110 protein-coding genes, 1 other RNA gene and 2 pseudogenes (2 of these 113 running past the window's edge) are annotated in these 112,731 nt (G+C 62.7%); 73 read left to right on the forward strand and 40 right to left on the reverse strand.

Going from position 1 to position 112,731, the window contains the following annotated elements; all coding sequences use genetic code 11:
• The 4 genes from ACQ4WS_RS03855 to ACQ4WS_RS03870 form a co-directional block, all read left to right on the forward strand.
• A protein-coding gene (locus ACQ4WS_RS03855; RefSeq protein WP_436473815.1) for a beta/gamma crystallin family protein crosses the window boundary here: on the forward strand, positions 1-391 show its end. It extends 614 nt beyond the left edge of the window; 391 of the gene's 1,005 nt are visible here — the last part of the coding sequence; its start codon lies beyond the left edge, outside the window; the stop codon is at positions 389-391.
• 158 nt (positions 392-549) lie between these two features.
• Positions 550-1,236 (forward strand): beta/gamma crystallin-related protein, encoded by a 687-nt coding sequence (locus ACQ4WS_RS03860; RefSeq protein ID WP_436473817.1) that lies wholly within the window; start codon positions 550-552, stop codon positions 1,234-1,236.
• 96 nt (positions 1,237-1,332) lie between these two features.
• The gene (locus tag ACQ4WS_RS03865) at positions 1,333-2,253 is read left to right on the forward strand and encodes a DnaJ C-terminal domain-containing protein (protein WP_436473819.1); all 921 of its coding nucleotides are present in this window, start codon (positions 1,333-1,335) and stop codon (positions 2,251-2,253) included.
• A 3-nt stretch (positions 2,254-2,256) separates the two neighbouring features.
• Entirely contained in the window at positions 2,257-2,568 is a 312-nt protein-coding gene (locus ACQ4WS_RS03870; RefSeq protein WP_436473821.1) for a chaperone modulator CbpM, read from the forward strand.
• Between the two features lie 11 nt (positions 2,569-2,579).
• Here ACQ4WS_RS03870 and ACQ4WS_RS03875 read toward each other — a convergent pair whose 3' ends face one another.
• A complete protein-coding gene (locus tag ACQ4WS_RS03875) occupies positions 2,580-2,807 on the reverse strand; it encodes a hypothetical protein (RefSeq protein ID WP_034781896.1) in 228 nt (75 codons plus the stop codon).
• A 131-nt stretch (positions 2,808-2,938) separates the two neighbouring features.
• On the reverse strand, positions 2,939-3,853 hold the full coding sequence (locus tag ACQ4WS_RS03880; protein ID WP_436473823.1) for a LysR family transcriptional regulator: 915 nt from the start codon (positions 3,851-3,853) through the stop codon (positions 2,939-2,941).
• A gap of 134 nt (positions 3,854-3,987) precedes the next feature.
• Between ACQ4WS_RS03880 and ACQ4WS_RS03885 the strand changes: the two genes are divergently transcribed.
• From ACQ4WS_RS03885 to ACQ4WS_RS03895, 3 genes are all read left to right on the forward strand, one after another.
• Positions 3,988-4,593: an FMN-dependent NADH-azoreductase gene (locus tag ACQ4WS_RS03885; protein WP_436473825.1), complete on the forward strand. Its 606-nt coding sequence runs from the start codon at positions 3,988-3,990 to the stop codon at positions 4,591-4,593.
• A 102-nt stretch (positions 4,594-4,695) separates the two neighbouring features.
• The gene (locus ACQ4WS_RS03890) at positions 4,696-5,241 is read left to right on the forward strand and encodes a nuclear transport factor 2 family protein (protein WP_436473827.1); all 546 of its coding nucleotides are present in this window, start codon (positions 4,696-4,698) and stop codon (positions 5,239-5,241) included.
• Positions 5,242-5,566: 325 nt separating this feature from the next.
• Entirely contained in the window at positions 5,567-5,821 is a 255-nt protein-coding gene (locus tag ACQ4WS_RS03895; RefSeq protein ID WP_436473829.1) for a hypothetical protein, read from the forward strand.
• On the opposite strand, the gene ACQ4WS_RS03900 is transcribed toward ACQ4WS_RS03895, so the two are convergent.
• On the reverse strand, positions 5,803-6,042 hold the full coding sequence (locus ACQ4WS_RS03900) for a TIGR02450 family Trp-rich protein (RefSeq protein WP_436473831.1): 240 nt from the start codon (positions 6,040-6,042) through the stop codon (positions 5,803-5,805). The two genes, ACQ4WS_RS03895 and ACQ4WS_RS03900, sit on opposite strands and share 19 nt — an antisense overlap.
• Positions 6,043-6,114: 72 nt before the next feature.
• Here ACQ4WS_RS03900 and ACQ4WS_RS03905 point away from each other — a divergent pair, with 72 nt between their 5' ends.
• Both ACQ4WS_RS03905 and pncB read left to right on the forward strand, forming a co-directional pair.
• A complete protein-coding gene (locus ACQ4WS_RS03905; RefSeq protein ID WP_436473833.1) occupies positions 6,115-6,978 on the forward strand; it encodes a cysteine hydrolase family protein in 864 nt (287 codons plus the stop codon).
• A gap of 77 nt (positions 6,979-7,055) precedes the next feature.
• Complete coding sequence (gene pncB / locus ACQ4WS_RS03910; protein ID WP_436473835.1) at positions 7,056-8,246, forward strand: nicotinate phosphoribosyltransferase; 1,191 nt, start codon at positions 7,056-7,058, stop codon at positions 8,244-8,246.
• 25 nt (positions 8,247-8,271) lie between these two features.
• Here the strand turns inward: pncB and ACQ4WS_RS03915 are convergent, their stop codons facing one another.
• Positions 8,272-8,571 carry an antibiotic biosynthesis monooxygenase family protein gene (locus ACQ4WS_RS03915; RefSeq protein WP_436473837.1) on the reverse strand — a complete coding sequence of 100 codons (300 nt, stop codon included), beginning with the start codon at positions 8,569-8,571 and terminating at the stop codon, positions 8,272-8,274.
• Positions 8,572-8,654: 83 nt separating this feature from the next.
• Between ACQ4WS_RS03915 and ACQ4WS_RS03920 the strand changes: the two genes are divergently transcribed.
• The 5 genes from ACQ4WS_RS03920 (at position 8,655) to ACQ4WS_RS03940 (ending at position 12,339) form a co-directional block, all read left to right on the forward strand.
• Complete coding sequence (locus ACQ4WS_RS03920) at positions 8,655-8,777, forward strand: hypothetical protein (RefSeq protein ID WP_436473839.1); 123 nt, start codon at positions 8,655-8,657, stop codon at positions 8,775-8,777.
• Positions 8,778-8,923: 146 nt separating this feature from the next.
• Complete coding sequence (locus ACQ4WS_RS03925) at positions 8,924-9,505, forward strand: DJ-1/PfpI family protein (RefSeq protein WP_058051378.1); 582 nt, start codon at positions 8,924-8,926, stop codon at positions 9,503-9,505.
• Positions 9,506-9,569: 64 nt separating this feature from the next.
• Positions 9,570-10,802 carry a GAF domain-containing sensor histidine kinase gene (locus ACQ4WS_RS03930; RefSeq protein WP_436473841.1) on the forward strand — a complete coding sequence of 411 codons (1,233 nt, stop codon included), beginning with the start codon at positions 9,570-9,572 and terminating at the stop codon, positions 10,800-10,802.
• A 38-nt stretch (positions 10,803-10,840) separates the two neighbouring features.
• Complete coding sequence (locus ACQ4WS_RS03935) at positions 10,841-11,488, forward strand: response regulator (protein ID WP_436473843.1); 648 nt, start codon at positions 10,841-10,843, stop codon at positions 11,486-11,488.
• 155 nt (positions 11,489-11,643) lie between these two features.
• Positions 11,644-12,339: a Crp/Fnr family transcriptional regulator gene (locus ACQ4WS_RS03940; RefSeq protein ID WP_436473845.1), complete on the forward strand. Its 696-nt coding sequence runs from the start codon at positions 11,644-11,646 to the stop codon at positions 12,337-12,339.
• On the opposite strand, the gene ACQ4WS_RS03945 is transcribed toward ACQ4WS_RS03940, so the two are convergent.
• A complete protein-coding gene (locus tag ACQ4WS_RS03945; protein WP_436473847.1) occupies positions 12,336-13,547 on the reverse strand; it encodes an MFS transporter in 1,212 nt (403 codons plus the stop codon). The two genes, ACQ4WS_RS03940 and ACQ4WS_RS03945, sit on opposite strands and share 4 nt — an antisense overlap.
• A 78-nt stretch (positions 13,548-13,625) precedes the next feature.
• Here ACQ4WS_RS03945 and ACQ4WS_RS03950 point away from each other — a divergent pair, with 78 nt between their 5' ends.
• On the forward strand, positions 13,626-14,087 hold the full coding sequence (locus ACQ4WS_RS03950; RefSeq protein ID WP_436474093.1) for a winged helix-turn-helix transcriptional regulator: 462 nt from the start codon (positions 13,626-13,628) through the stop codon (positions 14,085-14,087).
• Positions 14,084-15,292, forward strand: coding sequence for a D-amino acid dehydrogenase (locus ACQ4WS_RS03955; RefSeq protein ID WP_436473849.1), 1,209 nt, complete (start codon positions 14,084-14,086; stop codon positions 15,290-15,292). The genes ACQ4WS_RS03950 and ACQ4WS_RS03955 overlap by 4 nt, the downstream gene beginning before the upstream one ends.
• Here ACQ4WS_RS03955 and ACQ4WS_RS03960 read toward each other — a convergent pair.
• The 3 genes from ACQ4WS_RS03960 to ACQ4WS_RS03970 form a co-directional block, all read right to left on the reverse strand.
• Complete coding sequence (locus ACQ4WS_RS03960; RefSeq protein WP_436473851.1) at positions 15,289-16,368, reverse strand: hypothetical protein; 1,080 nt, start codon at positions 16,366-16,368, stop codon at positions 15,289-15,291. The genes ACQ4WS_RS03955 and ACQ4WS_RS03960 overlap by 4 nt on opposite strands.
• Positions 16,369-16,434: 66 nt before the next feature.
• The gene (locus ACQ4WS_RS03965) at positions 16,435-17,469 is read right to left on the reverse strand and encodes a MerR family transcriptional regulator (protein WP_436473853.1); all 1,035 of its coding nucleotides are present in this window, start codon (positions 17,467-17,469) and stop codon (positions 16,435-16,437) included.
• A 69-nt stretch (positions 17,470-17,538) separates the two neighbouring features.
• Positions 17,539-18,453: a LysR family transcriptional regulator gene (locus tag ACQ4WS_RS03970; protein ID WP_436473855.1), complete on the reverse strand. Its 915-nt coding sequence runs from the start codon at positions 18,451-18,453 to the stop codon at positions 17,539-17,541.
• Positions 18,454-18,550: 97 nt separating this feature from the next.
• Between ACQ4WS_RS03970 and ACQ4WS_RS03975 the strand changes: the two genes are divergently transcribed.
• On the forward strand, positions 18,551-19,618 hold the full coding sequence (locus tag ACQ4WS_RS03975) for an SDR family oxidoreductase (RefSeq protein ID WP_436473857.1): 1,068 nt from the start codon (positions 18,551-18,553) through the stop codon (positions 19,616-19,618).
• 121 nt (positions 19,619-19,739) lie between these two features.
• Here ACQ4WS_RS03975 and ACQ4WS_RS03980 read toward each other — a convergent pair whose 3' ends face one another.
• From ACQ4WS_RS03980 to ACQ4WS_RS03990, 3 genes are all read right to left on the reverse strand, one after another.
• Positions 19,740-20,684: an SMP-30/gluconolactonase/LRE family protein gene (locus ACQ4WS_RS03980; RefSeq protein WP_436473859.1), complete on the reverse strand. Its 945-nt coding sequence runs from the start codon at positions 20,682-20,684 to the stop codon at positions 19,740-19,742.
• Positions 20,685-20,772: 88 nt separating this feature from the next.
• Positions 20,773-21,015, reverse strand: a complete 243-nt coding sequence (locus tag ACQ4WS_RS03985; protein WP_436473861.1) for an Imm32 family immunity protein — start codon at positions 21,013-21,015, stop codon at positions 20,773-20,775.
• 5 nt (positions 21,016-21,020) lie between these two features.
• A complete protein-coding gene (locus ACQ4WS_RS03990) occupies positions 21,021-21,356 on the reverse strand; it encodes a hypothetical protein (RefSeq protein ID WP_436473863.1) in 336 nt (111 codons plus the stop codon).
• 183 nt (positions 21,357-21,539) lie between these two features.
• Between ACQ4WS_RS03990 and ACQ4WS_RS03995 the strand changes: the two genes are divergently transcribed.
• The 5 genes from ACQ4WS_RS03995 to ACQ4WS_RS04015 all read left to right on the forward strand — a co-directional run bounded on the left by ACQ4WS_RS03995 (position 21,540) and on the right by ACQ4WS_RS04015 (position 25,583).
• Positions 21,540-21,776, forward strand: coding sequence for a hypothetical protein (locus ACQ4WS_RS03995; protein WP_436473865.1), 237 nt, complete (start codon positions 21,540-21,542; stop codon positions 21,774-21,776).
• A gap of 157 nt (positions 21,777-21,933) precedes the next feature.
• Positions 21,934-23,304: a hybrid sensor histidine kinase/response regulator gene (locus ACQ4WS_RS04000; protein ID WP_436473867.1), complete on the forward strand. Its 1,371-nt coding sequence runs from the start codon at positions 21,934-21,936 to the stop codon at positions 23,302-23,304.
• Positions 23,305-23,376: 72 nt separating this feature from the next.
• Positions 23,377-23,793, forward strand: a complete 417-nt coding sequence (locus tag ACQ4WS_RS04005; protein ID WP_436473869.1) for a hypothetical protein — start codon at positions 23,377-23,379, stop codon at positions 23,791-23,793.
• Positions 23,790-25,235 carry an ATPase domain-containing protein gene (locus ACQ4WS_RS04010; protein WP_436473871.1) on the forward strand — a complete coding sequence of 482 codons (1,446 nt, stop codon included), beginning with the start codon at positions 23,790-23,792 and terminating at the stop codon, positions 25,233-25,235. Before ACQ4WS_RS04005 ends, ACQ4WS_RS04010 begins: the two co-directional genes overlap by 4 nt.
• Before the next feature lie 102 nt (positions 25,236-25,337).
• The gene (locus ACQ4WS_RS04015) at positions 25,338-25,583 is read left to right on the forward strand and encodes a hypothetical protein (RefSeq protein ID WP_436473873.1); all 246 of its coding nucleotides are present in this window, start codon (positions 25,338-25,340) and stop codon (positions 25,581-25,583) included.
• 38 nt (positions 25,584-25,621) lie between these two features.
• Here the strand turns inward: ACQ4WS_RS04015 and ACQ4WS_RS04020 are convergent, their stop codons facing one another.
• Together ACQ4WS_RS04020 and ACQ4WS_RS04025 are read right to left on the reverse strand one after the other, a co-directional pair.
• On the reverse strand, positions 25,622-26,776 hold the full coding sequence (locus ACQ4WS_RS04020; RefSeq protein WP_436473875.1) for an ATP-binding protein: 1,155 nt from the start codon (positions 26,774-26,776) through the stop codon (positions 25,622-25,624).
• 335 nt (positions 26,777-27,111) lie between these two features.
• A complete protein-coding gene (locus ACQ4WS_RS04025) occupies positions 27,112-27,381 on the reverse strand; it encodes a hypothetical protein (RefSeq protein ID WP_436473877.1) in 270 nt (89 codons plus the stop codon).
• 460 nt (positions 27,382-27,841) lie between these two features.
• Between ACQ4WS_RS04025 and ACQ4WS_RS04030 the strand changes: the two genes are divergently transcribed.
• The 4 genes from ACQ4WS_RS04030 (at position 27,842) to ACQ4WS_RS04045 (ending at position 30,437) form a co-directional block, all read left to right on the forward strand.
• Positions 27,842-28,426 (forward strand): RNA polymerase sigma factor, encoded by a 585-nt coding sequence (locus ACQ4WS_RS04030; protein WP_436473879.1) that lies wholly within the window; start codon positions 27,842-27,844, stop codon positions 28,424-28,426.
• Positions 28,427-29,213: 787 nt separating this feature from the next.
• The gene (locus ACQ4WS_RS04035) at positions 29,214-29,675 is read left to right on the forward strand and encodes a hypothetical protein (RefSeq protein WP_436473881.1); all 462 of its coding nucleotides are present in this window, start codon (positions 29,214-29,216) and stop codon (positions 29,673-29,675) included.
• 13 nt (positions 29,676-29,688) lie between these two features.
• Positions 29,689-30,057 carry a hypothetical protein gene (locus tag ACQ4WS_RS04040; RefSeq protein WP_436473882.1) on the forward strand — a complete coding sequence of 123 codons (369 nt, stop codon included), beginning with the start codon at positions 29,689-29,691 and terminating at the stop codon, positions 30,055-30,057.
• Entirely contained in the window at positions 30,051-30,437 is a 387-nt protein-coding gene (locus ACQ4WS_RS04045) for a hypothetical protein (RefSeq protein WP_436473883.1), read from the forward strand. Before ACQ4WS_RS04040 ends, ACQ4WS_RS04045 begins: the two co-directional genes overlap by 7 nt.
• A gap of 275 nt (positions 30,438-30,712) precedes the next feature.
• Here ACQ4WS_RS04045 and ssrA read toward each other — a convergent pair.
• The 4 genes from ssrA to ompA all read right to left on the reverse strand — a co-directional run bounded on the left by ssrA (position 30,713) and on the right by ompA (position 33,497).
• Positions 30,713-31,073: a transfer-messenger RNA gene (gene ssrA / locus ACQ4WS_RS04050) on the reverse strand.
• 117 nt (positions 31,074-31,190) lie between these two features.
• A complete protein-coding gene (locus ACQ4WS_RS04055; protein ID WP_436473885.1) occupies positions 31,191-31,895 on the reverse strand; it encodes an HAD family hydrolase in 705 nt (234 codons plus the stop codon).
• A gap of 68 nt (positions 31,896-31,963) precedes the next feature.
• On the reverse strand, positions 31,964-32,659 hold the full coding sequence (gene ubiG, locus ACQ4WS_RS04060) for a bifunctional 2-polyprenyl-6-hydroxyphenol methylase/3-demethylubiquinol 3-O-methyltransferase UbiG (RefSeq protein WP_436473887.1): 696 nt from the start codon (positions 32,657-32,659) through the stop codon (positions 31,964-31,966).
• Between the two features lie 127 nt (positions 32,660-32,786).
• Entirely contained in the window at positions 32,787-33,497 is a 711-nt protein-coding gene (gene ompA / locus ACQ4WS_RS04065; protein ID WP_035825645.1) for an outer membrane protein OmpA, read from the reverse strand.
• Positions 33,498-34,145: 648 nt separating this feature from the next.
• On the opposite strand from ompA, the gene gyrA reads away from it, so the two are divergent.
• From gyrA to ACQ4WS_RS04140, 15 genes are all read left to right on the forward strand, one after another.
• A complete protein-coding gene (gyrA, locus tag ACQ4WS_RS04070) occupies positions 34,146-36,833 on the forward strand; it encodes a DNA gyrase subunit A (protein WP_436473890.1) in 2,688 nt (895 codons plus the stop codon).
• 157 nt (positions 36,834-36,990) lie between these two features.
• The gene (locus ACQ4WS_RS04075) at positions 36,991-37,575 is read left to right on the forward strand and encodes a DUF2059 domain-containing protein (protein ID WP_436473891.1); all 585 of its coding nucleotides are present in this window, start codon (positions 36,991-36,993) and stop codon (positions 37,573-37,575) included.
• Positions 37,576-37,601: 26 nt separating this feature from the next.
• On the forward strand, positions 37,602-38,708 hold the full coding sequence (serC, locus tag ACQ4WS_RS04080) for a 3-phosphoserine/phosphohydroxythreonine transaminase (protein ID WP_436473893.1): 1,107 nt from the start codon (positions 37,602-37,604) through the stop codon (positions 38,706-38,708).
• A gap of 82 nt (positions 38,709-38,790) precedes the next feature.
• Positions 38,791-39,861, forward strand: coding sequence for a prephenate dehydratase (gene pheA, locus ACQ4WS_RS04085; RefSeq protein ID WP_436473895.1), 1,071 nt, complete (start codon positions 38,791-38,793; stop codon positions 39,859-39,861).
• 44 nt (positions 39,862-39,905) lie between these two features.
• A complete protein-coding gene (gene hisC / locus ACQ4WS_RS04090; RefSeq protein ID WP_436473897.1) occupies positions 39,906-41,012 on the forward strand; it encodes a histidinol-phosphate transaminase in 1,107 nt (368 codons plus the stop codon).
• Between the two features lie 4 nt (positions 41,013-41,016).
• Positions 41,017-41,925, forward strand: coding sequence for a prephenate dehydrogenase (locus ACQ4WS_RS04095; RefSeq protein ID WP_436473899.1), 909 nt, complete (start codon positions 41,017-41,019; stop codon positions 41,923-41,925).
• A gap of 18 nt (positions 41,926-41,943) precedes the next feature.
• On the forward strand, positions 41,944-43,299 hold the full coding sequence (gene aroA, locus ACQ4WS_RS04100; RefSeq protein ID WP_436473901.1) for a 3-phosphoshikimate 1-carboxyvinyltransferase: 1,356 nt from the start codon (positions 41,944-41,946) through the stop codon (positions 43,297-43,299).
• A 114-nt stretch (positions 43,300-43,413) separates the two neighbouring features.
• Positions 43,414-44,082, forward strand: a complete 669-nt coding sequence (cmk, locus tag ACQ4WS_RS04105; protein ID WP_436473903.1) for a (d)CMP kinase — start codon at positions 43,414-43,416, stop codon at positions 44,080-44,082.
• A gap of 119 nt (positions 44,083-44,201) precedes the next feature.
• Positions 44,202-45,914, forward strand: coding sequence for a 30S ribosomal protein S1 (gene rpsA / locus ACQ4WS_RS04110; protein WP_071650172.1), 1,713 nt, complete (start codon positions 44,202-44,204; stop codon positions 45,912-45,914).
• Between the two features lie 17 nt (positions 45,915-45,931).
• Entirely contained in the window at positions 45,932-46,237 is a 306-nt protein-coding gene (locus ACQ4WS_RS04115; protein WP_008446215.1) for an integration host factor subunit beta, read from the forward strand.
• 240 nt (positions 46,238-46,477) lie between these two features.
• Positions 46,478-46,780 (forward strand): LapA family protein, encoded by a 303-nt coding sequence (locus tag ACQ4WS_RS04120; protein WP_077400759.1) that lies wholly within the window; start codon positions 46,478-46,480, stop codon positions 46,778-46,780.
• A 46-nt stretch (positions 46,781-46,826) separates the two neighbouring features.
• Positions 46,827-48,002, forward strand: coding sequence for a lipopolysaccharide assembly protein LapB (lapB, locus tag ACQ4WS_RS04125; RefSeq protein WP_152284028.1), 1,176 nt, complete (start codon positions 46,827-46,829; stop codon positions 48,000-48,002).
• 89 nt (positions 48,003-48,091) lie between these two features.
• Entirely contained in the window at positions 48,092-49,459 is a 1,368-nt protein-coding gene (locus tag ACQ4WS_RS04130; RefSeq protein ID WP_436473906.1) for a UDP-glucose dehydrogenase family protein, read from the forward strand.
• On the forward strand, positions 49,456-50,409 hold the full coding sequence (gene rfaE1, locus ACQ4WS_RS04135) for a D-glycero-beta-D-manno-heptose-7-phosphate kinase (protein WP_436473908.1): 954 nt from the start codon (positions 49,456-49,458) through the stop codon (positions 50,407-50,409). Before ACQ4WS_RS04130 ends, rfaE1 begins: the two co-directional genes overlap by 4 nt.
• Before the next feature lie 166 nt (positions 50,410-50,575).
• Complete coding sequence (locus ACQ4WS_RS04140; protein WP_436473910.1) at positions 50,576-51,286, forward strand: ComEA family DNA-binding protein; 711 nt, start codon at positions 50,576-50,578, stop codon at positions 51,284-51,286.
• 343 nt (positions 51,287-51,629) lie between these two features.
• Here ACQ4WS_RS04140 and ACQ4WS_RS04145 read toward each other — a convergent pair whose 3' ends face one another.
• A complete protein-coding gene (locus tag ACQ4WS_RS04145) occupies positions 51,630-51,992 on the reverse strand; it encodes a phospholipase D-like domain-containing protein (protein WP_436473911.1) in 363 nt (120 codons plus the stop codon).
• Positions 51,993-52,234: 242 nt separating this feature from the next.
• A complete protein-coding gene (locus tag ACQ4WS_RS04150) occupies positions 52,235-53,998 on the reverse strand; it encodes an FAD-dependent oxidoreductase (RefSeq protein WP_436473913.1) in 1,764 nt (587 codons plus the stop codon).
• A 252-nt stretch (positions 53,999-54,250) separates the two neighbouring features.
• On the opposite strand from ACQ4WS_RS04150, the gene cysM reads away from it, so the two are divergent.
• The gene (cysM, locus tag ACQ4WS_RS04155; RefSeq protein WP_436473915.1) at positions 54,251-55,153 is read left to right on the forward strand and encodes a cysteine synthase CysM; all 903 of its coding nucleotides are present in this window, start codon (positions 54,251-54,253) and stop codon (positions 55,151-55,153) included.
• Positions 55,154-55,250: 97 nt separating this feature from the next.
• On the opposite strand, the gene ACQ4WS_RS04160 is transcribed toward cysM, so the two are convergent.
• The 5 genes from ACQ4WS_RS04160 to ACQ4WS_RS04180 all read right to left on the reverse strand — a co-directional run bounded on the left by ACQ4WS_RS04160 (position 55,251) and on the right by ACQ4WS_RS04180 (position 61,142).
• The gene (locus ACQ4WS_RS04160) at positions 55,251-55,583 is read right to left on the reverse strand and encodes a hypothetical protein (RefSeq protein WP_034751784.1); all 333 of its coding nucleotides are present in this window, start codon (positions 55,581-55,583) and stop codon (positions 55,251-55,253) included.
• Between the two features lie 438 nt (positions 55,584-56,021).
• Positions 56,022-57,200, reverse strand: coding sequence for a lytic murein transglycosylase B (mltB, locus tag ACQ4WS_RS04165; RefSeq protein ID WP_436473917.1), 1,179 nt, complete (start codon positions 57,198-57,200; stop codon positions 56,022-56,024).
• A complete protein-coding gene (locus ACQ4WS_RS04170) occupies positions 57,191-59,212 on the reverse strand; it encodes a transglutaminase TgpA family protein (RefSeq protein WP_436473918.1) in 2,022 nt (673 codons plus the stop codon). Before ACQ4WS_RS04170 ends, mltB begins: the two co-directional genes overlap by 10 nt.
• A complete protein-coding gene (locus ACQ4WS_RS04175; RefSeq protein ID WP_436473920.1) occupies positions 59,209-60,228 on the reverse strand; it encodes a DUF58 domain-containing protein in 1,020 nt (339 codons plus the stop codon). Before ACQ4WS_RS04175 ends, ACQ4WS_RS04170 begins: the two co-directional genes overlap by 4 nt.
• 5 nt (positions 60,229-60,233) lie before the next feature.
• On the reverse strand, positions 60,234-61,142 hold the full coding sequence (locus ACQ4WS_RS04180; protein ID WP_436473921.1) for an AAA family ATPase: 909 nt from the start codon (positions 61,140-61,142) through the stop codon (positions 60,234-60,236).
• A 211-nt stretch (positions 61,143-61,353) separates the two neighbouring features.
• On the opposite strand from ACQ4WS_RS04180, the gene ACQ4WS_RS04185 reads away from it, so the two are divergent.
• A complete protein-coding gene (locus tag ACQ4WS_RS04185; RefSeq protein WP_436473923.1) occupies positions 61,354-62,280 on the forward strand; it encodes a histone deacetylase family protein in 927 nt (308 codons plus the stop codon).
• 28 nt (positions 62,281-62,308) lie between these two features.
• Here ACQ4WS_RS04185 and ACQ4WS_RS04190 read toward each other — a convergent pair whose 3' ends face one another.
• Positions 62,309-62,635, reverse strand: coding sequence for a hypothetical protein (locus ACQ4WS_RS04190; protein ID WP_436473925.1), 327 nt, complete (start codon positions 62,633-62,635; stop codon positions 62,309-62,311).
• A gap of 153 nt (positions 62,636-62,788) precedes the next feature.
• Positions 62,789-63,586: a hypothetical protein gene (locus ACQ4WS_RS04195; protein ID WP_436473927.1), complete on the reverse strand. Its 798-nt coding sequence runs from the start codon at positions 63,584-63,586 to the stop codon at positions 62,789-62,791.
• A gap of 228 nt (positions 63,587-63,814) precedes the next feature.
• Here ACQ4WS_RS04195 and ylqF point away from each other — a divergent pair, with 228 nt between their 5' ends.
• Positions 63,815-64,735 (forward strand): ribosome biogenesis GTPase YlqF, encoded by a 921-nt coding sequence (gene ylqF, locus ACQ4WS_RS04200; protein WP_436474095.1) that lies wholly within the window; start codon positions 63,815-63,817, stop codon positions 64,733-64,735.
• Positions 64,736-64,787: 52 nt separating this feature from the next.
• On the opposite strand, the gene ACQ4WS_RS04205 is transcribed toward ylqF, so the two are convergent.
• Complete coding sequence (locus tag ACQ4WS_RS04205; protein WP_436473929.1) at positions 64,788-65,606, reverse strand: DODA-type extradiol aromatic ring-opening family dioxygenase; 819 nt, start codon at positions 65,604-65,606, stop codon at positions 64,788-64,790.
• Between the two features lie 112 nt (positions 65,607-65,718).
• Between ACQ4WS_RS04205 and ACQ4WS_RS04210 the strand changes: the two genes are divergently transcribed.
• Positions 65,719-66,609, forward strand: a complete 891-nt coding sequence (locus ACQ4WS_RS04210) for a LysR family transcriptional regulator (protein WP_436473931.1) — start codon at positions 65,719-65,721, stop codon at positions 66,607-66,609.
• 129 nt (positions 66,610-66,738) lie between these two features.
• On the opposite strand, the gene ACQ4WS_RS04215 is transcribed toward ACQ4WS_RS04210, so the two are convergent.
• Positions 66,739-67,146 carry a hypothetical protein gene (locus ACQ4WS_RS04215; RefSeq protein WP_436473933.1) on the reverse strand — a complete coding sequence of 136 codons (408 nt, stop codon included), beginning with the start codon at positions 67,144-67,146 and terminating at the stop codon, positions 66,739-66,741.
• 228 nt (positions 67,147-67,374) lie between these two features.
• Between ACQ4WS_RS04215 and ACQ4WS_RS04220 the strand changes: the two genes are divergently transcribed.
• The 4 genes and pseudogenes from ACQ4WS_RS04220 to ACQ4WS_RS04235 form a co-directional block, all read left to right on the forward strand.
• Positions 67,375-68,910 (forward strand): TonB-dependent receptor domain-containing protein, encoded by a 1,536-nt coding sequence (locus ACQ4WS_RS04220; RefSeq protein ID WP_436473935.1) that lies wholly within the window; start codon positions 67,375-67,377, stop codon positions 68,908-68,910.
• Between the two features lie 146 nt (positions 68,911-69,056).
• Positions 69,057-69,728 (forward strand): thiol:disulfide interchange protein DsbA/DsbL, encoded by a 672-nt coding sequence (locus ACQ4WS_RS04225; RefSeq protein ID WP_436473937.1) that lies wholly within the window; start codon positions 69,057-69,059, stop codon positions 69,726-69,728.
• Between the two features lie 12 nt (positions 69,729-69,740).
• Entirely contained in the window at positions 69,741-69,965 is a 225-nt protein-coding gene (locus tag ACQ4WS_RS04230) for a hypothetical protein (protein WP_436473938.1), read from the forward strand.
• A 201-nt stretch (positions 69,966-70,166) separates the two neighbouring features.
• A pseudogene (locus tag ACQ4WS_RS04235) lies at positions 70,167-70,301 on the forward strand (NAD(P)-dependent oxidoreductase); the annotation flags it as partial.
• Between the two features lie 42 nt (positions 70,302-70,343).
• Here ACQ4WS_RS04235 and ACQ4WS_RS04240 read toward each other — a convergent pair.
• The 6 genes and pseudogenes from ACQ4WS_RS04240 to ACQ4WS_RS04265 form a co-directional block, all read right to left on the reverse strand.
• Positions 70,344-71,195 (reverse strand): annotated as a pseudogene (locus ACQ4WS_RS04240) (efflux RND transporter periplasmic adaptor subunit); the annotation flags it as partial.
• 48 nt (positions 71,196-71,243) lie between these two features.
• Positions 71,244-71,444, reverse strand: coding sequence for a DUF1656 domain-containing protein (locus tag ACQ4WS_RS04245; protein WP_070224633.1), 201 nt, complete (start codon positions 71,442-71,444; stop codon positions 71,244-71,246).
• Entirely contained in the window at positions 71,434-73,578 is a 2,145-nt protein-coding gene (locus tag ACQ4WS_RS04250; RefSeq protein ID WP_436473941.1) for an FUSC family protein, read from the reverse strand. Before ACQ4WS_RS04250 ends, ACQ4WS_RS04245 begins: the two co-directional genes overlap by 11 nt.
• A gap of 10 nt (positions 73,579-73,588) precedes the next feature.
• On the reverse strand, positions 73,589-74,095 hold the full coding sequence (locus ACQ4WS_RS04255; RefSeq protein WP_436473943.1) for a MarR family winged helix-turn-helix transcriptional regulator: 507 nt from the start codon (positions 74,093-74,095) through the stop codon (positions 73,589-73,591).
• Between the two features lie 72 nt (positions 74,096-74,167).
• Entirely contained in the window at positions 74,168-75,580 is a 1,413-nt protein-coding gene (locus ACQ4WS_RS04260) for an efflux transporter outer membrane subunit (protein ID WP_436473944.1), read from the reverse strand.
• Between the two features lie 128 nt (positions 75,581-75,708).
• Positions 75,709-76,026 carry a DUF4148 domain-containing protein gene (locus ACQ4WS_RS04265; RefSeq protein ID WP_436473946.1) on the reverse strand — a complete coding sequence of 106 codons (318 nt, stop codon included), beginning with the start codon at positions 76,024-76,026 and terminating at the stop codon, positions 75,709-75,711.
• 285 nt (positions 76,027-76,311) lie between these two features.
• Between ACQ4WS_RS04265 and ACQ4WS_RS04270 the strand changes: the two genes are divergently transcribed.
• From ACQ4WS_RS04270 to ACQ4WS_RS04280, 3 genes are all read left to right on the forward strand, one after another.
• Positions 76,312-76,641 carry a hypothetical protein gene (locus tag ACQ4WS_RS04270; RefSeq protein ID WP_436473948.1) on the forward strand — a complete coding sequence of 110 codons (330 nt, stop codon included), beginning with the start codon at positions 76,312-76,314 and terminating at the stop codon, positions 76,639-76,641.
• A 125-nt stretch (positions 76,642-76,766) separates the two neighbouring features.
• Complete coding sequence (locus ACQ4WS_RS04275) at positions 76,767-77,084, forward strand: hypothetical protein (protein ID WP_436473949.1); 318 nt, start codon at positions 76,767-76,769, stop codon at positions 77,082-77,084.
• Positions 77,085-77,111: 27 nt separating this feature from the next.
• Positions 77,112-77,285: a hypothetical protein gene (locus ACQ4WS_RS04280; RefSeq protein ID WP_436473951.1), complete on the forward strand. Its 174-nt coding sequence runs from the start codon at positions 77,112-77,114 to the stop codon at positions 77,283-77,285.
• A 5-nt stretch (positions 77,286-77,290) separates the two neighbouring features.
• Here ACQ4WS_RS04280 and mgrA read toward each other — a convergent pair whose 3' ends face one another.
• Entirely contained in the window at positions 77,291-78,331 is a 1,041-nt protein-coding gene (mgrA, locus tag ACQ4WS_RS04285) for an L-glyceraldehyde 3-phosphate reductase (RefSeq protein ID WP_436473953.1), read from the reverse strand.
• Positions 78,332-78,452: 121 nt separating this feature from the next.
• Between mgrA and ACQ4WS_RS04290 the strand changes: the two genes are divergently transcribed.
• Positions 78,453-80,024, forward strand: coding sequence for a CYTH and CHAD domain-containing protein (locus ACQ4WS_RS04290; RefSeq protein ID WP_436473954.1), 1,572 nt, complete (start codon positions 78,453-78,455; stop codon positions 80,022-80,024).
• 48 nt (positions 80,025-80,072) lie between these two features.
• On the opposite strand, the gene ACQ4WS_RS04295 is transcribed toward ACQ4WS_RS04290, so the two are convergent.
• From ACQ4WS_RS04295 to xseA, 3 genes are all read right to left on the reverse strand, one after another.
• Positions 80,073-82,496: a putative bifunctional diguanylate cyclase/phosphodiesterase gene (locus tag ACQ4WS_RS04295; RefSeq protein ID WP_436473956.1), complete on the reverse strand. Its 2,424-nt coding sequence runs from the start codon at positions 82,494-82,496 to the stop codon at positions 80,073-80,075.
• Positions 82,497-82,756: 260 nt separating this feature from the next.
• Entirely contained in the window at positions 82,757-83,335 is a 579-nt protein-coding gene (gene sodB / locus ACQ4WS_RS04300) for a superoxide dismutase [Fe] (protein ID WP_071078930.1), read from the reverse strand.
• Positions 83,336-83,673: 338 nt separating this feature from the next.
• Positions 83,674-85,035, reverse strand: coding sequence for an exodeoxyribonuclease VII large subunit (gene xseA / locus ACQ4WS_RS04305; RefSeq protein WP_436473957.1), 1,362 nt, complete (start codon positions 85,033-85,035; stop codon positions 83,674-83,676).
• 1,329 nt (positions 85,036-86,364) lie between these two features.
• On the opposite strand from xseA, the gene ACQ4WS_RS04310 reads away from it, so the two are divergent.
• The 7 genes from ACQ4WS_RS04310 (at position 86,365) to ACQ4WS_RS04340 (ending at position 92,674) form a co-directional block, all read left to right on the forward strand.
• On the forward strand, positions 86,365-86,970 hold the full coding sequence (locus ACQ4WS_RS04310) for a MotA/TolQ/ExbB proton channel family protein (protein ID WP_436473959.1): 606 nt from the start codon (positions 86,365-86,367) through the stop codon (positions 86,968-86,970).
• Positions 86,967-87,407, forward strand: coding sequence for an ExbD/TolR family protein (locus tag ACQ4WS_RS04315; protein ID WP_215409757.1), 441 nt, complete (start codon positions 86,967-86,969; stop codon positions 87,405-87,407). Before ACQ4WS_RS04310 ends, ACQ4WS_RS04315 begins: the two co-directional genes overlap by 4 nt.
• 93 nt (positions 87,408-87,500) lie before the next feature.
• Entirely contained in the window at positions 87,501-88,556 is a 1,056-nt protein-coding gene (gene lpxK, locus ACQ4WS_RS04320; protein ID WP_436473961.1) for a tetraacyldisaccharide 4'-kinase, read from the forward strand.
• Positions 88,537-88,713, forward strand: a complete 177-nt coding sequence (locus tag ACQ4WS_RS04325; protein ID WP_101484295.1) for a Trm112 family protein — start codon at positions 88,537-88,539, stop codon at positions 88,711-88,713. The genes lpxK and ACQ4WS_RS04325 overlap by 20 nt, the downstream gene beginning before the upstream one ends.
• A gap of 2 nt (positions 88,714-88,715) precedes the next feature.
• The gene (kdsB, locus tag ACQ4WS_RS04330; RefSeq protein WP_436473963.1) at positions 88,716-89,471 is read left to right on the forward strand and encodes a 3-deoxy-manno-octulosonate cytidylyltransferase; all 756 of its coding nucleotides are present in this window, start codon (positions 88,716-88,718) and stop codon (positions 89,469-89,471) included.
• Between the two features lie 244 nt (positions 89,472-89,715).
• Complete coding sequence (gene adk, locus ACQ4WS_RS04335; RefSeq protein WP_071078917.1) at positions 89,716-90,372, forward strand: adenylate kinase; 657 nt, start codon at positions 89,716-89,718, stop codon at positions 90,370-90,372.
• A gap of 178 nt (positions 90,373-90,550) precedes the next feature.
• Positions 90,551-92,674: a sodium-translocating pyrophosphatase gene (locus ACQ4WS_RS04340; RefSeq protein WP_436473965.1), complete on the forward strand. Its 2,124-nt coding sequence runs from the start codon at positions 90,551-90,553 to the stop codon at positions 92,672-92,674.
• 51 nt (positions 92,675-92,725) lie between these two features.
• Here the strand turns inward: ACQ4WS_RS04340 and ACQ4WS_RS04345 are convergent, their stop codons facing one another.
• Positions 92,726-94,801: a TonB-dependent receptor domain-containing protein gene (locus ACQ4WS_RS04345; protein WP_436473967.1), complete on the reverse strand. Its 2,076-nt coding sequence runs from the start codon at positions 94,799-94,801 to the stop codon at positions 92,726-92,728.
• 245 nt (positions 94,802-95,046) lie between these two features.
• Here ACQ4WS_RS04345 and ACQ4WS_RS04350 point away from each other — a divergent pair, with 245 nt between their 5' ends.
• From ACQ4WS_RS04350 to ACQ4WS_RS04410, 13 genes are all read left to right on the forward strand, one after another.
• A complete protein-coding gene (locus tag ACQ4WS_RS04350) occupies positions 95,047-95,484 on the forward strand; it encodes a hypothetical protein (protein ID WP_436473969.1) in 438 nt (145 codons plus the stop codon).
• A 171-nt stretch (positions 95,485-95,655) separates the two neighbouring features.
• Positions 95,656-96,414, forward strand: coding sequence for a 3-hydroxyacyl-CoA dehydrogenase (locus ACQ4WS_RS04355; RefSeq protein ID WP_436473970.1), 759 nt, complete (start codon positions 95,656-95,658; stop codon positions 96,412-96,414).
• A gap of 84 nt (positions 96,415-96,498) precedes the next feature.
• On the forward strand, positions 96,499-98,274 hold the full coding sequence (ggt, locus tag ACQ4WS_RS04360; protein ID WP_436473972.1) for a gamma-glutamyltransferase: 1,776 nt from the start codon (positions 96,499-96,501) through the stop codon (positions 98,272-98,274).
• Between the two features lie 39 nt (positions 98,275-98,313).
• Positions 98,314-99,483, forward strand: coding sequence for a patatin-like phospholipase family protein (locus tag ACQ4WS_RS04365; protein WP_436473974.1), 1,170 nt, complete (start codon positions 98,314-98,316; stop codon positions 99,481-99,483).
• A gap of 84 nt (positions 99,484-99,567) precedes the next feature.
• Entirely contained in the window at positions 99,568-103,773 is a 4,206-nt protein-coding gene (locus ACQ4WS_RS04370) for a hybrid sensor histidine kinase/response regulator (RefSeq protein ID WP_436473976.1), read from the forward strand.
• Between the two features lie 86 nt (positions 103,774-103,859).
• A complete protein-coding gene (locus ACQ4WS_RS04375; protein WP_436473978.1) occupies positions 103,860-104,570 on the forward strand; it encodes a response regulator in 711 nt (236 codons plus the stop codon).
• A gap of 93 nt (positions 104,571-104,663) precedes the next feature.
• Positions 104,664-106,283, forward strand: coding sequence for an AMP-binding protein (locus ACQ4WS_RS04380; protein ID WP_436473980.1), 1,620 nt, complete (start codon positions 104,664-104,666; stop codon positions 106,281-106,283).
• Positions 106,280-108,670, forward strand: coding sequence for a bifunctional salicylyl-CoA 5-hydroxylase/oxidoreductase (locus ACQ4WS_RS04385; protein ID WP_436473982.1), 2,391 nt, complete (start codon positions 106,280-106,282; stop codon positions 108,668-108,670). The genes ACQ4WS_RS04380 and ACQ4WS_RS04385 overlap by 4 nt, the downstream gene beginning before the upstream one ends.
• 1 nt (position 108,671) lies before the next feature.
• The gene (locus ACQ4WS_RS04390) at positions 108,672-109,460 is read left to right on the forward strand and encodes an SDR family NAD(P)-dependent oxidoreductase (protein ID WP_436473984.1); all 789 of its coding nucleotides are present in this window, start codon (positions 108,672-108,674) and stop codon (positions 109,458-109,460) included.
• A gap of 12 nt (positions 109,461-109,472) precedes the next feature.
• Positions 109,473-109,985, forward strand: a complete 513-nt coding sequence (locus tag ACQ4WS_RS04395) for a MarR family winged helix-turn-helix transcriptional regulator (RefSeq protein ID WP_436473986.1) — start codon at positions 109,473-109,475, stop codon at positions 109,983-109,985.
• Between the two features lie 2 nt (positions 109,986-109,987).
• Positions 109,988-110,842, forward strand: a complete 855-nt coding sequence (locus ACQ4WS_RS04400; RefSeq protein ID WP_436473988.1) for an enoyl-CoA hydratase family protein — start codon at positions 109,988-109,990, stop codon at positions 110,840-110,842.
• Position 110,843: 1 nt separating this feature from the next.
• The gene (locus ACQ4WS_RS04405; protein WP_436473990.1) at positions 110,844-111,995 is read left to right on the forward strand and encodes an acyl-CoA dehydrogenase family protein; all 1,152 of its coding nucleotides are present in this window, start codon (positions 110,844-110,846) and stop codon (positions 111,993-111,995) included.
• 26 nt (positions 111,996-112,021) lie between these two features.
• Positions 112,022-112,420 (forward strand): RidA family protein, encoded by a 399-nt coding sequence (locus ACQ4WS_RS04410; protein ID WP_436473992.1) that lies wholly within the window; start codon positions 112,022-112,024, stop codon positions 112,418-112,420.
• A 67-nt stretch (positions 112,421-112,487) separates the two neighbouring features.
• Here ACQ4WS_RS04410 and ACQ4WS_RS04415 read toward each other — a convergent pair whose 3' ends face one another.
• Positions 112,488-112,731, reverse strand: the 3' portion of a protein-coding gene (locus tag ACQ4WS_RS04415) for a hypothetical protein (protein ID WP_436473993.1). It continues 881 nt past the right edge of the window; the window shows 244 of its 1,125 coding nt (coding positions 882-1,125); its start codon lies beyond the right edge, outside the window — the gene reads right to left on this strand; it ends in the stop codon at positions 112,488-112,490.

The raw sequence follows: 112,731 nt of genomic DNA on the forward strand, positions 1-112,731 counted from the left end.
GCGCGTGTCGTCGGCGCGCATGGTCGACGAGCGCGAAGCGCGCCGCCAGCAGCGATATGAGAATCAGTACCAGCGGCCGCAGTACGAGCAGCCGTATCCGCAATACCAGCAGCCGCAGTACCAGCAGCCGCAGTACCAGCAGCGCGGCGCCGTCCTGCTGTTCCCCGAGGCGGGCATGCGCGGCGAACCGCTGGCGCTGGACCGCAATGCGGAAGACCTGGTGCGCTTCAATTTCAATGACCGCGCCTCGTCCATCGTCGTCAATGAGGGGCAGTGGGAAGTGTGCAGCGATTCGAACTTCCGTGGCCGCTGCGAAGTGGTCGGACCGGGCGAATACGCTCGCCTGAACGGCATGGAAAACCAGATTTCCTCGCTGCGCCGCGTGCGCTGATTTTTTCAGCACACATGCTGACAGGCCGCCTGCCGGGTTGATCCCGCCAGGCGGTTTTTACATTCGCTGCCGTGCGCTGACATTTGCTTGCCCTTTGTTACACTCGCCGCCTGCCGCCTGGACTACACTGGCGAAAATGTCTCAGTATTGGAGTTGTCATGGTTCGATCTTTCCGGCCCGCGCTGCTGTGCGCCGTCACCTTCCTCGCTCCGCTTGCCGCATCGGCGGGCGAAATCACCCTGTTTGAGGACGCCGGTTTTCGCGGCCGTCCCGTCACCCTGCGTTCCGATGCGGGCGATTTGTCGCGCATGGGCTTTAACGACAAGACCTCGAGCATCATCGTGCGCTCGGGCACCTGGGAAGTGTGCAAGGACGCCAATTTCCGGGGCAACTGCCGCACCCTGGGGCCGGGCCGCTACGGCAGCATGCCGGGCATGAACGACGCCGTTTCCTCGGTGCGGGAAGCGGGACGCCCGGGGCATGGCGGCGGCGATCACCGTCCCTACCCGCCGCGCCCCCCGCGTCCGGAGCCGGAGCGTCCATATCCCGGTTATCCCGGCCACGGTCACGGCGGCGGCCACCGTCCCGACATGAATGGCGCGGTGCTGCTGTTCCCTGACGCCGGCATGCGCGGCCGGCCCGTGCGCCTGGACCGCGAAGTGCGTGACTTGAGCCGCTATGGCTTCAACGACCGCGCCGAATCGGTCGTCGTCAATGACGGCCGCTGGGAATTTTGCGTGGATGCCAATTTCCGCGGCCGCTGCGTGGTCATGGGGCCAGGCAGCTACGGCCGCCTGCATGGAGGCCTCGACCGCCGCATTTCCTCGTTGCGCCGCCTGCGCTGATTCCGCCGCCGGGCAGCGTTGTACTGTGCACACCCGCTGTCGGCGACAATTCGTGTACTCTTCCCACAGGCAGTTCAACCATGGGGAGCAGGCACGGTGGAATACAAGGACTACTACAAGGAGCTTGGCGTCGAGAAGACGGCGACCGAGGCCGAGATCAAGAAGGCGTACCGCAAGCTGGTACGCAAATACCATCCCGACGTGAGCAAGGAAGCGGACGCCGACAAGCGCACCAAGGCCCTGAATGAAGCCTATGGCGTGCTGGGCGACGCGGAAAAACGCGCCGCCTACGATGACCTGGGGCGTAAGCAGGGCGCCCAAGGGCAGCCATTCCGGCCGCCGCCGGACTGGGGTTCGGGCTACGAAGCGTCGGGCGCCGACGACAGCGACTTCTTTGCCGACCTGTTTGCCCACGTGGGCGGGCGCCGCCGCGCCGGCGGCAGTTTCCAGATGCCGGGCGAGGACAGCCACGCCGCCATCACCATCGATTTGCACGACAGCTACCAGGGCGCCAAGCGCCACATCGTCATGCGCGTGCCCGAAGCGGATGCGCAAGGCCATGTGGTGACGCGCGAGCGCACCCTGGAAGTGACGATACCGAAAGGCGTCACGGAAGGACAGCAGCTGCGCATGGAGGGGCAGGGAAATCCTGGCAGCGGCGGCGCGCCGGCCGGCGATTTGTACCTGGAAATGCGCTTCCGGCCCGATGCGCGCTACAAGGTGGAAGGGCGCGACGTGTTCGAGACGGTGCCCGTCACGCCGTGGGAAGCGGCGCTGGGCGGCGAAATCGACGTGCCCACGCCATCGGGCACGGTGTCCGTCAGCGTGCCGCCCAATTCGCAGACGGGGCGCAAGCTGCGCCTGAAAGGGCGCGGCATCCCCGCCGCCCAGCCGGGCGACCTGTATCTGCTGCTGGAAGTGGTGCTGCCGCCGGCGAACGATGACAAGGCGCGCGAACTGTATGCAACCATGGCGCGCGAGATGGCTTTCAATCCGCGCCAGAAGCTGGGAGGGTAAATCATGACAAACAAGGTAATTGGCGAACTGCTTGAAGATCGTGCCCTGAGCCTGGAAGAACTGGCGCGCGCCTGCGCCGTGGAACCGGACTGGGTAGTGCAGCACGTGCAGACGGGCGTGCTGCTGCAGGACTGCCCGCCGGCGGGCCAGCTGACGGCCTGGCGCTTCACCAGCCTGGACCTGGTGCGCGCGCGCCGCCTGCATGAAATCGAATCCGTGTTCGACGCGAACGCCGAACTGGCCGCGCTGGTGGTCGATCTGTCGGAAGAAGTGGCGCGTTTGCGGCGGCGCCTGCACGTGCTGGGCGTCGATTAGACCATTCGCCCTTATGCCGGCTCGCCGTGCCGCTGCACGGTGAGTCTGCCAATATAAAACTGCCCGTTGACGACCACCCGGTGCGGGATGCCGGCCACGTCGAAGCCGGGGCCGCCGTCCTCCATCCATTCCTGCGCCAGCGAGTCGAATTGCTGCGGCGTCATGCGCAGCATCTGCGCCGTGATGACAAAGCGCGCGCCAGGTTTTTGTTTGTTGACGAAGTCGTCGATGCCGGCCATGTGAGTCTCTTCAAGGTTGTGTCTGAAATCGGGGGCAACCCGTCCCAATGGGACGGGTTGCGATCCCGCAGGGACTGACCCCAGCAGTTGTTTGGGGCTTGCCCCCGCATGATACCCGCCCGCGCGCGCATCTAAAAGACTTGTTCCAGCAACGGCAACTGCTCCGCAAAGCGCTGCGTCAGCCACTTGCCCGCCTGGCCGGGCGGTGTGTCGGCGCGCTGGATCAGGTAAATCGGGTAATTCTCGCCATTATCGACGGCCAGCGGCAGGTGCACCAGGCGGCCTTCTGCCAGGTCGTCGCGCACCATCGCTTCGGGCATGTTGCCCCAGCCCAGGCCCGCGCGCAGCAGGGCATGCTTGGAGCCCAGGTCGCCCAGGCGCCAGTTGCGTAAGCCCAGCACGCCGAAATCCTGGCCCTGCGTCAGCACGCTGCGGTCGCTGAGCACCAGTTGTACGTGTTCGCGCGCCACGTTCGATGCAATCGGCCCTGCCAGCTGCGCCAGCGCGTGGCTGGGCGCGGCCACGGGAATCAGGCGCACGTGGCCCACGGCCAGGCGCTCGAAGACGCTGGCCGTGGCCGTCATCCAGCCACCGAGGCCGATGTGGCAGCTGCCATCCATCACCAGCTGCGCCACGGCGCCCATGGCTTCGATGCGCAGGCGCAGGGCGACGGTGGGGAACTGCGCCTGGAACGCCTCCAGCACGCGCACCAGCACGCAGGTGGGAAACATCACGTCAACCACCACCGACACTTCCGCCTCCAGCCCGCCGGCCAGCGCCTTGGCGCGCGCGCGCATGCCATCGACCTTCAGGGCCACGGCGCGCGCGTCGGCCAGCAGGGCCTTGCCCGCGTCCGTCAGGGTGGGCTTGCGCTTGCCGCGGTCGAGCAGCACCACATTCAGTTGTTCTTCCAGGTTGGCGATGGTGTAGCTGATCACCGATTGCGTGCGATGCAACTGGCGCGCCGCGTGGGCGAAGCCGCCCGCGTCGATGACGGCGACGAACACCCGCAACTGGTCGAGCGAAGGCTGGCCCGGTTCTCTCATGGTGACTCCATATCTAAAAATTCGATGCTAATCATTTATATTTGCACGGTTTCATCGATGGTAGACCCGAACTATGCTGTGTGCAAGGGCTGTGATGCGGCCCATCCCCTCACCCATTTTCCCAGGAGCACTTCATGAGCAAGGTCTTGTACATCAATAGCAGCGTGCGCAACAGCGGTTCCCTGTCGCGTCAATTGTCCGGTGAATTCGTCGCCAAACTGGCCGCGCAAGGCGCCAGCGTGGTGGAACGCGACCTGGCGGCGCAGCCCGTGCCGCACTTGACGGAAGAGGTGATGGGCGCCTTTTTTACGCCGGCCGAACAGCGCAGCGCGCAGGCCGCAGCGGCCGTGCAGCTGTCCGATACCCTGGTCGATGAATTGCTGGCCGCCGACGTGCTGGTGCTGGCCGCGCCCATGTACAACTTTTCCGTGCCATCGACCCTGAAGGCGTGGATCGACCACGTGGCGCGCGCAGGACGCACTTTCCAGTACACGGCGACGGGCCCCGTCGGCCTGGCCACGGGCAAGAAAGCTTATATTTTCACGGCCAGCGGCGGTGTCTACAGCGAAGGCCCGGGCGCCGCGTATGACTACCTGAGTACCTATCTGCGCACGGCACTGGGCTTCATCGGCATCACCGACATCGCATTCGTGCAAGCCGAAGGCGTGGCCATGGGAGACGATGCCGTCGCCAGCGCGATTGCCAGGGGCCGTGCCTCGATCGAGGTCCTGGCCACCTGAACTAGGTCTTCAGGGGGATTGCCTATCTGCCATGGTTGACATAAGCTTGCCAGCGGCACGCCTTGTGCCAGGCCGGCGAACGGTTCGCCATGAAAGTCCCCCATGTACAAGTTGGCAAGCGCAGTATTGTTCGGATGTTCCCTGCTGACGGCAGGCATGGCGCAAGCGCAAACTGGGCCAGTGGCGCCGCCCCACGTGGGCCGCCATGGCTCCACGCCGGAAGATATCCGCGCCATCGAAAAAGTCGTCGCCGACTTCCAGGCGGCCCTGATCGCCAAGGATGTCAAGCTGCTGTCGTCGCTGATGCTGCACACCAACATCCTGTTCGCCGCGCCGGCCGACGACGGTTTCATCAAGAAAATGCGCGATACGACGGATGTCCACTTCGACGGCGTCGGGACGGCCGGTTATGTCAGTTTCGCCAACTTCATCAAGCGCGAACCGCAGCGCACGGAAGAAAAATTCTACAACGTCAAGATCACCCAGGACCGCCATGTGGCGTGGGTCAACTTCGACTATGAATTCCTCGTCGGCGACAAGCTGTCCAACTATGGCGTGGAAGCGTGGCAAATGGTCAAGCGCGACGGGCAATGGAAAATCCTCAGCGTCGTCTGGTCCATGCATGCCGCCGCCGAGGCCGGAAAGTAGGCGCCAGCCATGCCGCGTCAGTCGCGCGGCAGTGCGCGCATTGCCGCCGTGCCAGCTGCGTTCAGTACGGGGTTGCCCAGTAATAAATTTTTCGCATCGTCTATACTTTCAGCTTGCACATAGATAGCCTGACAAGTGTGGCGTGACCGGCCTGGCTGGTGCAAGCAGATGATGTCGTCATGCATTCCTTTTACCCTGTGCCGCGTGATAAAAAGAGAACTGAATTGAGTATCCTGAGCAATCGCGAGCGCATGGCTTCACCCTTTTTACCGCGTCAGTCCGTAGAGACAAGCTGTCCGGCCATGTCATTTCTGGAGTGCACATCGTGCCGATAAAGTATGTTGATTTTTATGAAGTAAATTACACGGCAGAGCGTTTGCTGGGCTGCAAGCTATGGGGCGCCTACGTTGCCATCTATGCCCCGTCGCCCAACCCCATGCACCGGGTGAATCTGGTGCGCAAGCGCCGGGTGTCGGCTGATCACCAGTTTACAACGGAAGCGGACGCCATGGCGGAAGCGGACGAGGTAGCCGTCAAGCTGGTCGAGCGGCGCCAGCGCCGTTATGTCTTCCACCCCTGATGCCACTGCGCCGCATCCTGCAGCGCGCGCCAGGGCAGGATTTGCACGCGGCCGGAATGCACGGCTTCCAGCTCTACGTGCGTGACGGGCTCATCGGGCGTGTCCGTTGCGCATAGCTTGATGACGAGGAAGTGTTTTTCCTTGTTGGCTGGCGTGACGGCCGTCCATTTGCTGTTGAGTAATTTGTTCGGACGCACGTTATTGTGATTGAGAATATTCATGGCGGCCCCTGGTTTGGCATGATGGCGATGTTGCCATTATGATGCAACTTCCTGCCACGCACGAGGACCGCCATGAAACGCCAGCTGCACCTGCTCGTCATCGACCCGCAAAACGATTTTTGCGACTTGCCTGCCACCTGGCTGCCGCCGGATGCCGCACCGGCGCTGGCCGTGCCCGGCGCCCATGCCGACATGCTGCGCGTGGCGCAACTGATACGTGCAGGGGGCAGCGGTTTGACGCAGATCAGCGTGACCCTCGACGCCCACCACCGCTACGATATCGCCCACCCCGCCTTCTGGCGCACGGGCGATGGCGGCACTGTGCCACCGTTTACGCAGATCAGCGCGCAGCAGGTGCGCGACTGCCTGTTCCTGCCCGCCGCCGACGGCGCCTTGCCGCGCGCGCTGGCCTACCTCGACGCCTTGCAGCAAGCGGGGCGCTATCAATTGATGGTGTGGCCCGTGCATTGCGAGATCGGCAGCTGGGGCCAGAATATCCACGCGGCCGTGCGCGCCGCCTACAACGCCTGGGAAGTGGATCACCTGCAAGTGGTCGCCAAGCTGAGCAAGGGTTCCAACCCGTGGACCGAGCATTACTCGGCCGTCATGGCAGAAGTGCCCGACGCGCAGGATGCGGCCACCCAGCTGAACCGCGCCTTCCTTGATACCTTGCTGCCGGCGCAGCAGATTTATGTCAGCGGCGAAGCGGGCAGCCATTGCGTGAAAGCCAGCACGGAGCACATCGCCGATTACCTGCAGGCACAGCAGGGGCCACAGGCGCTGGCGCGGCTGGTGCTGTTGACGGATTGCATGAGTCCCGTCACGGGCTTCGAAGCGCAGCAGCGCGACTTCCTGGGCGCCATGCGTGCGCGCGGCGCGCGGCTGGCCACGTCCGCCGACGTCTTGCCCGAATTGTTGGCCAACGCGGCTGCCTGAGCCACTGTCGATCGCGCTCTGCTGAAATGCTTGCAGTGGCGTACTATTCTGGCTTCAGGAAGTTGGAGAAAACACACATGACCCCGATAGTGCGCAGTTTGCTGGAAACCGATCTGTATAAATTTACAATGTGGCAAGCATTGCTGCACGGTCATCCGAATACTCATACCGAATACGAATTTGTCTGCCGCAACGCCACCGCCTTTCCCTTGGCCGAACTGAAGGGCGAGCTGGAAGAACAGCTCGACCACCTGTGCTCGATGTCGTTTGCCGACGACGAGCTGGCCTATTTGCGTACCCTGCGCTTCATGAAGAGCGATTTCGTCGACTTCTTGACGGTGTTCCGCTTCCAGCGCAAATTCATCGACGTCAGCACGGATGGCGACACCTTGCGGGTGCACGCGGCCGGGCCGCAGGTGCACGTGATGGGCTTCGAGATTTTCGTGCTGTACATCATCAACGAACTGTATTTCCGCCGCTTCGACCTCGATGCGGCCATGCGCGAAGGGCGCCACCGCCTGGGCTTGAAAGTGGCGGCCGTCAAGGCATTCGGCAAGCTGCCGCGGCGCAAGCATCCATTCGAGTTTTCCGATTTCGGCGTGCGCCGGCGCTTTTCCGGCGCCTGGCACGACGAAGTGGTGCAACGGCTGGCGCGCGACGTGCCCGAATATTTCAAGGGTACGTCGAATGTGTATCTGGCGAAGAAGCTCGGTATCGTGCCGATCGGCACCATGGCGCATGAGTACATGCAGTCGTTCCAGTCGTTTGGCGTGCGCCTGCGCGACTTTCAAAAGGCGGCACTGGAAGACTGGGTGCAGGAATATCGTGGCGACCTGGGCATTGCCCTGACGGACGTGGTGGGCATGGATGCCTTCCTGGCCGACTTCGACCTGTATTTCGCCAAGCTGTTCGACGGTTTGCGCCACGATTCGGGCGACCCTGTCGAGTGGGGCGAGAAGGCGCTGGCCCACTACGCGGCCCTGCGCATCGACGCCAATACCAAGCGCCTGGTGTTTTCCGATGGCCTGGACCTGGACAAGGCCTTCGCCCTGTACCAGCACTTCGCCGACCGCATCATGACGGGTTTTGGCATCGGCACCAATCTCACCAACGATGTCGGTTTGACGCCGCTCAACATCGTCATGAAACTGGTGCGCTGCAATGGCCAGTCCGTGGCGAAATTGTCCGATTCGCCGGGCAAGACCCTGTGCAAGGATGAAACCTTCCTGGCTTACCTGCGGCAAGTGTTTCACCATCCTGCGGCATGACGGCGGCCGGGCAAGCGCTGCCTGCTTAAAATCCCGTGAGTACCGTGTTCATGTGCTCGACCTGGGGCGGGGTGGCGAAGAAGTCACCTACCAGGCCGCGCCATGCCTGGAAATCGTCGCTGCCGCGGAAATGCACGGTATGGTCTTCCAGGGTCGCCCAGCCCACCACCAGGCGGTAGGCGTCGCCGTTTTCGATCGAGCGCTCGAGGCGCATCGATACGCAGCCGCGCGCGCGCTGGAACAGTGGCACGGCTTGGGCGACGGCCGCCTCGAAAGCGTCATGTGTGGCCGATTTGATCTGGATGTGGGCAATTTCAAAAATCATGGCAAGTTTCACTGTGGAATGAAGGAAGCTTGATCTTGCCATAGTTTGGCCGCGCGGGGGAGGGCCTCAGCCCGCCAGCGCGTGTGCGCCTGCAGGATGGCGTGCGCCCGTTGCCGTTCCCGTTCCTGTGGAGTGCCGATGGCAACGACGACGCGGAACATGCCGCGCCAGGCCGCCTTGCCCTGCTTCGACCTGCCAGCCTGTAAAAAATTCTGCCTCAGCCTGTAAAATCCTCGATCAAGGCGCAAAAGTTTGATAAATATCCAGTATGGCTGCCAAGTCGCGCTAAGATACGCCTTGCGGTGCACCCTGCAGGCAGGGATGCGGGATCAATCTTTCATAGGAGAACTAAATGGCAGCGAAGAAAATTCTGTTTTTGACCGGCGATTTTGCAGAAGATTATGAAACGATGGTGCCCTTCCAGGCCCTGCTGATGCTGGGCCATACCGTGCATGCCGTTTGTCCCGGCAAAAAAAGCGGCGAGACGATCAAGACGGCCATCCACGATTTCGAGGGCGACCAGACATATACAGAAAAGCCGGGCCATTTGTTCACCCTGAACGCCAGCTTCGACGAGATCGACCCAGCCGACTATGACGCCGTGATGATCGCCGGCGGCCGCGCCCCCGAATACCTGCGCCTGAACGAGAAAGTCATCGCCGCCGTGCGCCATTTCGCCGAGGCGGGCAAGCCTGTCGCCGCCGTCTGCCATGGCGCGCAATTGCTGGCCGCCGCCGATGTCATCCGCGGCAAGCGCATTTCCGCCTATCCAGCCTGTGCGCCGGAAGTCAAACTGGCGGGCGGCACGTATGCCGACATCGCCGTCACGGACGCCGTCACGGATGGCCAGTTCGTCACGGCCCCCGCCTGGCCTGCGCATCCGGCCTGGCTGGCGCAGTTCGTCAAGCTGCTGGGTACCGAGATCCATTTGTAACCTTCACCAGCCCGGCAGGCCGCAGCGCTTGCCGGGCGCATCACTTTTCAGATTCGAGTTCTTCATGCATGCGCCGCGCAGTCAACCTTCCCGCAAACAACTTCCAGCCTCGCGCTGGCGCCAGCGCCGCCTGGCGCAAGCCGCATCGGGCCTGAGTGCCGCGCAGGAACGCCAGCTGGCCACCCTGCACGAGATTTCCACCTTGCTGGCGGGCCAGCACGCCATCGATGCGCTGTGCCGTGGCTTCTTGCGCCATGTGATGCAGTTCGCGCAAGCCGAAGGCGGTACCGTGCGCATCCTCGATCCGCAGCACGATACCGTGCACATCATCGTGCACGAGGGCATTTCGGACGCCATGGTGGAAGAGGAACACTGCATCCGCAACAACGATTGCCTGTGCGGCGCGGCCGTGGCGCAGGGCGTGATCCAGATCCGCGATTTCCGCCAGGTCGATGCGCTGCAGCGCTACCGTTGCCAGGACGAAGGGTTTATCGCCATCGCCGTTTTCCCCATCCTCGCGCGCGAGCAGGTGGTGGGCAGTTTTTCGCTGCACTTTGCGCAGCCGCAAGCCGTGCAGGCGCAGCAGCAGGGCTGGCTGGAAACCCTGGGCCAGAGCCTGGGCATCGCCATCGAAAACCAGCGCCTGATTGCACGCGAAAAGGAATTTGCCGTGGCGCGCGAACGCAGCCTGCTGGCCGAAGGCTTGCATGACAGCATCGCGCAAAGCCTGAATTTCATCAGCCTGCAAGTACAGATGCTCGACGATTCCGTGCGCCGGGGCCAGCTCGACGAAGCGGCCGAAGTGTTGCCGCTGATGCGCATGGGCGTCGAGCAAAGTTACCAGGATGTGCGCGAATTGCTGGTCAATTTCCGCACGCGCTGGCATGGCAGCGACCTCGAAAGCAAGCTGTCGGAAGTACTGGCCAAGTTCGAGCTGCAGACGGGCGTCGTCGGCACCCTGGACATGAGCGGCAATGGCGCGCCGCTGGCGCCCGAGCAGCAGTTGCAGATCCTGTTCATCGTGCAGGAAGCGCTGTCGAATATCCGCAAGCACGCGCAAGCGAGCAAGGTGGCCCTGCGCGTGGAAAACGGGCGCGATTTTGCGCTGCAGGTGCGCGACGATGGCGAAGGCTTTGCCGCCAACCTGCGCGACAAGAAAACGGAATTGCAGATCGGCTTGCGTATCATGCAGGAAAGAGCCGAGCGGCTCGGTGCGCAATTTGCCATCGACAGCAGGCCCGGCGGCGGCACGACGATCTCGCTGGCCTTGCCGGCAGCCCGGCGCCAGGCCGCGTAACAGACGATTCATTCCTACCAGTTAGAAGATACCAATACGTGAACGCACCAATCAAAATCCTGCTGGTCGATGACCACACCTTGCTGCGCAGCGGCGTCAGGCTGCTGCTGCAGCGCAATCCTCAATTCCAGGTGGTGGGCGAGGCATCGAACGGACTGGACGGCGTGCGCCTGACGGCCGAACTGCAGCCCGACGTGGTGCTGATGGACTTGAACATGCCCGGCGTGACCGGCGTCGAGGCGCTGCAGCTGATCTTGCAAGACCTGCCGCAGATGGTCGTGCTGATGCTGACCGTGTCGGAAAACGCAGCCGACCTGGGCGCGGCACTGCGCGCGGGCGCACGCGGCTACTTGCTGAAAAATATAGAAGCCGAGCAGCTGGGGCAGGCCATTTGCCGCGCCGCCGCCGGCGAATCGGTGATCGCCGACGCCATGACGGCCAAGCTGGTGTCGCAGTTTCGCGCGGGGCAGAACGCGCCCCAGGCCGACTATGACAAACTGACGCCGCGCGAACGCGAAGCCATGGCCTGCCTGGCGCAAGGACTGAGCAACAAGGAAATTGCGCGCCAACTGGACGTAGCCGAAAGCACGGTGAAAATCCACGTGCAAAACATTCTCAAAAAGCTGAAGCTCAGCAGCCGCGTGCAGATCGCCGTGTATGCGGTTGAGCGCGAGTTAAGCAAATAAAGATCAAAAAAAGCGCAAATACACGGCAAGGAATGCGCGTTTGTTTGATCTGCATGGCGTTCCGGCCTAGACAACCCTAGTTCCTTTGACGTATGGCCTTGACGCTGCCTGCGCATTACACTCTTAGTCATTCGCTAATCTAATAAGAGAGTGTCATGCATAAGGTCAACGTCGATGGCTTGCTATCGAGCCAGGCTCTGTTCCGCCATATTTCCCCTTCGCAATTAGAGCAATTGCGCCAGGATGTCGTGCGTGTTGAAGTGGAAAAAGGCAAAGTGCTGTTCCGCAAGGGCGAAGTGGCGGAAGGCGCCTATGTGGTGGTCTTCGGCCTCGTCAAGCTGAGCGTGTTTTCCATGGAAGGCACGGACAAGGTACTGGAGCTGATCCGTCCGGGCCAGAGCTTCGGCGAAGCCATGATTTTCCTCGATGAACCGTATCCATTCTGCGCCGAAGCGCTCGAGCACTGCCTGCTGCTGCGCATCCCGCCGCACGCGTTGCTGCGTTTGCTGGACCAGTCGCCGCGTATCGCGCGCCAGATGATGAACAGCCTGTCGCACCACCTGATGGGTTTTATTCGCAACGTGGAGCGCTGCTCCGTGCAGAACGCCACCCAGCGCGTGGTCGAATACCTGCTGCAGGCGTCGGACCAGCAGCGCTCGAACGAGGTCAAGCTGGACCTGAAGAAAAGTTTGCTGGCATCGTTTTTGAACCTGGCGCCCGCCACCCTGTCGCGCGTGCTGCACCAGCTGACGGACTTGCATTTGATTAAAGTCAGCGGTTCGCTGATCCAGATCCAGCCCGATGCCTTGAAAACCTACCGCCATGGTTCCGTCACGGCCATGCTCAACTAAGCGCTCTCAGCTTTTTCAGCAGGCAAGGTCAGCCGCCAGAACAGCAGGGCGAGCAAGCTGACCGCCGCGCCCAGCGCGCATACCGCAAGCCAGCCCGCCAGCGCATACACGCTGGTGGCGGCAATCGCACCGAGTCCGCTTCCCACCGCATAAAACAGCATATAGCACGCCACCAGGCGGCTGTGCGCGTCGCTGTCCTGTTTGAAAATCAGGCTCTGGTTGGTCACGTGGATGGCCTGGCCCGCCAGGTCCAGCGCGATGATGCCGACGATCAAGGGCCACAGGGCCGCACCCGCAAAGCTGAGCGGCAGCCACGCGGCCAGCAGCAGCAACAGCGCCGCGCCCGTCGTCCATTGCGCGCGTCCGCCGTCGGCCAGCGCCCCGGCCCGCGCCGCGCCCAGCGCCCCGATCACGCCCACCAGGCCAAACGCGCCGATGGCCGCATGGCTATAGCCTTGCGCCGTCAAGGGCAGCACCAGGGCACTCCAGAAAATATTGAAGACGGCAAACATCAGTAGCGCCAGCATGCCACGCACGCGCAGCACCTTGTTATGCAGCAACATGCTCACCATCGAGGCAAGCAGCGCGCCATACGCCATCTTCTTGCCAGGCAGCACTGGTGGCGGCAGCTTGCGCCACAGCAGCAGCAACAGGGCGCAGGCGATGGCCGCCGAGACAAAATACACGGTGCGCCAGTCGGCGAGATCGGCCACTGCGCCGGACAGGGTGCGCGCCAGCAGCAAGCCGATCACCACGCCGCCCTGCGCCATGCCGACCACGCGGCCCCGCTCGTGGCTGGCCGCCGCGCTGGCCGCATACGCGATCAAGCCCTGCGTCATGGCCGTGCCCAGCAAGCCCACCAGCAGCATGCCACCCAGCAAGGCGGCCGTGGAATGGGCGCATCCCAGCGCCGCCAGCGAGATGGCGAGCATGCCCAGCTGGAACAGGGTCAAACGGCGCCGGTTCAGCATGTCGCCCAAGGGCACGAGCAGCAGCAGGGCCAGCGCGCAGCCGATCTGCGTGGCCGTGATGACCATGCCGCTGGCAGCCTCCGTCATGCCGAATTCGTGCGCCAGGGTGGCCAGCAAGGGCTGGGCGTAATACACATTGGCCACGCTGAGGCCGGCCGCGGTGGCAAACAGCCAGACGAGGGTGGGGGGAAGTGCTGTCGTGATGGGTGGGTTCGAATCGCGCATAGAGTTGATCATTAAGTAGTTTCAAATTAAAACCACTTGGAGTCTACGCGGAGAAGTTTTAAAATGCAACCACTCAATCAAGGAGGCACCGTGGCCAAACGCAAGAGCCTGAAAACCGACCCCTGTCCCGTGGCGCGCGCGCTCGACGTGATCGGCGAGCGCTGGTCGCTATTGATCGTGCGCGACGCCTTCGACGGCATGCGCAGGTTCGGGGAATTCCAGAAAAGTCTGGGCGTGGCGAAGAACATCCTGGCCGACCGCCTGCACACGCTGGTGCAAGAGGGCATCTTTACGGTCGCGCCCGCCTCGGACGGCACGGCCTACCAGCAATACGTGCTGACACCCAAGGGGCTGGCGCTGTTTCCCGTCGTCGTCGGTTTGCGCCAGTGGAGCGAGGCGCAATTGTTCGAGCAAGGCGAGGCGCATTCGACCTTGCTGCAGCGCGGTTCAGGCTTGCCCGTGCGCCGCATCGACGTGCTGGCCGAGGATGGCCGCGTGTTGCAGGCGGGCGATACCGTCGTGCAGAAGGTAACGCAGAAAGCTGAGACATGAAGCGCGTGGCCGTGCTGGGCGGGGGCATCACGGGCGTGACCACGGCGTATGCGCTGGCGAAGCGGGGCGTGGACGTGACCCTGATCGAGCGCCACCGCTATGCCGCCATGGAAACGTCGTATGCGAATGGCGGGCAATTGTCGGCCTCGCACGCGGAAGTGTGGAATCACAAGGCGACGATATGGAACGCCCTGAAATGGATGGCGCGGCGCGATGCGCCCTTGCTGCTGCATCCCTGGCCCAGCTGGCACAAGCTGAGCTGGTTTGCGCAATTTCTTGCCGCCATGCCCGCTTACGAGCGCAATACCATCGCCACGGCGCGCATGGCGATCGCCGCGCGCGAACACTTGTTTGCCTGGGCAGAAGACGAGAAGATAGCTTTCGACCACCGCCGCGCCGGCATCCTGCACGTTTATCGTGACAAAGCTGGCTTTGAGCGGGCGGCTGGGGTGTCGCGCCTGCTGGCGCAGGGCGGCTTGCAGCGGCGCGCCGTTACACCGCAAGAAATGCGCGCCATCGAACCGGCCCTCGCCGGCGATTTTTACGGCGGCTACTACACGGACAGCGATTCCACGGGCGACATTCACAAATTCACCAGCGGCCTGGCCGACGCCTGCGTCCGCCTGGGTGTGGCGTGCCGCTTTGGTCAGGAAGTCACCGCGCTGGCGCGCGAGCACGGCAAGGTGCGCGTTTCCATGGGCGAGGACAGCACGCTGTTCGACGCCGTCGTCATTTGCGCGGGCACGGCCAGCCGCGCCATGGCGGCATCCCTGGGCGAGCATGTGAATGTGTATCCCGTGAAAGGCTATTCGATCACCGTGCAGCTCGATGACGCAGCCAGCCGCGTGGCCGCGCCCAAGGTCAGCCTGCTCGATGATGCCACCAAGCTGGTCAGCAGCCGCCTGGGCGAGGACCGGCTGCGGGTGGCGGGCACGGCGGAATTCAATGGCACCAATTACGATATCCGCGCCGACCGCATCCGTCCGCTATTGCAGTGGGTGGAGCAGTGTTTTCCCGGCGTCAATACGCGCAAGGTGGTTCCGTGGGCGGGCTTGCGTCCCATGCTGCCGGCCATGCTGCCGAAAGTGGGGCCGGGCAAGGCCCCCGGCGTGTACTACAACACGGGCCATGGCCACCTGGGCTGGACCCTGGCGGCGGCCACGGCAGAGATGGTGGCGACGATGGTGGACAAGGCGGGTGGCTAGTTCTTTGGCAATAAATCGCTGAGCGCGGCGCGGCCCTTGACGGTGAGGAAGGGGCCGACCTTGCTGTAGGGAAGTAAAAAATCGTTTTCGCAGCCGCTGCCGTTCGAGTCTTCCCAGAAGGACACGCCTTCCGGCTTCAGGGACAGGTGGAAGCGGCCGCGGCCGTCGTAATCCGTGCCCTTGCATTCGGCGTCGATTTTCACATTCTTATACAGGGCCTGGCGCAGGCGGTCCGGCAATTCGGCCTTGTCGTCGCCATCGCTGGCGCTGGCGCCGAACCAGTTCCACACGTCCGTCTCCTGGCCCGTTTTCACGTCCCAGGTGCGGAACCGGATGGAGATGCCGCTGGCGCCATAGCCGGCCGGCCAGCGGTAAAACTTGAGCGTCACCCAGCGCGGCGACCAGTAGGTCGGCTCCGCATACACTTCGTCTTCCGTCGTGAAACCGTTGCGGCCCAGGTATTCGCGGCGCGTGGCGTAGAAGTCGGCCAGGTCCTGCTTGTTCTTGGCCAGCACGGCGCGCAGCTGCGCATTGATTTTCGCCACGCCATCGCCGGGCGCGATCAATTCCACCGTGATGGTGTCGTCGATTTGCAGGTTGCGGTATTGCTTGCCTTCAAAGGTAAGGGGTTTACTTACCTTGGTGCTGGGAAACACCTCCAGCGCCAGGTTGTAGGCGTCGCTGGCGCAGGACGGATGCTCGCGGTCGCCCGCCGCTTCCAGCAGGGTCAAGGCCAGGGGCAGGGTCTTGCCGCTTTTCGGCTCCGTCCAGGTGCCGGTGAGCTTGCCGCCTTGCGGCGCATGCAATGACCAGGTGCCCGTCGTGTCGCCCTTGGTGTCGGACTCGCTCCAGTCGCTCTTGCCGTTGGGCTTGGCCAGCATGATGGGCGTCTTGTAGCGCGTGTAGTAGTAATTGCCGCTGCGGTCGGACCCTTGCGTGGGGCTGGGCTGGTTGAAGCAGGCCACGATATTGGCCTTGCCCAGGGTGCCCTGCCACACCCCTTGCGAGGGCGCATCGGCGGCCATGGCGAGGTTCAGGGCGGGCAGGGACAGACATACAAGCAAAAAGCGGCGCATCGGTTGTTCCTCTCGTGGGCGAAGGCCGATTCTACATGGCACCGCCCACGAGATGCCACACGTCAACTATGCGCCGGGGCGTTCCTGCGCCACCACGGCCATCGCCGCGCCCAGGTATTGCAGCATGGCCCCGTCGACAAAGCTGCCTTCCATCAGACGTAGTTCCTGTTGGTGCGCCTGGCGGAATTTCAGCTGCGTGGCCGGGTCCGTGCCCGCATACGAACGGAACAGCTCCAGCCACTGCCGCGCCAGTTGCAGCACGGCCGGGTCAGTGGGCGGCGTGCGCGCATCCATGGCGGCGCGCACGGCGGCAATCAGGGCAGGCCACTCGCCCGAGCGCTTGCCGTAATTGGCGGCCAGGTACGCATATTCCTGTTCGTTGAGGAAAGGCTTGTACAGCGCGATGCGCGAGGCATTGAAGGCGGCGATGATGAACTGCATCACCTCCGCATCGATGCTGGTCGTGGCCTGCATGGATGGTTCCCGCGCGTGCATGTCGTTCAGGCGCGCGAACAGGCCCGGGTGGGCGCCGGTGTCGCGTACGAGCTTGACCATCCATTGCGTGGCCAGCGCCTGCGCCTTGTCATCGCCGGGGCCGGCGCCCGTCGCCTGCAGTGCGCGCACTCTTGCCACCAGCGCTTTCCATTCCTGTTCCACGGCCGCATCGGACAGCATCGGCAGTTGTTGCAGTTCTTCGTGACTAAAGTATTTGTCGTACATGGTCATCAACTCCATCGTGGTGAGCCACTCGGCCAGTTCCGGGGTCTGCCCCTGCGTCAGTTGCGCCTGCAAGCTGCACAGGCGTACACGCAAGGTGGAAGCTTGCGCGATCTGGTGCTCCAGCATGGCGATCTGCTGCGCCACGATGGAATGCAAAGGAAGATCCGGGCCGGCGAGTGCGTTGGTGATATCGGCCAGCGACAGCCCGAACTTGCGCAGCGCCATGATCCGGTGCAGCCGATCCATGTCGCCGTGCTGGTACAGGCGGTAGCCAGCTTGTGTGCGCGCCGAAGGCGAGAGCAGGCCGATGCTGTCGTAGTGGTGCAGGGTGCGGATAGTCAGGCCCGTGAGCCTGGCCAGTTCCCCGATTTTCAACAGCATTGCGTCCTCCTTTCCTGGTGCGTACAGATAGCATCGCGCCTGACGTAGCGTCAGGGTCAATCGATATTTTTAGCTGATGGTCAGCCGCTGCCGCAATTCCTGCAGCAAGGTGCCCGTCTTGGGCGTCAGCTGGCGCGCCAGGGGCCACGCCAGGTACAGCGGCAAGCCTGGCGTGGCCAGTTCCGGCAGCACTGCCACGATGGCGCCCGTGGCCAGGTGGTCTTGCACCAGCCAGGTGGCCAGCTGCGCCACGCCCAGGCCCGCCAGCACGGCGGCCGTGCGCGCCTCCGCGTCGCCCACCGTCAGGCGCGGCGATGCCACGCGGTACTCGACTTGCCCGCCGCTGGCATGCTGCGGGAACAGCCACGGCATGGGCGAGCCATCGCCGCGACCGTAGGCGATGCAGTCGTGCTGCGCCAGATCCGCGATGGATGTGGGCGTGCCGCGCGGCGTCAGATAGGCGGGCGCCGCGCACAGGATCAACTGTTCGTCGCCCAGGTGCATCTGCCCCAGCGCCGCCGGCCAGTGCGAGGGCGCGCCGATGCGCACGGCGATATCGATGCGCTCCTCGAACAGGTCGACGAAGCGGTCGCTGAAGGCGATCGACGGCTGCAAGCGCGGATACTGCGCGCACAGCGCCAGCAGGGCCGGCATCACGCGCAGACGGCCGTATGAGGCGGGCACGCCGATGCGCACCTTGCCGGCCAGCTCCGTCGCATGTTCAGCAAGGACGTCTTCCGCGTCCGCCAGTTCCTGCAGCACGCGCTTGCAGGTGGCGTAGTAGGCGCGCCCAGCGTCGCTCAGTTTCAGCCGGCGCGTGCTGCGCTCGAACAGCAGCACGCCCAGCCGCTCTTCCAGTCGCGCCACGCTCTTGCTGACGGCCGAGCTGCTCAGGTGCAGGCGCTCGGCCGCCTTGGTAAAACTGCCGGCGTCGGCCGTGGCGAGGAAGGGCGTAAGGCCCTTTACATGTTCCGATGAAAACATGATTCGGGAATTCCATTCATGAATGAGGTGAAATAGTATCGCAGATAAGAATTTCAGTCGCATATATGATGATTCTTTCTTTTGGAGGCTTTCACTCATGCAAAAACATGCCCTCATCATCGGCGCCAGCGGCGTTATCGGCAGCAGCCTGGCCACGCATTTGCTGGCGCAGGGCTGGCAGGTGACGGGCGTCTCGCGTGGACGCACGCCCGTGCCCGCTGGCTGTACGGCCTTGCCGCTCGATGCGACGGATGGCGCCGCCGTCGCCACGGCGCTGGCTGGGCTGGACGCCAGCCACGTCTTCTTCACGGCCTGGGCGCGCCAGGCCAATGAGCAGGAAAATATCCGCGTCAATGGCGCCATGGTGGCCAATGTGCTGGCAGCGCTGGGGCCGAACGGCCACTTGCGCCATGCGGCGCTGGTGACGGGCCTCAAGCATTACCTGGGACCGTTCGATGCGTATGGACAGGGCAGCGTGCCAGTCACACCGTTCCGCGAAGAGCAGGGCCGCCAGGACGTCGACAATTTCTATTACGAGCAGGAAGACCGTCTGTTCGCAGCCGCCGCCCAGTACGGCTTCACGTGGAGCGTGCACCGTCCGCACACCATCATCGGCTACGCGCTGGGCAATGCCATGAACATGGGCCTGACCCTGGCTGTGTATGCGAACTTGTGCAAGGCCAGCGGACAGCCTTTTGTGTTTCCCGGTTCATCCGCACAGTGGCACGGCCTGTCCGACATGACGGATGCGGGCCAGATCGCGCGCCATCTGGCGTGGGCGGCCGATAGCCCCGCCGCGCGCAACGAGGACTTCAATATCGTCAATGGCGACGTGTTCCGCTGGAAATGGCTGTGGCCCCGTCTGGCCGCCTATTTCGGCGTGGCAGCGGCAGACTTGCCGGAGACCATCGCGCCGCTGGCCGGCCGCATGCAGGATGCGCCTGCGCAATGGCGTGCCATTGCGCAGCAGTATGATCTGGTGGAAACGGATATCAGCCGCCTCGCTTCCTGGTGGCATACGGATGCCGACCTGGGGCGGCCAATGGAAGTGATGACGGACATGGGCAAGAGCCGCAAGGCGGGCTTTCTCGATTACCAGGATACGCAGGATGCCTTCTTCAATCTGTTCGAGAAGTTGAAGGCGCAGCGCGTCATTCCGCGCTGACCCGGTCGTGGCCAATCATGTCGTCGGCTTACGCCGTTCCGGCTAAGCCGACCTGCCGGGCCATCGTGTTAGTGCCTAGGTCGGGTTAGCGCGCAAGCGCGTAAGCCGACATCCCCACATGCTATTCGGGCTTGCGCCGCTCCTGCGCCCGTTGCCATTCCAGACCCGGACGGTCGACGCGGAATTGCAGCAGGCGTCCCTGCACCACTTCCGTCACGTAAGCCGTGCGGCCATCGGGACCGCCGAAGGTGATGTTGCTGGGCTTGGCGCCGGGCACGCTGATTTCGCGCAGGATGCGGCCCTGCGGCGACAGTTTCACCACCGTGCCCTTGCCGTAGCGCGTCACGTACAGGTTGCCATCGACATCGACTCGCATGCCATCCATGCCAAAATCGTCAAACTTGATCAGCAATCGCTTGCCGCTCAGGCTGCCATCGGCGGCGATGTCATACCTCCAGATATTGCGCTGCACGCTTTCGTTCACGTACAGGATCTTGCCGTCAGGGCTCACTTCGATGCCGTTGGCCGTGCCCATGGTGTCGAGCGCCAGGGTCACCGTGCCATCGGCCGCGATGCGCCACACGCGGCCCGTGTTTTCCTTCCAGTTCGGGTCGCTCGCATACAGCACGTCATCCTGCGTGATGGCGATGTCGTTCGGCTGCGTCATGCGCGGCTCGCGCGCGTGGATGGTCAGCGCGCGCGTAGCCGGGTCGACCAGGTAAATCGTGTGTTCCATGTAGTCGGCCAAATACATTTGCCCACGGCTGCCGAAACGGATGCCGTTGGCGATGCTGGTGCCGGGCAGGGTCAGGTACACCTCGCCGGTGCCGCCGGGGCTGACCTTGCCGATGGTTTGCTGGCGCGCAAAGTTGACGGCGTAGATATTGCCTTCCGCATCCACGGCCGGCCCTTCGATGCCCTTGGTAAAGGAATGCGCGGGCGTGAAGGTGGTGGTGAGAAACAGCGTTTCGTGCGCGGGCGGGCTGGCGCAGGCGGACAGGTGGGCCAGCGCGGCGGCCAGCACGGCCATGCGCAAGCAGGGCAGGGCGGTTCGGGAATCGTGCATCAAGGATCTCTGTATGGCAAAGGTGGCGTATGTTACCCGACGCGCGCCAGCCGGGGCGCCCTTCTACGCCTCACCTCAGGCCGCCACCCTAGGCCGCCACCACCACCAGGTCGGGGAAATCGTCTTGCCAGCCATCCCATGCGTCTTGCAAATGGGCGTGCATGCCGGCACACTCTTGCGCCAGATCAAACTCGTCGGCGCTGGCCAGCAGAAAATGGGCGATGGCGCGCAGGGTGGCCGGGTCGGCGTGGATGGTCATGTCGGAGCAGGGCAGCGCCTGGTCGGAAGGCGTGTCTTGCAGGTAGCAGTGCAGCGATAAGTGTGGGGTCATGGGTGTCAATTGTCGGTGTGAGAGCCCAGCATGGCGTGCGCCAGCAGGTCGGCGCGCGTCGGCGTGCGAGAGGAAGCAGTGGATCCGGTCATGCTGCTGTTCGCAGCGGCCATGGGCTTGCATGGTCGCGCGCAATTCTTCTCGTAATTTCTCTGCGAGAATATGACGACCTTGCCGCGCCTGCTGCCGTAGCGTTCGACGCGCTCGCCTCTCTGCGCGAACCAGGCAAACAGCTGCGCGCTGGCTGTTGCGGGAATGAAGGGGCTATGCTTGTTGAATTCGCCGACGAGGAAATGGTATTGGTCCATATGGCAATGCGCGGGGAGGGTATCGAGGGACATATTTTTGCACGGGAGGCCAAACGCTGCCAATGCGTGCGTGCGGACCCCGTCAGGCGGATTGATGCGTATGTGGTTGATTTAAATGAAATTCGGGCTGTATTGCGGTTACACTCAGTCCGACTATACTGCAATGACGGCCGTGGTTTATATCGGCGACGGCACTGTTCATTCCTAGGAGGCCTCATGTCTTATGCGAATCCCACCACCCATAATGGTTTCCTGATCTCGGCCTACGCCTGCGAACTGCCCGAGGGGTGCTGGCAGGGACAGTTGGTGCTGAGCAAGTGCGGCTTTGAAGATGTGCGGCAAGCCAATCTGGAAAATCGCAGCACGCAGCACGAGGCGGAGCAATCGGCCCTGGCCATGGGCTGGCAGCTGGCCAATTACGTGCTACCCCTGCGCACTGTTAACAATAAGTAATCTAATTCTTTCATTTGGTGAGGGAAATAGAGTATTGTGCTTAGGTAGAAAGCAATACACCGTATGCAGCAATAGAGCTGGCGTGCGCGGCGATGTCTGAGTGAACGCCGCGGAACGAAGAGTTGTCCTTGAGGCCGGCCCCCACAGGCCGTACACCATGCACCACACAGCACTCTCGCCGGATCCTGAGGATGCGCCCGCCCTGCCATTGGCCTCCGAGCAAAATCTGCATGCCTTGCATAGCCGCGAAGTCAAGCTGCTGCGCGAGACGATCAATCAATTGTTGACCATGGCCAAGATGCAGGTGCAGGAAAAGGATAAATCCGACGCCTTCGGCCTGTTGGTCAAGCAGTTGCGCGAAGCGAATCAAAACCTGGTGCTGGCGACGTTTGGCGCACAGGACATGCAAGCATCCGCCGAAGCGACGACCGTCCGCCAGACGGAATTCCTGGCCATGCTTGCGCATGAGTTGCGCAACCCTTTGCAGCCGCTGGCAATGGCCAATGACTTGCTGGCCAAGAAGGTCGACCTCGATCCCCAATTGGCGCACGTGCATGGCGTGATCGGCCGCCAGGTAGCGCACATGGCGCGCCTGATCGACGACTTGCTCGACGCTTCGCGCGTCAGCAGCGGGAAGATCACCTTGCAGCTGGCGCCCATCCTGCTGAGCGACATCCTCGCCAGCGCCATGGAAGTTGGCCAGGTCAGCATCAGTCTACGCCAGCAAGTGCTGAGCGTGAGCATGCCGAAGGAAGCGCTGGTGATCGAAGGAGACCTGGTACGCCTGACACAGGTGTTTGCCAACTTGCTCATCAATGCGAGCAAATTCACGCACGAGTTTGGTCACATCGACATTGTCGTCCGGCGCCAGGATAATCTGGTGGAAATTGCCGTCAGCGATGATGGCGCCGGCATCGCCCTCGATATCCAGCCCTTCATTTTCGACCTGTTTACCCAAGGTTTCCGTTCGCTGGAACGGGCGCAGGGCGGCTTGGGTATCGGCCTGTCGCTGGTGCGCATCATTACCCAGTTGCATGGCGGCACCGTGGACGTGTTCAGCGCAGGGGTCGGCTTTGGCAGCCAGTTTGTCTTGCAGCTGCCCTTGTCGTCGCTGGCGCCGCCATCGCAGGGCATGCAGGCGGTACCTGCGGCGTGCGCACTGCCACGCCGCATATTGCTGATCGAGGATAATGCCGATGCGACGGAAATGCTGGCGCTGCTGCTGACGCAGGACGGCCACCATGTCGACGTGCGAAATGACGGCCCCAGCGGCTTGCGCGCCGCGCTCGATGCGCCCTACGATGTCATCGTGTGTGATATCGGCTTGCCAGGCATGGATGGCTACCAGGTTATTAGTTCGGCGCGTGCGGCCCTGGTGGCACCGCTGCCGTGCTTTGTCGCCGCGTCAGGGTACAGTCAGCTTGGCGAGTTCGACCGCGCTGGCCAGGCAGGGTTTGATCACTACCTGGTAAAGCCGATCAATATCGACGCTTTGTCGAGAATAATCACGGCAACGGTTCCGCGCTGATGGGCGAGGAAACCCTGATGCTTTTGTTTAACATGGTCCATGCACCGAAAACCGCAGAGAAAAGATCCGATTATGGCCACAGTCCATGAACAGCGGCAGCGCAGGATAGAGCACGCGCTGTTACGCGAGCCAGGTGCGGTGGTAGACGTCAGTATTCGCCTGTGGGTGCAACTGGCCGCTGAATTGAATCAGATCATTGGTGAGCGGGGCGTGGAGTCGATGTATGCCCGCTGCCTGCACCAGAGTCAGAAACAGTTCAGCTGGTTGACGCCCCATGCTCCGCAAACGCTGGAAGCTGCCATGACCGCCTTGCGCGCCAGCTTGCAGGGACAGGCGGACCCCGCCGCCTGTGCGGCAAGCACGGCGATGTTGATGCACTTCATCAATACCCTTATTTTATTAATTGGCGAACTCTTAACGAATAGCATCCTCCTCAAAGCCTGGGGTGATGACGTTGTGAATAATGCTGGAACGGAGCCGAACGAATGAACAAAGTCACCATCCATCGCCTGGCCACTGGCGTGCCTGGGTTGGACGAACTGCTGGGCGGCGGAATACCTGAATTTTCCTTCAACCTGGTGGCGGGCTCGCCCGGCAGCGGCAAGACGACGCTGGCGCACCAGATCATGTTTTCCCTCGCCACGCCCGAGCGCAAGGCGCTGTTTTTCACGGTGCTGGGCGAGCCACCGCTGAAGATGCTGCGCTATCAGCAGCAGTTTCCCTTCTTCGATGTGGAGAAGACCAACCAGTCGATCAAGTTCGTCAATCTGTCGGCTGACTTGCTGGAAGGCGATTTCGACCGCGTGCTGGCGCGCATCGCCGAAGAGGTCGAGGCATTCTCGCCCAGCCTGGTCTTCGTCGATTCCTTCCGCTCCGTGGTGCAGTCGGCCAAGGCCATGGACGCGGGCCCGGCCGGCCTGCAGAATTTTGTGCAGCAACTGGGCGCGCAAATGACCAGCTGGCTGGCCACGACCTTCCTGATCGGCGAATATCTGGCGCCCGAGGCCGAGTCGAGCGCCGTGTTCACGGTGGCCGACGGCATCCTGTGGCTGTCGCAGCTCGTGCACCGCGATGCCATGGTGCGCAAGATCCAGGTGGTCAAGATGCGCGGGCAGTCACAAAGCCTGGGCGTGCACACCTTCCGCATCAATGACGATGGTGTGGAAATCTTTCCCCGCGCGGTGTTGAAGACTAGCGGCATGGGAAAGGTCAGCATTTCCGGCAACGAGCGCCTGTCGCTGGGCGTGCCGGAGCTCGACGCCATGATGGGCGGCGGCTTGCCGGCAGGTTACTCACTGCTGCTGGTGGGGCCGTCCGGTTCCGGCAAGACCGTGCTGGCCACGCAATTCCTGACGGAAGGCGTGCGCTGCGGCGAGCCCGGCGTGATCGCCGCTTTCGAGAAAAGCCCGAACCAGCTGCTCAGCCATCAATTGAATGCCCTCGTCGATTCCGGCCAGATCGGCGTGATCAATACCCGCACGCTCGACCTGTCACTGGATGAAATCCTGCACGACCTGTTGAGCATGATCACGCGCATGAAGGCCAAGCGCGTGGTCATCGATTCGCTGTCCGGCTTTGAAATGGCGCTGGCCTCCATGTTCCGCGAGGATTTCCGCGAATCGTTGTACCGCCTGGTGGCGGCCTTGACGGACATGGGCGTGTCCGTGCTGATGACGGCCGAGCTGGAAGACCAGTACACCATGCTGCGCTTCAGTTCCTACGGTAACGCTTTCCTGGCCGACGCCATCGTCATGCAGCGCTATATCGAGCTCGAAGGCCAGTTCAAGCGGGTCGTATCGGTGGTGAAGGTGCGTGGCAGCGGCCACAGCAAGGATATCCGTTTCTACGATATCGACGCCGGGGGCATGAAGATTGGCGCCACCCTCAGCCAGTACCAGGGCATCTTGTCGGGCGAGCCTTACCGGGCTTAGGCGATGAGGCGTATGATGGAAGCGCGGCCATGCCGACATCGATGGCCGTGCGCATAGGGGATCAATGCGTCTTCTGTGTTTCCGAGCTGATCAAGAGGAGATATGATGGACAAACCCGAATTCATCCTGGCCGCGAAAGCCATGGAAACGCTGGAGATGTATCAAACCTTTTACGCTAGCTCCAGTGAGTATCAGGAACGATTGCAGGAGGTGTTGAAACTGCTGCGCCACAAGGGCGCCTCCCTGCTGGTGTCGGAGCATGGCCCGGCGAAGTTCCTGCTGGCCTTTGCCGATGCACTGGAGGTAGCCAGCTTGCCGGGCGAGTATGTGCCGCTGAGCCGCAGATAAGGCGACCCCGGCCCGGCCCGGCAGGGGAGGGGGCGCGCCTAGCAGCCGTTCGCTCCCTCGTTCAGCGACACCCTGGGAAGGCGCACGGTAAATACCGTGCCGCATTCCAGGCTGGATTCGGCGCCGATGGTGCCGCCGTGCGCGCTGGCGATTTCACGCGCGATAAACAGACCCAGTCCGATACTGGTGGCGTTGGGCGCCTTGTGATCGTCGGAAATGGCCAGCTGTACCAGAGGATCGAAAATGCTCTTCAGCGCGGCTTCCGGGATCTGGCGGCCGAAATTCTTCACTTGCACCACGGCCGTATCGGCATCGCCGCAGGCCGTGATGGTCACCGGCTGGTCGTCGGTGCGATATTGCGCGGCATTGTTGAGCAAATTGGAAAACAGCTGGGCCAGGCGGGCCGCATCGAAGTCGCCGATCATCTCGCCCGTGGTACTCAGTTCAAACTTGCATTGCGGGTGAGCGGCCGAAGCATCCTCGACGGCCGTCTTGCAGATTTCCCCCAAGTCGCCCAAGCTGGGGGAAATGGGCATGCGTCCCCCCAGCTGCGTCCTGGCAAATTCCAGCAAATCGTTCACCATGGTGGTCATGGTCGCTGCGCTACGGGCAACCCGTGCACCGATCTGCAGCGTGGAAGCAGAGTTCGCGCTCGGCCTGCTCAGCAGCGCGCCCGCCATCGTCATCGTGCTCAGCGGACTGCGCAGATCGTGGCTGAGGATGGCGAGAAAGGTATTGCGGGTGCGGTCGCTTTGCTGCGAATAGCGTATGGCCGATTCCTGCAGCGCCTGGTCTATCGCTTCATTGAAGCGCAGGATGTCCAGCGTCGCCGTTCTCGACGCCACCGGCGCCTGTGCCATCCACAGGCGCAGAACGCTGGCCCGCATCGCGCGAAATTCCGCCGTCAGTTGCGGCAGCGTGAAGCCAATCTGCTGGCGCAGGGAACCATGCGTGGCGGCTGCCGTTTCCTTGCCCGCTATTTCCGATACGCCCGTGGTCGATTTCTTTTTCCGCTGCGCCGCGTTCTCGATGACATCCATGTCGCGTACGATGGTTTGCAGCATCTGCTTTGCATGATCGCGCAATTCTGCTTTCGAGATGGTGGCACCAGGAATGGGGAGCGACCTGGCGAAGAGTTCCCACTCTTCCAGGATCGGCTCCAGATGGCCGGTAATAAAGCGCGATAGTTTCACGGTGGACCAATGCGTTGATGGAAGAGGAGCCAGTGTACGCGGTTGAGGCGAGGGATGGGGGATTGCGCCCCGGCCTTGGGCGTCATGTGCGTATGACTTGACATCTCATTGTGCAGATTGAGGCGCTGGTTCTGCAAGTCGAGTCGCTCAAGCAGCAGAATCGGGTCGGCTGTACGCCGGTGCCATGAGGCTGGCCTTGGTTTTGGCAGCGCCGGGCAGCGCCCGGGCTAGCAGATCGCTCCATACCTGCCTTTTCGAGTGCGCAGGTCAAGTCCGAAATAGCATTCGTATCCCGCTGTATGAACGCAAGTAATATCCCCCCTGCGCCGTTCGCGCTAATGCGCTGAGGAGCTGCAGGCCTGTTCCTGCTTCACATCAGGTCCGATCTGAGCAAGCAGTTCCTTTGCCAGTTCCCCTTTGACCATGATTGCCATTTTCCGCTCGTTTCGCGTGGGCGGCAGCATGTCGGACAGCGTTCCGCCATAGATCTGCTCGTCACCCCGCAAGGGCCGTGGTTCGCCAGTCCATTCCCGCTGCTTCTCGGCGGCTTGCGCCGTTGAGAATAGCGCGATCGCCATGGCGCAGCATGCAAGGCGAATCTTCATCCTTGCTCTCTTATCTCAATATGCAGATGCTCGTCGTGCCCGTTCAGAGACCGGACGCGCCCACCGGCTGATGTTTGAATGCCGAGATCGTATCCAAGTGGAAAATCTGAGCCCGGGGCCAACTGGTACGCGCAAGCGCCTTGCGAATGGCCTGCTCGATGGGGCGCTCTATCAGCGCCAGGACGATGGCCACGACAGCGGTAACAATTATCCCCTCCAGTAAATCTGGCTGGAAAATTCAGTTTAGTAAATATTATTCGAAATTTAATGTGTGCAAGCGTATATAACATTTTTCGCATTAATCCCAGCTTGTTACAAACTGTGAACATTTTTCCAGGACGAACCGGTATGCTTTAACTTGAATAGCGGGAAGAATTTTTCATTGCGATATTTATTCTATTTTTTAAATGGATAAATATTATTTTTTAATAAATTAATTTCAATTCTTTGCGAGGTCAAGGTGGAGCTTGAATTTATTGCTGCAAGAGAAAATAAGAATTCCGACCTTGCGTATTGGATTGAAAAAAACGACATACGGTCTTTTCGGATGCTTCACGATGCTTCCAGTAAGTATTTACTATTCTATGCGTATAAAATTGTTAAAAATCAACAACTTGCTGAAGAGGTGGTTCAGGAAACATTTACGAGTATCTGGCTTCAGGCTAAATCTTATAATGCTGAGAAAGGTAGTCCTGTAACCTGGATGCGAACGATTGTCAAGAATAAAGCTTTGGACGCTTTAAGGAATTCAAAGGTTTATTTAAATGCTGAATTACTTCAAGATGGCAACAAAGAGGAAGTGCCAAGTAATTCCCTTGAGCCTGACGCGGTATTGACAGAGAAACAGTCTTCAATGCTTGTAATGAAATATTTGCGAAAGATCAATGGTTCTCAAATGGAGGCGATTTACCTTTCTTATTACAACGGCTTAAGCCACTCAGAAGTTGCAAGTATAGTGGCTGAACCTTTAGGCACTGTAAAGAATCGTATAAGACTTGGAATTTTGAGTCTGAGAAGAAGACGAAGTGGTTTGCGGGCGGCGTAGCCACCATGGTTGGCCAGTTGCCGGCTACTTGGTACGCAAGTGCAACCAACGGCAATTTGGCTGGCTCAATAACCCCTACAACCACTTTAGCTGGTATGGCTAAGGTGAAGGCGGCCTTGTCTACTTTGCCGGGTAAATTGAGCCTTCCTGATAATTTCGATCTGGTCACTACCGGTTTCAATGCCGTCAGGGCAATGAGGTCGACGATTTGCTCGAAGTTTATGGGGCAGCACTGACTGCTGCTGGTCTGACACAAGAAGACGCTGGCAAGGCCGCATGGAGGCGGGGTCAGGTTCGCCATTCAGACACGACCACAGCCATGCCGATGTCCAAACCATGCCCCACATCGCCACCGCTTTTCAAGGATAGTCAGTCGGGCCGTATCGGCATTTAGTAGAGCGCAACTTGCCACAAATAGAGATGAGCAAAGCTGAGATCGTGTACAAATGGCGGACCGACCCCGGCTCCCGCAGACCCCGGCTCCCGTAAAGGGCGATGTTCTTTAATTTTAAAGTGGCGCGGTACATTCCTGCGCTGGCCCAACGCCATAACTTCAACTAGCGACAATTCACAAAGATAAGTCCATCAACGCGCAGATCTTTGATCCTTCGCAATGCCCAGAAAATGCATAACGGCAAAAATCATCGAGCGCGCAGACTACTTTGCGAATACGCGAGGATACCTGCCAGGTACATCGGCGCATAACATCCTCATCGAGATGTGCGGGGAGCACTGCATGGTGCCGTCGGTTTGAAATGATCGCTGGGATTTACACTTAGGGGCACGCATGCTGGAACTGCAAGCAAAGGATGCACGCGGCTACTTTAATCTTCCGCAAAGACCGGAAGGCGCGGGATATTACACCTATGGCACACCGCCCAATGGCGCCGGACAATATGCTCATCCCAGGCTGCTTTCGCTACTGTTTTTGGTCGAGCATCAATGGCAAGGTATCGATAGCCGGAAAATTGGTTTTGGAAATATCAGCCTGGCTGATGGTGCCATTTACCGTAACCATGCAAGCCATCGTAGCGGAAAAGACGTTGATGTCCGATTATTTCGCAAAGACAAAATGGAGAGCGCTGTAACAAGGTTTGACACGCAGTATGATCGCGATGCAACGGCTCAGCTAATCCGTATATTGTTTGAATTTAGCTTTGTCCAAGTTATCTATTTTAATGATCTCACCGTTCCCCGGGTAAGACCACTCATACGCCACGACGACCATTTTCATGTCACGATTAAATAGCGGGACGGATGACATGAAGCGCCTCCTCGCTGTTTTTCTGATTCTTGTTTTGGCTACGGCCATGGCCCAATCCGCTCCCAGATGGCTACTTTCTTACCAGCTATTCAAAGGCCACTATGCGATTTATGGCGGAAGCTTGAGCGATCCGCAGCCGCCGACCAAGAAAGAAAGGCGCATCGCGTTCTGGATCGACGGCAGGGCGGCAAAACAGCTGTTTGATGCGATGGGCCCGGACTTGCGCAACGCGTGCGGCGCAGATGGCGAATATCGCCTGCGCCAGCGGGCGGAACTGAGCTGCTCCTACCATCCACGAGATGGCCACCACTGCGACTTCGGCTTTGATCTGCTGACCGGGCGCAGCATCGGCGGCTCCCTATGCTGAGGCGCGCCAGCCTGTCAGGCGTCACGCTACTGTGCTTGCTGTTGGCGCACCAGGCCCGGGCCGTCTGGGAGTTTGTGCAGAAGGATTTTTCAGGTTCGTACGCGATTTATGGCGCATATCTCGACGATGCGGTGGCCCCGGTTGCGGGCGATACCAAAGTCGCGTTTCGTTTGACGGGAGCCGCTGCCAGAGACATGTTCGACGCCATGGGGCCGGATTTGCTCAATGGCTGTCCCGATACACAAATACGCATTCGTAATCGTGACATGCTGCAGTGCCGATATCGCCCAAAGGATGGCTATCTCTGTGATTTTGGGTTTGATTTGTCGACGGGGTTGAGTATAGGGGGAGCGGTGGGTGGGGCGGTGTGTGGGGAGTAGGGGAACGAGGGTCAGGTCCGTCATTTGGACACGACCTGAGCGGCTGATATTGTTGTTAGGAAAAACCGCCTGCGGCGCAAGAGCCAGTCAGAAGAATCGGGGAGCCGTTGCGCTGCAGCGCAACGTCGCTTCGCGGGTGCCTCGCATGCGAGGCAAATTCCCCGCTACGCCCCGCGTCCGTACCGGACGCGGATTCGGTTCCGGCTGTTTCGTCGTTGGATAAAAAAGTAAGGGCCCCGTCGCTTGCGCTCGGGGGCCCTTACTTTTTTATCCAGTGGTGGAGACGGCGGGAATCGAACCCGCGTCCGCAAGCACTCTACAGACAGTTCTACATACTTAGCACTATCATTTAATTTAACTCAGCCAGCACGGATGTGCACGTTATGGGCAAGCGAGTTACCTATTATTTAGTCGGACGCTAAGTAACCCAGCATACGACGAGTCCCTGTAAATGACTCTAGAGCTTTTGACGGCCCACCCCAGGGACGAGGTGTTCTAGAGCTAACAGCGATTAAGCTGCCAGTGCGTACGAGTTATCGTTTGCAGTTAAGTTTTTTCAGGTTGTATTTACGAGGTAGCCCGCCCTCGGTATGCCCTGCGCTGCTTTGCAACCCACGTCGAAACCAGGTCGTCCCCACAGAACCTTCATTGTAGCGCAATCCGCCCACTCTTGCATGATGCATTCGCGCCATCGGCGCAAGGGGTCTGACCCGCCGGGTCAGACCCCAGCTTTCCGCAGCGGATTGAAGTGCCTCAAGCCGCCAGCTGCCGCTCCTGCGCCGCCTTCACCACCGCGCTGACCAGTTCCAGCAGGGCTTGCGGCGTGTCCAGCAAGTGGTCGGCGTTCCAGTGCTGCGGCTCGACGGGGCCGCAGTAGCCCCAGGCGCAGGCGACTGTGCGCATCCCGGCAGCGCGGCCGGCCTGGATGTCGCGCAGGTCGTCACCCACGTACCAGCAGTCTTGCGGCGCCAGGTTCAGGCGGCGCGCCGCTTCCAGCAAGGGGGCGGGGTGCGGTTTCGGGTGCGCCATGGTGTCGCCCGAGATCACGCAGCCGGCGGCGCCCAGGCCGATCTGGCCCACCAGCGGGTCGGTGAAGCGGGCGGCCTTGTTGGTGACCACGCCCCAGGCCAGGCCCAGCGCTTGCAGCCCGTCCAGCATGGCGGGGATGCCGTCGAACAAGCGGCTTTCCACGGCCAGGGCCGCTTCGTAATTGTTCAGGAAGCCGTCTTTCAGGGCTTCGTAGCCGCTTTCGCCTGGTTGCACGCCATACGACGCGCCTATCATGCCGCGCGCGCCGGCCGAGGCGGTAGGGCGCAGAATGTCATATGGGGTCGGCGCCAGGCCGGCGCGCGCGCGCAGCAGGTTGATGGCCGCTGCCAGGTCGGGCGCGGTGTCGGCCAGGGTGCCGTCGAGGTCGAACAGGATGGCGCGCGGGGCTGGCAGATGGTCTGTGATCATGGCGGGCAAAGTGTGTCAAGTAGGAATGAAAAATGGCGGCCGCAGCCGCCTTGTATTGTGCGTGATGGTTACAGCGGCCGGGTGCAGGCCACCAGGTAATTGACGCTGGTATCGCTATTAAGTGAGTAAATCTTGGTCAGCGGATTGTAGCCCATGCCGCGCATGCTGTTGATGTCCAGACCAGCGCTGCGCAGGTATTGCGACAGTTCGGCCGGGGTGATGAATTTGTCATAGTCGTGCGTGCCTTTCGGCAGCAGGCGCAGGATGTATTCGGCGCCCAGGATGGCGAACAGATACGCTTTCGGGTTGCGGTTCAGGGTCGACAGGAAGATGTGACCGCCCGGCTTGACCAGGGTGGCGCAGGCCTTGACGATGGCGGCGGGGTCCGGCACGTGCTCGAGCATTTCCATGCAGGTCACGACGTCGTACTGGCCCGGCTCTTCCTCGGCCATGGCTTCGGCGGCGATCAGCTTGTAGCGTACCTTGGCGCCCGATTCGAGGCTGTGCAGGTCGGCCACTTTCAGGGCCTTGTCGGACAGGTCGATGCCCGTCACGTCGGCACCCTTGCGGGCCATCGATTCGGCCAGGATGCCGCCGCCGCAGCCGATGTCGATCACGCGCTTGCCGGCCAGCGGCACTTTCGCGTTGATCCATTCCAGGCGCAGAGGGTTAATTTCGTGCAGGGGACGAAACTCGGAAGTGGGGTCCCACCAGCGGTGGGCCAGCTCACTGAATTTTTGGATTTCAAGAGGGTCGGCGTTCATAGATCGAATAATAGCGGCAATTTTACAATTGGGCAGCCACGGACGAAAAAAAACCCCGCCGTGGCGGGGTTTTTCATGCTGTTCTTGACTTGCGCGATGACTTGCGGCAAGTCCAGGGGCTCAGCTATTACTTGTTGCGGGTACCAACAACTTCGATTTCCACGCGACGGTTTTTCGCACGGCCTTCGGCAGTTTTATTATCAGCAACAGGTTGTTTCTCGCCTTTGCCTTCGGTGTACACGCGGTTGCTTTCAACGCCTTTGGTGACCAGGTAGGCTTTGACAGCATCAGCACGACGTACCGACAGTTTTTGGTTGTAAGCATCGGTGCCGACGGAGTCGGTGTGACCCACAGCGATGATGACTTCCAGGTTGATGCCGCCCAGTTGTGCGGACAGTTCGTCCAGCTTGGCTTTGCCTTCTGGCTTCAGCGTAGCTTTGTCGAAATCGAAGAATGCATCAGCAGCGAAGCTGACTTTTTCCGAGGTAGGAGCAACAACGACTGGCACTGGCACGACAGGTGCTGGTGCTGGAGCAGGTACGACTGGCGCTGGAGGAGCTACGCATTTGCCGTCTTGCAGGGTTTCTGGCTCTACGCACAGTGGTACGTCGCAACCTGGCACTGCGTCAGCAGGTGTCCAGTAGCCGGTACGCCAGCACAGGCCGAATGGGTCACGCACGATGACGCCGCGGGCATCTTGCACGTAAGCGCTTTTTGGGCTTGGTGCTTTGATGTCAGTGGTAACTGGCGCGAATGGTGGGGAGGTTGGGGTTTGGGCCGAAGCCGAGCCAGCAATCACTGCGGATGCAGCGAAAAACAGCGTTACAAATTTATTCATTCTTTTTTCCTTTCGGGGGGTGATATCCGCAGAACAACACTGCGCTACTGGTGCTACGTGCCAAGATTTTATCATGTAGACCATATGCGCTCGTTTCAGATTGCGAAACTAGCAATTAACTTCCCAGTCATTTTGCCACACGCATCAGGGGCACACGACCGTGGTTAAATCAAAGCTTGCCCGATTTTAGACCGTGCGTTGTTTTTCCGCAACGAAAATGCCCATTTGTAACGCAGCTGTAACATTTGATCGCTTTTTTTGCCACTTTTAAGGGCAGGTGTCTTGAACTGATATTGCCATTGTGCATTATCGACAGGTCAACATGCACGCTCCCGGTGCAAACTGCCAATCTTGTTGGTATGGCCAATTTGTACAGGTAGCTGGGCGCGCATGCTAAAATCGTTCGCTTGACTGTTAAGAGTGTCGAGCACGGCGGCATTGCATGGCCAGCAGGTACCACTGCGGTAGCCGTACTGGCCGTGCCGCCAGCCCGCCAATTTGTTCTGGCACTCTGCGACATGGAAGCCGGGCCGCGCCAGCAACGCACGGCGCAGCGTCCACGACGACAGCCACCCAGGATATGCAGTATTGCGTCATACATTGCGTAACAGATAAGTTAACCACAGCCTGAGATCAGTCGAACCGCCAATGGATCAATTCGCAAAAGAAACAATTCCTATTTCCCTCGAAGAAGAGATGCGCAAGAGCTACCTCGATTACGCCATGAGCGTGATCGTCGGTCGCGCCTTGCCCGATGCGCGCGATGGCTTGAAGCCAGTGCACCGGCGCGTCTTGTTCGCGATGCATGAAATGAATAACGTGTGGAACCGCCCTTACGTCAAGTGCGCCCGCGTGGTCGGCGAAACCATGGGTAAATACCATCCCCACGGCGATGCCTCGATCTACGACACACTGGTGCGCATGGCGCAAGATTTTTCGCTGCGCTACATGCTCGTCGATGGCCAGGGTAACTTCGGTTCCGTCGACGGCGATGGCGCCGCGGCGATGCGTTACACCGAGTGCCGCCTGGACAAGATCGCCGGCGAGCTGCTGGCCGATATCGACAAGGATACCGTCGACTTCCAGCCCAACTACGATGGCAAGGAAAAGGAACCGACGGTCTTGCCGACGCGTATCCCGAACCTGCTGATCAATGGCTCCTCCGGTATCGCCGTCGGCATGGCGACGAACATTCCGCCACACAACATCACCGAAGTGATCGACGGCGCGCTGCACGTGCTGCGCAATCCCGATTGCACGATCGATGAATTGATCGAACTGATCCCGGCGCCGGACTTCCCGACGGCCGGCATCATCTATGGCGTGTCCGGCGTGCGCGACGGCTACCGCACGGGCCGCGGCCGCGTGGTCATGCGCGCCAAGACCCACTTCGAAGAATACGGCAAGGATGGCGGCCGCATCGCCATCATCGTCGACGAGCTGCCATTCCAGGTCAACAAGAAATCCTTGCTGGAACGCATCGCCGAAAACGTGCGCGACAAGAAGCTCGACGGCATTTCCGACATCCGCGACGAATCCGACAAGTCGGGCATGCGCGTGGTGATCGAGCTGAAACGGGGCGAAGTGCCGGAAGTGGTGCTGAACAATCTGTACAAGCAGACCCAGTTGCAAGATACTTTCGGTATGAACATGGTGGCCCTGGTCGACGGCCAGCCGAAGCTGCTGAACCTCAAGCAGATGCTGCAATGCTTCCTGTCGCACCGCCGCGAAGTGGTCACCCGCCGCACCGTGTTCGAATTGCGCAAGGCGCGCGAACGCGGCCACGTGCTAGAAGGCCTGGCTGTCGCGCTGGCCAATATCGACGACTTCATCGCCATCATCAAGGCTGCGCCGACGCCGCCGATCGCCAAGGTCGAGCTGATGGCCAAGGCCTGGGATTCGTCCGTCGTGCGCGAAATGCTGGCCCGCACGGGCGATGGAACGACGCCGGGCGGCATCGATGCCTACCGTCCGGAAAACCTGCCGAAGCACTACGGCATGCAAACGGATGGCCTGTACAAGCTGTCGGACGACCAGGCGCAGGAAATTTTGCAGATGCGCCTGCAGCGCCTGACCGGCCTGGAACAGGACAAGATCGTCAACGAGTACAAGGACGTGATGGAACATATCGCCGACTTGCTCGACATCCTGGCCAAGCCGGAACGCGTCACCATCATCATCACCGATGAAATGACGGCGGCGAAGAACGAATACGGCGCCGGCAACAAGGACGTGCGCCGCTCGCAGATCGAGCTGAACGCGACCGACCTGGAAACGGAAGACCTGATCACGCCGCAGGACATGGTGGTGACCCTGTCGCACACGGGCTATATGAAGGCCCAGCCGATTACCGAATACCGCGCGCAGAAGCGCGGTGGCCGCGGCAAGCAAGCCATGGCGACGAAAGAGGAAGACTGGATCGACCAGCTGTTCATCGCCAATACGCACGACTACATCCTGTGCTTCTCGGATCGTGGCCGCATGTACTGGCTGAAGGTGTGGGAAGTGCCGCAAGGCTCGCGCAATTCGCGCGGCAAGCCGATCGTCAACATGTTCCCGCTGCAGGACAACGAAAAGATCACCGTGATCCTGCCGCTGTCGGGCGAGAACCGCACGTTCCCGGAAGACCATTACGTGTTCATGTCGACCAGCCTGGGTACCGTGAAAAAGACGCCGCTGAAGGACTTCAGCAATCCACGCAAGGCCGGCATCATCGCGGTCGACCTGGACGACGGCGACTTCCTGATCGGCGCGGCGCTGACCGATGGCCAGCACGACGTGATGCTGTTCTCCGATTCGGGCAAGGCAGTGCGCTTCGACGAAAACGACGTGCGTCCGATGGGCCGTACGGCGCGCGGCGTGCGCGGCATGAACCTGGAAGAAGGCCAGCACGTGATCGCCCTGCTGGTGGCCGAGAACGAGCAGCAGTCGGTGCTGACGGCAACGGAAAACGGCTACGGCAAGCGTACGCCGATCACCGAATACACGCGCCATGGCCGTGGCACGAAAGGCATGATCGCCATCCAGACCAGCGAGCGCAACGGTAAAGTGGTTGCCGCGACCCTGGTCGATACCAGCGATGAAATCATGCTGATCACCACCGGTGGCGTGCTGATTCGCACCCGCGTGTCGGAAATCCGCGAAATGGGCCGCGCGACGCAGGGCGTGACCCTGATCGCCGTGGAAGACGGCACCAAGCTGTCCGGCCTGCAGCGCGTGGTGGAAACGGATATCGACGAAGTCGAGCTGACGACGGAGGCGGACGCCGCGCCTGCGCCGGCAGCGGCTGAACCAGCCGATCCCGTTGATCCTGTCGATCCGGCCCAGCCGGAGTAAGATGATTGGGGCTCTTTCGGGAGCCCCAATTGCTATTGGCGCGCCAGTTGCGACACGGACGGTCGTTAGGTCCGTAGGTCGGCTTAGCCCAAAGGGCGTAAGCCGACAAGCCTCCTGGCCGTAGCCCTTTCACCCGTCATTCAACATCCCGCATGCCATGAGAAAAATCGTCGCCACCTTCTTCGCCGCGTTTTCGCTGGCCTTTCTTGCAACTCTGCCGGCCCTGGCCCAGAGCACGCAAGCCACGCCCGCGCGCCAGGCCGCGCCCAGCCCCGCCATGACAGTGGCCGTGCGGCGCATGCTCGACGCGATGCAGTTCCCGCAGCTCACGCGCAGCATCTTCGACCAGATGCTGCAATCGGTGCCCGCCATGATCCGCCAGTCGGCGCAGCAGCAAATCATCAGCAACCCGAAGCTGGACGAGCAGCGCAAGGCGCGCGCGCTGGCCAGCGCCGAGGAAGAAATTCCCGTCGCCATCGCCACCCTGACGCAGGTACTGGCCGATCCGACGCTGATCGACGAGCTGGCCGCCGAAATGGTGCCTCTGTATGCGCGCTTTTACACGGTGCAGGAAGTCCAGCAGTTGACGGCCTTCTACCAGACGCCGCTGGGTCGCAAGATGCTGGCCACCATGCCGCAACTGTCGGGCGAATCGATGGCCATCAGCCAGCGCGTGCTGACTCCCCGCGTGAATGCCGTGCTCGACCAGGTCATGCGGGCGGCCACGCACTCGCCCCAATAACTCTCATATTCGCCAAGGACTGTATCGTGCCCCATCAAGCCTCAAGCCCTATTTACAACTTCTCCGCCGGCCCCGCCGTCCTGCCCAAGGAAGTGCTGGCGCAAGCGGCCTTTGAAATGCAGGACTGGCATGGCAGTGGCATGTCGGTGATGGAAATGAGCCACCGTGGTCCCGAATTCATTTCCATCTACAAGCAGGCCGTGGCCGACCTGCGCGAACTGCTGGCAGTCCCCGAGAACTACAAAATCCTGTTCTTGCAGGGCGGCGGCCTGGGCGAGAACGCCATCATCCCCATGAACCTGGTGGGCCTGGCCGCGCAGCAGCCGGCCACCGTGGACTTCGTGCACACGGGCTCGTGGTCGGGCAAGTCGATCCAGGAAGCGGCCAAGTATGCCAACGTCAATGTGGCCGCGTCGTCGCAGGCTGTCCGTTTCACGGGCGTGCCGCCAGTCGCCGAATGGAATCTGACGCCGGGCGCCGCCTACCTGCATATCTGCACCAATGAAACCATCGACGGCGTGGAGTTCCAGCAGGCGCCGAACGTGCCGGCAGGGACCACCATCGTGGCAGACATGTCCTCGCACATTCTGTCGCGCGTGATCGACGTGTCGCAATACGGCGTCATCTTCGGCGGCGCGCAGAAAAATATCGGCCCGGCCGGCCTGACCGTGGTCATCGTGCGCGAAGACTTGCTGGGCAAGGCCTTGCCGATTTGCCCGTCGGCCTTCGACTGGACCATCGTGGCCGAACATGAGTCGATGTACAACACGCCGCCCACCTATGGCATCTATATCGCCGGCCTGGTTTTCCAGTGGCTCAAACGCCAGGGTGGCGTGGCAGCCATGGAACAGCGTAATATTGAGAAAGCGGCGCTGCTGTACGCGGCGCTCGATGCGGACGATTTCTACCAGAACCGGGTCGCCTCGGAATACCGCTCGCGCATGACCATCCCGTTCTATCTGCGCGACGAAAGCTTGAACGACGCATTCCTGGCCGGCGCCAAGCAGCGCGGCCTGCTGCAACTGAAGGGCCACAAGTCCGTCGGCGGCATGCGTGCATCGATCTATAACGCGATGCCGATCGAGGGCGTACAAGCCTTAGTGAATTATCTGAACGAGTTTGCCGGACGCTGAGTCGCATAGACGACCGCGCCGGCCCGCCGCCGGCGCAGGCCGCGCGGCCATGATTGAAGTACAGCTGACGAAACAAACAACCATGACCGATAAATTGAAACCGCTGCGCGAACAGATCGATGCGATCGACGCGCAAATCCTCGAGCTGCTGAACCGCCGCGCGCAAATCGCCCAGGAAGTGGGCCACGTGAAAGCCGAAACGCAGGCGCCCGTGTTCCGCCCCGAGCGCGAAGCGCAGGTGCTGCGCGGCGTGGCCGAGCGCAATCCCGGCCCCATGGGCGACCGCGAAGTGCAGACCATCTTCCGCGAAATCATGTCGTCCTGCCGCTCGCTGGAAAAGCGCGTCACCGTGGCGTATCTGGGCCCGGCCGGCACCTTCAGCGAACAGGCCGTGTATCAGCAGTTCGGCAGCGCCGTGGAAGGCTTGCCGTGCGCCTCCATCGATGAAGTGTTCCGCGCGGCCGAAGCGGGAACGGCGGACTTCGGCGTGGTGCCGATCGAGAATTCCTCGGAAGGCGCCGTCAACCGCACGCTCGACATGATGCTGCAGACTAGCCTCATCATCAGCGGCGAGGTGGCCATTGCCGTGCACCACAGCCTGATGACGAAGAGCGGCAACATGGATGGCGTCACGGCCATCTGCGCCCATTCGCAGGCGCTGGCGCAGTGCCAGGTGTGGCTGAACCAGAATTACCCGCACGTCGCGCGCCACGCCGTGGCATCGAACGCCGAAGCGGCCCGCATGGCCGGCGAAGACGGCACGGTGGCGGCAATCGCCAGCGAACTGGCCGGCGCGCAGTACAAGCTGGGCGTGGTCAAGGGGCATATCCAGGACGACCCGCACAACCGCACGCGCTTTGCCGTCGTTGGGACCTTGCAGACGGCGCCGTCGGGCAAAGACCAAACGTCCCTGGTGCTGGCCGTGCCGAACAAGGCGGGCGCCCTGTATCAGCTGCTCGCGCCTCTGGCGAAACACGGCGTGTCGATGACGCGCTTCGAGTCGCGCCCGGCGCGCATGGGCAGCTGGGAGTATTATTTCTATGTCGACGTGGAGGGCCACGTGCACGACGCGGCCGTCGCCCAGGCGCTGGCCGAGCTGCAGAGCAACGCGGCGTTTTTCAAGGTGCTGGGGTCGTATCCGGTCAGCTTGTGACGTTGTAGCGACACCAACAATTACCCACTTTTTTAAAGAACACCATGTCTAAAAATATCGGTCCAGAATACGTCCGCGCCATCGCCCCTTACCAGAGCGGCAAACCGATCGCCGAAGTCGCGCGCGAATTCGGCCTCGACGAGGCAGCCATCGTCAAGCTGGCGTCGAATGAAAACCCGTACGGCATGCCGGAATCGGCCAAGCAGGCGATGATCGCCGCCATCGATGATCTGGGCCGCTACCCTGACGCCAACGGCTTTGACTTGAAAGCCGTGCTGTCCAAGCGCTACGACGTGCCGGCCGACTGGATCACCCTGGGCAATGGCAGCAACGACATCCTGGAAATCGCCGCGCACGCGTTTGTGCAGCATGGCCAATCCGTCGTCTACTCGCAGTACTCGTTTGCCGTGTACGCGCTGGCCACGCAAGGCCTGGGCGCGCGCCACATCGTCGTGCCGGCGCAAGCCTATGGCCATGACCTCGATGCGATGGCGGCGGCGATTGCCGACGATACGCGATTGGTCTTCATCGCCAACCCGAACAATCCGACCGGTACCTTCCTCTCAGCGGCGCAGCTGGAAGCGTTCCTGCAGAAAGTGCCGCAGCACGTGGTGGTGGTGCTGGACGAGGCCTACAACGAATTCCTCTCGGCCGACGACCAGTACGAGTCGACGGCGTGGGTGCGCCAGTATCCGAACCTGGTGGTCTCGCGCACCCTGTCGAAGGCCTACGGCCTGGCCGGTCTGCGCATCGGCTTCGCCATCGCCCAGCCGGTGCTGACGGACTTGATGAACCGCATCCGCCAGCCATTCAATGTCAACTCGCTGGCGCAGGCCGCCGCCATCGCTGCCCTGAACGACAAGGCATTCCTGGAGCAAAGCGCGCGCAACAACGCGGCCGGCTACCAGCAGTTTACGGAAGCGTTTGCGCAACTGGGCCTGGAATACGTGCCGTCGCACGGCAATTTCGTGCTGGTCAAAGTGGGCGACGATGATGAAGCGGGCGCGCGCGTGAACCTGGCGCTGCTCAAGCAGGGCGTGATCGTGCGCCCCGTCGGCAGCTACGGCTTGCCGCAATGGCTGCGCATTTCCATCGGCCTGCCGCAGGAAAACGCCATCTTCATCGCCGCGCTGACGAAAGCGCTGGCCTGACGATATGACGACGCCTGCACTGAAAAAAGTTGTCATCTTCGGCGTAGGCCTGATCGGCGGCTCGTTCGCGCGCGCCTTGAAACACGCGGGCGCGGTCGGCAGCGTAGTTGGCATGGGCCGCTCGCCGGCCTCGATGGCGCGTGCCCTTGAGCTGGGCATCATCGACGAGATCGGCGGCGACATGGCGCAAGCCTTGCTTGGTGCCGACCTGGTGCTGCTGGCCGCGCCGGTGGCGCAGACGGGGGCTATTTTGGCGTCCATCGCGCCGCATCTGCAACCGGGCACCATCGTCACCGACGCGGGCAGCACGAAAAGCGATGTGGTGGCGGCCGCGCGCGCGGCGCTGGGTGGCAAGGTGGCCCAATTCGTGCCCGGCCACCCGATCGCGGGACGCGAGACGAATGGTCCCGACGCGGCCATCATCGATCTGTATCAAGGCAAGAAAGTGGTGCTTACGCCGCTTGCGGAAAATAGTGCCGCCGATGTGGAACGGGTGGCGGCCGCCTGGCGCGCCTGCGGCGCCATCCTGCACACCTTGACGCCCGAAGAACATGACAAGGTGTTTGCCGCCGTCAGCCATCTGCCGCATTTGCTGGCCTTTGCGCTGGTCGACGACATCGCCAACAAACCGCACGCGGGCCTGCTGTTTCAATACGCGGCCAGCGGCTTTCGCGACTTTACGCGCATCGCTGGCTCATCGCCGGAAATGTGGCGCGACATCAGCCTGGCCAACCAGCCGGCGCTGCTGCACGAACTGGACGCCTACCTGGCGCAGTTGACGACTTTGCGCGCCCACCTGGCGGCGAACGACGGCGCCGCCATCGAAGGCGTGTATGCGAACGCCCAGCACGCGCGGCAGCAATGGATCGAGGCGATTGAAACGGCGGAAATACCAGCCGCGCCCTCACGATAAATACTCAAGGATTCCAGCATGACCCAGACCAAGCACTACCCCCACCATATTGATTTGAAGCCGGTGATGCACGCCGAAGGCACGGTGCGCTTGCCCGGCTCGAAAAGCATTTCCAATCGCGTGCTGCTGCTGGCCGCGCTGGCCAAGGGCACGACGAAAATCGTCGACTTGCTCGCCTCCGACGACACCTTCGTCATGCTGACGGCATTGACGTCGCTGGGCGTCAAATGGACGCAGGACGAGCTGACGGGCGACCCGGCCACGGCCCACCAGGTGCATCACGTGGAAGGCTGCGGCGGCGTGTTCCCGCACCACGCGGCGGACCTCTTCATGGGCAACGCCGGCACGGCCATCCGTCCGCTGACGGCGGCGCTGGCCGTCATCGGCGGCGACTACACCCTGCATGGCGTGTCGCGCATGCACGAGCGCCCCATCGGCGACCTGGTCGACGCGCTGAACGCCGTCGGCACGCAGATCGAATACACGGGCGAGCAGGGCTTCCCGCCGCTGCGCATCCGTCGCGGCCACATCCACGCGCAGCGCATCGCCGTGCGCGGCAACGTGTCGAGCCAATTTTTGACGGCCCTGCTGATGGTGGCGCCGCTGATGGCGCGCGACCATGCGGTGACCATAGCCGTGACGGGCGAGCTGATCTCGAAGCCCTACATCGAGATCACCCTGAACCTGATGCGCCGCTTCGGCGTGACGGTCGAACATGACGGCTGGCAGTCGTTCACCGTGCAGCCGGGCCAGCAGTATCAAAGCCCGGGCACCATCCACGTCGAAGGCGACGCTTCGTCTGCCTCGTATTTCCTGGCGGCCGGCGCCATCGGCGGCGGTCCCGTGCGCGTGGAAGGCGTGGGGCGCGACAGCATCCAGGGCGACGTGCGATTCGTCGAAGCCTTGCAGCAGATGGGCGCGACCATCACCATGGGCGAGAACTGGATCGAAGCCCGCTCGAACGGCGTGCTGAAAGCCGTTGACATGGATTTCAACCACATTCCCGACGCGGCCATGACGATCGCCGTGGCCGCCCTGTACGCGGACGGTACCTCGACCTTGCGCAATATCGCCAGCTGGAGGGTGAAGGAAACGGACCGCCTGGCCGCCATGGCAACAGAGTTGCGCAAACTGGGCGCGGAAGTGGAAGAGGGCGCCGACTACCTGCGCGTGACGCCGCCGGCACAGATTCTTGCCGCCACCATCGACACGTATGACGACCACCGCATGGCCATGTGCTTCTCGCTGGCCTCGCTGGACGGCGCCGCCCGCCGCGGCAACGAGATGCGCATCAACGACCCGAAATGCGTGGCCAAGACCTTCCCCGAGTACTTCGCCGCGTTTGCGGGGATTGCTAAAGATAATCTTATTTAATCGAAATCCGGGGTCAGACCCTCTCCACCAGTAACGCCAGTTCAGGCGTTGACGCAATTGGGGGGGGGGCTGACCCCAGCCCTAACGGGTTTAGTTTTTTAAAGTGACAAAATAATGCTGACCTCCAACATTCCAGTCATCGCCATCGACGGCCCCACCGCTTCGGGCAAGGGTACGGTGGCGCACCGCGTGGCCGACAAGCTGGGCTTTCATTACCTGGACTCGGGCGCGCTGTACCGCCTGACGGCCTTGACGGCGCTGCGCCGTGGCACGGACTTGCGCGACGAGCACGCGCTGGCCAAGCTGGCCGAACATTTGCCTTGCCATTTTGCGGGCGGCGAGATCTTGCTGGCGCAGGAAAACGTGACCGAGCAGATCCGTGCCGAAGAAGTGGGTAATACGGCGTCGAAGATTGCTGTGTTGCCAACGGTGCGCCATGCCCTCGTGGGTTTGCAGCTGGGCTTTCGCAAGACGCCTGGCCTGGTGGCCGACGGGCGCGACATGGGCACGGTGATCTTCCCGCATGCCCAATTGAAAGTGTTTTTGACGGCCAGCGTCGAGGCGCGCGCGCAACGGCGCTACAAGCAATTGATAGACAAGGGTTTTTCTGCTAATATGGAAGACCTTCTGATGGATTTGCAGGCGCGGGACGAACGTGACACTCACCGTGCGATTGCGCCGCTGGTCCCTGCGGAAGGGGCGCATGTCCTCGATACCTCGGCCATGACGGCAGATGTTGCCGTTGAAACCGTGTTGAAATGGTATGCAGCTGCAGCAAAATAGTGTGATTTTTATGCTATGTGGTGCCCGTTGACGGCTCCTGGCCTGTCCGGGTGTGTCAAAAACCTAACCCAGTTTAAGTCGCATCGTGCGATCTCTGCTGGATAACCTGTGTGAACCCTATGTCTACTGTTACAACTAACGAATCTACCGGTATGGAAAGTTTTGCTGCGCTCTTCGAGGAATCGTTGTCGCGTCAAGATATGCGCTCCGGCGAAGTTATTTCCGCTGAAGTCGTGCGCCTCGACCACAATTTCGTGATCGTGAACGCTGGCCTCAAATCCGAAGCATTCATCCCTGTCGAAGAATTCAAAAACGACCACGGCGAACTGGAAGTCAAAGTTGGTGACTTCGTTTCCGTGGCGATCGAATCGCTGGAAAACGGTTTCGGCGATACCATCCTGTCGCGCGATAAAGCCAAGCGTCTGGCTTCGTGGCTGGCTCTGGAAAAAGCGATGGAATCGGGCGAAATCGTCGTCGGTACCGTCAATGGTAAAGTCAAAGGCGGTCTGACCGTGTTGACCAACGGCATCCGCGCATTCCTGCCGGGCTCGCTGGTTGATACCCGTCCTGTCAAAGACACCACCCCATTCGAAGGCAAAACCCTCGAATTCAAAGTGATCAAGCTGGATCGCAAGCGTAACAACGTGGTTCTGTCCCGCCGCGCCGTCATCGAAGCTTCGATGGGCGAAGAGCGTCAGAAACTGATGGAAACGCTGAAAGAAGGCACGGTCGTGACCGGCGTCGTCAAAAATATCACCGACTACGGCGCGTTCGTGGATCTGGGCGGTATCGATGGCTTGCTGCACATCACCGACCTGGCATGGCGCCGTGTACGTCACCCGTCGGAAGTACTGACGGTTGGCCAGGAAATCACCGCCAAAGTCCTGAAATACGATCAAGAGAAAAACCGTGTTTCGCTGGGCGTGAAACAACTGGGCGACGATCCTTGGACCGGTCTGTCCCGTCGTTACCCACAAAGCACCCGTCTGTTCGGTAAAGTAACGAACCTGACCGACTACGGCGCGTTCGTTGAAGTGGAACAGGGTATCGAAGGTCTGGTACACGTTTCCGAAATGGACTGGACGAACAAAAACGTTGCTCCTAACAAAGTTGTCCAACTGGGCGACGAAGTAGAAGTGATGGTTCTGGAAATCGACGAAGAGCGTCGTCGTATCTCGCTGGGTATGAAACAGTGCAAAGCCAACCCTTGGGATGACTTTGGCGTTACCCACAAGAAGGGCGATAAAGTCCGCGGCGCGATCAAATCGATCACCGACTTCGGCGTGTTCATCGGCCTGGCCGGCAACATCGACGGTCTGGTGCACCTGTCCGACCTGTCCTGGACCGAAACCGGCGAAGAAGCCGTGCGTCGCTTCAAGAAAGGTGACGAACTGGAAGCCATCGTTCTGGCCATCGACGTTGAGCGCGAGCGCGTTTCCCTGGGCGTCAAGCAACTGGAAGGTGATCCATTCAACAACTTCGCAGCCATGAACGACAAAGGCTCGCTGGTAACCGGTACCGTTAAATCGGTTGAGCCTAAAGGCGCCGTGATCCAACTGTCCGAAGAAGTTGAAGGCTACCTGCGCGCTTCCGAAATCTCGCGCGACCGCGTTGAAGATGCTGGTACGCACCTGAAAGTCGGCGACACCGTCGAAGCAATGGTGTTGAACATCGACCGCAAAGCCCGTGGTATCCAACTGTCGATCAAAGCGAAAGACAACGTTGAAACCCAGGAAGCCATGCAGAAGATGGCAGCTACCGACAACAACGCAGCTTCGGGCACCACCAGCCTGGGCGCCTTGTTGAAAGCTAAGTTCGATAACAAGAACTAAGACTGCGGATACGGCAGATGACAAAGTCCGAGCTGATCAACCGCCTCGCTGAGCGTTATTCTCAGCTGGTGGCGAAAGATGCGGAGTATGCCGTCAAGACCATTCTCGATGCGATGACCAACGCCCTGGCGACCGGTCAGCGTATCGAGATCCGCGGTTTTGGCAGTTTTGCCCTGAACAGCAGGCCCCCGCGCATCGGCCGCAACCCGAAATCCGGCGACAAGGTGATGGTTCCTGAAAAACGGGTACCCCACTTCAAACCGGGCAAACAGTTGCGCGAGCGGGTGGACGCGATGGTCGGGCAACCGATAATCGAGGATTAATCGTCTGCTGGAAGGCGACATAGAAAGCGGCGTCCTTGGATGCCGCTTTTTTTTGTTAATATGCTGTAGAGCACTGACCAAACCTACTGCGCGTCGCACTTTGCGGCCTGCGATGCTCACCGTACTTCAGTACGGTTGCGCTTCTCGGCCACAAATCACTGCCGCTCGCTACGGTTTTATCAGCGCTCTACGTTTGTGTCATGTTGGCACTGGCATTTTTTGTTCTCTCTGGACCTATCGATGAAAATCATCTCCACCATCGTTGGCTGTGTTCTTTTCGTCCTGTTCTTCAGTTTTGCGCTGAAGAATGCGCAGGTTGTCGACCTGCATGTTTTCCTCAATTATGAAATTCGCGGCCCCCTGGTCCTGATGCTGCTGGGCTTTTTTGTCGCCGGCGCCAGCCTGGGCGTACTGGCCCTGACGCCGACCGTGTTCCGTCACCGCCGCGAAGCGAGCAAGCAAAAAACCACCATTGCCGCGCTGCAGACCGTTGGCGTGGCCAGCAATGTCCAGCCGCAACCGGACAGCGTGAGCGCGCAGTAAGCGGCGCCGTCGCTCCTATCTCTCTTACTCGAATAAAAACAATCGCATGGATTTTGAACTCTGGTGGCTCTTGGGTATCCCGGTGTTTTTCGCGCTGGGCTGGATTGCCGCGCGTGTGGACATTCATCAACTGGTGTCCGAATCGCGCAGCCTGCCGCGCAATTATTTCAAGGGCTTGAATTTCCTGCTCAATGAACAGCATGACAAGGCCATCGACGCCTTCATCGAAGTCGTCAAGCTGGACCCGGAATCGGCCGATATGCACTTTGCGCTGGGTAACCTGTTCCGCCGCCGCGGCGAAACGGAGCGCGCCATCCGCGTGCACCAGAACTTGCTGGCGCGCCCGGACTTGCCGCTGGAACAGCAGGGCCATGCCGCCTACGAGCTGGGCATGGATTACCTGAAGGCGGGTCTGCTGGACCGCGCCGAAGAAACCTTCAATAGCCTGGTCGACACGCAATATGCGGCCCAGGCGCGCCGCGCGCTGCTGGAAATCTACCAGCGCGAAAAGGAATGGCCACGCGCCATTGAAGCGGCCGTGGGCTTGCAGGAATCGGGCGCCGGTGCGCGCCAGAAGGAAATCGCCCAGTTCTATTGCGAACTGGCGCATGACGCCCTCGTGCACATGAAGCCGGACGAGGCCATGCCGCTGCTGGAAAAAGCCTTGCAGACGGACCGCAAGAGCGTGCGCGCCACCATCCTGACGGGCGACGTGCTGCTGGCGCGCGGCGACGTGGAAGGCGCGCTGACCACCTGGCGCCGCGTGGAGCAGCAAAGCGTGCCGCACGTGGCCCTGGTGGCGCAGCGCCTGATGGATGGGTATACCAAGGTGGGCCGTGCTCAAGAGGGCGTCAACCTGCTGCGCTCCTATCTGGAAGAGGCGTCGTCGATCGACCTGATCGAAGTCGTCTTCAAGGCAGTCATCGAGCTCGACGGCGTGGAAGCGGCGAAGCAGCTGGTCAGCGCCGAGCTGCGCCGCACGCCGACCCTGCTGGGCCTGGATAAACTGCTGGAAGCGCGCATGATGGATGCGCCGGCCGCCATCTGGTCCGAGCTGTCGATGGTGAAAAACCTCGTGCACGGCTACACGCAAAAGCTGGCCCGCTACCAGTGCAGCCATTGCGGCTTCAAGGCGCGCCAGTTTTACTGGCATTGCCCGGGCTGCAACAAGTGGGAAACCTATCCACCGCGCCGCACAGAAGAGCTAAATGTCATGAACTGATCAATCGTACACGCCACCTTGCCCCGCGCAATGTGGCGTGTACTTGTATGTAGCACCTGAATTTTACAAATAAGAAACACGGCACAACCATGAAAATCACCATTATCGGCACGGGCTATGTGGGCCTCGTGACGGGCGCCTGCCTGGCGGAGCTGGGCAACGACGTCTTTTGCCTTGACCTGGACGCACAAAAGATCGCCTTGCTCAACAGTGGCGGCATCCCCATCCATGAACCGGGCCTGGAAGAAGTCGTGGCGCGCAACCGCGCCGCCGGCCGCATGACCTTTTCCACCGACGTCGAGGCTGCTGCCGCGCACGGCGTGATGCAATTCATCGCCGTCGGCACGCCGCCCGATGAAGACGGATCGGCCGACCTGCAATACGTGCTGGCGGCCGCGCGCGGCATCGGCAAGTACATGACGGACTTCAAGGTCATCGTCGACAAGTCGACGGTGCCCGTCGGCACGGCCGAAAAAGTGCGCGCCGCCATCCAGGGCGAACTCGATGCGCGCGGCGTGGCCGCCACGTTCTCGGTGGCGTCGAACCCGGAATTCCTCAAGGAAGGCGCGGCCGTCGAAGACTTCATGCGCCCGGACCGCATCGTCATCGGCTGCGACAGCACGCCGGACGGCGAGCGCGCGCGCGAATTGCTGAAAAGCCTGTACGCGCCATTCAACCGCAACCGCGAACGTACCTACTGGATGGACGTGCGTTCGGCCGAATTCACGAAGTATGCGGCCAACGCCATGCTGGCCACGCGTATTTCCTTCATGAATGAGCTGGCGAACCTGGCCGACAAGGTGGGCGTCGATATCGAAGCCGTGCGCCACGGCATCGGTTCCGACCCGCGTATCGGCCACAGCTTCCTGTACGCCGGTTGTGGCTATGGCGGTTCGTGCTTCCCGAAAGACGTGCAGGCGCTCGAGCGCACGGCGCGTGGCCACGGCCAGCAATTGCTGATCCTGCGCGCCGTCGAAGCCGTCAACGACCAGCAGAAGCAGGTGCTGGGCCGCAAAGTGGTCACTCGCTTCGGCGAAGATCTGACGGGCCGGCATTTCGCCGTGTGGGGCCTGGCCTTCAAGCCGAATACGGACGACATGCGCGAAGCGTCGGCCCGCGTGCTGCTGGCAGACTTGCTGGCGCGCGGCGCCACGGTAGCCGTCTACGATCCTGTCGCCATGGCCGAGGCAAAGCGGGTGCTGCAACTGGACTTGACGCCGGAGCAATTGGCCAAGGTGCACTTTGCCGACAGTCCGAAGGATGCGCTGCAGGACGCCGATGCGTTGGTTATCGTGACCGAATGGAAAGCCTTCCGCAGTCCCGACTTTGAACAGATCAAGGCGCGCCTGAAGCAGGCCGTGATCTTTGACGGGCGCAACCTGTTCGAGCCGGCCGTCATGGCCGAGAATGGCATCGAATACCACGGGATCGGTCGCTCGATCCTGACACGCGCATGAGCGCCCATGAGGTGGCAGCCTTGACGGCGCCAGCCGCATTAGCCCAGGTACGCCTGCTGGTGGTGGGCGATGTCATGCTCGACCGCTACTGGTTCGGCGACGTCAGCCGTATTTCGCCGGAAGCACCCGTGCCCATCGTGCGCATCGAGAAGCGCGAGGAGCGCCTCGGTGGCGCGGCCAACGTGGCGCGCAACGCGGCCGCGCTGGGAGCGAAGACGAGCTTGCTGGGCGTCGTCGGCGACGACGAGGCCGGCAGCCAGGTCGAGCGCCTGCTCGAGGGCGGCGGCATCCACAGCTACCTGCAGCGCGATGCGGCCATTTCCACCATCATCAAGCTGCGCGTGATCGGCCGCCAGCAGCAGATGCTGCGCATCGATTTCGAGGATGCGCCCAGCGATACGGTGCTGCGCGACAAGCTCAAGCAATTCAATGCGCTGCTGCCACACTATGATGTGGTGGTCATGTCCGATTACGCCAAAGGCAGTCTGGTGAATGTGGCCGAGATGATCAAGGCCGCCAGGGCAGCTGGCAAGATCGTCATGGTCGACCCGAAAGGCGATGATTTCAGCCGCTATGCGGGGGCGTCAGTGCTCACTCCGAACAAGTCCGAACTGCGCCGCGTGATCGGCAACTGGAGCACGGAAGAGCAACTCACGGAACGCGCGCAGCAGATGCGCGCGCAACTGGGCCTGGACGCCTTGTTGCTGACGCGCTCGGAAGAGGGCATGAGCTTGTACACGGCCGATGAGGTCGTGCACATGCCGACCGATGCACGCGAAGTGTTCGACGTCTCGGGCGCTGGCGACACGGTGATCGCCACCATGGCGGCCATGCTGGGCGCCGGCATGAACCTGGGCGACGCCGTGCGCACGGCCAACCGCGCCGGCGGCATCGTCGTCGGCAAGCTGGGCACGGCCACCGTCACCCGCGAAGAGCTGTTCCCGCAGTAAATATGCTGTATCACCTGCGCTGGTCCGTTTGATCTGGCGCAGGTTCCCCCACCGTTTCGCCGTCCCGTCTTGTCAACCGTATCACGCCACAGCCGTTAAAGCCCTTAAGGCGCTGTTCCTCCTTTGCGTTCGAGTCATCTTGAAACCACATCACGGAGAGATACCCATGTTCAAAAAAATACTGCTGGCCATCGCCACCCTGATCGCGACGATGGGCTTTGCCTTTGCCCAGGTCGATGTCAACAAGGCGGACCAGGCGGCACTCGACAGCGTCAAGGGCATTGGCCCCGTCACGTCGCAAGCCATCATCGATGAACGCGCCAAGGGCGGCGCCTTCAAGGATTGGGCCGATTTCGAAAGCCGCGTAAAAGGCATCGGCCCGAAAAGTTCCGTGAAGCTGTCGGAAGCAGGCTTGCAAGTGAACGGTCAGGCCAAGTCCGGCGCGCCAGCGGCGCCCGCCCCGGCGGCGAAAGCGGCCCCGGCAAAAAAGGACACTGCTGTGAAGGAAGTTGCAGCGAAAGAAGCCGCACCGAAGCCAGCTGCTGCGACCGACACCGCTGCGGCGCCAGTCAAGACGGCCGCTGAAACGAAGAAAGAAGCTGCTGCCGCGAAGAAAGAAGCCAAGGCCGCCGCCGCTGCTGCGAAAAAAGAAGCCGCCGCCGCCAAGGTGGTGCCGGCTGCCGCCGTGGCGCCTGCTGCCGCAGCGGCCGATGCCGCGCCCGTGAAATCGGCTGCCGAAACGAAGCAGGAAGCCGCTGCCGCGAAGAAAGCGGCAACAGCCGCCAAGAAAGAAGCCAAGGCTGCGGAAGCGGCTGCGAAGAAGGAAGCCAAACTGGCTGCTGCCGACGCGAAGAAGGCCGAAGCCGAGAAAAAGTAAGCGTGTTGCTGTGAAGCGTGTTGCGTGGTGGTGCCGCGCAGCACGAGAAGAAAACCCCGCGTGGTACCGGCCGCGCGGGGTTTTTTTTATGTGCCTACAGCTGCGATTCGATGGGCAGCCAGCGCATCACGGACACCAGCATGCGGCGCCAGACGCCCGCTTCGGGATCGTGCGTCCACACCTTGGCGCGCCCGCGTTTTTGCCGGCGTGCAAGGCGCCGATGGGAATGACGGCGCGGCTGTTCCAGAAACGGTCGAAGATGTCGCTCGTCTGTTGTACGGCAGGGCCCACCAGCAGCAAGTCCGCATCCTGGAAATTGACTTGTTCGGCGGCATCGAAGTACTCATCGCCGATATTGCGTCCGCCGACGAGGGCGACCCTGCCGTCGACGATCCAGGCTGTGCATGCGCCGGTTCAGGCTGACGGCGCGCAAGGCCATTTCCGTGGCGCGCATCCAGATGCCGTCGCGGTTGCGGCCCGGGTTAAACATGCGCACGTCGATCAGCGGATGGCTGTCGAGCGCGAGGATGGCGGCGTCCTGGCCCCGTGCATTGATATCGTCGAGCAATACCCGCACGCGCGCGCTCAGGGCGCGCAGGGCGAACGCTTCCAGATTGTCGTCGATCAGCGCCGTGCCGCTGTGGCCGGGCCGCTGCGCCAGTTGTGGCGCCAGCACGCGGTCGAGCAGGGTGGCATCCATCGTCACGGGCAAGGCCTTGCCCGGCGCCCCCCAGCGAACGCTCGGCGAAACGCCCGTAGCTGTACAGGGCGGCGATGCTGAGCACGGCAAACAAGGTGGCCAGCAGCAGCAATTTGACGAGCATGCGGCGCACCGTCAGCGCACTGCGGGCATGCTGCGGGACGAGGAAAGCCTGGCGCTGTGGGACATGCGGTCTCTTTCAGCTGGATGGCAACAGCCGATTGTAGCAGTTTCTAAATGCACGATTTTCAGGCCGCGCCGGCCGGCAGCCGCGCCAGGAAGCCGTGAATCTGCGACACCACGGCCGCCCCTTCACCGACGGCGGCGGCCACGCGCTTGGTCGAGCCGGCCCGCACGTCGCCGATGGCAAACACGCCCGGCACGCTCGTTTCCAGCGCGGCCCGGTCCGGCAAGTCGGGGGCATACACTACGTGACCGTGGCCATGGGCGCGGCATTCGGCGCGCGTGACGTCGAAGCCCGTGCGGATGAAGCCCTGTTCGTCGACGGCGACGGCGCAGTCGTGCAGCCAATCCGTGTTCGGATCGGCGCCGACGAAGAGAAACACGCGGCGCACGGCGCAATCGGCTTCTTCGCCCGTGCGGTTGTTGCGCCAGCGCACCTCCGTCAAGCCATCGTCGTCGCCTTCGAGGGCGATGATTTCCGTGTGCGTGTGCAGGCTGATATTGGGCGTGGCTGCGATGCGCTCGATCAAATAGCTCGACATGCTGGCCGCCAGCCCTTCGCCGCGGATCAGCATATGGACTTTGGCGGCGTGGCCGGAGAGAAATACGGCTGCCTGGCCGGCCGAATTGCCGCCGCCGACGAGGATGATCTCTTCCTGCCGGCACAGCTTGGCTTCGATGGGCGAGGCCCAGTAGTACACGCCCCGTCCCTCGTACGTTTTCAGGTTCGCCAGCGAGGGGCGGCGGTAGCGCGCGCCGCAGGACAGCACCACCGTGCGGGCGCGCACCTGCGTGCCGTCGCACAGATTGATGCGCAGGGGCCAGGTGTCGCACAGCAAGTTGGCGGCGCTGGCTGGCGTGGCAATCTCGACGCCGAATTTTTGTGCCTGCACATAGGCGCGCCCGGCCAAGGCCCGGCCAGAGATACCGGTGGGAAAGCCCAGGTAATTTTCGATGCGCGCGCTGGCGCCCGCCTGGCCGCCATACGCGCGCTGTTCCAGCGCCAGCACCGATAAACCTTCGGAGGCCGCATACACGGCCGTGGCCAGGCCGGCAGGGCCGGCGCCCACCACCAGCACGTCAAAAATCTTGTCGCCGGACAGATCGGGCAGCATGCCCAGGCAGCGTCCCAGTTCCGCATTGCCGGGATTTTTCATGATCTTGCCGTCTGGGCAGACTATCAGCGGCCAATCCTGCGGCGTGGGCTGGTAGCGCTCGGCCAGCGCGGCGGCGGCCGCATCGGTGGCCGGATCGAGCACCGTGTGCGGATGACCATTGCTCGATAAAAAGCTTTGCAGGTGGAACAGGTTGCCATTGCCGCGCGGACCCACCAACACGGGGCCGCCTGAATTCGATTCGATCAGCGCCACGCGGCGCAGGATCAGGGCGCGCACGATGCGTTCGCCCATCTCCGCTTCGGCCACGATCAGCGCGCGCAAGGATTCCGAGCTGATGTCGAGCAATTCCACCGCGCCCACGGCGCTGCCGTTGACGAGGGTGGGGCGGCCGGACAATTGCGCCACCTCGGCAATGAAGTGGCCGACGCCCACTTCGCGCAACAGTGACGCCTGCCCCAGTACTTCGTGGCGTTTGATGCTGACTCGTCCGGACAGTATCACCAGCATGCCGAAGCTGCTGCTGCCCGCCTCGAACAGCCTGTCGCCATCGGCAAAGCGCTGCAGCGTGCCATAGCGCTGCAAGCGCTGCAGTTCGAGCGCATTGAAAACGGGCGAGATCTGGTGGCTGCGGCCCTGCAAGTCGAGCGTGGCGAACTGGACGGGATCGTCCTGCGTCGTTTCGGGAATGAATTCGGGTGTGCTGCTGGCCATGGCGAGTCCGTTCGGAGACTGAATAAGCAAATAACAAAAATAACTAACAGTGACGAGTCTAGCGCATGCGGCGCGCGCCTGCGGCAATACCCCTTGCGCACGCCCGGAAATGGCAGCGCGGCAGGCGCCGTGCGGCCAATGGCGGCGCAGCCGGACGCGCATGCGGGCCCGGATGCCGCTGCCGATGAGCGATACGCCGTCCAGCATCTCATATTAGAATGGGTCTTTGTTGAATCTACCCAAACAGACACGATGGCTTACAAGACACTTGAAGATACGATAGGCAATACTCCGCTGGTGCAGCTGACGCGCTTGCCGGGTGCCGATGCGCTGGCGCGCAACAACGTCATCCTGGGCAAGCTGGAGGGCAATAATCCGGCTGGCTCCGTGAAGGATCGCGCCGCCATGTCCATGCTCAAGCGCGCTGAAGAGCGCGGCGTCATCAAGCCAGGCGATACCCTGATCGAGGCGACCAGCGGCAATACGGGCATCGCGCTGGCCATGGCTGCCGCCTTGCGCGGCTACAAGATGCTGCTCTTGATGCCGGATAACCTCAGCGTGGAGCGCCGCCAGAGCATGGCCGCCTACGGTGCCGACATTTTATTGACGCCGAGGACGGGGGGCATGGAATATGCCCGCGACCTGGCCGAGCAGATGCAGAAGGATGGCCGTGGCATCATCCTTGACCAGTTCGCCAACGAAGACAATGCGCGCGCCCACTACGAAAGCACGGGACCGGAAATCTGGCGCGATACCAATGGCCGGGTCACGCATTTCGTCAGCGCCATGGGCACGACGGGTACCATCATGGGCGTGTCGCGCTATTTGAAGGAACAGAATCCCGCCATCCAGATCATCGGCGCCCAGCCCGAGGATGGATCGCAGATTCCCGGCATCCGCAAGTGGCCGGAAGCGTACTTGCCGAAAATTTACGACAAGTCGCGCGTGGACCAGGTGGAATACGTAAGCCAGGGCGTAGCCGAGCGCATGGCGCGCAGCCTGGCGGCGGAAGAGGGCTTGTTCTGTGGCATTTCGGCAGCTGGCGCCTGCGAAATCGCGCTGCGTATCTCGCAAACGGTGGAAAACGCGACCATCGTGTTCATCGTCTGCGATCGCGGCGACCGTTACTTATCGACGGGTGTATTCCCAGCCTGATCGTGCAATTTTAAAATGGAAATTCGGGTCGGCCAGGACGGCCTGAAAACTACCCCCTCCCCAGGAAGGGGAGGGAAAACCTGCGAAACTGGCAGGATCAGCCTTGTGGCGTTTCGCCTTCTTTTGGCTTGAATTGCTTGTCGCTGATGCGGAATTTGTTGCGGCGGTCACCCATCAGGTAACGCAGGTCGCGGATGCTCAGGTCGCTGACTTCGTGCATGCGGATCAGCAGCGATGCGCCGACCGGCAGGCGGTGGTGGCGGATTTTGCTGATGACTGGTGGCGCTACTTCCAGCGCGCGCGACAGGGCTGCGTCGTTTTTCAGGCGCAGGTTTTCGATCAGGGTATCGAGCAATCTGTTTGGGTTGTACTGCAGCAGATCGTCGGAGTCCGAATCGCTGTTCATATCAATACCGACTTGATTTGTCATGATGTTAATGTTCCTTCTGTAGTTGCACTGCAAAGTAAAAAACACTCGGAGCTCGCTCTTGCTGCGTTCATGTTCATTCTTTACTAAAAGGAACGAATTCACACACGGTACGATCCGGGATACAGTTTTTCATGATATATACACAATTGTACAGCAGGATTCAATTTCAGGCTGGAAAGCCTGAAAATCTTGCTTTGTACAAAAATGGTGTTGTCTTGTTGCAACACCTATTTATTCTTTATTATGCTCTATGATAGAGCAAAAATTGTACTTTGACAAAAGTTAAGTATAAAACCATTTCTGTATTCCGTGCCGCACAAAGGCTGGCGAGCGAGGCTGGCTCATGTTATCGGCCCTACCATAGACTTGTTTGCTGGTCGCTTCAACATCGCTTACGCTTTCTTACAAGTAATATTATAACTTTACACTGACTTTCGGTTAGCGTGCGCGCACTTGACTGATGGCTTTACCCAAGTCGATGACTGACATGGCATAAAAATAACTTCTGTTGTACTGAGTTATAGCAAAGAAGTTATTGCTTGCCAAGTGATACTCAGTTGCCTCTGAACCATTTTGCAGATCGATCAAGCCGAACAATATGTTCTGCGGCGTGGACGGGCCGGCACTCACGCCAGCTTCCTGCAATTCCGCCAGCCGGTACTTCGCCTGCAAGCCCTGGCCGATGAATTTTTCCCAGGCGCGGCTGGCCGAAACGGTGACGCGATACGTGCTGATGGCCGGGTCATCGCGCCGCCAGCCGTGCTCGACGAGGAAATGCGCGACGCTGCCGATGGCGTCGGCCGTGGAATTGCGCAGGTCGATGTGACTATCGCCATCGAAGTCCACCGCATATTTCATGATGCTGCTGGGCATGAACTGGGGCAGGCCGATGGCGCCCGCATACGAGCCGAGCAGGGTCAAAGGATCGATGCCATCCTTGCGCGCGTACAGCAGCGCGTTTTCCAGTTCTCCCTTGAAAAACTGCATGCGCGCTTCCCGCGTCGGGCTTTCCGGATAGGAAAACGCCAGGGTGGTCAGCGCGTCGAGCACGCGGAAGCGTCCCGTGTTGCGTCCGTACACGGTTTCCACGCCGATGATGCCGACGATGATTTCGGCCGGCACGCCATAATCGCGTTCGGCACGCGCCAGCGCTTCCGCGTTCTCTTCCCAGAATTTCACACCCGCATTGATGCGCACCGGCTCGATGAAGCGGGCGCTGTAGGCTTGCCAGTTCTTGGGCTTGCCCGGCGGCGCCGGCTTCATCAGCTGTACGGTCGATTCGACATAGCGCACCTTACCGATCAGGGTATCGAGTTCGGCGGGGTCAAAGCCATGCTTGGCGGACATCTCGTCGAGGAAGGCGCGGACTTCTTTCCAGTTGGCATAGTCGACAAATTCGCCTTCGAAGTCGAATTTCGCCGGTGCTTTCTTCGCCGCCGGCTTGCCGGCCACCTTTTTGACGGGCTGGGCCTTGGCCGCGCGCACGGCACGGGCGCGGTCGGCAGCGGAAATATTGCTGTTTTCGCCAGCGTGCGCGGTGGACAGGCACAGGGGAAGGGAGAGGAGCAGGAACAGGGCGGAGGTTTTGATCGGTAACAAGGAGCGTCTCATCGGCATTGGGTTAACAGGCGGCGCAAGCTGCGCCGCGCGCGGAGTTGTTCGTCTGGGTTGGCATTACCATACTTCATCGCAGCATAGATTGCCAGAAACTGTGCGATGGCGGCGTGCGCCTCGGGCGTGGCTTTGCCAGCGGCCAGCCGGGCAGCATAACCGTGCGGGCCCTCATGCGGCGCACGGCTGTAGCCGCGCCGCGCCTGCTGTTGGCAAAACTGCGCGTACACGGCGTCGAACGGATCGCCTTGCCGCGCCTGCCGCCACCACACCAGTGCGCCCGCCATGGCGGCCAGCAGGGCCAGCACGGCGCAAGCGAGTGCCAGCTCGTGCGCTGGCAAGTTTTTCAAGCCATCGAGCATGGCTCGCTGGCGTTGCGGCGTGGTGTCGAGCACCCAGCTGCTCCAGGCGTGCTCGGCCTGCTGCCATTGCTGGCGCCACGCGGCAACCGCCCCGTGCGCGCCGCCATCGAGGCCGGCCAGGGCGCGCCACGCCGTCAGTGGCGACGGGGCCGGTGGCAGGGCGGCATCGAGGTTGCGCTCCGTGCGCAGGGGCGCGACGGCGCTGGTGGGATCGACGCGCACCCAGCCCCGGCCCGCCAGCCACACTTCGCTCCAGGCATGGGCGTCGGACTGGCGCACGCTCAGGCTGTTGTCCGTGCCGTTGCGCAGGCCGCCCTGGTAGCCCGTGACGACGCGCGCGGGAATGCCCATGGCGCGCATCAGCACGACAAAGCTGCCCGCGTAGTGTTCGCAAAAGCCCGCTTGCGTGGTAAACAGGAAGTCATCGACGCCATGCTTGCCCAGCAGCGGTGGCTGCAAAGTGTAGCGGAAAGGCGCGCGGCGGAAGTGTTCAAACACGGCGGCGATGGCGTCGGCGGGCGCCAGTGCCTGCGCGCCGTGGCCGCGCAAGGCGCGGGCCCAGGCCACGCTGCGCGGATTGCTGCCAGTAGGCAAGGCCAGCCAGGGCTGTTGCTGCGCGACCGACAAGCCTGCCTGCAGCCGGTAACGTGGCTGGGAACTGACGCGGTAACGCACGGTCGAAGTAATAGGCTGTATGGTCAGCACTTCCAGCGCGGACGACACGACATACGGATTGCCGGGCAAGCGCTCGATGCTGCGCGGCACGTCGAGCGCGAAGATGCGCCGCTGGCCGCTCGCTTGCAAGGTGATTTCGTAGTGACTGGGCTGGCCTTCCAGGGCGATGTCTATCCGGCTGTCGCCGGCAGGCGCGCGCCCCTTTGCACCCCTGCGTGTCCAGGTGGCGCCGTCGTAGTCGCCCAGCACCACGCCGCGCCAATACAGCTGGTCTTGCGGCGGGAGCGGCGTGGAAAAGCGGGCCGTGAAGACGGGTTCGCCCGACAGGGCCAGCGAGGCGATGGCGCCCGGCTGCATGCTGTCGGACAAGCCGGTGCGCGCCTGCGCGCTGTCTTGTGCGGCGCCCCACAGGGGGCCGTCGACGCGTGGCACGGCAAGAAACATCACGGCCGACAGGGGAAGGGCCAGCGCCAGCATGCGTCCCAGCAACTTTAACCGTTGCGCCAGGCGCGGCTGCACGGCGCCATACTGGGCCGACAGCAGGCCGGACAGCAGGACGATGACGGTGGCCAGCATCCAGGCGGCGCTGAGGATGTCTTGCGCATGAAAGAAGTTTGCCAACAGGAGGAAAAAACTGAGGAAGACGAAGACGAAGATATCGCGCCGGCCATGCATTTCCAGCGATTTCAAGGCCAGCAGCAGGGCCAGCATGGCTACGCCCGCGTCGCGTCCCAGCACGCTGCCGTAGCTGGCGTAGACGGCGGCGATGCCGAGCAAGGCCAGCGGCGCGAGCAGGGCTAGTTGCGGCTGGCGCCGGCCCCGCACGGTGATGACGGCGCGCCACAGCAGGAGGGTCGCAGCGGCGGCTGATAGCCACGGGGGCAGGTGCAGCGCGTGCGGCGCCAGCACCATGGCGGCGGCCAGCAACAGCAGCACAATGTCGGCCTTCTCGCGCGGCAAGTTGGTCAGCCATTGCCTCATGCCATGGCCTGATTCTGCGGCAAATCTTGCGGCAAATTTTGTGGCAAATCGTGCAGGGCCAGCGCGCGCAGGCAGGCATCGCGCTGGCTGGCGCCCAGGGCCGGCGCCAAGGTCAGCGTGCCCAGGTGCAAGCCATACGGCAGACCCGTGCGTTCCGCCTGCAGCACCCAGGCGGCCAGGCGCGACAGGCGCGCTTCCGGCGCCAGCGCGTGCAGGGCGGCGTGTTCGAGCACGATGCTGCCACGGGCTGCGCCCGATTGCGCGTCGGCGGCTGGCTGGAATTGCTTGCTGAATACATGCTCGCCATCATGGCGGGCGATCTGGCGCCATGCCAGGCGGTGCCATGGGTCGCCGGGCTGGTAGGTGTGCACGCCCGCCAGTTCCAGGGCGCCATCGGACGAGTCGGGCGAGCCTGGCTGCCGTGTTTGCTGTGCCTGCCGTACCGTGCCAGCCGGCAAGGGCAGCGGCGGCGCATTGCGCTCGGGCTGCGGATACACGAGCACGCGCGCTTCGGGTTGCCAATGGCACCAGGCAACAAACAGGCCCAGCGGGAAACTGCCCGACAGGCGCAGCGGCGGGGCAATGAGCCAGCCGCGTTGCCGCGCCGCGACGACAATGCTGACTGCCGTTTCCCCGTGGGCATCGATATCGGCCAGGCTGGACGCTGCAGTGGAATGGATCACGGCCAGCTGGATTGCATGGCGCGGGCGCGCGCTGCGGTTGATCAGGCGCAAGGTGAATGTGGCCTGGCTGCCGGCGAACACGGGTTGGCCCGGCGTGGCGGCCAGCGCCAGGCCCGCCAGGTTGCGGCTGGCAAACAGCATGTCGGCGATGGCACAGGAGGCCGCGAAATACGTCAGCGCGTAACCCAGGCCCAGATGGTAATTGACGGCGGCGATCCACAGTGCCAGCAGCAGCGCGGCAAAGGCCAGGCCTGCGCGCGAAGGGCGGATGTGCACGCGCTGCGCGCCCAGCCAGGGGCGCGCCGGCAGCCATCGGATATTGCGCAGGCGCACGGTGCTCAGACGGGAGTCGCCAGCAGCAATTGCTGCAGCAGCGCGCGGCTATCCAAAGACCCTTGCGCCGCATGCAGGCGGTGGGCGCAGACGGGAATCAGCACGGCTTGCACATCGTCGGGCGTGACGTGGTCGCGTCCCGCCAGGGCGGCCCAGGCGCGCGCCGCCTGCAGCAAGGCCAGCGCGGCGCGCGGGCTCAGGCCATCGGCAAACACGCCCGGCGCACGGGTGGCATGCACGAGGGCCAGCACGTAGTCGACGACGGCAGGCGCAGCGTGGATGGCGCGCAAGTTCGCTTGCGCCTGCAGCAATTCTTCCGCGTTCATGACGGCCGGCAAGGTTTGCAGCATGGCGCGGCGGTCGGCGCCCAGCAGCAATTCCCGTTCGGCGGCCACGTCGGGGTAGCCCAGGGTGACGCACATGAGAAAACGGTCGAGCTGCGATTCGGGCAGGGGGAAGGTACCCAGCTGGTGCGCGCAGTTTTGCGTGGCGATGACGAAAAACGGCTGCGGCAGCGCGCGCGTGACGCCGTCGAGCGTCACTTGCCGCTCTTCCATCGCTTCGAGCAAGCCTGATTGCGTCTTCGGCGTGGCGCGGTTGATCTCGTCGGCCAGCAGCACCTGCGTAAACAGGGGGCCAGGGTGGAAAATGAAACTGCCGCTGCCCCGGTCATATACGCTCATGCCGGCCACGTCGGCGGGCAGCAGGTCGCTGGTGAATTGCTGGCGCTTCCACTGCAAGCCCAGCGAGATGGCCAGCGCGTGCGCCAGGGTCGTCTTGCCCACGCCGGGCACGTCCTCGATCAGCAGGTGGCCGCCAGCCAGTACGCAGGCGAGGGTCTGGCGGATCTGCAAGTGTTTGCCGACGAGAACTTCGCCGATCTGCTGTGCGGCCTGGTGTATTTTCGAAAACATGCTATTTCTATCACAGTAAGACGGATTATTTAATTTACAATCGCTTTCGCCAGGTCAAGCCGTGCCGCCCGCCCGTGCCGCGCACGTGGTAGATTAGTGCAGCAGCGGCACAGACCGGCCAGTGATTTTATGCGAGAACGCGCAAGGCGAACAGGAATGCCATGCAGTGCTCCCAAAGAATGGACAGAGACAGAGGTAACCAGTACAGCGCATGAGCACAGCCATTTATACCCATCCCGATTGTCAGCGCCACGAAATGGGCGACTGGCATCCCGAATCGCCGGCCCGCTTGCAGGCCATCAACGATCAATTGATCCTCGCGCACATCAGCGACCTGGTCGAGCACCGGGACGGCGTGCGCGCGCAATTGTCCGATATCGAGCGCAACCACAGTGCCACGGCCATCGGCCTGGTGCGCGACAATGTACCGCCGGCCGGTGATTATTATCCGCTCGATGGCGACACCTTGCTCAACGCGCACAGCTACGACGCGGCGCTGGCGGCAGCTGGCTCGGCTGTGGCAGCCACGGACGCCGTCATCGATGGCGAGATCAGCAATGCCTTTTGCGCGATCCGCCCGCCTGGCCACCATGCGCGGCCCAGCGAACCCATGGGTTTTTGCCTGTTCAATAATATCGCCATCGCCGCCAAGCATGCGCTCGACGTGCGTGGGCTCGAGCGCGTTGCCATCGTCGACTTCGACGTACATCATGGCAATGGCACGGCCGAATCCGTGGCAAACGACCCGCGCATCCTGATGGTCAGCTTTTTCCAGCACCCGTTTTATCCGTATAGCGACGTGGAATCCTACACCGATACCCGCGTCAACGTGCCCGTACCGGCCCGCTCGAAAGGCGACGCCGTGCGCCAGTTGGTGCTCGACCATTGGCTGCCCGCGCTGCACCGGCAGCAGCCGCAGATGATTTTCATTTCCGCCGGTTTCGATGCCCACCGCGAAGACGACGTGGGCGGCATGGGCCTGGTGGAGGCCGACTACACGTGGATGACGCAGCAGATGATGGTCGTGGCCAATCAGTATGGCAAGGGCCGCATCGTCAGTTGCCTGGAAGGGGGCTACAACCTGTCGTCCCTGGGACGCAGCGTGGCCGCGCACGTGAAGGCGCTGGCGGAACTGTAAGGGTGGCGCTGTAAGGGCTGAGCTTTAACTACAGCAGGCTGGGACGGCTGCGGGAATTCGTGTGGCGGTGCGTCTGGTAGTCGAGCGCGTCGCCGGCCATGAAGCGGTGCCAGGCTTGTGTGTAGACGAGCGATGATTTATCCGCATCAAAACTGTCGAGTTGCAACATGTCGCGGTGGTGCTTGATTTCATTGACCAGTTGGTCATACAGCATCTGCAAGCCATAGCTGTCCGCGCTCTGGCGTTTCAGGCGCTCTTCCAGCTGCGCCACCTGTCCCTGCAACTGCCGGCATTCCTTCTTCCAGTCATTGCGCGGCATGCGCTTGGGCGCCGTGCCAGTGTGTTCCATCATCATATCAAACTATCCCCGTCGCATATTTCCCTGGCGGGAGCCAGCCTGGAAATAATTGCTTTTCATTTAAGAGGCGATATTAGAGCATACTTTTTGTTTCTTTCGGTAAATATAAAAATCCTTGTGGAAATAAATGACCCGGCTTCCCGGGGCGTATCACTGGCGCGGCGCTGCCTTCACGGGCGCTGCCGGGGCGGCTCCGGCCATTTTTCCGTCATCGGCATAGGTCAGTGTCAGCAGGGTATTGTCGTCCCAGCTCACGTCATGCAGCGGCGGCACGTAGCGCTGCCGGTCTTGCGTGACGCGGATCTCCAGCGTGCGTTCGCCCGAGCGCGCCTGCACGGCAAGCAGCTTGCGGGCCACGGGAAACGGCACATGGATCAGCGACGAATGGCACGGCCCGCCCGCCAGGCGGAACAGGTTGCGCCGGACAAAGGACAATTCATCCTGCTCGACGGCCCAGCGGATTTCGCATTCCAGGCGCAAGTCACCCAGGCGGCGCACATTCCGGGGCAGGCCCGGCGTGTGGATGTCGGCGCGCCAGCGCAAGGTGTCGCGCTTCTTGTTGCTGACCAGGTCGGCATTCGCATCGTAGGCGGTCTTGTCGCGCGACAAGGTGAAGCCGCCGTCCGCTGCCAGCGGCACGGGGATCGACAGGTTGTCGGCCGACAGATGCAGGGTCACGCCATCGAGCCTGGCCTGGGGCGTGGCGGGAATCAGCATGAAGCGCAGCGGCGCACCCGGCGCCAGGCGCTGGTGGTCGGCATACGCATCTAGCCCCTTGAGCATGGTGCGGTAGGGGCGCAGGTCGGGATCGCGCGTGCTTTGCACGTCGACAATCTGCTGCATTTCCTGGTTCACCGGGTCGCCTGGCGCCGCCGCTTGTTCCTGGGCCATGGCGGGCAGCAGGCAGGCGTAAAAGGCGGCGAGGAGGAAAAAGCGGGGAAAGTGCATGGAATGCGTGCCAGGTTAAGCGTGCGATGGGGAAGCCGGCCAGGCTGGACGGACTGCGGATCTTATCATTCATGTAACTGCCAAATTATCACCAATTGTCTCGTTCGTGTCGCACGGCTGGCGCTGGCGGCGGAAAATGGGACGTCGTGGCGGCAACCACGTAAAATAGCGGATTGACCGAACGATTTTGAAAGCAAGAGCATGGCGATACAATGGTACCCAGGACACATGAACGCGGCCCGCAAGAAAGCGGCCGAGACCATGGAGAACACCGATCTGGTGATTGAAGTGGTGGACGCGCGCCTGCCGGCAGCCAGCTGCAATCCGATGGTGGACGAGTTGCGCCTGTTCCGCCAGCGCCCTTGCCTGAAAATCCTCAACAAGACCGACTTGGCCGACCCTGCCGCCACTGCCGCCTGGGTAGCCTATTTCAATGCCCAGGAAGGCGTGACCGCGTATGCGATGACGACCAAGAAGCCGGGCGACGTGGCGCGCATCCCGGACTTGGCCAAGTCGCTGGCGCCACACCGCGGCGTGCCGACAAAGCCGCTGCGCATCATGATCATGGGCATCCCCAACGTGGGCAAATCGACCCTGATGAATGCGCTGCTGAAAAAACGCGTGGCGAAAGTCGGCGATGAGCCGGCCGTGACGAAAATGCAGCAAAAGCTGTATCTGGACAAGAACACCATCCTCGTCGACACGCCCGGCATGCTGTGGCCAAAGATCGCCATCCCCAGCGACGGCCTGATGCTGGCGGCCAGCCACGCCATCGGCTCGAACGCGCTGATCGAAGAGGAAGTGGCCGTGTTCCTGGCCGAGGAATTGCTCAAGCGCTACCCGGACTTGCTGGCGGCCCGCTACGGCACCAAGGTCGAGGAAGTCGATGCCATCGGCGTGGTCGAGGGCATCGCCGCCAAGCGCGGCTTCCGCATCAAGGGCGGCGACTACGATTTCGAGAAAGCCTCGCACACCTTGCTGCTCGACTACCGCAGCGGCATCCTGGGACGCATCTCGCTGGAAACGCCGGACACGCGCGCGGCCTTGCTGGCCCAGCACGCGGCCGAGATGGCGGAAAAAGCGGCCAAGGCAGCGGAGATTGCCGCCGAGAAGGCGAAGAATGCGGCGCGCGGCAAGCGCGGCACGTAAGTTGCCGCTTTACCAAGAAAAACGCCGCGACATGGCTGTCGCGGCGTTTTTTTTATGCGGCTGCGCCTTCTCCAAACCTGAAACTGGTCACCGCCAGCGCCCCAAAGAAATCCTCCTCGTGGTACACGACCTGCGCCGCTTCCTGTTCGGCCGCGCCGAGCGCCACCATCAGCGGCAGCAGATGGTCTTCCTGCGGATGGGCCTGGCGCGCGCCCGGTGCATGGTCCCAGGCCAGCAATTGCTCCAGCCTTTGTTCTGGCGGCAGGGCCATGGCCTGGCGTAGCCAGGCGTCGAACTGCTGCGAGGCGACGGCGCCTGCCTGGCCGAACTGGCGTAAGTTATGGTAGCTGAGGCCGCTGCCGAGTATCAGCACGCCTTGCCGGCGCAAGCTGGCCAGTGCGCGGCCCACCTCGATGTGCGTGAGCGGGTCGTAACCGTGTTTCAGCGACAATTGCACCAGCGGCATGTCGGCTTGCGGGTAGATGGGAAACAGGGCGCTGAAGGTGCCGTGGTCGAACCCACGCTCATGGTCCAGGCGTGCCGGATGGCCGTTTGCATCGAGCAACTGCTTGACTTGCGCCGCCAGTTCCGGCGCGCCGGGCGCCGGGTACTGGATCTGATACGTGTGCGGCGGAAAGCCCGAATAATCGTAGATCATGCCCGGCCGGGGACTGGCCGAGACGAGGAATTGCGGCCCTTCCCAGTGCGCCGTGACCACCAGCACGGCTGTCGGCCGCGCGCCGATCTGGCGCGGGATATCCTGCAGGGACGCTTCGAGTACGTCGTAGCGGCCGCCGAACTGGTCTTTCATGAACGGCCACGGGCCGCCGCCGTGCGACAGGAAGTAAGTAGGGAAGGTGTGCTCTTGCATGGCGGCTCCGGAGTGGAATGACTGATGCTATCGATGATAGTCATGCGCGCTCAGTTGATCAAGATCGCAATTATTGATATATCATTTCCATTTTGTTGATGATTGGATGGTCATGGATACCTTGCGCAGCATGCGCGTGTTTCGCGCCGTGGTGGAGCTGGACAGTTTTGTGCGCGCCAGCGAACGCCTGGATCTGTCGCCGGCCATGGTCAGCAAGCACGTGATGCACCTGGAGCGCCACCTGGGCGCGCGGCTGCTGAACCGCAGCAGCCGCCACCTGAGCCTGACGGAAATCGGCAAAGTGTATTTTGAACAGTGCCGCGACATGCTCGACAATCTCGACGAGGTGGAAGCGACGGTGGGCCGCACGACGGTGGTGCCGCGCGGCATGCTGCGCCTGAGCGCCCCCGTCTGGTTCGCCAACGCCATCTTTACGCGCACCCTGGCAGCCTACCGCGAACGCTTTCCGGAAGTGACGTTCGACATCGATTTGAGCGGAAGAGTGGTCAACCTGGTGGAAGAGGGGTTTGATCTGGCCCTGCGCGTGAGCCAGGCGCCGTCGCCGACCCTGATCGCGCGGCCCATCGGCAGCATCGCTTTTCACCTGGTGGCCGCGCCCGCCTACCTGGCGCGCGCGGGCCACCCGCAAACGCCGCAGGACCTGGCGCGGCACGCCATGATCAGCTATTCCTTGTTGTCAAATGGCAATGAACTGTCTTTCGACGGGCCGCAGGGACACGAGACGGTGAAGTTCTCGCCCGTGCTGCAATGCAATAACGAAAGCTTGTTGCACGCGGCCGCGCTCGACGGCATGGGCATCGCCCTGCTGCCGTCGTGGCAGACGGATGCCGACCTGGCGGCGGGGCGGCTGGTGCGCCTCTTCGATGATTTCAAGTTGGCGGGCGGCAAGGTGTACGCCGTCTACACCAGCCGCCGCTACCTGTCCTCGAAAGTGCGCACCTTCATCGACTTCCTGGCCGATGAAGGACGCCTGGGGGCTTGATTACGCGAGCGAGCGCTTGACGTCGATCAGCGCGAACAGGCGCGCGCGCGGCCGTCACTACCAGGCCCGCCCACAGCAGCAAGCGCCATTGCAGGGCGGCGCGGCTGGCCCGTGTCGTGGAAGTGGCGCTCATACGATGGCAATCAGGGAAAGGAGGTATTGGAAGGCGGCGGCAAGGTCGACGCTCCAGCGCCGCGCGGCGGATTTGTCGGCCTTCAGGGGGCGGCTGTCATCGAGTTTGTTGACGTCGAGGTAGTGCACGCGGTCGGGATCGAGTTCCGCCGAGACGGCCTTCACGGGCTTGCTCCAGGTGTGGCGCTGCCACAGCTGCTCGTTGTCCCACACCACGCGTTCGGACGTGCCGTCGGCGAACTTCAGCAGCAGCACCTGCGGCACGGGTGCGCCGCGGCGGCGCAAGACCACGCTGGTCAGATAGGCATACGGGCCCTTGCCGGACTTGGCGTCCGGATGCGCCTTGTCCCACGCCGCGCCTACCTTTTCCTCCTTTTTTTCCAGCGCTTCGGCCGTATGTTCCACGCCTGACTCCCACGGTGACTTGTTGATTTTTACATGTAGTGGGCTGCGCCCAGGATCGCCGGGCGCAGCTTGATATACCTGCAAAAATTACAAATAAGCAATGAATTGTGCAAGCAGCCCCGCTGGCTGTTGCGGCGCCACGCGCCGTGCGTATAATGATTCGCTTTTGCCATCCAACTCTTCCACTACCGTGCGTTCGCGCTGCGGTGATGCCTCAAGCCTGCCGCCATGATGCCTGCCCCTCCTGTCCTGACCATTGTCACGCGCGCCTTGCTGCTGTGCGCCCTGGCCATGCCGGCGTGCGCGCAGGATGGCGTGGATGGTGGCGCGGCCGGCGTCACGCATGGCGATTTGTCCGCCGAACTGGCGCAGGGCGGCCAGCACAGCGTGCGCGGCGCCCTGTCGCGCGAGCAGGGCGGCATGACGCTCGACGTGGCCATGGATGGGCTGCGCAATGGCAATTACCGCGATGGCAGCGTATTTCACCAGCGCGGCGTCAACGGCGGCGCGGAATGGAAGGTGCGCCAGGGCCGCTTCGGTTTCAGCGCCGACCAGCTGAACCAGGACACCCGCTATCGCGCGCCCGAGGCGCCGTTCCTGGCCTTGCTGGCGGCCCGCCCGGAAGACCTGTACCGCTATGAGGTGCGGCGCGCCAGTGCCTTCGTGCAGCGCTATGTGGGCAGTTTCGAGCTGGGCGTGGAACTGTCGCAGCGGGAAAAACGTGCCACGGCCCAGTATGCGGGCGAGGACGGCAGCAGAGAATCGCGGTACAGCAGCCGCCGCCGGCAACTGGCGCCGCGCCTGCGCCATTACGGCAAGGTGGGCGGCGTGGGCACGGATACGGAAGTGGGCCTGGATCTGATGCAATGGCAGCGGCGCTCGGGCCGCGATGGCGATGGGCAGCGCCGCCAGTACTCGCGCGCGCTGCTGCTGCGCGAGGAACTGGCCTTCGGCGGCGCGTATGCGCCGCGCCTGCTGCTGGGATTGCGGCATGAACAGTTCCAGCTCGATCCGGCCGACATGCCCGCCGGCGGCAGCGACTGGGAAAACCAGAATGCCTGGGACTTGCAGGGCAGCCTGCAACTGCGCCCGCAACTGAGCGTGTACGCCAAGGCCGCGCGCAGCTACCGCATCGACGACGATGGCTATACCAGCGCCGGCTACCGCCCCCTGGCGGGACAGTTGCGGCGCGAAATGGAAGTGGGCGCCACCTTCGGCGACGCGGCGCGCAGCGTTTCCGTGCGCGTCTTCAGCGAGCGCCTGAGTAACCAGATCGTCTTCGACCAGAGCCTGGGCCAGCTGGGTTTTGCGGGCAACCTCGACCCCTCGCGCCGCGACGGCATCGCCATCGAGGCCAGCATGGCGCTGGCGCGCGACTGGCGCCTCGACGCTCAGTTGCGGCAAGTGCATGCGCGCTATGACGATTACGCCTATGACGGTCCGGATATCGCCCTCGTGCCCAAGACCCTGGCCAGCCTGCGCCTGTACTGGACGGGGCAGGGCGGCGCCAGTGCCGATGTGGGCCTGCAATGGCTGCGCGCCCTGCGCTATGGTCCCGACTTCGCCAGCAGCTGCCTGGCGCAAGTGCCCGCGTTTGCCAGCGTGGACGGGCGCTATGTGCACAAGCTGGGCGCCTGGGAGCTGGAACTGGCCGGCAGCAATCTGGCCAACCGTCGCCATTACGGCGATGCGCCGGGCTGCCGCTCCAGCATTTACCTCAAGGATGCGCGCCAGCTGCGCGTGTCGGCGCGCTACCATTTTTGAGGCGCAAGCGCGGCGGGGCTTAAATACGGCTTAAGCGGGCGCAAAGCGGGACGATAAACACGGTTTTTTTCCGCCGGGGCGTCATCGCCTGGCGCAAAAAGTGGTAATCTCGCCCCGTTCACGACCACTTTTGATGAAGGATTATTATGCGTTTTCTGCGTTTCTTGCGTCCCCTGCTTGCCGCCGTCACTCTGGTGGCGGCCACCGGCGGCGCCATGGCGGCCGATACCGGCTTTACCACGCTCCCGACGCCAGTGCGTACGGACACGGGCAAGAAGGTGGAAGTGGTGGAGTACTTCATGTATTCCTGCCCGCATTGCTACGCGCTCGATCCGCTGATGCACGACTGGGTCAAGAAGCAGGGCGACAAGATCGCCTTCCGCCGCATCCACCTGGCCTTCTCCGGCCCGAAAGACCCGCAGGCGCACGCCTATGCCACGCTTGAGGCGATGGGCCAGCTGGAGCAGTTCCACGACAAGATATTCCGCGCCATCCACGTCGAGCGCAACCGCCTGAACCGCGATGACGCCATCCTCGACCTGCTGGTAAAGAATGGCATCGACAAGGCGAAATACCTGGACATGTTCAATTCCTTCGGCGTGCAGACCAAGCTGAAACGCAACGAACAGCTGATCACCGCCAGCAAGATCGACAGCGCGCCGACCATCGTCATCGACGGCCGCTTCGTCACATCGCCGTCGCAGCTGTCGCGTCCGGGCCAGTCCGAGCCGCAGACCCAGGCGGCGACCCTGCGCGTGATGGATGAACTGGTGGCGCGCGTGCTGAAAGAGCGCGCCCCTGCGCCAGCGAAGAAGTAAGCGGAGCGCATCATGAAACAGCTGCCCTGGACCTTGTGCGCGCTGGCCCTCGCCCTCGTGGCGTGGCTGGCGATTGCCGTCGTCAACGTGGAAAACCAGCGCAATGCGCTGGTCACCAAGGCTTGCGTGGATCCCGCGTTCAAGAACGAGGTCGACGCAAAATGCCTGGCGTCCGTGCAGTCGCGCGAGCACTGGTGGCAGCATCTTGGCTATGCCATGACGCACTTCAGGTCATAGAACGCCGGATACAATCGACTGTGCGTCGCGCTTTGCGGCCACCAATCACTGCTGCTCGCTACGATTTTCTCCAGCGTTGTGACGATGAGGGACGGATAGGCAAACTGCCCGCTTTGTGCGGGCTTTTTTACGTCTGCAGGTTGCGGGTATCATGAAACCACAACCGTCGAGGAAGGGCAATGAAGGAAGTGATCCTGATTACCCGGCATCAACTACACGGAGATCCACGCCTCGGGCGGCCAGCCGGAAGAAATCGCCGGCGACATCCTGTATCTGCCGGGGCCGGGCGCCAGCTATGTGACGGGCAGCATCCTCGACGTGGCGGGCGGGCGCTAAAGGTGACGCTTTGGCGGGCGCGGCCTTGGGCGGCGCCGAATGGGGCGTGATCACCACGGTGCAGGTAGTGCCGGCCACCAGCAGTTGCCCCTTCGGCTGCTCGTCGATGTGGATGCGCACGGGCACGCGCTGCGCCAGGCGCACCCAGTTGAAGGTGGGATTGACGTCGGCCAGCAGTTCGCGGCCCGTGGCGGCGTCGCGGTCGGTGATGCCGCGCGCGATGCTTTCGATGTGGCCGTGCAGGGTGCCGCCGCTCATCAAATTCATTTCCGCCTTGTCATCCTGCGCCAGCATGCCCAGCTTGGTCTCCTCGAAATAGCCGACGACGTAGTATGAGGCGCTGTCGATGACGGCCAGCTTGGCCGCGCCGACGGCGGCGAAATCGCCCTTGTGCACGTTCAGGTTGGTCACGTAGCCGCTGACGGGCGCGCGCACGGTGGTGCGTTCCAGGTTCAATTGCGCCAAGGTGCGGGCGGCCAGCGCCGCCTGCACTTGCGATGAGGCCGAACTGGCCGCAAAGGCGGCGCTTTCGCGGCTTTCCGTCGAGATGATGCTGGCGTCCAGATTGGCGCGGCGCTGGGCTTCCTTGCCGCGGCGGCCCAGTTCCGTTTTTTGCGTGGCCAGCACGGCGTCGGCTTGCGCCAGCGCGCTCGCATAGCGTTCCTTGTCGACGACGAACAGGATATCTCCCTTGTGCACCACCTGGTTGTCGCGCACCAGCACGTCCGTGACGGTGCCGGCCACGTCGGCGCTGATGTTGATGATATCGGCCTTGATGCGCCCGTCGCGCGTCCACGGCGACTCCATGTAGCGGTCCCAGACGGTCTTGCCTATCCACAGTGCTGCGGCCAGGAGCAGCAAGGTGATTGCATAGCGGGTCAGTTTGCTTACCATGTCGGCAGCCTTTCCTTGATTGGGTTGAACAATTTTTTTATGTGCGCGTTATTTGTACAGCGACAGGGCCAGCGCGCCGAAGATGGCGATGAAGATGCACAGCCGCGCCAGCGACGGGTGCCACACCATGCGGTACACGCCCAGCCAGCCCAGCACGCGGTCGAGCAGGGTTTGCAGGCCGATGCTGAGGATGAACAGGGGTAGCAGGGTGGGAATCAGAATTCCGAACAGGGCGAATTCACGCGGCATGGTGGTCTCCGGCGCCAGGCGCCATATGGTCGAGTAATGAGGTGTAGATGGAATGCAGGTCGGCCAGCGCCGTGTGCAGACGCGCGCTGCGTTCGGCGGTGGCATCGACTTCCGTCTGGGCTGCGCGCACCACGGCGCCCGCCTGCAGGGTGGCCGCCAGCGCCGCCTGCAGTGCCGTGTCGCTGCGCGTGCGCAGCCAGGCGGCGATATGGTTCACGCATTGCTGCAGCGCGTGGCGCGTGGTGCCTGGCCGGGCGCTCGCGATCAATTCGCGCAATTCGATCACCGAGTGGCCGATTTCCAGCAAAGTCAGGGCCTGGCGCACGACGGCGCGCGTGGCCTCGCCCGGTGCCGGTCCGGCCGCCGCATTGAGCTGGCTGAGCAGGTCGCGCACGCGGTTGTCGAAGCGGTGTTTTACGCGCCGCGCGGGCGCCGTGCATGCATGCAGCGCTTCGCGCCACAGGGCCCGGCCGATATGGTCCTTGTGGCCCATGGTGTGCTCGGGCAGCAGCACGGCAAACACGAGGGCGGCCAGCATCAGGCCGACGATCAGGGCCATGCCCGTGTTCAAAAAGGCCGCGCCATCGATATGCATCACATTCGTCGGCGCCATCTGCGTGATGAAGGTCGACACGCCCAGGCCCACGCCCAGCTTGGCCGGATTCGTCATCAGATACAGGCCGACGGCCAGGAAGGGTGCAAAACTCAGTACCAGCATGGGAAAGCCGTCGCCGTGCACCAGCACGAAATACACGCAGACGAGCGCCAGCGGCATGGCGATCAAAAAGCCCGCCAGCACTTGCCGGATCATCAGGATGGGGCGCGGCGAGGACGAGGCCAGCGCGCAGAACACGGCCGCCATCAGCATCGCCGTGCTGGCGTAGGGCCAGGCGAGGAAGTAGGCGCCCAGGGCCAGCAGGGCCAGGCTGATGGCCGCGCGCGCGCCGCTGGCGATCACCAGCGCGGGCGGCGTCTTCGGCGCATACGCCTGCGGCGTGCTCACTTCCAGCGGCGTATCGTGCGCCAGGCTGAAATACACTTCGTGAAAGCGGCTCATGTCGCGCGCGAAGCGTTCCAGCAGCTCGCACACGGTATCGAAATCGATGCGCTGCGCATGCACGATGGTCGCGCTATCGATGTCCGCGCGCGCCTGGCCCAGCGCCGTTTGCAGATGCTGCTGCATGGTGTCGAGCGAGCCTTGCGAAGGCGTGCCCTGCAGCGCTTCTGCGACGATGGCGTACAGGGGCGCGCAGGCTTGCATGACTTGTGTCTCGCCATCGCGCTGCAGGCGGTCGAACAGGCGATGGAAAGTATAGAAGGTGGTCAGCGCTGTCATGAAGGTGGCGTTGAAGGCGTGCAGCTTGCGGTTTTGCGCGCGCACGTGACTGACCTTGCTGGTGACTTCGAACAGGGCGGCCGAGCGGCCCTGTTCCAGCGCCGCCACGTCGGCGGCAAACTGCAAATGCGTCAGTTCCACCTGCGCCGGCGTGAGCTTTTGCTGCAGCACGTCCTGGCAAAAGGTGAGGAATTTGCCATAGCGGGCCTGCACCGTGCGCATCACCTGCGTGCCCTGGTGGCGCGGCAGTAGCACGCTGGATACAAACGCCGAGCAGATGATGCCCAGGCTTACTTCTGCCACGCGCGTGACGGCCAGCGCGAATACCTGCATCGGCTGCTCGATGGCGGGCAGAACTATCATGCAGGCCGTATAGCCGGCCAGCACGTACACATACGACTGGGCGTTGCGGTGCAGGGCCGAGCCGCTCGTGCACAGGCCAACCCACAGGGCCAGGCCGGCGAACAGCAGCACGGGCTGCTGCGGGAACAGACCGATCAGGGTCAGCGCGGCCGTGCACCCGAGCAGGGTGCCGCACAGGCGGTAAAAACTTTTTTCCAGCACCATGCCGCTGCTGGGCAGGGCCAGGATGATGGTGGTGGTCATCGCCGTGCTGGGCGAATCGAGTCCCAGCCGGTAGGCCAGCCACAGGGCGCAGAACGCGGCGATGAGGGTCTTGCCGATGTAGATCCAGCGTTCGCCTTCCGTCGTGCGCCAGTCCTGCAGCGCCAGCGCCAGCCAGTGGGCCGCCCGGGTCAGGGGGCCATATGTAGGTGTTGTTGCTGTGGCTGGCGTCATCGATAGGCGATCAGTTCTGGCTGTTGAGATTGTTGAGATTGCGCAACTGGCGCATGTACAGTTTGTCGAGCACTTGCAGTTCTTCTTCCGTCAACCCTTCATACAGGGCCGAGGTTTCCTGGTACACGTCCGGCAGCGCCGTTTCGATCAGCGCGCGGCCTTTGTCGGTCAGCGAAATCATCACGGAGCGGCGGTCGCCGGGACGCGTGCCGCGGTGAATCAGCTCGCGCGCTTCCAGGTCGTTGCACACGCGCGTCAGGTTGGCCGGTTTTTCATGGCAGGCCATGCCCAGGGTGCAGGCGTTCGAGGTTTCGTCGTCCGTGCCGTACAGCACGGCCAGCACCATGTAGCTGGCATCGACCAGGTCGTGCTTTTTCAGCGCGGCATTGGTCAGATCCTTCATGCCTTTTTGAATGTGGTACGTCATGCGCAACAGGCGCATCAGTTCCATGGGGAAGCCTGGCATGCGCGTGCGGATGTTTTGCAGCCGCTTGGAGGTGGCGTCAAAAGCGGTCATGTCAATTCCTTCATGTGTGAATAAAGTTCCGATTGTATCTTGTTGGGTTAGGGCAATGCCAGGATTGCAAGCTTAGATGCCGCCTCCCAGTGCATTCATCAAGGAAACGTACAGATCGAGTTCGCGTGCCCCATTTTGCGCCTGCTGCTGTTCTTCCGCCAGCAGCGCCACTTGCGTGTTGAGCATGTTGATGGCGTCGCTCATGCCTGCCTTGTACGCCTTTTCCGCCAGGTCGCGCGCGCGCTGCGCCGTGGCCAGCGCCTGCACGGTCAACTGGTGCTGCTTTTTCAGCGACTGGGCGCGCGTGACGGCGTTGGCCACGTCCGACATGGCGTTGATGACGCTGGCGTTGTACTGCTCCACGGCGCCATCGTACACGGCCGTCTGGCTGCCCAGCTGGGCGCGCAGGCGGGGGCCGGCAAAGATGGGCAGGCTCAGCGCGGGCGAGACGCCGCGGATGTCCGAGTTGGCGTCGAGAAAATGGCTGAAGCCGAAGGCCTGGAAGCCGGCGAAGGCCACCAGGTTGACGTTCGGGTAAAACTCGGCCCTGGCAGCGTCGATGCGCTGCGCCGCCGCTTCCACTCGCCAGCGCTGGGCGGCGATGTCGGGCCGGCGGCCGATCAGGTCGGCCGGCAGGGCGGCGGGAATGGCCAGCGGCTGGTCCAGGCGCAGCACGGGGCGCGTGAACGCCGAGCCGGCTGCCGGGCCCTTGCCTGCCAGGGCCGCCAGCTGGTTGCGCAGCAGGGCCAGCGACTCGGCCGACTGCTCCAGCTGGCGGCGGCCTGCCGGCAAGGTGGTTTCGATCTGCGCCACGTCGATGTCCGTGCCGATGCCGGCAGCCTTGCGCTGGCGCGTGATGTCGAGGATGCGGGCGCGCTGCGCCAGGCTGCGTTCGATCACGTCCTGCAGCTGGAATTCATACGACAGCTGGATGTAGGTGCGCACCAGCGCCGTTTCCAGCGCCAGGCGCGCCATCTGCGATTCGGCCGACGCCATCCGCACGTCGCCCAGGGCGGCGGACAGGGCGGCGCGGTTGCGGCCCCACAGGTCCAGGTCGTACGAAGCGGTGACGGTGGCCTGGTTGCGCCAGGCGTAATTGCCGGCCAGCGGCGCCGGCGTGCTGCCGTGCTGCGAATACAGTTCGCGGTTGATGGAGACATTCGCGTCCGCCTGCGGGCGGGTCTTGTCTTCAAACGCGCCGGCCAGCGCCTCGGCCTGGCGCACGCGTGCCTGGGCGCCGCGCAGCGTGGGGCTGTCGGCCAGTGCCTGCTCCATCAGGCGGTTCAACTGGGGATCGTGCAAGTCTTGCCACCATTGCGTGCGCGGCCATTGTATGGCGGCGCTGGCGGCGGCATCCATGGCCTGGCTCGCTTGCAGCTTGTTGGCGTCGAGCATGGCCGATTGCGGCGCGATATGGCCCATGTCGGCGCACGCGCTCAAGGCAAGGATCAGGCTGGCGGCAAGCAAACGGCGGTGCAGGGACATGCAGGGACTCCGGAAGGTGGTGTTGGGGTGCTGCTGACAGCTCGCCGCGGTGAGCGCCGGGAGTGGCCCGGGTGCTGCGCCGCAACTGAGGTGTGTTACTGACTGACTGAAACCGGCTGAGTGGTTTCTTATTTCACGACGTGCTTGGCCGTTTGCGCGACATCAAAGTCCGCTTCCGTTTGCGGGATCAGGCCAGCCTTGCGGGCGGCGTAGAACTCGGCCATGACTTGCTCGCGCGTCACCTGGCTGGCGGCGGTGGCCGGCGTTTTCGGGTAGTCGACTTCGCTGGTGGCGATGTCGCCGGCGTTGCGGGCACGGGCGTATTCGGCCGTGACGTCAGCGCGCGTGAGTTGCTGGCTGGCAGCGGCAGGTGCGGCGCTTTGGGCGAAAGCCGAAGTGGCGGTGGTGATGGCAAACAAGGCTGCGATGAGTGATTTGGCTTGCATGATAAGACTCCAAAATGTGCATGATGGCTGGGTGGATGGGCCGGATCGCCACTTACCGGTCGGTTCGGCGGCATGGCGCTGGTGGGCGCCATGCCGCCGATGAAGCAGTTTCTGGATGAGAAGATGCTTACTTGAATTAACTATATCAATGAATAGTACATTTGTGAAGTAATTTATGAAAATAGTTGTGCGATGCCGCATTTCCACAAGGAAAATGCCGTGCAGGCGTGCGCCGCTGGCCGGGCCAGGGGAGTAAGCTGGTTTTTTGATCAACGGGAGTCAGCCATGAGCAGCAGCACACTCGATCCGGACAATTTGCCCGTCACCCCCGACCGCGTCCTGGGCAGCGGCCATGGCAAGGGCGCGCTCGGTCCCAGCGACAGTTCCGACAGCGGCAGCGACATGCAGGGCGTGCCGGGCCAGGACCCGGAAGAGCTCGATAGCGACAGCGATGCGGCCGGTACTGGCGACCGGGCCGGCGTGGAGCCCCACAACGCGACATCCGACGGCAGCGACATCGACGTCGATCATGTGGAGCGCCTGGTACCCGCGCCGCCGGCAGAAGGGGACGATGACCAACCGCGCGCGCCGCAGGCGCCGCTGCCGCGTCCCTGATGGCGGGTGGCGGCGCATGGCCGCCACGAATTACCGCCTCTCCTGCGCCATCAGCGTAAAATATGGGCACGGCGGCGTGCGCGCCGCCATGGCCAGCCGGCCGGCACAGGATAGGATGTCACAGGATGCAAACGCAGATGTCGGAAGAGAAAGAAAAAGACTTGATGTTGATGTACCGCGAGACGCGGCCGCGCGAGTTTTTTGGTGAAAAAAGTAACACCAATCACCTGGCGTGGAGTGTGCTGGTGGTCTTGCTGGCGCTGACGTTCTGGCTCGTCGTGGCCCTGGCGGCGGCGGAAAACCAGCGTTATGCCTTGGAAACGAAGGCTTGCCAGGATCACGTGTTTCCTACGGAAATCGACTCTTCTTGCCTGAAACAGGTCAAGTCGCGTGATCACTGGTGGCAGCACGTGGGCCACGCGCTGGTGCGCATGGGCGCCTGAGCCGGGCGCTGCCGGCGCCACCACTTTTTGGCGTGTCGCACGCGCATCGATGTGCCGCAAGGGCCACGCCAGTTGCTACACATCAAGGATGTCGGCCATGGCGGCGCGCAGGTGGATGTGGGTGTGTTCGCCACGCCCGAACGGCGCTGGCAGGTGGCGCAGGAACTGCTGGCCCTGCTGCCGCCGCCAGCGCCGCCCTGAACGCTTTACACGGCCCGCGACGGGCCTTCCCACAGATTGATATGGCCTTCGCGCGCCTGCACGTCGATGGCGGCCAGCTCGTCGGCCGTGAACGACAATTGCTGCAGCGCGGCCACGTTTTCGCGTATTTGCGCGCTGCTGCTCGCGCCGATCAGGGTCGAAGTGACGCGGGGATCGCGCAGCACCCAGGCCAGCGCCATCTGCGCCAGGGTTTGCCCCCGCTGTGCGGCGATCTGGTTCAGGGCGCGCACGCGGGCCAGGTTTTCCGCGCTCAGGTGCTGTTGCGTCAGCGAACCGCCGCCGGGGCGGTTGACGCGCGCATCTTGCGGCACGCCATCGAGGTATTTGTCGCTGAGCAGCCCCTGCGCCAGCGCCGTAAACGTGATGCAGCCCATGCCTTGCTCTTGCAGGGTATCGAGCAAACCGTCTTCCTCGATCCAGCGGTTGAGCATATTGTAGGCCGGCTGGTGGATCAGACACGGCACTTTCCACTCCTTCAGCAGGGCGGCGGCCTCGGCCGTTTTTTGCGGCGAATACGACGACAGGCCCACGTACAGCGCCTTGCCCTGCTGCACGGCGCTGGCCAGCGCGCCCATGGTTTCTTCCAGCGGCGTGTCGGCGTCGTAGCGGTGCGAGTAAAAGATATCGACGTAGTCCAGGCCCAGGCGCTGCAAGCTCTGGTCCAGGCTGGCCAGCACGTATTTGCGCGAGCCGCCGCCCTGGCCGTACGGGCCCGGCCACATATCCCAGCCTGCCTTGGTGGAAATGATCAGCTCATCGCGGTACGGTAAAAAATCGTCGCGCAGCAGCTTGCCGAAATTGCTTTCCGCGCTGCCATACGGCGGGCCATAGTTATTCGCCAGGTCGAAATGCGTGATGCCCAGGTCAAATGCGGTGCGCAGCATGTCGCGCTGCGAAGCCAGATTGTTGCTGTCGCCAAAGTTGTGCCACAGACCTAGTGACAGCAACGGCAGTTTCAGCCCGCTGCGCCCGCACGTGCGGTATGGCATGCTGTCGTAGCGGTTCTCGGCGGCGTGGTAGGTCATGGCATCTCCTGTTTGAGTGAATCGCTTATTTTCGCGCAAAATCAAAGTGTGCGTGCGTGCGCCTTGCGCGCGACCGGGCGCGCCTTACAATGGGCGTTGAGGAGTCTCGCAAGGAGCTGTCATGGAAATCGAATTGAAATTGTTGCTGGCGCCGCAAGACGCGCCCCGCCTGCGCGCGCATCCGCTGCTGGCGCAGACTGCGCAAGGAGAGGTGCAAGTGCTGCAGATGCACGATATCTATGTCGATACGCCCGATTTGCAGCTATGCCGCCATCAGGCGGGCTTGCGCGTGCGTCAGGTCGATGGGCGCTGGGTGCAGACATTGAAGGCGGGCGGCAGCGTCAGCGGCGGCTTGCACAGCCGCCACGAATGGGAGGGCGAAGTTCCCGGGCCGCAACCGGATCTCACCGCGCTCGATGCGGCCATTGGCCGCAAGCAGCCCGTCCGCGCGCTGCTGCGCCAGGACGCCATCCGCGACGCCTTGCAGCCCGTGTTTACCACGCGCATCGAGCGCACCGTATGGCAGTTGCGCACGCCGCAGGGCGACCAGATCGAATGCGTGCTGGACCAGGGTGTCATTGAAAGCGGCGCGAACGGAGTGGACGGGGCCTTACGCAGCTTGCCCGTCAGCGAGATCGAACTGGAGCTGAAGCAGGGACAAGCCGCCAGCCTGTTCGAGGTGGCACTGGCCCTGCTGCAAGACGTGCCGCTGCAGCTGGGCCACATGAGCAAGGCGGAGCGCGGTTATCGCCTCGTAGTGCCGCAGCCTTTGCGCGCCGTCAAGGCGCAGCCCCTGGCGCTGGACGCGGCGATGTCGGTGGAGCAAGTGTTCCTGGCCATCGCCGGCAATTGCCTGGAGCAAGTCAGCGGCAACCAGGATGGCGTGGCGGCGGGCGAGGATGTGGAAAGCGTGCACCAGATGCGCGTGGGACTGCGCCGTCTGCGCTCGGCGCTGGGCATGTTCAAGTCCCTGCTGGCGCTGCCGGATGCCTTGAAGAGCGAACTCGGTTGGCTGGGCGGTGCGCTGGGCGAGGCGCGCGACTGGGATGTGTTGGCTGGCCATACCCTGGCGCAACTCGATGGCGAGGCGCAGGCAGATGCGGCGGCACTGGCGGCGGCGGCGCACGCGCAGGCGCGGCTCCAGCATGTGCAAGCGGCCCAGGCCATCACCTCGGCGCGCTACACGGCCTGCATGCTGGGCTTGCAACGCTGGCTGCAGGCGCGCGCCTGGCGCGACAGCTGCTCGACGCGCCAATTGCGGCGCCTGGACGCGCCTATCTGCCCGTTTGCCCGCGCTACCCTGCGCAAGGATCTGCGCCGCCTGTTAAAGCGGGGAAAAGACTTGCCGCGGCTGGCGCCGCCGGCGCGCCACCGGGTGCGCATCGCGGCCAAGAAGGCCCGCTATGCCGTTGAATTTTTCGCATCCCTTTATGACGCCGGGCAAGTCCGGCACTACGTGAAGCGGCTATCCATCTTGCAGGACGAGCTGGGCTGGCGCAACGATATCGAGGTGGCGGACGGCTTGCTGCGCGCGCTGGCCGAAATGCAGCCTGATCTGCTGCCGCAGATCGCCTATGTGCGCGGCTTCCTGGCGGCGCAATTGCAGGGCGGCGCAGGCAAGGCGCTGGTGCGGCCATGGCGGCGCTTCGCGGCCGCCCCTTTGCCGTCGAAGGGCAGCATCGGGCAGGCCTGACAAGCTTGCCGTGCTCGCGGCCTTGACTATATCTGACGCGGGCTCTACTCAAGAGCGCAGACGGCGCTGAGCATCGCTGCATGGCGCAGCATGCGAGCGGCGCTGCACAAACTTTTCCAGGTCCGTCAGCGTCAAGGGGCGGCTGAAGAAGTATCCCTGATAGGCGCGACAACCGTAGCGCGCCAGGAAATCACGCTGTGCCAGCGTCTCGACGCCCTCCGCGATGACTGCGATGTTCAGGCTGCGAGCCAGGGCGATGATGGTTTTGGCGATCGATGCGTCGCTAGGGTCATGCGTCACGTCGCGGACAAAAGACTTGTCTATTTTCAACTGGTCCAGAGGCAAGCGCTTGAGATAGGCCAGGGAAGAATAACCTGTGCCAAAATCGTCGAGCGAAAAACCGACGCCGTGCGCTTTGATTGCGGACATCTTGGCGATCACGCTGCCGACGTCGGACACCAGCAGGCTCTCGGTCAGCTCAAGCTTGAGACGATGTGGGTTGGCGCCGCTGCAGGTCAGGGCGAACAGCACCTGATCGACAAAATCGTCCTGGTTGAACTGGCGCACGCTGACATTGACCGCGATGCTCAGATGGCGCATGTCGGGCTGTCCGGCCCAGGCGACCAATTGTGCGCAGGCCGTTTCAAGCACCCATTGTCCCAGCGGCAGGATCACGCCGATCTCTTCGGCCAGCGCAATGAAGTCGCTAGGCGGCACCAGTCCGCGTAGCGGGTGTTGCCAGCGTACCAGCGCTTCGACGCCGGTAACGCCCCCATGGTGGTCGATTTGGGGCTGGTAGTGGAGTATCAACTGCTGGCATGGAATGGCGTCGCGCAAGTCCGTTTCCAGCGCGGCCCGCTCCAGCATGGCCACCTCCATGGCGGGATCGAAGAAGCGCAAGGCATTGCGTCCCACCGCCTTGGATTTGTACATGGCCAGGTCCGCCTGCTTGAGCAGATCGTCGATGCTGGTCAGATTGCCCATGAAGAGCGTCGCGCCGATGCTCGAGGTGCTGCGGTGAGTAACCTGGTTGAGCCAATAGGTCTGGCTCAGTTCCTGCAGTATCTTGTTGCCGACGATATCGACCTGGGCTGCCGCCTGTTCCGCATTCACATGCAGGTCCGTCAGCATGACGACGAACTCATCGCCGCCCAGGCGGGCCACGGTGTCGCCAGCGCGCACGCAGCCGACCAGGCGCCGCGCGACTTGATTGAGCAAGAGGTCACCCATGTCGTGCCCAAGCGTGTCGTTGAGTGTCTTAAAATTGTCCAGATCGATGAACAGGACGGCGCCATGGTTGCCGCTGCGCAGGCTGGCCTTCTTCGCCTGCTTCAGGCGGTCCAGCAGCAAGATGCGGTTGGGCAGCTTGGTGAGTTGATCGAAGAAGGCCAGTTGCTGTATTTGCTTCTCTGTCTTCTTGCGCTCGGCCCGCCGCAAGCGGTGGCGTTTTTGTATGATCAGCAGCCCGAGCGTGCTGAAGATGGCGACCAAGCCGAACAGGACGCTTTGCGCATACAAGCTGTGGCGCCACGGCGCGAACAAGACCTCGGTGTCGCGGCTCACGGCGATGCGCAGCGTCGCCCCGAAGAGGGCCGCGCTCGATGGCACATAGCGCTCGGCGACCATGCGCTGCTCGTCGGCGCCGCGTGGTAGCCCGGGCATCCGGGCGTCAGTCCGGCGTGTAGAAGCCAGGTACAACTGGCCGTCTTCGCGTGAGATCGAGCTATGGACATCGCGCGCATAACGAATCGAATCGAGCAGGTCGGAGAAGTAGGCGGGCGCCAGGCTGACCATGACGACGCCGCCAAAGCCGCCCTGAAACCCGCTGATGCGGCGACACAGGCTGATCGCGCCGGGAGCGGCGGTGTTGCCAGGCGGCGCGCTAACGTGCAGCAATTGCGGATCGGCGAGTCGCATGGCTTTCTGGAAGCAATCGTTTTGCCGGAAGTTTTTGTCCGCCATGCCGGCGTCGCTGCCCGCTACCACCTGCCCGTCAGGACCGATGACCAGGATGGGGCGGATGCCGATCAGCGCATCGTTGATCACTTTGAGCGAGTGATTCGCCCGCTGCAGGTGATCGCCTTGCGCCTGCCAGGCCGCCAGTTCGTCGATGATGCTGTCGATCACGCGCTTGCTCAACTTCAATTGTGGCGTTAAATTCTTTTCCACGATTTCCGCCTGCATCGCCAGTCGCTCGTGTTCCTGAGTATCAATCCGGTGATATTCCTCGTACTGGGTGAATCCAATGAAGCCGGCCAGTGCCGACAACACCATGGCGTGGATCAGCCATTGCTGGAAAAAGTGTTCATTTTTAATGTGCTGCGGTGCGGACATGGAAGGTAGGGGGAGGTTCTGGCGCGGCAGCCCGTTGCCACTGGCTTGCTTCGGCCAGGATGGCCACATGCTTGTGTTGCAAATGAGAAAGTGTAGCGGGGCATGCATAAGCAAAATGTAAATTGCTTGGTCGGGCACGTAAATGTTTCGTAAATTCCGGACATATCGTCCCGCTGCCATTTGCATGCGCAGTGCCAGAAGGGGGGGATCTACCTGGCAGGCGCACAGTGCCGGCCTGGTCCAACTTGGCCTGCCTTACATGCTGATGTGTATCATGCGTTCACATGTAAAAAAGGAAGTTATTACCTTGCGGTAAAAACTTCCTTTGGGAAAATATGACAATTTTCATGTCATATTCTCATGTCAAAATGTCGTTGACGTTGACAAGAGAAATGCGCTTACGCGAAGTTCTTGGCAACGAATTCCCAGTTGACCAGGCCCCAGAACGTTTCCACGTACTTGGCGCGCAGGTTGCGGTAGTCGATGTAGTAGGCGTGTTCCCAGACGTCGCAGGTCAGCAGCGGCTTGTCGCCGGTGGTCAAAGGGCAGCCGGCGTTCGAGGTGTTGACGATGTCGACGGAGCCGTCGGCTTTTTGCACCAGCCAGGTCCAGCCCGAACCGAAGTTGCCCACGCACGATTTGGTGAATTCTTCCTTGAACTTGTCGAACGACGACCATTTGGCGTTGATCGCGTCAGCCACGGCACCCGTAGGCGCGCCGCCGCCGGCCGGCTTCATGCCGTTCCAGTAGAAGGTGTGGTTCCATACTTGCGCTGCATTGTTGAAGATGCCGCCCGACGATTTCTTGATGATCTCTTCCAGCGACAGGTTCTCGAACTCGGTGCCCTTGATCAGGTTGTTCAAGTTCGTTACATATGCCTGGTGATGCTTGGCATAGTGGTATTCCAGGGTTTCTTTCGAAATATGCGGCGCCAGAGCGTCCATTTCATACGGCAGTGGTGGCAGAGTATGTTCCATGTGATGTCCCTTTGTGGTGAGTGTTCGGAGTCTTCCGGCCCGGGGCCGGAGGGTTGAGCCTGCGTGCTTGAATCAAGCATTCTTGCTGAACGAGCCACTATTGTAAAGCGGATGCGCCATTGCTGCAGATTCCGGCACGCGTCGCAGATACTGCTGGCGTAGTGATTCTCGTTTAGCTTGCATCGGCTGGAAAAGCCCCCCATCGCAGGCCTCAGCGGATGGTGAAGCGCGCATAGCCCGTGTCTGGCAGGCCATCGAAGACGCCACGCAGGCTGGCGTCGAAGCAGGGGCTGGACATAGCTTGCCCCGCAGTGCCGATGCTCCCCTGGCGGCCTCTTTTACTCTAACGTCGCCTGCACGCTGGCGATGCCGATCTGCGCGCTGCCTTCGGCCAGGCGCACATTGACATTCTGGCGCGCCTGCAGCTGCGCCGGCGAGCGCACGATGCTGCCTTTTTCGTCGCGCAGGATGGCGTAGCCGCGTTCCAGGGTGCGCTGCGGATTCAACAGCTCCAGCTGCGCCGCCAGGCCGTCGAGGCGGTGGCGCCGCTGGCCTAGCTGCTGCGTCATGGCCGCGCCGCAGCGCCGCTGCATTTCCACCAGGCGCGCGCGCGGCACCGTGACGTCGGGCCGCAAGGCCGCCCAGCGCGCACGCAGGCGTTCCAGCGCGTACTGTGACTGGTTCACGGGCGCGCGCGCCGCATGCGTCATGGCCGTCGACAGGGCCAGTAGCTGCAAGCGCTGCTGCTGCAACTGCGCCTTCGGGTTGAGCAGGCGGCGGCTGTGGCGATCCAGCGTTTGCGCCGCATCGTCGAGGCGGCGGCGCATGGCGCGGCGCAGGTCGGCCGCATCGGCGCGCAGGGACGCCATCCAGTCGGCGCGCGGCGTGGCCGCCAGTTCGGCCGCCGCCGTCGGCGTGGCCGCGCGCAGGTCGGCCGCGAAGTCGGCGATGGTGAAATCGGTCTCGTGGCCCACGCCGCTGATCACGGGCATGGAGCAATCGGCGATCGCATATGCCACGGCTTCATCGTTGAATGACCATAAATCCTCGATGCTGCCGCCGCCACGGCACACCAGCAGCACGTCGCACTCGGCCCTGGTTGATGCCGTGCGGATGGCGTGCGCGATTTTTTCCGGCGCCTGCTGGCCCTGCACGGGTGTGGGGTAGAGGATGATGGAGACGTGCGGCGCGCGGCGCTTGAGCGCGATCAGCACGTCGCGCAGGGCCGCCGCCTGCGGGCTGGTGACGATGCCGATGCTGCGCGCGAACATGGGAATGGCGCGCTTGCGCTCCTGCTCGAACAGGCCCTGTGCGGCCAGCTTTTCCTTCAGGCGCTGGAACGCTTCATACAGTGCGCCCACGCCGGCGCGGCGGATGGCTTCCACGTTGATCTGGTAATCGCCGCGCGCGCCGTACAGGGTGACGAGGGCGCGCACTTCCACCTTGTCGCCTTCGCGCGGCGTGAAACCGGCAAACTGGGCGCGGCCGCGGAACATCACGGCGCGCACCTGGGCGCCGTCGTCCTTCAAGGTGAAGTACCAGTGGCCGGACGCGGCGCGCGTGAAGTTGGAAATCTCGCCGGCGATCCAGGTCAGGGGAAACGAGCGCTCAAGCAGGCGCGCGACGGCCTGGTTCAGGGCGCTGACGGTCAGCACGGGCGGGGCGGCAAAGCCGCTGTCAGTCGGGTTGTCTGTCATCATCAAGCTGGGGTAGGGAAGGATATGTCCACATATTATCGGCGAGGTCATGCTTATGTCATATATCGCGCAAAACAACAAGTTCTATTTCTAAGTATTTGATTTCATGATGAATTCCCGTATGCCTGATTTGCGTGCAGAGGGAAAAAAACCTTTAATATCAAGCACATCAGTGTAGCCCCTGTCACTTACGCACAAAGTTATCCACAGAAATTGTGTGGAACTTTTTGCCTTGGACAATTGTTGCCGGACAGGCCACTTTCGGTAAAGGATAATACCCTGCTACCTTTTTGCGCACGGAAATAAAGTATATAGGAATCAAGCGCTTAGTATGCGATGCATGGCCTTGCGCACAATCTTATCCACAAAAAATGTGCAGAACTCTGGCGCAGCGCCGGATTTATCCACTGAAACGTCCATGGCATGGCTTGCCTGAATTTTGCGCAGCATAAAAATAAGCATATAAATCAAGGGTGTAGCATCTCCCCGTACGCCTTGCTCACAATCTTATCCACAGAATGTGTGCAAAACTGCGTAAACCGCTACACCTGTTAGCCTGTTTATCCACCGCGCGACCAGGCCGCTGCACTGCCTCATTTTTCAGCATCAAAAAAAACTCCTTTAAAATCAACGCTCTTCCAGGGAGTTAATCCGCTTGCTCACAATCTTATCCACACTTTATGTGTGGAACTGCTTTTGCGGTGGAAAACTGCCGTATTGAAGTGAAATAGGACGCTGAAAACTGTGCTTTTCAGCCAGTGCCACATTTTTATGCATGGCAATAAAAACGATATAAATCAATGTACTTGGCGCCTATCCGTGCGCTTGCACACAATCTTGTCCACAGATTGTGTGCAGAACTTTGACGGCCGAGATGGCGCGTATGGCGCGCCCGCTGCCACTTTTTTATGCATTGATTTAATTTCCTTTAAAATCAATGACTTAATTTGATTCGTCGGCTTTGCGCACAATCTTGTCCACAGTAAATGTGCAGAACTCTTCAAGTATTAATTTATTGATATTGACTGCTGTCGATAAGCTGCCATGCCTGTATTTTGCGCAGTGTGATAATCTTCATGTAAATCAATGGCTTGCATGCTGGACTTCATGCTTGCTCACAATCTTATCCACACAAAGTGTGCAAAACTGTGCACCGGTAGCGCGCGCCCGACGCGCGGTGTGGACAAGTGCCATGCGGGCGCCACTTGCCGCCGGCGCGGCAACGCGCTACATTGCGCCATTCCCGCGCGGACGTAGAATCGTCCTGCGGCGCTCGGTACAATACAGCTTGTTCGGGCGATACCATCGCCTTCCCTTTACCAGGAGTTTCTTTTGCTCGCTATATTTCAAGCCGCTGGCTGGCCCATCTGGCTGTTGTTGATCGCTTCCATCGTCGCCCTGGCCCTGATCATCGAGCGCCTGCTGTATTTGCGACGCGCCAAGATCCTGCCCCGCAAGCTGTTTGATGAAGTGGTGCAGGTGTATCGCAGTGGCAAGATCACGCCGGATACGCTGGCCAAGCTGGAAGACAATTCGCCACTGGGCGTGGTGCTGGCTGCCGCCCTGCGCAATGTCGACGCGCCGCGCGAGGTGATGAAGGAATCGATCGAAGAGGCGGGCAGCGGCGTGGCCCACACGCTGGAACGTTTCCTGACGACCCTGGGCACCATCGCCACCCTGGCGCCGCTGATGGGGCTGTTTGGCACCGTGGTGGGCATGATCGAAATCTTCGGTTCGCAAAACGCCAGCGGCTCCAATCCTGCACAATTGGCCCACGGTATCTCGGTGGCCTTGTATAACACGGGCTTCGGCCTGGCCATCGCCATGCCGGCCCTGGTCTTTTACCGCCACTTCCGCGCCCTCGTCGACAGCTTCGTCATTGACATGGAGCAGCAAGCGGTCAAGTTCGTCGACATCGTCCACAGTGGCCGCAAATGAACTTCCGCAAAGGCAAGGGGCGTGAAGACCCCGAAATCAACCTGATCCCGTTCATCGACGTGCTGCTGGTGATCCTGATCTTCCTGATGGTCAGCACCACCTACAGCAAATTCACGGAGCTGCAGATCACCTTGCCGACGGCCGACGCCGAGCAAGCCAAGGACAAGCCGCAGCAGATCGACGTCACCATCGATGCCAAGGGCAATTACACGGTGAACCGCGAACCCGTCTCCTTCCGCGACGTGGCCGGCCTGGCCGACGCCTTGCAGGATGCGGCGAAGGCGGCCAACGGCGGCAAGGCGCCCGCGCAGACGCCCGTAGTGGTGGTCAATGCCGACCAGTTCGCCATGCACCAGATGGTCATCCACGTGATGGAAGCGGCGCGCCTGGCCGGCTATGAAAAGCTGACGTTCGCGGCGCAGGCGGGCGGCAAGTAAGTTCTTATTCAACCCCAATTGAAGAGCCGGGGTCAGACCCGCCGGGTCTGACCCCGGATTTTGCACCTGGGGTTATTTTTTATGTCTGCCCCCATGCCCACACCTTCCCCCGCCAAGCTTGAAACCACATTGACCCGCGCCTGGCTGACGCGCGGCCCGCTGGCGTGCGCGCTGTGGCCTGTCTCCCTGCTGTTTGGCGCCCTGAGCGCCGTGCGGCGCGGTCTGTACCGGGCCAACCTCCTGAAATCGGCGCGCCTGCCCGTGCCCGTCGTCGTCGTCGGCAATATTTTCATTGGCGGCACCGGCAAGACGCCGCTGACCATCTGGCTGGTACAAGCCTTGCGCGAGGCGGGCATGCGCCCGGGCGTCATTTCGCGCGGCCATGGCAGCGCCGACCGGCTGCCGCGCGCCGTCAGCGCTGCTTCCACGCCGCAGCAGGTGGGCGACGAACCGCTGTTGATCTTCCAGCGCGGCGGCTGCCCCGTGATGGTGGGGCGCGACCGCGCGCAAGCGGGCAGGGCGCTGCTGGCCGCGCACCCGGACGTCGACGTGCTGGTGACGGACGACGGCTTGCAGCATTACGCCTTGCAGCGCGACGTGGAAATCGTGCTGTTCGACGGCCGCGGCGCCGGCAATGGCTGGTTGCTGCCGGCGGGGCCTCTGCGCGAATCGCCGCGCCGCCGGCGCGATGTGACGGTGATCAATGCGCCCGAGCTGGCGCCGTCACTCGTGGCCAGGGTCGCGCCGCAGGGCGGGCTGGTGGTGCAGATGCTGCTGGCCGGTGGCGTGGCCGAACGCATGGTGAACCGCAGCGAGCGCATGCCTTTGACGACCCTGGCCGCTGGCGGCCAGCGCATCGTGGCGGCGGCCGGCATCGGCAATCCGCAGCGCTTCTTTGCCATGCTGCGCGGCGCCGGATTGGATTTTACGGAACTGCCCCTGCCCGATCATCATGACTTCCTCGACCAGCCATTTGCGGCACTCGACACGGATGTGATCTTGATCACCGAGAAGGATGCAGTAAAATGTGCGCAAATTGAATATCTCAAAGATGACCCGAGACTGTGGGTCGTCCCCGTCAGTGCGCGCATCGATAGCGCGCTGGCCCAACAAATTGTGGAGAAATGTCGTGGACGCTCGACTGCTTGATATCCTGGTCTGCCCTGTTTGCAAGGGTCCGCTTGAACTCGACAAGAAGGCGCAGGAACTGATTTGCCGCGCCGACCGCCTCGCCTATCCTATCCGCGATGGCATCCCCATCATGTGGGCGGACGAAGCGCGCACCCTGCAAGACGCAGTGGAATAACGATGGCGTTCATCGTCATCATCCCGGCCCGCCTGGCCTCAACGCGCCTGCCGGGCAAGCCGCTGGCTGACCTGGGCGGCAAGCCGATGGTGGTGCGCGTGGCCGAGCAGGCAGCCCTGTCGGGCGCCGCGCGCGTCATCGTCGCCACCGACCATGACTCCATCCGCGCCGCCTGCGCCGCGCATGGCGTGGAAGTGTGCATGACGCGCAGCGACCATCCGTCGGGCACGGACCGCATCGCCGAAGTGGCGCGCACGCTAGCTTTGCCGCCGGACGCCGTCGTCGTCAACCTGCAGGGCGACGAACCCCTGATCGATCCGTCCCTGCTGGCCGCCTGCGCGGCGCAGATCAGCGCCACCGTCCCCATGGCCACCTGCGCCCATCCGCTGCACGATGTGCAGGATGCGTTCAATCCGAATGTGGTCAAGGTCGTGCTGGACAAGAATGGCCGCGCCTTGTATTTCTCGCGCGCGACGATTCCGTGGCACCGCGACGGCTTCGCGCAATCGAAAGACAAGCTGCCGGCCGGTTATGTGCCGCTGCGCCATATCGGCCTGTATGCGTACAGCAATGCGTTTTTGCAAGAATATCCGCAATTGTCCGCTTCGCCGCTGGAAGCCATCGAGGCGCTGGAGCAGTTGCGCGTGCTGTGGCACGGTGTTGCCATCGCCGTACATGTGACCGATAGCGCGCCAGCAGCCGGTGTCGACACGCCGGAAGATCTCGAACGCGTGCAGGCGCACTACGGCGCCCTGTAAGCGCTACCCGCGAAACGGCAGGCATGCAAATAAAGTTTTGTGTGCCTGCAGTAAAAACCACATTTTGAAACGTGCGCCACGCCAATTGCTGGCTTTGATCAATCAGGGCATAGCAATTCGATAGCAAACTGGCGTTCCGGGGATTTTTTGTGGTAAGTTTCGTAGGGAAAGATAGCCTTAGCAACATCATCTAAAAATAATTACACATACCACCATCCAAAATCTGTTTTTTAGGAACTTTTCAATGCGTCTGATACTTTTAGGAGCACCCGGTGCCGGCAAGGGCACCCAAGCTAATTTCATCAAAGAAAAATACAACATTCCACAAATCTCCACGGGCGACATGCTGCGCGCGGCGATCAAGGAGGGTACGGAACTGGGCCTGGCAGCGAAAAAAGTCATGGATGCGGGCGGCCTCGTGTCGGACGACATCATGATCGGCCTGGTCAAGAACCGCCTGCAGGAAGCCGATTGCGCCAATGGCTACCTGTTTGACGGTTTCCCGCGCACCATCGCGCAAGCGGACGCCATGAAAGATGCCGGCATCAATGTCGACTACGTGCTGGAAATCGACGTGCCTGACGCTTCGATCATCGAGCGTATGGATGGCCGCCGCAGCCACCCGGGCTCGGGTCGCGTCTATCACGTCAAATTCAATCCGCCCAAGGTCGACGGCGTCGACGACATCACCGGCGAACCGCTGATCCAGCGCGACGACGACAAGGCGGAAACGGTCAAGAAGCGCCTGGACGTGTACCACAACCAGACCAAGGTCTTGCTCGGTTACTACAATGACTGGGCCAAGTCCGGTCTGCCTGGCGCACCGAAATACCGCCGCATCGCCGGCGTCGGTCCGGTCGAGCAAATCCGCGACAGCGCATTTGCCGCCCTGGCGGAATAAGCAGTGTTGAAAAGCGGACCTGAGTGTCCGCTTTTTTTGTGCCCGCGCTTGAGCCGGGTGCCGTATCGTTTTCGTAGTTCAGGTTTTTTGCAGGTCGTGTTTTCCTGGCTGCGCGTGCCTACCCGGTGCGGTCTGCAGCTGTTGGCAATGACGTCGGATAAAAACAGAAGGGGACGATATGGCAGCCAGTTTGTGGTTTGCGGTAGCCTGCGGCGTGGTCGCAGTCATTTACGGTTTGGTGTCGCGCAACTGGATCCTGAGGCAGGATCCCGGTAACGCGCGCATGCAGGAAATCGCCCTGGCCATCCAGCAGGGCGCGGCCGCCTATCTGGCGCGCCAGTACCGCACCATCGCCATCGTCGGCATGGTGTTATTGATCGCCATCTATGCGCTGCTGGGCCTGTATACGGCGCTGGGTTTCCTGATCGGCGCCGTGCTGTCGGGCGCCTGTGGCTTCATTGGCATGAATGTCTCGGTGCGGGCCAATGTGCGCACGGCGCAGGCGGCCACCCTGGGCATCAACCAGGCTTTGAGCGTGGCCTTCAAGGGCGGGGCGATCACCGGTATGCTGGTCGTCGGCCTGGGCCTGCTGGGCGTGACGCTGTTCTACTGGCTGCTGGTGACGACGGGCGCGCCCGGCCTCACGCAGCATGACCTGATCAAGCCATTGATTGGCCTGGCCTTCGGCGCCTCGCTCATTTCCATCTTCGCGCGGCTGGGTGGCGGCATCTTCACCAAGGGTGCCGACGTGGGCGCGGACCTGGTGGGCAAGGTCGAGGCGGGCATCCCCGAGGACGATCCGCGCAATCCTGCCGTCATCGCCGACAACGTGGGCGACAACGTGGGCGATTGCGCCGGCATGGCGGCCGACCTGTTCGAAACCTATGTCGTGACCCTGATCGCCACCATGCTGCTGGGCGCGCTGCTGATGGCCGAAGCCAGTAGCACGGCCATCATCTATCCGCTGCTGCTGGGCGCCGTTTCCATCCTCGCCTCCATCGTCGGCTGCTCGATGGTGAAGACCAAGCCGGGCGCGAAGATCATGTCGGCCCTGTACACGGGCCTGTGGTGGGCGGCCGGTCTGTCGCTGGTGGGCTTTGCCGTGGTGACGTGGCTGCTGTGGCCCGATGACGCCATGCGCTACAAGATGCTGGGCGCTACCGTCGTCGGCATCGTCCTCACGGGCCTGATGGTCTACATCACCGAGTACTACACGGGCACGGATTTCAAGCCCGTGCGCCACATCGCCGAAGCGTCGACGACGGGCCACGGCACCAACATCATCGCCGGCCTGGGCGTGTCGATGAAGTCCACGGCGTATCCGGTGCTGGCCGTCTGCGTCGCCATCCTGGTCTCGTATCAACTGGCGGGCCTGTACGGCATCGCCATTGCCGCTACGGCCATGCTGTCGATGGCGGGCATCATCGTCGCGCTCGACGCGTATGGTCCCATCACGGATAACGCGGGCGGCATCGCGGAAATGTCGGACTTGCCCGACTCCGTGCGCGCCATCACCGATCCGCTCGACGCTGTGGGCAACACGACCAAGGCCGTCACCAAGGGCTATGCCATCGGCTCGGCCGGGCTGGCCGCGCTGGTGCTGTTTGCCGACTACACGCATGCGCTCGAATCCGTGGGCCAGCACATCACCTTTGATTTGTCGAACCCCATGGTCATCGTCGGCCTGTTCATCGGTGGCCTGATTCCCTACCTGTTCGGCGCCATGGCGATGGAAGCCGTGGGCCGCGCGGCGGGCGCCGTGGTGGTGGAAGTGCGCCGCCAGTTCCGCGACATCAAGGGCATCATGGAAGGCACGGCGCGGCCCGAATACGACAAGGCCGTCGACATGCTGACGGCGTCGGCCATCCGTGAAATGATCGTGCCGTCCTTGCTGCCGGTGGTGGTGCCCATCGTCGTGGGCATGCTGCTGGGACCAGCGGCGCTGGGGGGCTTGCTGATGGGAACCATCGTCACGGGCCTGTTCGTGGCCATCTCCATGACCACGGGTGGCGGCGCCTGGGACAATGCGAAGAAATACATCGAGGATGGCCACTTCGGCGGCAAGGGTTCGGACGCGCACAAGGCGGCCGTTACGGGCGACACGGTGGGCGACCCGTACAAGGACACTGCGGGACCTGCCGTGAACCCCTTGATCAAGATCATCAATATCGTGGCCCTGCTGCTGGTGCCGCTGTTGCCAGCCACAGGCTGGCTGGCCGTCAAGGCGCCAGCGCCCATCCACGCACCTGTGCCGCCCATCCTGGCGCCGGCGACACCGGTGCAAAGCTTGCCGGCCCAGTAAGGCCGGGCACTCCCTGCAGCCCCGCGGCACATGCCGCAGGGCGGTGCTGCATCAGAAGCGCGACGTCAGGCCGACGAACATACGGCGTCCTGGCACGTAATAGCTGACCAGACCGTCGTTGGCAGGTCCCTTCTTGAACAGGTTTTCCACGCCGCCACGCACGGTCCAGTTTGGCGTGATCTTGTAAGATACGATGGCATCGACGATGGTGTAGGCCTTGTTGGGCTTGCGGCGCGTCGAGGAGCGCGCTTCGGCGTCCAGTTCCTTGCCCGTGTACTGGGCCGATACTTCGCCGAACAGCTGGTCGTTGACTTGCCAGCCCAGCGCCGAATACAGCGACACTTTCGGCGTCGACAGCAGGTTGACGCCGGTCGTCAGGTTCTTCGCTTCCGCCATATAGGTCAGGTTGTTGCGCCAATTCACATGTTTCGTCAGCGGGATGCTCAGGGTGCCTTCCAGCCCGCTGGTGCGCGCCTTCTGGATATTCGTCATCTTGGTCCACCATTCTCCCTGGAAGAAGCCCAGCGGCGTATAGTCGATCTTGTTCTTGAAATCCGTGTGGAAATACGTCAGCCCAGCATCCCAGCCGTTGTGTTCGTACGCCACGCCGAATTCGGCCGCGGTACTCGTTTCCGGCTTCAAGTCCGCATTGCCGGCCATGTAGCAGCCGCCCGTGATGTAGCCCATCGGGCGCAAGCCGTTGCAGCCGTTGCCGCCCGACTGGGTGGCGGCGCCCGGTGCATTTTCCTTCAGGCTGGGGGCGCGGAAGCCTTGCGAGACGCCGCCCTTGATGGTCCAGGCGGGGGCAGGGTGGTACACCAGGTACAGGCGCGGGCTGTAATGGTTGCCGAATTTGCTATGGTGATCCAGGCGCAGGCCAGCCGTGGCCGTCAAGTCCTCGCGCAGGAACAGCTGATCTTCCGCAAACAGGGCCGAGGTGGTGCCGGACAGGGTCGCACCGCTCACCGGATTGCCCAGGTAATCGGTGGGCACGGTGCCGATGGTGTCCGTATTCGTCAATTCCTGGTGTTTCCATTGGCCGCCCATCACCAGCAATTGCTCGATGCCCCAACCCAGGCGTTTTTCCAGGGTCGCGTCCAGCGTGCTGTCCTTGGACTTGGCCACCGTGCCGATGAACTGGTTGTCATAATCGTTGTGGTAAAGGTTGACCTTGGCCTTGCCGAAGTCATAGCGGCCTTCATAGCCGAGGCTGGCGCTCTTGCGTATCAGCTTGCTGGCGCCCCAGGCACTGAACAGTGGCCTGCCTTTTGCGTCGACCGTGGGTGAATCGCTCGCTTCCTGGCGACCATAGCTGGCGTCCAGCGACAGGCTGTGCTTGTTGTTCAGTGCCCAGTTCAACTGACCGGTAACGGTCTGGTTGCGCTCGCCGCCAATGCCGCCCGCCTTGCCGCTGCTGCGCTCATCGGGATTTTGCTTCGATTGCGCCACGCCCAGGCGCATGCCCACCGTGTCCGACAGGGGGCCTGCCAGGTTCACGCCCAGCTGGTGCGCCGTGCCACGGCCGCTGTCCTGCGGCTGCGTGTAGTTGGCCGTGGCCGAACCGTTCCACTTGCCCGGCACCTTGCGCGTGATGATATTGATCACGCCGCCCATGGCGTCCGAGCCGTACAGCGAGGACATGGGTCCGCGCACTACTTCGATGCGCTCGATCATCTCGGGCGAGATCCAGTTCAAGTCCTGGCGCCCCAGGTCGGGACGGTAAGCCGTGTCGGCCGAGCTGCCCATGCGCTTGCCATCGACCAGAATCAGGGTGTATTTGTCGGGCAAGCCGCGCAGCTTGATCTTCGATTCCTCGCCCGTGGGGCTGGTGCCACCCGTCACGCCGGGGATGCGGCGCAGCAGGGTATTCAAGTCATACACGGGCTGGCGTTCGATTTCCTCGCGCGTGATGATGCTGATACTGGCTGGCGCATCCTTGATATCGATGGCCGTGCCCGACGCGGTGACGACCACCGTGTTCATGCCGGGATCGGCGGCCACATTGCCTTCGGCCCAGGCGCTGCTGACGGCCAGCGACAGCAGGCAGGGCAGGAGCAGGGCAGTGGAATGGATGGCGCGGGCGGGAGTGGCGGCGGGGACTACGAAGGCGGTGCTACGCTTGGTCATGGTGGACTTTCCGGATGTTGTTATTTCCTGGCTGCCTTCCGGGTGGCTCGGGTATAAATGAATGAAAAGATAATAAACTGCTCGCCCATTCCGTGAATGAGAATGGGAATCGTTCTTATTGTAATGCCATGCTGGCAAGAAGGAAAGTACTGAGAGGAAATAAAACACCGTTGCAAAGTGCGCTGGCGTCTGGCGCAGCGTGTGTCTATCACGAAAGCGGTATGATCGATGCTTGGGGAGGTGGCATGAAGACGATGATAAGAACCATACCGGCGCTGGCCTGCGCCATGCTGCTCGCTGGCGGCCATGCCTGGTCGCAGGAGCAGGCGGCGCCCGCCGAGCCCTTGACTGAGCCTTTGCCCGTCTGCCGGCTCGACCCGCGCGACAGCGGCAAGCTGGCGGTGGAACCATGCCGCCCGGCACCGCCCATGCAGCCGCGCCGTTCCGTGGCGCAGGTGATAGGTCGCATGCCGGCGCAGCCTGCACCTCCCGTCGTGCCCATGGCACCCCTGCCGCCCAGCCCGGCCATGCCGATGCCGCGCGTGCCGCAGCCCATCGGTGCATGCGACACGGGCGGTTGCCGCGATGCGGCCGGCGCGCGCTACAACGGCACGGGCAATGCCACGCTCGATGCGAATGGACGCATCTGCCACCGCAACGGCGCTTTCATGCAGTGTTTTTAGCCCTGCCATCCGCCAGCGCTGCAAGTTTTCGCTCGGTGAGCGCAAAAATGGCTACAATTGTCGCCGACATTACGTTTACGTAAACGTAATAGCGCGTAATGATGGCATCGTGCATCAACCATCAGGCGCCGGGAACACGGCCCCTATTACTCAGGATACTCAGGAGATTTCATGCAGATTCAGGACAATGTATTCATCATCACGGGCGGCGCATCGGGCCTGGGCGCGGCCACGGCGCGCATGCTGACGGCGGCGGGCGGCAAGGTCGTGCTGGCCGACGTGCAGACGCAGGCGGGCCAGGCGCTGGCCGCGGAATTGAACGGCGTGTTCGTGCAGTGCGACGTCACCTCGGAAGAAGACGGCCTGGCCGTGGTGGCAGCGGCAAGCAAGCTGGGTACCTTGCGCGGCTTGGTCAACTGCGCCGGCGTGGCGCCGGCCGTGAAAACCGTGGGCAAGGATGGCCCGCATCCGCTGGCGCTGTTCCAGAAAGTCGTCAACATCAACCTGGTCGGCACCTTCAATATGTGCCGTCTGGCGGCCGACGCCATGGCCAAGCAGGATGCCACCGCTGAGGGCGAGCGCGGCATCATCATCAACACGGCTTCCGTGGCGGCCTACGATGGCCAGATCGGCCAGGCGGCCTACGCCTCGTCGAAGGCGGCCGTGGTGGGACTGACCCTGCCGATGGCGCGCGACCTGTCGCGCAACGGCATCCGCGTCATGACGGTGGCGCCCGGCATTTTCGAAACGCCGATGTTGCTGGGCATGCCGGCCGAAGTGCAGGATGCGCTGGGCAAGATGGTGCCGTTCCCGTCACGCCTGGGCAAGCCCGGCGAATACGCGCAACTGGTGAAAGCCATCGTGGAAAACGTCATGCTCAATGGCGAGACGATTCGTTTGGACGGCGCGATCCGCATGCAACCGAAATAAGCCTGGCGTGATTTGATGTAGGATACCCCCGTATGGGGCGTACAGCCTTGCTCGGCTGTGCGCCCTTTTTTTATTGGAGAATCCATGATCACATTGAAGCCGCTGGCGCTGAGCCTGACCTTGCTGGGAGCTCTGGCTGCCTATCCTTGCTTTGCCGAAGTGCCGCAAAAGGCGCCGGAAATCGCCACCGCGTATGCGGAAAAATCGGGCTGGGCGGCGCAGAAATTCATGGTCGCCGCCGCCAATCCGCTGGCTGCCGATGCCGGCTACCAGATGCTGAAAAAGGGCGGCAGCGCCATCGACGCGGCCATCGCCACGCAACTGGTGCTCACTCTGGTCGAACCGCAATCGTCGGGCATCGGCGGCGGCGCCTTTTTGCTGTACTCCACGGCCAAGGGCGTGCAAGCGTTCGACGGACGCGAAACGGCGCCTGCCGCCGCCGATGAACACCTGTTCCAGAATGCCGACGGCAGCCCTGTCTCGCGCGCCACGGGCGTGGTGGGCGGGCGTTCCGTGGGCGCGCCGGGCGTGCTGCGCATGCTGGAACTGGCGCACAAGGAGCATGGCAAGCTGCCTTGGGCGACCCTGTTCGGTCCCGCCATCAAGCTGGCGCACGGCGGCTTTCCCGTCAGCCAGCGCCTCAACGGCCTGTTGAACTGGGACCAGGCCCTGAAGCGCGACCCTGTCGCCGCCGCGTATTTCTATGACCGGGACGGCAAGGCCTGGCCCGTCGGCCACGTGCTGAAAAACCCGCAGCTGGCGCGCACCCTGCGCGAGATCGCCCGTGGCGGTGCCGACGCCTTTTATCAGGGCCGCATCGCGCGCGATATCGCCGCCAAGGTGGCGTCGCACCCGACCAATCCGGGCAAGCTGACGGCGACCGACATCGCCGGCTACCGGGCCAAGGTGCGTGAACCCGTCTGCAGCGATTACAAGGCCTGGACCGTGTGCGGCATGCCGCCGCCATCGTCGGGCGGCATCGCCATCGCGCAGATGCTGGGCATGCTGGAAGTGAAGGACATCCGGCCCCATGCGCCTGTCGACGGCGTGCTCGATGCACAAGCGATCCACCTGTTCTCGGAAGCGGGGCGCCTGGCCTACGCGGATCGCAACCGCTACGTGGCTGACACGGACTTCGTGCCGCTGCCCGGCAACGGCATCGCCTCGATGCTCGATAAAACCTACCTGGCGCAGCGCGCCTCCTTGATCGGCGAGAAATCCATGGGCCGCGCCTTGCCCGGCACGCCGCCCGGCATGCAGGTGGCGTGGGGCATGGACAACGCCTTGCAGCGCCCGTCGACCTCGCACCTGGTGGCCGTGGACGCCTTCGGCGGCGGCCTGTCCATGACCACCAGCGTGGAAGACGCGTTTGGCTCGCGCCAGATGGTCGACGGCTTTTTGCTGAATAACCAGCTGACGGATTTTTCGTTCGATTCGCGCGATGCGGATGGCCCGATTGCCAACCGGGTCGAAGCGGGCAAGCGTCCGCGCAGCGCCATGTCGCCCACTCTCGTGTTTGAAAAGGGCACGCACAAGCTGGTGCTGGCGACGGGCTCGCCCGGTGGCTCGTCCATCATCAATTATGTCGCCAAGGTGCTGGTCGGCACCATGGACTGGGGCTTGAACGTGCAGCAGGCGATCAGCCTGCCGAACTTCGGCAGCCGCAACGGCCCGACGGAGCTGGAAAAGGGCCGCGCGCCTGCCGCGCAAGTCGAGGCGTTGCAAGCCATGGGCCATGAGGTGCGCGTGATCGAACAAAATTCCGGCTTGCAGGGCATCATGCGCCTGAATGCGCACGGCAAGGATTTCTGGTTTGGCGGGGCCGATCCGAGAAGAGAGGGCATGGTGCGTGGCGACTGAAATTTCCACAAAGTATCAAGACCCTGCTAATCTGCCGGCATGGGAATGCAAAATAAAACAGGCTTGATACTCACGGGAGGAGGCGCCCGTGCCGCCTACCAGGTGGGCGTGCTGCAGGCGATTTCGGCGATACTGTGGGAGGCGGGCTGGGCGCCGGCGCGCAACCCGTTCGACATCATCTGCGGCACTTCGGCCGGCGCCATCAACGCCACGGCGCTGGCCTGCCGCGCGGATAACTTCGGCGAAGGCGTGCAAAAGCTGCTCGACGTGTGGCAGCACATCCAGGTCGAACAAGTGTATCGCGCCGATTCGCTGGGTGTGATCCGCTCGGGCGCGCGCTGGCTGTCCTTGCTGTCGTTCGGCTGGCTGCTGCGCCAGTGGCATGCCTCGCCGCCCAATTCCCTGCTCGACAATACGCCGCTGGTCAGCCTGCTGCACCGCATGCTTGACCTGCCGCGCCTGGACGCGGCCCTGGCCGATGGCCTGCTGCATGCGCTGGCTGTGACGGCGTCGTCGTATTCGGGCAGCCGCCACATGACGTTTTACCAGACGGGGGCCGAAATCGCGCCCTGGGTACGCACGCAGCGCCTGGCCTTGCAAGACCAGATCGGCGTGGAACACTTGCTCGCCTCGGCCGCCATTCCTTTTATTTTTCCCGCCGTGCCCCTGTATATAGGTGGCCAGCGCGAGTACTGCGGCGACGGATCGATGCGCCAGCTGGCGCCGATTTCTCCGGCCATTCACCTGGGGGCGAACAAGGTGCTGGTGGTGGGGGCGGGACGCATGACGGAACCGGCGCCCGCCGCGTCCGAAGCGGCGCGCTACCCGAGCCTGGCGCAGATCGCCGGCCACGCGCTGTCGTCGATCTTCCTCGATGGTTTGGCCGTCGACATCGAACGCCTGAACCGCATCAATCTGACCCTGTCGATGCTGCCGCCCGAGTTGCTGGGCAAGACGGCCTTGCGGCCGGTGGAATTGCTGGTCATCGCGCCGTCCGAGCGGCTCGACGCCATCGCCAGCCGGCATATCGGCAGTTTGCCGCGTCCCATCCGCACCATGTTGTCGGGCATCGGCGCGGCCGAAGCGCGCGGTGCGGCGCTGGCATCGTATTTATTGTTCGAATCGACGTATACTAATGAGTTGATCCGTCTTGGACAGCGCGATACGCAAGCCCGCAAGGATGATGTCCTGGCGTTCTTTGGTTCCTGAGACGGCCCTTGGAGCGGTGTGCGGGCTTTTCGCGTTTTTTTTGACAGGACGATTGTGCTGGTATTTCGACGTGTTTGCGATGTGGTGTTGTTATTCAGTCTACTATTAAGTGGATGGGCGGCGGCGGCGCCTGCGCCTGCGCCCACCCTGCGTTTCGACCAGCTCAGCGTTGATCAGGGCCTGGCGCAGGAATCGGTGCTGGCCATCGCTCAGGACCGGCAGGGCTATATGTGGTTCGGCAGCCAGTCTGGCCTGAGCCGCTACGATGGCTACCGCATGGTCGTCTACAAGAATATCGAGGGCGACAAGACCAGCCTGGCCGACAACTGGGTCGGCGAGCTGCATGTCGATAACCAGGGCCAGTTGTGGGTCGGTACCGATAATGGCCTGGACCGCTTCGATGCCGCCAGCCAGACCTTCATCCATTACGTCCCGGCCGAAAAGAGCAAGCGCGGTAACGGCAACCGGCATATCCACGCCATTCTCGACGATGGTGCTCGCGGCTTCTGGATCGCCACCTCGGACGGTTTGCAGCATTTCGACCCCGCCACGGGCCACTTCCGCACCTGGCACCATGAAGAGGGCAACCCGCACAGTCTGGGCGACAATGAAATCAAGGCGCTGGCGCTGGACGCGCAGCAGCGCCTGTGGATCGGCACGGTAACGGGACTGGACATGCTGGCGCCGGGTAGCGAGCGTTTCGAGCATTTCGCCGTCGACACGGAGCCCGGCTCGAAGTACAACGTGATCCAGTCGCTGCTGGTGGACCGCCAGCAGAATCTGTGGATCGGCACCATGGCCGGCGCCGAGCGCTGGCGTTTGGGCGGCGCCGGCCAGGTACCGAAGTCGCGCCTGCGCCTGAATGAAAAACAGGGCTTTTCCGCCATCCGTGTCGCCAGCCTGTACCAGGATATCGACGCCACCGTCTGGCTGGGCAGCAATGCCGATGGCCTGTTCCGCTGGCTGCCCGGTAGCGACACCTTCCTGCAGTACCGCCACCAGGCGAGCGACAAATTCAGCGTCGCCGACAACCAGCTGTCGTCGCTGTACCGCGACCGCACCGGCACCTTCTGGGTCGGTTCCTGGTACAACGGCGTGAGCCGGGTGGACCTGGGCAGCGGCGGCTTTTCGCGCATGGCGCGCGCGCCCGGCGACGTGGGTGCGCTGGCGGACAAAAAAGTGCGCGCCGTGGCCGATGCGGGCAATGGCAAACTGTGGCTGGCCACCAAGGGCGGCTTGAAACTGTATGACACGCGCGACGGCAGCTCGCGCCTGTTCGATCTGCGCAGTTCGCCCGGCATGTCGCGCGACGAGCAGGTCACCACCCTGTACAAGGCGCCGGACGGCACCCTGTGGGTGGGCGGATCGACGGGCTTGCACCGCTTCGATCCGGCACTCGGGCGCTTCTTCACCATGCGCTTTGCAGCCGGCGACCCGAACAGCGATACCATCCGCAATGTCGTGAGCGACCGCAGCGGCATGCTGTGGGTCTCGACGCGGGGCGGCGTACACCGCTTCGACCCCGTCAGCCGTCGCTTTACCACCTACCGCCATGACCCGGCCAACCCGAACAGCCTGTCCGACAACATGGTGCGACCCGTGCTGGAAGACGGCAAGGGGCGCTTGTGGATAGGCTCCTTCCACGGCCTGGACTTGCTGGACCGCGCCAGCGGCCACTTCCGCCATTTCCGCCATGATCCGCAAAACCCGCATAGCCTGAGCCACGACGAAGTGCATTTCCTGCACGAAGACAAGCGCGGCGTGCTGTGGGTGGGCACGGCCAATGGCTTGAACCGCATGGACGTCGACGCCAAGGGCGAGATCCGCTTCCGTCGTTTCCTGCGCAAGGATGGCATGGCCGACGATGCCGTCGCCAGCATCCTCGGCGACGACAACGAGCAGCTGTGGCTGAGCACGAATAGCGGCATCACGCGGCTCGACATGCGCAGTGGCCTGTTTCGCAATTACGACAGCGCTGACGGCACGGTGGAAGGCTCGTACTTCGATGGCGCCGCCCTGCGCGCGGCCGATGGGACCATGTATTTCGGCGGCTTTAACGGCATGACGGCGTTTGTGCCGCAAGATATCCACGACAACCGCGTGCCGCCGCTGGTGGCCATCACGGAACTGCAGATCTTCAACAAGCCAGTGGCCATCGGCCGTGGCGAGTTCGCGCACGTGCTCAGGACAGCCATCGACCATACGCGCCAGCTGGTGCTGACCAGCCGCGAAAGCGTCTTTTCGCTGGAATTTGCGGCCCTGCATTTCGCCGCGCCCCAGCGCAATATGTTCGCCTACCGGCTCGAAGGCTTCGACCAGGACTGGGTCATGACGGATGCGGGGCGGCGCTTTGCCACCTACACCAACCTTGATGCGGGCAACTACGTGTTTCGCGTCAAGGCGGCCAACAAGGATGGCGTGTGGAACGAGAGCGGCGCCACGCTTGCCATCACGATCCTGCCCCCGTTCTGGAAAACCTGGTGGTTCCGCACCCTGATGGCGGCGCTGCTGCTGGGCGCCATTTACGGCGCGTACCGCCAGCGCGTACGCGCGCTGCGGCATCAACAGATTGAACTGGAAAAGCAGGTCAGCGAACGCACGGCCGAGTTGCAGAGCAAGGAAATCGAAGTGCTGGCCCAGTCGGAAAAGCTGGCGCAAGTCAACAGCAGCCTGACGAAAAACGAGGAAAGCCTGCGCCAGGCCAAGCGCAAGGCCGAAGACGCGACGCGCCAGAAGTCGGAATTCTTGGCCAACATGAGCCACGAGATGCGCACGCCGCTGGCCGGCGTGATCGGCATGCTGGGCTTTGCCCTGCGCGACGAGCAGCTGCACGACGCCACGCGCGAGCAGATCCTGCGCGGCCAGGCCAATGCTCAGTCGCTGCTGGTGATCATCAATGACTTGCTCGATTTTTCCAAGATCGAGGCGGGCAAGCTGAGTATAGAGAACATCGACTTCGCGCTCGGTGCGGCGATCGAGACGGTCGTCAGTCTGTTCGAGGAGCAGGCGGCCGCGCGCAGCATCGGTTTCTCCATCGATTTCGCGCCCGACCTGCCGCCCTTCGTGGTGGGCGATCCGACCCGCTTGCGCCAGGTGCTGGTCAACCTGGTCGGCAATGCCTTCAAGTTCACCCAGCGCGGCGGCGTCAGCGTATGTGTCGAACGGGCCGGCGTGGCCAGCGGCAGCGGCGGACGCCGTGTCAACCTGATCCGCTTTACCGTCAGCGACAGCGGCATCGGCATCGATGCGGATGCCATGGCGCGCCTGTTCCAGAAGTTCGAGCAGGCCGACGCCAGCACCACGCGGCGCTACGGCGGCACGGGACTGGGTCTGGCGATCTGCCGCCAGCTGGTCGAGCTGATGGATGGCGAGATCGAGGTGGCCAGCACGCCGGGGCAGGGCAGCACCTTTGCCTTCACCTTGCCGCTGGCCGATGGCGTGGCACCGCCGCTGGTGCCGCAGGTGGCGCTGGCGCCGCACAGCCACCAGTTGCGCGTGCTGTGCGCGGAAGACTTCCCCACCAACCAGATCATCATCCGCGTCATGCTCGAAGAACTGGGCCACCGTGTCGACGTGGTCGCCAACGGCGTACTGGCGGTGGCGGCCTGCGTGCATACGCGCTATGACCTGATTTTGATGGACGGGCGCATGCCGGAGATGGATGGCGCTACGGCGACGCGATTGATCCGCGTGGGCGGCTGGCCCGACCAGCCCGTGCGCGACCAGGAACTGATGATCGTGGCCCTGACGGCGAATGCCAGCGAAGAAGACCGCAGCCGCTATCTGGGCGTCGGCATGGATGATTTCCTCAGCAAGCCGGTGGACGAGGCGGCGCTGCATGGCTTGCTGGCGCGCGCCATCGAGCGCCAGCTGCAGCGCGGTTTCATGTTGCCGCGCATGCCGTCGGACGCGCCGCGCGGCGCTGCGCGGGGGCAGGCCGAACTCGATGCCCTGTTCGGCATCGCGCCGGCAGTGCCCATCCCGGCGCCTTCCCAGTCCATCCGCAGCGGCGAACTGCAACGGCGCATCCGCGTCGCCTTCGTCGCCGACCTGGAGGGACGCCTGCGTGAACTTGACGCCGCCCTGGCGGCGCAGGACCAGGACAATGCCGGGCGCCTGCTGCACGGTTTGAAGGGCAGCGCCGCCTATCTCGATGAAACGCAGCTGCACATGCTGTGCACGGAAATGGAAGAAGCGGCGGACGGCGGGCGCTGGGTGCAGGTGGCCCTGCATTTGCCGCAATTGCGCGCACTGTTGGCGCAAATAGCCGTGCCGGGCAATAAAATGTAAAATAGGCAATGCTGGCCATCGAGCGCGCGGCGAAACTGGGTAAAATACGGCCAGGCACCCTGACGCTGCCGCCAATGGAGAAAGCAATGAAAGTACTGGTGGTTGACGATGATGTCGTGTCGCGCATGGTATTGATGCATCTGATCGACAGCTGCGGTGTGCACGATATTGTGGAAGCCGAAGATGGCGCGGCCGCGTGGGAGCAGCTCGAAGGTGGCTTGCGCCCCTCGCTGTGCTTCTGCGATTTGCGCATGCCGCGCCTGTCCGGCATGGAGCTGCTGCAGAAAATCCGCTCCGACAGCGCGCTCGATGCCATGCCGCTGGTGCTGGTATCGTCGGCCAATGACCAGGACACGGTGCGTGACGCCGTGCAGGCTGGTGCTGCCGGCTACATCGTCAAGCCCTTTCAGCCGGAGCAGGTGCGCCAGCATATCGACGCCTGCTTCGACGTCTCGGCCTTGCCGGCCGAGGCGCCGCGCGACACTTTGCAGCGTCTTGGCATCGACAGCGAACGTCTGCTGGCGTATCTGACGGGCTTCCAGGGGCAGATAGTCGCCGCCAGCGAACAGGTCGACGCCTTGCTGGCGCGCGGCGAACCGGCCCAGGCGCGCCAGCAGCTGGAACGGTTGCACCTCGGTTGTCGTACCCTGGGCTTGCATGGGGCGGAGGCGGGAATGATGGCCCTGCTGCAGGCCTCGGTGCTCGACGGCGACCAGATGCAAACGGCTCTGGCCGCGCTGGCGCGCAGCGTGTCGCAGCAGGCGCGTTTGCTGCACCAGCACGACGGCGCTGACTGAATCTGCTGTTTTCCGCTTGCCGGGAAAATACTTTAGGTTTAAAGTATCTGCTTCCGGGCCTTGTGCACGCGCCCGCTATCAGCCAGGATGAGCATGAGCAGCGACCCTTCGCCTAGCACCGCATCTCCCCAGGACGACTTTGCGCGCACGCATTTGCCGCCGCGCGCACTCTGGCCGCAGCTGTGCCTGGACTTGCCCGAGCTGCAGTATCCACCGCGCCTCAATTGTGTCGCCGCGCTGCTCGATGCGGCCGTGGCCAACGGCGGCGGCGAGCGCACCGCCATCCTTGCCGACGGCCAGCGCTGGACTTATGCGCAGCTGGCGCAGCGGGTCGACCGCATCGCCCACGTGCTGCGCAGCGACCTGCGCCTGATCCCCGGCAACCGCGTGCTGCTGCGCGGCGCGAATACGCCCATGATGGCCGCCTGCCTGCTGGCCGTGCTGAAAGCCGGCTGCATCGCCGTGCCCACCATGCCGCTGCTGCGCGCGCGCGAACTGTCCACCATCCTGGCCAAGGCGCAAGTGAACGCCGTGCTGTGCGCACAGGGCTTGCGCGGGGAACTCGATGGCGTTCCCGGTTTGCCGGCCATGCTGTGCTTTGGCGCCGATGGCGCCGAACTGGAACAGCGCATGGCCGCCCACGATGCACCCTTTCCCGCATGCGACACGGCGGCCGACGAGGTCTGCCTGATCAGCTTTACCTCGGGCACGACGGGCGTCCCCAAAGGCACCATGCACATGCACCGCGACCTGCTGGCCATTTGCGACTGCTTCCCCCGCTCCATGCTGCAGGTGCGCGCCGACGATATCTTCATCGGCACGCCGCCGCTGGCGTTCACCTTCGGCCTCGGTGGCTTGCTGCTGTTTCCCCTGCGCTTTGGCGCTTGCGCCGTGCTGCTGGAAAAGCTCACGCCCGAGGCCCTGCTGCGCGCCATCGGCGTCTACGGGGCCACGATCTGCTTCACGGCGCCCACCTTTTACCGCCAGATGGCGCCCCTGGCTGCCAGCCACGACGTGCGCAGCCTGCGCCTTTGCGTGTCGGCCGGCGAGGCACTGCCGCTGGCCACGCGCGACGCCTGGCAGGCTGCCACCGGACTGGCCATGACGGACGGCATCGGCGCCACCGAGATGCTGCACATTTTCATCTCCGCCACGGGTGAGGGCATACGCCGCGGCGCCATCGGCAAGGCCATTCCTGGCTACCAGGCGTGCATCGTCGACGATGCGGGCGTGCCGCAGCCGCCCGGCGTGACGGGCCGCCTGGCCGTGAAAGGTCCCACCGGTTGCCGCTACCTGTCCGACCCGCGCCAGCGCGAGTACGTGCAGAATGGCTGGAACCTGACGGGCGACACCTTCGAAATGGACGGCGACGGCTATTTCTATTACCGCTCGCGCAGCGACGACATGATCGTCTCGGCCGGCTACAACATCGCCGGCCCTGAAGTGGAAGAGGCGCTGTTGCGCCATCCGGCAGTGGCCGAATGCGGCGTGGTCGGGCGCGCCGATGCCGAACGTGGCCAGATCGTCGAAGCGCACGTGGTGCTGAAGGACGGTTTCCAGCCCAGCGACCTGCTGGCGGCCGAACTGCAGGACTTTGTGCGCCAGCAGATCGCGCCGTATAAATACCCGCGCGCCATCCGCTTCCTGCCTTCTCTGCCGCGCACGGAAACGGGCAAGCTGCAGCGCTTCAAACTTCGCACGGACACCCCATGAATATTGTCTGCATCGGCGGCGGTCCCGCCGGCCTGTATTTCAGTCTGCTCATGAAAAAGCAGAACCCGGATCACTGCATCACCGTTATCGAGCGCAACCGCCCGTACGACACGTTTGGCTGGGGCGTGGTGTTTTCCGACCAGACCCTGGGCAACCTGGCCAATGCTGACGAGCCGACGGCGCGCGCCATCCTGCAGGCGTTCAACCACTGGGACGATATCGAGATCCACTTCAAGGGCGAGACCGTGCGTTCCGGTGGCCATGGCTTTTGCGGCATCGGCCGCAAGCGCCTGCTCAATATCCTGCAGGCGCGCTGCGAGGAACTTGGCGTGCAGCTGGTGTTCGAGACGGAAGTGCAGGACGACCAGGCCACCGCGCGCCAGTACGGCGCCGACCTGGTGATCGCCTGCGATGGCTTGAACAGCCGCATCCGCACGCGCTATGCGGCCAGCTACCAGCCCGAGATCGACCAGCGCCATTGCCGCTTCGTCTGGCTGGGTACGCGCAAGAAATTCGAGGCCTTCACGTTTGCCTTCCGCCAGACGCCATACGGCTGGTTCCAGGCGCATATCTATCAATATGACGGCGATACTTCGACCTTCATCGTCGAAACGCCCGAACACGTGTGGCGCGCGGCGGGCCTCGATGCCATGAGCCAGGAAGAGAGCATCGCCTTTTGCGCAGCGCTGTTCGCCGAGGAACTCGATGGCCATGGCCTGCTGAGCAATTCGCCGCACTTGCGCGGCTCGGCGCAGTGGATCACCTTTCCCCGCATCGTCTGCCGGCAATGGGTGCACAGCCAAGATGGCGTACCCGTCGTGCTGATGGGCGACGCTGCCCACACGGCGCATTATTCGATTGGTTCCGGCACCAAGCTGGCGCTGGAAGACGCCATCGAGCTGGCGCGCTGTTTCGGCCAGCATGGGGATGCCGATGCTGCGCTGGCCGCCTACCAGCAGCTGCGCGCCATCGAGGTGCTGAAAATCCAGAGCGCGGCGCGCAATTCCATGGAGTGGTTTGAAAACGTCGAGCGCTACAGCGCCATGGAAGCGCCGCAGTTCGCCTATTCCATGCTCACGCGCAGCCAGCGCATTTCGCATGAAAACCTGCGCCTGCGCGATCCTGCGTACGTGGCAGACTATGAACTGTGGCTGGCGCGGCGCGCGGGCGAGCAGGCTGGCGTTGTGTTTCCGCAAGAACCTTTGCGGGACGAGGCTTTGCCGCCCATGCTCACGCCCTTCCGCCTGCGCGGCGTGCTGCTGAAAAACCGCATCGCCGTCTCGCCGATGGCGCAGTACAGCGCTGTCGATGGCGTGGCCGGCGACTACCATCTGATGCACCTGGGCGCGCGCGCCATGGGTGGTGCGGGTCTCGTGTTTGCCGAGATGACCTGCGTGTCGGCCGATGCGCGCATCACGCCCGCCTGCCCCGGCATGTACAGCGAAGCGCATACGCAGGCCTGGCGGCGCATCGTCGATTTCGTGCATGCCAACAGCGATGCGAAGATCGCCCTGCAACTGGGCCACGCGGGGCCGAAAGGCTCGACGCGGCCCATGTGGGACGGCATCGACCTGCCTTTGAAGGACGGTAACTGGCCGCTGCTGGCGGCATCGAGCCAGCAGTATCTGGCCGGCGTGTCGCAGGTGGCGCGCGCGGCCACGGAAAGTGACCTGGCGCGCATTGAGCAGGACTTCGTGCGCGCCACCCTGGCGGCGGCCGTCGCCGGCTTCGACTGGCTGGAACTGCATTGCGCGCATGGTTATCTGCTGTCGAGTTTTATCTCGCCGCTGACCAACCGCCGCACGGACGAGTATGGCGGCAGCCTTGAAAACCGCTGCCGCTATCCGCTGCGCGTGTTCCGCGCCATGCGCGCCGCCTGGCCGCAGGATAAACCCATGAGCGTGCGCATCTCGGCCCACGACTGGGTCGAAGGCGGCATCACGCCCGACGATGCGGTCGTCATCGCGCGCCTGTTCAAGCAGGCCGGCGCCGATCTGATCGACTGTTCCTCGGGCCAGGTCAGCAAGCTGGAACAACCCGTGTACGGACGCATGTTCCAGGCGCCGTTCGCCGACCGCGTGCGCAATGAAGCCGGCATCGCCAGCATGGCCGTCGGCTCGATTTTTGAGGCCGACCACGCCAACAGCATCATCGCCGCCGGGCGCGCCGACCTGTGCGCCGTGGGCCGGCCGCACCTGGCCAACCCCGCCTGGACCCTGACGGAAATGGCGCGCATCGGCTATAGCGGCGCCGGGGCAGCCTGGCCGAAACAGTACCGGCCGGGCCAGCAGCAGCTGGAACGCAATCTGCAGCGCGAGCGGCAACTGGCCGCCGCCAACACGGGCCTCACCCCACAACAGGTGGCCGCGCGGCTGCTGGAAGGATGACATGAAGACGCAAGAATTAATGGACAAGCACGCGCTGGTGACGGGCGCCGGCAGCGGCATCGGCCTGGCGTGCGCGGGCGCCTTGCTGGATGCGGGCGCCCGGGTCACCCTGGCCGGGCGCGATAGCGCGCGGCTGGCGCGCGCGCGCATGCAGCTGGAAGAGGCGGGCCATGCGGGCAGGGTGGCCATCTGCGTGCTTGACGTGGCAGTGGAAGCGTCCGTGCAAGCGGGCTTCGCGCAGGCTGCCGCGCATTTTGGCCGCATCGATATATTGATCAATAACGCGGGCCAGGCGCATGCGGCGCCATTCGGCAAGACGGATGCCGCCATCTGGCAGCAGATGCTGGCCGTGAACCTGACGGGCGTGTTCCACTGCTGCCAGGCCGTCATGCAGGGCATGCTGGAAGCGGGCTGGGGGCGCATCGTCAACGTGGCGTCGACGGCGGGCCTGAAAGGCTATCGCTACGTCAGCGCCTATGTCGCCGCCAAGCATGGCGTGATCGGCCTGACGCGCGCGCTGGCGCTGGAAGTGGCGCCGCGCGGCGTCACCGTCAACGCCGTCTGCCCTGGTTACACGGAAACGGACATGGTGGCGCAGGCCGTGCAAAACATCGTGCGCAAGACGGGGCGCGGCGAAGACGCTGCGCGCGCGGAACTGGCGGCTGGCAACCCGCAGCAGCGGCTGGTGCAGCCCCGGGAAGTGGCCGATGCGGTGGCCTGGCTCTGCCTGCCCGCGTCGTCCGCCATGAATGGACAATCGATCGCCGTCGCCGGCGGCGAAGTCATGTAGACAATGGATAAAATGAACAATGAACGCGACCTCCCGCAGGCCGAACCGGTGCTGGACCTGGCCAGCCGCCTGACGCAAGACCATCACCAGTCGCTCAAGCTGTGGCTGCGCATGCTCTCGTGCACCGTGAAAATCGAAAACGAGGTGCGCACGCGTTTGCGCGCCAGCTTCGGCATCACCTTGCCCCGCTTCGACTTGATGGCGCAGCTCGAACGCTTTCCCGAAGGCTTACGCATGGGCGAGCTGTCCAAGCGCATGATGGTCACGGGCGGCAATATCACGGGCATCACCGACCAGCTGGAACAGGAAAAACTGGTGGTGCGCGTGGTCGATCCGAAGGACCGCCGCTCCTACAGCGTCAAGCTGACGCCGGCGGGCCGGCGCGCCTTCGACGAGATGGCGCGCGTGCACGAAGGCTGGATCGCAGAACTGCTGCACGGCGTGACGCCGGACGACAAAACCCGATTGATCGACCTGCTGTCGCACATGAAGCAGCAGCTGAATGACACCTCAATAAAGGAATGAGCATGCGCCATCTACCCGGCCAGCCGCAAGACCTGCCAGGCAACCGCGCCAGCTTGGGCCATTACGCGGCGCGGCATTTCCTGTTTTCCGTCGACGCAGGCGTCGCCACCTTGACCCTGCACCGGCCCGAGCGCAAGAATCCGCTCACCTTCGATTCGTATGCGGAATTGCGCGAGCTGTTTCGTGCGCTGGCGCATGCGGACGACGTCAAGGCCGTAGTGATCACGGGCAGCGGCGGCAATTTCTGCTCGGGCGGCGACGTGCACGACATCATCGGCCCCCTGACGCAACTCGACATGCCCGGCCTGCTGGCGTTTACCCGCATGACGGGCGACGTGGTGAAAGCCATGCGTGCCTGCCCGCAGCCCATCATCGCCGCCATCGACGGTATTTGCGCGGGCGCCGGCGCCATGCTGGCGCTGGCTTCCGATATCCGCCTCGGCACGGCGCGCAGCAAGACGGCCTTTTTGTTTACCCGCGTGGGCCTGGCCGGCTGCGACATGGGCGCCTGCGCCTTGCTGCCGCGCGTGATCGGCCAGGGCCGTGCCGCCGAGCTGCTGTACACGGGGCGCTCCTTGACGGGGGCGGAGGCTGAACGCTGGGGCTGGCTCAACCGGCTGGTCGAGCCGGAGGAACTGGCGCAGGCGGCGCAGCTGTTCGCCGCCGGCCTGGCCAGCGGCCCCACCTTCGCGCACGGCATGACGAAAAAAATGCTGCAGCAGGAGTGGAACATGGGCGTCGATGAAGCCATCGAGGCGGAAGCCCAGGCGCAGGCCATTTGCATGGCCACCAACGATTTCCACCGCGCGTATCACGCGTTCGTGGCGAAACAGACGCCACAATTCGAGGGAGATTGAGATGCGCGATACCAGCTATCTGGAGTGGCCGTTTTTCGAAGCGCGGCATGGGGAACTCGAGCGCGAGCTCGATGCGTGGGCGACTTTGCATCTGGACGACGCGCACGGCGCCGATGTCGATGCGGCTTGCCGCGCGCTGGTGGCGCAACTGGGGCAGGATGGCTGGCTGACATACGCCACCGGCACCGATGGCAAGATCGACACGCGCGCCATTTGTCTGATGCGCGAAACCCTGGCGCGCCATAGCGGCCTGGCCGATTTCGCCTTCGCCATGCAGGGTCTCGGCTCGGGCGCCATCGGCCTGTTCGGCAGCGTTGAGAACAAGGCGCGCTATCTGCCGGACGTGGCCAGCGGCAAGCGTATCGCTGCCTTTGCCCTCTCCGAGCCGCAGGCTGGCTCCGACGTGGCGGCCATGGCGTGCGCGGCGCGGCGTGACGGCGAAGAGTATGTGCTCGACGGCGAAAAGACGTGGATCTCGAACGGCGGCATCGCCGACTTTTACGTGGTGTTCGCCCGCACGGGCGAGGCGCCGGGTGCGCGCGGCATCAGCGCCTTCATCGTCGACGCTGACAACCCTGGCCTGGAAATCGCCGAGCGCATCGCCGTGATCGCGCCGCATCCGCTGGCGCGATTGCGCTTCGTCAATTGCCGCGTGCCCGTGTCGCAGCGCCTGGGCGAGGCGGGGCAGGGTTTCAAGGTGGCGATGGCGACACTCGACGTGTTCCGCACCTCGGTGGCTGCCGCGGCGCTGGGCTTTGCGCGGCGCGCCTTCGATGAAGCGCTGCGCCACGCGACAAAGCGCCAGATGTTTGGCCAGACCCTGGCGGACTTCCAGCTGACGCAGGCAAAATTGGCGCAGATGGCCACCGGCATCGACGCGGCCGCGCTGCTCACCTACCGCGCCGCCTGGCAGCGCGACCAGGGCCGCAAGGTGACGAAGGAAGCGGCCATGGCCAAGCTGACGGCCACCGAGACGGCGCAGCAGGTGATCGACGCGGCCGTGCAACTGTTCGGCGGCATGGGAGTGGTGAGCGACCATCCGGTCGAGCGCCTGTACCGCGAAATTCGCGCCTTGCGCATCTACGAGGGTGCCAGCGAAGTACAGCAATTGATCATCGCGCGCGAACTGCTGCGCGAGGCGGCGGACGCATGAACCGCATGAACAACAAGGAAAGCAATATGCAAGTTTTACAACCACCGGAATGGGCCAGGCCGCGCGGCTATGCGAACGGCGTGGTCGCCAGCGGGCGCACGGTGTATGTCAGCGGCATGATAGGCTGGGATGCGCAAGGCCAGTTTCACACGGACGATTTTGCGGGGCAGGTGCGCCAGGCCTTGCAGAATATCGTCGCCGTGCTGGCCGAGGCGGGCGCCTTGCCCGAGCACATCGTGCGCATGAACTGGTATGTGTTGGACAAGAAGGAATATGTGGCGGCATATCCACAAATCGGCGTTGCCTACAGGGAAATTATTGGCAAGCACTACCCGTCCATGACGGCGGTGCAAGTGGCGGGACTGATCGAGGACAGAGCGAAGGTCGAGATCGAGGTGACGGCGGTGTTGCCGGGCGTTACCTGATGTCCAGGCTGAGCGCGGCAGGGAAACGCTGAAGGATGCGAAGGCCGCGTGGACGGCCTTCGCGAAATTACACGCCTGCCATCATGGCATCGCGTTGCTTGTCTTTACGCAGCAGTGTGCCGGCACCGATGACAAGAAAACCGGCCAACAACAGCGACAGCATCGCCGGCTCGGGCACGGCCGAAAGGAGGAATGCGTTCGTATGGCCGGTCAGCGTGTTATAGGCATTGCCGACAATCCAGCCATCATCGTTGATACCGTTCGCCGAACGCAAGACCCAGCCTGCTTTCACGCTTGCCGCATCAAGGAAA

It is taken from the genome of Janthinobacterium leeuwenhoeki, assembly GCF_051380795.1.
Classification (GTDB): domain Bacteria; phylum Pseudomonadota; class Gammaproteobacteria; order Burkholderiales; family Burkholderiaceae_D; genus Janthinobacterium.

Coding starts and splice junctions, on each gene's coding strand:
- ACQ4WS_RS03860 (WP_436473817.1), top strand. CDS start 550: ATGGTTCGATCTTTCCGGCCCGCGCTGCTGTGCGCCGTCACCTTCCTC.
- ACQ4WS_RS03870 (WP_436473821.1), top strand. CDS start 2,257: ATGACAAACAAGGTAATTGGCGAACTGCTTGAAGATCGTGCCCTGAGC.
- ACQ4WS_RS03875 (WP_034781896.1), bottom strand. CDS start 2,807: ATGGCCGGCATCGACGACTTCGTCAACAAACAAAAACCTGGCGCGCGC.
- ACQ4WS_RS03880 (WP_436473823.1), bottom strand. CDS start 3,853: ATGAGAGAACCGGGCCAGCCTTCGCTCGACCAGTTGCGGGTGTTCGTC.
- ACQ4WS_RS03885 (WP_436473825.1), top strand. CDS start 3,988: ATGAGCAAGGTCTTGTACATCAATAGCAGCGTGCGCAACAGCGGTTCC.
- ACQ4WS_RS03890 (WP_436473827.1), top strand. CDS start 4,696: ATGTACAAGTTGGCAAGCGCAGTATTGTTCGGATGTTCCCTGCTGACG.
- ACQ4WS_RS03900 (WP_436473831.1), bottom strand. CDS start 6,042: ATGAATATTCTCAATCACAATAACGTGCGTCCGAACAAATTACTCAAC.
- ACQ4WS_RS03905 (WP_436473833.1), top strand. CDS start 6,115: ATGAAACGCCAGCTGCACCTGCTCGTCATCGACCCGCAAAACGATTTT.
- pncB (WP_436473835.1), top strand. CDS start 7,056: ATGACCCCGATAGTGCGCAGTTTGCTGGAAACCGATCTGTATAAATTT.
- ACQ4WS_RS03915 (WP_436473837.1), bottom strand. CDS start 8,571: ATGATTTTTGAAATTGCCCACATCCAGATCAAATCGGCCACACATGAC.
- ACQ4WS_RS03925 (WP_058051378.1), top strand. CDS start 8,924: ATGGCAGCGAAGAAAATTCTGTTTTTGACCGGCGATTTTGCAGAAGAT.
- ACQ4WS_RS03930 (WP_436473841.1), top strand. CDS start 9,570: ATGCATGCGCCGCGCAGTCAACCTTCCCGCAAACAACTTCCAGCCTCG.
- ACQ4WS_RS03940 (WP_436473845.1), top strand. CDS start 11,644: ATGCATAAGGTCAACGTCGATGGCTTGCTATCGAGCCAGGCTCTGTTC.
- ACQ4WS_RS03945 (WP_436473847.1), bottom strand. CDS start 13,547: ATGATCAACTCTATGCGCGATTCGAACCCACCCATCACGACAGCACTT.
- ACQ4WS_RS03955 (WP_436473849.1), top strand. CDS start 14,084: ATGAAGCGCGTGGCCGTGCTGGGCGGGGGCATCACGGGCGTGACCACG.
- ACQ4WS_RS03960 (WP_436473851.1), bottom strand. CDS start 16,368: ATGCGCCGCTTTTTGCTTGTATGTCTGTCCCTGCCCGCCCTGAACCTC.
- ACQ4WS_RS03965 (WP_436473853.1), bottom strand. CDS start 17,469: ATGCTGTTGAAAATCGGGGAACTGGCCAGGCTCACGGGCCTGACTATC.
- ACQ4WS_RS03970 (WP_436473855.1), bottom strand. CDS start 18,453: ATGTTTTCATCGGAACATGTAAAGGGCCTTACGCCCTTCCTCGCCACG.
- ACQ4WS_RS03975 (WP_436473857.1), top strand. CDS start 18,551: ATGCAAAAACATGCCCTCATCATCGGCGCCAGCGGCGTTATCGGCAGC.
- ACQ4WS_RS03980 (WP_436473859.1), bottom strand. CDS start 20,684: ATGCACGATTCCCGAACCGCCCTGCCCTGCTTGCGCATGGCCGTGCTG.
- ACQ4WS_RS03985 (WP_436473861.1), bottom strand. CDS start 21,015: ATGACCCCACACTTATCGCTGCACTGCTACCTGCAAGACACGCCTTCC.
- ACQ4WS_RS03990 (WP_436473863.1), bottom strand. CDS start 21,356: ATGTCCCTCGATACCCTCCCCGCGCATTGCCATATGGACCAATACCAT.
- ACQ4WS_RS03995 (WP_436473865.1), top strand. CDS start 21,540: ATGTCTTATGCGAATCCCACCACCCATAATGGTTTCCTGATCTCGGCC.
- ACQ4WS_RS04000 (WP_436473867.1), top strand. CDS start 21,934: ATGCACCACACAGCACTCTCGCCGGATCCTGAGGATGCGCCCGCCCTG.
- ACQ4WS_RS04005 (WP_436473869.1), top strand. CDS start 23,377: ATGGCCACAGTCCATGAACAGCGGCAGCGCAGGATAGAGCACGCGCTG.
- ACQ4WS_RS04010 (WP_436473871.1), top strand. CDS start 23,790: ATGAACAAAGTCACCATCCATCGCCTGGCCACTGGCGTGCCTGGGTTG.
- ACQ4WS_RS04015 (WP_436473873.1), top strand. CDS start 25,338: ATGATGGACAAACCCGAATTCATCCTGGCCGCGAAAGCCATGGAAACG.
- ACQ4WS_RS04025 (WP_436473877.1), bottom strand. CDS start 27,381: ATGAAGATTCGCCTTGCATGCTGCGCCATGGCGATCGCGCTATTCTCA.
- ACQ4WS_RS04035 (WP_436473881.1), top strand. CDS start 29,214: ATGCTGGAACTGCAAGCAAAGGATGCACGCGGCTACTTTAATCTTCCG.
- ACQ4WS_RS04040 (WP_436473882.1), top strand. CDS start 29,689: ATGAAGCGCCTCCTCGCTGTTTTTCTGATTCTTGTTTTGGCTACGGCC.
- ACQ4WS_RS04045 (WP_436473883.1), top strand. CDS start 30,051: ATGCTGAGGCGCGCCAGCCTGTCAGGCGTCACGCTACTGTGCTTGCTG.
- ACQ4WS_RS04055 (WP_436473885.1), bottom strand. CDS start 31,895: ATGATCACAGACCATCTGCCAGCCCCGCGCGCCATCCTGTTCGACCTC.
- ubiG (WP_436473887.1), bottom strand. CDS start 32,659: ATGAACGCCGACCCTCTTGAAATCCAAAAATTCAGTGAGCTGGCCCAC.
- ompA (WP_035825645.1), bottom strand. CDS start 33,497: ATGAATAAATTTGTAACGCTGTTTTTCGCTGCATCCGCAGTGATTGCT.
- gyrA (WP_436473890.1), top strand. CDS start 34,146: ATGGATCAATTCGCAAAAGAAACAATTCCTATTTCCCTCGAAGAAGAG.
- ACQ4WS_RS04075 (WP_436473891.1), top strand. CDS start 36,991: ATGAGAAAAATCGTCGCCACCTTCTTCGCCGCGTTTTCGCTGGCCTTT.
- pheA (WP_436473895.1), top strand. CDS start 38,791: ATGACCGATAAATTGAAACCGCTGCGCGAACAGATCGATGCGATCGAC.
- hisC (WP_436473897.1), top strand. CDS start 39,906: ATGTCTAAAAATATCGGTCCAGAATACGTCCGCGCCATCGCCCCTTAC.
- ACQ4WS_RS04095 (WP_436473899.1), top strand. CDS start 41,017: ATGACGACGCCTGCACTGAAAAAAGTTGTCATCTTCGGCGTAGGCCTG.
- aroA (WP_436473901.1), top strand. CDS start 41,944: ATGACCCAGACCAAGCACTACCCCCACCATATTGATTTGAAGCCGGTG.
- cmk (WP_436473903.1), top strand. CDS start 43,414: ATGCTGACCTCCAACATTCCAGTCATCGCCATCGACGGCCCCACCGCT.
- rpsA (WP_071650172.1), top strand. CDS start 44,202: ATGTCTACTGTTACAACTAACGAATCTACCGGTATGGAAAGTTTTGCT.
- ACQ4WS_RS04115 (WP_008446215.1), top strand. CDS start 45,932: ATGACAAAGTCCGAGCTGATCAACCGCCTCGCTGAGCGTTATTCTCAG.
- ACQ4WS_RS04120 (WP_077400759.1), top strand. CDS start 46,478: ATGAAAATCATCTCCACCATCGTTGGCTGTGTTCTTTTCGTCCTGTTC.
- lapB (WP_152284028.1), top strand. CDS start 46,827: ATGGATTTTGAACTCTGGTGGCTCTTGGGTATCCCGGTGTTTTTCGCG.
- ACQ4WS_RS04130 (WP_436473906.1), top strand. CDS start 48,092: ATGAAAATCACCATTATCGGCACGGGCTATGTGGGCCTCGTGACGGGC.
- rfaE1 (WP_436473908.1), top strand. CDS start 49,456: ATGAGCGCCCATGAGGTGGCAGCCTTGACGGCGCCAGCCGCATTAGCC.
- ACQ4WS_RS04140 (WP_436473910.1), top strand. CDS start 50,576: ATGTTCAAAAAAATACTGCTGGCCATCGCCACCCTGATCGCGACGATG.
- ACQ4WS_RS04150 (WP_436473913.1), bottom strand. CDS start 53,998: ATGGCCAGCAGCACACCCGAATTCATTCCCGAAACGACGCAGGACGAT.
- cysM (WP_436473915.1), top strand. CDS start 54,251: ATGGCTTACAAGACACTTGAAGATACGATAGGCAATACTCCGCTGGTG.
- ACQ4WS_RS04160 (WP_034751784.1), bottom strand. CDS start 55,583: ATGACAAATCAAGTCGGTATTGATATGAACAGCGATTCGGACTCCGAC.
- mltB (WP_436473917.1), bottom strand. CDS start 57,200: ATGCCGATGAGACGCTCCTTGTTACCGATCAAAACCTCCGCCCTGTTC.
- ACQ4WS_RS04170 (WP_436473918.1), bottom strand. CDS start 59,212: ATGAGGCAATGGCTGACCAACTTGCCGCGCGAGAAGGCCGACATTGTG.
- ACQ4WS_RS04180 (WP_436473921.1), bottom strand. CDS start 61,142: ATGTTTTCGAAAATACACCAGGCCGCACAGCAGATCGGCGAAGTTCTC.
- ACQ4WS_RS04185 (WP_436473923.1), top strand. CDS start 61,354: ATGAGCACAGCCATTTATACCCATCCCGATTGTCAGCGCCACGAAATG.
- ACQ4WS_RS04190 (WP_436473925.1), bottom strand. CDS start 62,635: ATGATGATGGAACACACTGGCACGGCGCCCAAGCGCATGCCGCGCAAT.
- ACQ4WS_RS04195 (WP_436473927.1), bottom strand. CDS start 63,586: ATGCACTTTCCCCGCTTTTTCCTCCTCGCCGCCTTTTACGCCTGCCTG.
- ylqF (WP_436474095.1), top strand. CDS start 63,815: ATGAACGCGGCCCGCAAGAAAGCGGCCGAGACCATGGAGAACACCGAT.
- ACQ4WS_RS04205 (WP_436473929.1), bottom strand. CDS start 65,606: ATGCAAGAGCACACCTTCCCTACTTACTTCCTGTCGCACGGCGGCGGC.
- ACQ4WS_RS04210 (WP_436473931.1), top strand. CDS start 65,719: ATGGATACCTTGCGCAGCATGCGCGTGTTTCGCGCCGTGGTGGAGCTG.
- ACQ4WS_RS04220 (WP_436473935.1), top strand. CDS start 67,375: ATGATGCCTGCCCCTCCTGTCCTGACCATTGTCACGCGCGCCTTGCTG.
- ACQ4WS_RS04225 (WP_436473937.1), top strand. CDS start 69,057: ATGCGTTTTCTGCGTTTCTTGCGTCCCCTGCTTGCCGCCGTCACTCTG.
- ACQ4WS_RS04230 (WP_436473938.1), top strand. CDS start 69,741: ATGAAACAGCTGCCCTGGACCTTGTGCGCGCTGGCCCTCGCCCTCGTG.
- ACQ4WS_RS04245 (WP_070224633.1), bottom strand. CDS start 71,444: ATGCCGCGTGAATTCGCCCTGTTCGGAATTCTGATTCCCACCCTGCTA.
- ACQ4WS_RS04250 (WP_436473941.1), bottom strand. CDS start 73,578: ATGACGCCAGCCACAGCAACAACACCTACATATGGCCCCCTGACCCGG.
- ACQ4WS_RS04255 (WP_436473943.1), bottom strand. CDS start 74,095: ATGACCGCTTTTGACGCCACCTCCAAGCGGCTGCAAAACATCCGCACG.
- ACQ4WS_RS04260 (WP_436473944.1), bottom strand. CDS start 75,580: ATGTCCCTGCACCGCCGTTTGCTTGCCGCCAGCCTGATCCTTGCCTTG.
- ACQ4WS_RS04265 (WP_436473946.1), bottom strand. CDS start 76,026: ATGCAAGCCAAATCACTCATCGCAGCCTTGTTTGCCATCACCACCGCC.
- ACQ4WS_RS04270 (WP_436473948.1), top strand. CDS start 76,312: ATGAGCAGCAGCACACTCGATCCGGACAATTTGCCCGTCACCCCCGAC.
- ACQ4WS_RS04275 (WP_436473949.1), top strand. CDS start 76,767: ATGCAAACGCAGATGTCGGAAGAGAAAGAAAAAGACTTGATGTTGATG.
- mgrA (WP_436473953.1), bottom strand. CDS start 78,331: ATGACCTACCACGCCGCCGAGAACCGCTACGACAGCATGCCATACCGC.
- ACQ4WS_RS04290 (WP_436473954.1), top strand. CDS start 78,453: ATGGAAATCGAATTGAAATTGTTGCTGGCGCCGCAAGACGCGCCCCGC.
- sodB (WP_071078930.1), bottom strand. CDS start 83,335: ATGGAACATACTCTGCCACCACTGCCGTATGAAATGGACGCTCTGGCG.
- xseA (WP_436473957.1), bottom strand. CDS start 85,035: ATGATGACAGACAACCCGACTGACAGCGGCTTTGCCGCCCCGCCCGTG.
- ACQ4WS_RS04315 (WP_215409757.1), top strand. CDS start 86,967: ATGAACTTCCGCAAAGGCAAGGGGCGTGAAGACCCCGAAATCAACCTG.
- lpxK (WP_436473961.1), top strand. CDS start 87,501: ATGCCCACACCTTCCCCCGCCAAGCTTGAAACCACATTGACCCGCGCC.
- kdsB (WP_436473963.1), top strand. CDS start 88,716: ATGGCGTTCATCGTCATCATCCCGGCCCGCCTGGCCTCAACGCGCCTG.
- adk (WP_071078917.1), top strand. CDS start 89,716: ATGCGTCTGATACTTTTAGGAGCACCCGGTGCCGGCAAGGGCACCCAA.
- ACQ4WS_RS04340 (WP_436473965.1), top strand. CDS start 90,551: ATGGCAGCCAGTTTGTGGTTTGCGGTAGCCTGCGGCGTGGTCGCAGTC.
- ACQ4WS_RS04345 (WP_436473967.1), bottom strand. CDS start 94,801: ATGACCAAGCGTAGCACCGCCTTCGTAGTCCCCGCCGCCACTCCCGCC.
- ACQ4WS_RS04350 (WP_436473969.1), top strand. CDS start 95,047: ATGAAGACGATGATAAGAACCATACCGGCGCTGGCCTGCGCCATGCTG.
- ACQ4WS_RS04355 (WP_436473970.1), top strand. CDS start 95,656: ATGCAGATTCAGGACAATGTATTCATCATCACGGGCGGCGCATCGGGC.
- ggt (WP_436473972.1), top strand. CDS start 96,499: ATGATCACATTGAAGCCGCTGGCGCTGAGCCTGACCTTGCTGGGAGCT.
- ACQ4WS_RS04365 (WP_436473974.1), top strand. CDS start 98,314: ATGGGAATGCAAAATAAAACAGGCTTGATACTCACGGGAGGAGGCGCC.
- ACQ4WS_RS04375 (WP_436473978.1), top strand. CDS start 103,860: ATGAAAGTACTGGTGGTTGACGATGATGTCGTGTCGCGCATGGTATTG.
- ACQ4WS_RS04380 (WP_436473980.1), top strand. CDS start 104,664: ATGAGCAGCGACCCTTCGCCTAGCACCGCATCTCCCCAGGACGACTTT.
- ACQ4WS_RS04385 (WP_436473982.1), top strand. CDS start 106,280: ATGAATATTGTCTGCATCGGCGGCGGTCCCGCCGGCCTGTATTTCAGT.
- ACQ4WS_RS04390 (WP_436473984.1), top strand. CDS start 108,672: ATGAAGACGCAAGAATTAATGGACAAGCACGCGCTGGTGACGGGCGCC.
- ACQ4WS_RS04395 (WP_436473986.1), top strand. CDS start 109,473: ATGAACAATGAACGCGACCTCCCGCAGGCCGAACCGGTGCTGGACCTG.
- ACQ4WS_RS04400 (WP_436473988.1), top strand. CDS start 109,988: ATGCGCCATCTACCCGGCCAGCCGCAAGACCTGCCAGGCAACCGCGCC.
- ACQ4WS_RS04405 (WP_436473990.1), top strand. CDS start 110,844: ATGCGCGATACCAGCTATCTGGAGTGGCCGTTTTTCGAAGCGCGGCAT.
- ACQ4WS_RS04410 (WP_436473992.1), top strand. CDS start 112,022: ATGCAAGTTTTACAACCACCGGAATGGGCCAGGCCGCGCGGCTATGCG.